The organism is Streptomyces flavusporus (genome assembly GCF_046267975.1).
Classification (GTDB): Bacteria; Actinomycetota; Actinomycetes; order Streptomycetales; family Streptomycetaceae; genus Streptomyces; species Streptomyces flavusporus.
Genome location: NZ_CP176503.1, coordinates 278983 through 392695, shown reverse-complemented (window position 1 = coordinate 392695; position 113713 = coordinate 278983). Strand labels below are relative to the sequence as shown.

Sequence of the window (113713 nt, the reverse complement as noted above, 5' to 3'; positions counted from 1 at the left end):
ACCCGGCGACGGTGCCGTACGCCCCGGTCAACCATTTCTGGCACGCCCAGCGGCTGCTGGACGCCTCGTACCGGGACGGCGGATGTCCGAACAACGACACCCTGTACTCGACCGCATGGGTGGACCTGCGCAGCGAGCCCGTTGTCCTCTCGCACCCGGACATGGGTGATCGCTATTTCGCCTTCGAGCTGATGGGCATCACCTCCGACAACTTCGACTACGTAGGCCAGCGCTCCACGGGATCGGAGGCCGGCCATTTCGCGATCGTCGGTCCGGACTGGAGCGGAGAGCTTCCCGAGGGTGTGCGGCGTGTGGCGACCGCGCCGAGCCCGTGGATCCTGATCCTCGGCAGGACGCTGGTCGACGGCGAGGGCGACGTGCCGAACGTACAGGCGCTCCAAGCCCAGTACCGGATCACTCCGCTCAGCTTCTTCCGCAACGGCGGCGGACCCGTCGACCAGGCACAGCTCCCGGCGAGCCGCGAGGTGCTGGCGCCGGTGGACCCCGCGCAGGATCCGCTCGGACCCTGGAAGACGCTCAACGCCATGCTGGCCGAGAACCCGCCACCGGCGCACCACGCGATCCTGCTCAAGCAGTTCGCCGAGGTCGGGATCGGACCCGGTCTCGATGTCGACGCCCAGCCGGAGGCGGTCAAGCAGAACCTCGTCCGGGCTGCGGCTGTCGGTCTGCCGATGCTCAAGCAGCAGATGATCAGCGGGGAGTGGGCACGTCCGGTGAACGGGTGGCGTTACCCGCCACCGCAGATGGGCCGCTTCGGCGACGACTTCCTCAAGCGCGCTGCCGACCAGTCGTTGTTGGGCATCATGGCCAACGATCCCGACGAAGCGGTCTATCTGCTCAACTACCACGACGCGGAGGGGAACATGCTGTCGTCCGGCCGGTACGAACTGCGCTTCAGCGCGGGCTCGATGCCACCCGTCGATGCCTTCTGGTCCCTGTCCGCGTACGGCGACGACATGAACCTGATCCCCAACCCGGCCGGCCGCTACTCGGTCGGGGACCGCACACCCGGGCTCGTCATGGACCCTGACGGCGGCCTGACGATCCACCTGCAGCCCGCATCACCGGGAGAGGGCCGCGAGCCCAACTGGCTGCCCACGCCCGAAAGCGGCACCTGGTTCGTGGTCCTTCGCATGTACCGGCCGCACCGCGAGGTCGTGGACGCGGCGTGGGAGTGCCCTCCGCTCACCCGCGTCGACTGACCTGTCCCAGGCGCCGGCCCCGACTCTTCTCCGACACGCCTCTCAGCCGGCTGTGTGCGGTGAGGGTGGCCCTCAACCTGCCCGGGTTGAGGGTCAGTTGGGGCAGCCGGGGAGCGGTGAGACTGTCGCGGTGCAGGTCGATGTGCCAATGGCTGAGCAGGGATGCGAGCAGCAGGACGCCTTCCACGAGCGAGAACTCGTCACCGATGCATTTGCGGGCACCACCGCCGAAGACGAAGGCGGGTAGCCGGGGTTGGCCTCCCCGGGGATCCCAGCGGTCGGGGTCGAAGCGTTGCGGGTCCGGGTAGAGGGTCGGAAGGTGGCTGATGAGGTAGGGGCTGTACGCGATGGTCGTGCCTTTGGGGAGGGCGTACGTCCCCAGGCGGGTGTCCTGCTGTGTCTGCCGGGTGAGGAACCATCCCGGCGGGTACATCCGCAAGGCCTCGGTGAACACCTGCCGGGTGTAGCGGAGTCGGGGAAGATCGTCCCAGCCCGCGGTCCGGCCGTCGAGGACCGTGCTGACCTCGGCCGTCAGACGGGCGTGGACGGCAGGGTGTGTGGCGGCCAGGTACAGGCTCCAGTTCACCGCGCCTGCCGTCGTCTCCGTCCCGGCGGAGTACATGGTCACCGCCTGGTCCACGAGTTCGTCGTCGGTCAGGGCGGGAACGTCGCTCTCCGGGGCGCGGGCGGCGATGAGCATCGACAGGAGATTCGTCTCCCCGGTGCCGCCGCTCTCCCGGTACTGGGTGGTGAGGTCCGCCATGGACTGCCGCACCCGCCGCGTGGCCCGCTCGTAGCGGACGTTGCCCGGCGTGGGCACCTTGCGCAGTGGTTTCGGCAGGAGGCTGTGCCGGGTGAAGCCCGCCAGGAGGGTGTCGAAGTCGGTGGCCAGGCGCACATGGAGGCCGTGGTCCAGGCGGGTGCCGAAGACCGCGGAGAGGACCACGTCGGCGGTGATGTTGCGTGATGCCACGGCCAGGTCGAGCGTCTGGCCGTCGCGCCAGTTGCCGATGACGGCGTCCATCCGCTCGGTCATGATGCGGGCGTAGTCGGGGAAGCGGGCCTGGTGGAAGGCCGGTTGGATGAGCCGGCGCTGTCGACGGTGCTCGGCGGCCGGGCAGGTGGCGAGGCCTTGCCCGCCTGCTTCACGCAGCCGCTCGAAGAGGGGGCCGCCCTTGTCGAAGACCCGGTCGTGCACCAGCATCGTGGAGGTCAGTTCGGGGTCACACACCACGACAACGGATTTCCTGGCGAGTCGTATCTCCACCAGCGGACCGTGCGCGGGCAGGCTGCGCAGGAACGCCAGTGGGGCGCGCAGGAATGCCGCGAGGTGGCCCACGACAGGCTTGGCGCCAGGCGCCCGAGGCACCGGGGAAACGCTCTCCATCAGTTTCCTTTCGGGGGGACCACCGGCTTCAGCCGGTGGGGAAATCGAATCCGTGAGTGCGCTGCGGAGCAGCGCAGCATCCGGACTTGGGCCTGATTCATCATCAAAAGTGGTAGCATTTTGGTTGTGGCTGGAGGAGATCGCCGGGAGTCACTGAACCTGCGTGTCCCGCCGGATTTGAAGCGGCAAGTCGAGGAATACGCCCGCGGTGCGGGTATCTCGATCAACGCTGCCGCGTGCGTCCTCCTCGCCGACGTCCTGCGCCGTGAGCGGAGGCGCCAGAGGTGATCCGCGCGTACAAGTTCCTCCTGCGCCCCACGACCCGCCAGGAGCAAGCCCTCCGCGCGATGCTCGCCGACCACTGCTCGCTGTACAACGGCGCGCTGCAGGAGCGACGGGACGCCTGGCGTCATGCCACGAAGACGGGCATCAAGTACGGCGATCAGTCCGGGCAGCTCAAGGAGATCCGGGCGTTCGACCCGGAGCGTCAAGGGCACTGGTCGTTCAGCTCGCAACAGGCCATGCTGCGCCGGTTGGACAAGCCGAGCTGCTGCCGACCACGAGCGCAGTCGTCGGCATCGACCTGGGCGTCACCCACTTTTTGACCACCTCCACCGGCGAGCACATCGCCAACCCCCGCTTCCTCCAAGAGGCGGCCGAAGAGCTCGCCGAAGCTCAGCGACACCTGGCGACGTTCCCCCAGCGCACCAAAGCACACCGCGCCGCCGCACGGAAGGTCGCCAAGATCCACGCGAGGATCCGGCGCCAGCGCCTGGACCACGCGCACAAGACCGCGCTCACCCTGGTGCGCGACCACGACACGATCGCACACGAGAAGCTGAACACCGCGGGCATGACCAAGGCGCCCGCACCCAAGGCCGACCCCGAACAGCCTGGCGCGTTCCTGCCGAACCGGCGGGCGGCGAAGGCCGGGCTGAACCGATCGGTCCTCGACGCGGGTTGGGGGGTGTTCCTCGCGATCCTCGCAGGCAAGGCTGAAAGCGCCGGTCGGAGTGTCGTCGCGGTGGACCCCCGCAACACCTCCCGCACCTGCCCGTCCTGCGGGCACGTCGCGAAGGAAAACCGCCTCACCCAAGCGAAGTTCCAGTGCACGGCGTGCGGCATGACCGCAAACGCCGACCACGTCGGTGCATTGAACATCCTCAACAGGGCCGGGCTGGCCCTCTGCGACGCTGCTTAGCCGGCGACGCAGGAAGCCCGCGCGTTCACGCGTGGGTGGAGTCACGTCACCAACTCCTTCTCGCTCTCAGCTGGAGTGCGTCCGCTCCCGGGCGAAGGGGTGAGGTAGGGGGAACAGCGGTGCGGGGAGGTCGCGCAGTGCCTCCGCCGCGGCCGTGAGGAACACACTCGTGCCCTCTGGGCGTGATCGGCGATGCCTCACTGTAGGGAGCACATGGCGGCCCGTCCACGCCGCGTTCCGGACACGCACTGTCCGCCACGCCGAGACGTGATGCACTGGATGTGACATGAGTCACATCCAGTGGCTGATCTGAGTTGCGGACCGCACAAGTGGCTGCAGCTTTCGTTCCTTATGCCGGAATTTGGCGTGCGCTCGGTGAGAGTGGATCCGGAAATTCCCCGTCCATTGCTGATTGACTGAATTTGCGCCCTGGTGTGACTTGGCCGACGCCCTAGCCTGTTGGTGACCTTCAGGGGCACGGGGGAAGGAAGCCTGAATGAAGGAAGCTTCAACTGTTGTCGGGAACCAATCTCCGCACGATGAAGCAATCACCGAAGTCCGGGAGCGACTCCAAGAAGACCTGTCCAGAGTCCGGAAATCGCTCTGCTCTCTTGTGGTTCCGCCGAACCACCGGATTCAGGGCCCCATCATGTACGCCGTGGAGAATACGGGGCGTCTCCTGCGGCCCACTCTCGTACTGCTTTCCTCGTATCTACTGGAGGACGGATGGCAGGGAGCCACGCCCCCGCATGTGATTGACGGAGCCGCTGCCGTCGAAATCCTGCATTTGGCCACCCTGTGCCATGACGATGTGATCGATGGCGCGCAGGTGCGGCGGGGGAGGCCCAGTGCGAACGCGAAATACGGTGAAGCCGTAGCGCTGCTCACCGGCGATTACCTGCTCGCGCGCTGTATGCAGACCGCCGCGTCCCTCGGCATGTCCCGGATGACGGCGATGGCGGACACGTTGATCGACGTGTGCGTGGGGCAGATGCTTGAGTCCAGCCAGCTCTACGATCCCTTTCGTACCGAAGAAGAGTACTTTGCCGCCATCTCGGGCAAGACCGCGCGCCTCCTGCGGACGGCCGCCGCGATGGGTGCCCTGCAGTCGGGAGCGAGCGAGGACGCCCAGGCGGCACTGGAGAGTTTTGGGCACAACCTCGGCATGGCGTTCCAGATCTGGGACGACATCCTCGACATCTGTAGCCGGGAAACGGGAAAGCAAGCGGCGAAAGACATTCTCAACGGCGTGTACACACTTCCGGTGATCTACGCCGTCAAGGATTTCCGGGATCGTCTGCAATCCCTGCTGCGCCTGCAGCCGCTTTCCGGCGGACAGTGTCAGGAAGTGATTTCCCTGGTGCACGAGTCCGGTGCGATCGGCAGGGCTGCGGACGTGGCCCAGCGATATGTGTCGGATGCCCTGTACGCCGTGGAGTCCCATCCGGCCACCGCGAAGCACGCCCCGGTCGTACGGCAGTGCCTGCGCGACCTCGTCGACACATTCGCGTCTCAGCATCCCGCCCTCCAGGCGCTGCGGGACACCGCACAAACGACACCTGACGGCCTGCATTCGGCGACGTGACAGAAACCGCAATACACGGCTGGTCACAAGCCGGAAAGTGAACTGGACTCGGGTGTATTCCGGAGGGTGCTCTGTGCCAGCGCTGCGAAGCGATTTCATCACCGATTACGACGTTCTCGCCGACACATGGTGGGACCCCCGTGGGCCACTCGCCCCGCTGGGCTGGATCGCGCCTGCCCGCGCCGGCTTCGTCCCCGTTGCCGAGCACGAAGGGGCGCGGCTGCTGGATGTCGCCTGCGGGGGCGGGCTGTTCGGTCCCCACCTGGCCGGCAAGGGCTATCGCGTGGTCGGCGTGGACCTGTCGGCGCTGTCGCTGAACGAAGCACGCAAGCACGGGTTCGACGAGGTCGTCCGGGCCGACATCGCCCGACTCCCGTTCGCCCAGGGGTCGTTCGACGTCGTCACGGCGGGGCAGTGCCTCGAACACGTACCGGACCCCTTCGCGGTGGTGAGGGAGGCATGCCGGGTGCTGCGCCCCGGGGGCACGCTGATCGTGGACACGATCGCCGACACCCGGCTGGCCCGGCTGGTCGCCATCACCCTTGCCGAGAACGCGCCCGTACCCGGCCGGCCACCGCGCGGCACCCATGACCACCGACTCTTCGTCAACCGGGCCCGGCTGACCCGGACCGCACGGTCGCAGGGGGTGGAGCTCAGACTGCTCGGCCTGCGTCCGCACCTTCGTGACGGGATGCGGTACCTCGCCGGGCGGCGCGAGGACGTTCGCATGATCCCCACCAGTTCCACCGGTGTTCTCTATCTCGGAGTGGGCAAGAAATGGTGACCAGTACTCAGTGGCCGGCCGGGAGCGCGGTGCGCACCTGGTTGGTCGGCGCCCGGTTGAAGACCCTGCCCGTCACCATGGCACCGATCGCGGTCGGCACGGCGATCGCCTCCTCGCTGGGCCACTTCAGCTGGTGGCGGGCCGCCCTGACCCTGTTGTTCGCGCTGGGCTTCGTCCTCGGCACGAACTTCTTCAACGACTACAGCGACGGGGTGCGGGGCGCCGACGACCACCGGGTGGGTCCGGTCCGGCTGGTCGGCTCCGGGCGGGCGTCACCCCGGCAGGTGCTGCGCTGCGGCCTGGTCCTGTACGGCGTGGCGGCCCTGGCCGGAGTGGTCATGGCGGTGACGATCTCCTGGTGGCTGCTGGCGCTCGCGGTGGTGTGTGCACTCGGGGGGTGGTTCTACACCGGCGGCTCCCGGCCGTACGGCTACCGCTCGCTGGGCGACGTCGGCATCTTCGTGTTCCACGGGGTGATCGCCGTGTGCGCCACGGCGTACATCCAGCTCGGCCGGGTACCCCTGCTGGCCCTCGCCGCGTCCGTGTCCATCGGTCTGCTCGCCTGCGCGCTGCTGACGACGAACAACCTGCGCGACATACCGACCGACACGGCCGCCGGCAAGATCACCATCGCTGTGCGCCTCGGCGACCGGCGCACCCGCGTGTACTACGTGCTCTGCGTCGCCCTCGCCTTCGCGTCCGCACTGCTCCTGGCAGCCTCCCGCCCCTGGGCGCTGCTGGTGCTCGGCGCCGTCCCGTTCGCCGTCTTCCCGCTGCGCCGGGTGCTCGGCGGGGCGCGCGGCAGTGACCTGATACCGGCCCTCGAGCACACGTGCCTGCTGCTGTTGGCGTTCGGGACCCTCCTGGCGATCGGCCTGGCACTGTGACCGGCCGGGGAAGAAGGGGAGTGCAGGTGACACCGGAGCACGAAGTGCTGGTGATCGGCGCCGGGTTCTCCGGGATCGGCACGGCGATCGGGCTGCTGCGGGCAGGCATCGACGACTTCGTGGTGCTGGACGAGCAGGACGATGTCGGCGGCTCCTGGCACGCCAACCGGTACCCCGGCATCGCCGTGGACATCAGCGCCTTCTCCTACTCCTTCACCTTCGAACCCTTCGCGTCCTGGTCGAGGGCCTTCCCTCCCGGCGAGGAACTCAAGGCCTACGCGGACCACTGCGTCCACAAGTACGGCCTGCGGCCCCATCTCCGCCTGAACGCCCGGGTCGTACGCGCCGAGTACCACGAGGTGGAGCACGTCTGGGAGGTCTTCCTGGCGGACGGAACCTCGATGACGACGCGGTTCGTCATCTGCGCCACCGGATGGCTCACCAAGCCGAAGGCACCCGACATCGAAGGACTCGACCGGTTCGCGGGCGACGTGGTGCACACGGCTCGATGGGACCCGTCACTGGATCTCACCGGACGTCGCGTGGGCGTGATCGGCACCGGCGCATCGGCGATCCAACTGGTCCCCGAGATCGCCCCGTTGGTGCAACAGCTCCACGTCTACCAGCGGACGCCCACCTGGGTCTTCCCGAAGCCGGACGTTCCGGTGCCGAGAGCCGTCCGCAAGGTGTTCGGAGCGGCTCCGTGGACTCAGCGCACCGTCCGGCTCCTCACGGACACCGTGACGGAACTCAGTTTTGTCATCGCCATGATCCACTACCGGCGGTTCCCCTTCCTGGTGCGGGCCGGGGAAGCGGTCTCCCGGCTGTACCTGCGCAGCCAGGTCAAAGGCGACCGCGATCTGATGGACCGGCTCGCGCCCGCGTACCGACTGGGCTGCAAGCGGCCGTCCTTCGGCAAGGGCTACTGGCGCGCCTTCACCCGCGACAACGTCCAGCTCGTCACCGAACGCATCGAGCGCATCACCGAGACCGGGATCAGCATGGCGGACGGCGATGAGCAGAAGTTCGACGTCCTGATCCTCGCCACCGGGTTCCACGTCCTGGACAACCTGCCGCCCTTCCCCCTGCACGGGCTGGGCGGCCAGGAGTTGAAGGAATTTTGGAGGGCGGAACGCTTCCAGACGTACGAGGGCAGTTCGGTCAAGGGTTTCCCGAACCTCTGGTTCATCGTCGGGCCGTACTCCTTCACCGGCGGATCCTGGTTCGGCATGATCGACTATCAGGTCACCCATGCCCTGCGGGTGATCGGAGAGGCCCGGCGACGGCGCGCCACACAGGCCGTCGTCCGGCCCGAGAAGCACGACAGGTCCTTTCACCGGGTGCTGCGCCGGCAGCGGAACACGGTGTTCCTCCACGGCAGTTGCCGCGGCACGCACAGCTACTACTTCGACGAGCGCGGCGACGCACCCGCCGTCCGCCCGTCGTCGACCTACGAGGCAGCCTGGCGAGCCAGGCACTTCGACCTCGACGACTACCGCTACGACCGGGCCGATCCGGTGCCGCCAGGTGACCGGACGGAGCCCGACCACTTCGGAGGCCGATGGCATGCGACTGGGTGATGTGCGGGGAAGGGACCGGGCACTGTGCACCCTCTACGGGCTGTTCGCCGTCGGCGGCTGCCTGGTCATGGGGACGTTGGCCATCGTCTTCGTCGTGCGCAACGCCGACGCGGGACCGCTCGGTGTCATCGAGAACTTCCTGCGCGACGCGACACGGAATCTGGCATCCCAGTTCATCTACGCGGACCTGGCGTTGATCTGGGCGGCGCTCGCGGCATTCATGATCATCGAGGCGCGCCGGCTCGGCATCCGCCACGTGTGGGCGTACATCGTCGGTGCCCCGGCGCTGGCGCTCGTGGTGAGTTTCTCCGTCTTCATGTACGTCCGCCAGCTGAAGATCGCGGCCATGAACGACGCACACGCCGAGCCCACATCCACCGCCATGACCACCCATGCGATGACGAGGGGGACCCAGCGATGACGACCACCGACGCCGGCGCGTTCGTCCCGGGAGTCGAGCGCTCCCTGGCCCTGGCCGTCCATGCGCTCCGTGAGCGCCAGGACCCCACCGGATACTGGAAGGGCGATTTCGAGACCAGCCTGATCGGTGAGTCCGGTGAGGTCATCCTGCGGCATTACCTGCGCTTGCCGATGGACGAGACGGTGGCCGCCGCCGCGCGGACGATCCTCAACGAGCAGACACCCACGGGCGGCTGGGCGTCGTACCACCAGGGCCCAGACGAGCTGCTGCTCTCCGTCTTCTGCTACGTCGCCCTGCGCCTGGCCGGTCATGACCCCGACGAACCGGAGATGCGCGCGGCGGCCGCCTCGGTCCGCGGCAACGGCGGTATCGAGTCGGTCGACAACCTGATCATGCTCGCATGGCTGGCCCTGATCGGGCTGTGGCCCTGGCGCGACATCCCGCTCATCCCGCCGGAGATCGTCCTGCTGCCCACCTGGTGTCCCGGGAACATCTACCAGATCGGCGCCGCCGCCCGCGGCATCGTCGTGGCCAACAGTCTGTTCATGGCACGCCGCCCGGTCGTCCCCGCAGGATTCGGCATTCGCGAGCTGTTCGCCGAGCCCGGCGCCCGGCGGCTGCCGAGGTCCTTCGCGGTACGGTGCGCGACCACCCTCAGCCACTGGTACGCCCGCCATCCGATCGGTCCGCTGCGCCGCCGGGCGATCCGAAAGGAGTCGAGGTGGCTCATCCGCACCCAGGAGAAGGACGGCAGCTGGGGCGGAAACTGGCCGCAGACCGCCAACGTCGTCATGGGTCTGGACGCGATCGGCTTCCCCCACGACCACCCGGTCATCACGGCGGCGATGGCCGGGCTCGACCGATACGTGGTCGAGAAGGACGGGCAGCGCCGCATAGAGATGTGGACCTCCGTGGTCATGGACACCGCCCTCGCGCTGTCCGCGAACGCCATGGCCGGCGGCCCCGAGGAGAAGGCCGCGGTCGAACCGGCGGTGCGCTGGCTGCTCGCCAACCAGGTGACCGAACTGGGTGACTGGGCGGTGCTGACCAAGAACCCCGTCCCCGGCGGCTGGCCGTACGAGTTCACCAACAACGCCAACCCCGACGCCGACGACACGGCGTTCGCCGTCGCCGCACTGCGCCGCGTCCATCCGCGCGGCACCGACCCGGCCGTCGACGCCGCCTGCGAGCGGGCCCGCCGGTGGCTGCTGTCCCAGCAGGGCGAGGACGGTGGCTGGGCGGCCTTCGAACCGCTGCGCTGGCGGCTGCCGGGACGCGACAAACTGGCCGGAATCGGATTCCTGGAGGCGCCGTCGGCCGACATCACCGGGCACGTCCTGGAGGCGCTGGGCGCCGACGGTCAGGCTCACACTCCCGCGGCCCGACGCGGCATCGAATGGCTGCGCCGCACTCAGCAGTCGGACGGGTCGTGGCCCGGCTGGTGGGCCTGCTACCACCTGCACGGCACCAGCGCCGCCGTCACCGGCATGGCCGCGTGCGGGGTTCCGGGCAGCGACCCGGCGGTGACCCGGGCGTGTGACTGGATCGTCGCACACCAGCAGAGCGACGGCGGCTGGGGTGAGGACATCCGCGCGCTGCACGACCCGGCATGGATCGGGCGGGGCGACAGCACTCCCTCGCAGACGGCCTGGGCCCTGCTCGCGCTCATCGCCGGCGGCCGCGCCGACAGCGGGCCGGTGCGCGCGGGCCTGGACTTTCTGATCCGCACCCAGCAGGCCGACGGCGACTGGGCCGAGCCCTGGCACACCTGGGTGGTCCACCACGACGGCCTGTACTGGCGCGACAGCCTGCTGCGCCTGATCTATCCCGTCATGGCGATGTCGGCCTACCGGGCCGCCGTCGACGGAACGGAGCCGCGATGACCGGCGTGACCGTGGTGGGAGGCGGCCTCGCCGGAATGACGGCGGCGTGGACGATCCGCGGCCTCGGGCTCCCCGTGCGGCTGCTCGAAGCCGGGCCCGAGCTCGGCGGCATGGCCGGATCACGGGTGATCGACGGCCGGGTCGAGGACCACGGGGTGCACATCTTCCCCGCCTGGTACCGCAACACCCTGCGACTCGTGGCGGAGCTCGGCATCGCGGGCAACCTGCGTGAGACCAAGAACTTCCACCAGCTGCTGCCGGGCGAGTTCCCCGCCTTCCGTACCGCGGTCACCCCGGCCGCCGATCGGCTGCTGTTCTACTACGGCGTGATCGACCTGCTCTCCCAGGAGTACGGTGCCCGCGACGAGTCCCTCCATGACTTCCTGCGCAGCCGCCGGTATCTGACCGAAGCAGCGATCGCCGACATCGAGCACCTCTTCGTCGCCTCGAGCGCGGCGGAGAGCGATGCCGTGTCGGCGGCGGGCTTCCGCGGCAGCATCGCAGCGTTCGCCCGGCACCCCGGCCGGGTGCGGATGCCGCGAGGCGACCTCCAGCAGTGGTTCATCGGCCCCTTCCGGCAGCGGCTGGAAGCCGACGGCGTGGAGGTGCGCACCGGGAGAGAACTCATCGAGGTGTCGGTGCACGGTGACCGGCTGCAGGCCCTCACCGTACGCGACGACGACGGCACCGCCGTGACCGAAGACGTCACCGGACATGTCGTCCTCGCCGTCCCGCACGGACGCCTGTCCGCCCTGGGCGGCGACCTCACCGGAGCACTTCGACCACCGTACGGCGTCGACGAGTTGACGTCCCGTCCGCTCGGAGCACTGCACCTGTACCTGCGAAGGCGGCTGCCGGGACTGCCCGACGAGCACATCCGCCTGGTCGGATCGCCGCACGCGATCACGCTCATCGACGTGGGCCGGGCATGGGGACGACACCGCACCAGCGTGCTCAACTGCGTGGTCGGCCGTGTCGCCCGGCTCGTGGAACTGTCCGAGGCGGAGGCGGTCAAGCTTCTGGTGGACGAGCTCATGACCTTCCTTCCGGAGCTCACCTGGGACGACATCGAACACGTCTGCTACCAGCCGCACTTCACTGCACCGTTCTTCGCCCCGGGCCCCGGATCGGGTCGCTACCGGCCGCAGAGCACCACCGCACTGGCCAACCTGCACATCGCCGGCGACTTCTGCGCTGCCCCGCCGGGCGTGGCCGGTATGGAGAGCGCGGTGCGGTCGGGCCTGACGGCCGCCGAGTCGGTCCGCAGAGCACTACGGCCCGAACTGCCCCCGGTACGGATCGATCGCATCGGCGACATCAGCCCGTCGGCCGCCCGCGGCCTGCGGATGGCGCTCGCCCCCTTCGCCGCGGCCGTCCGGTCGCTGGCCGGCCGCACACGACGACGGAGGTGACCGCATGAACGGCAGGATCGCCCTCGTGACGGGAGCCGGGGGCGGCATCGGTACGGCCGTGGCCCGGCTGCTCGCCGAACAGGGCGCCACGGTCGTCGGCGTGGACCTGGACCGCGACCGGCTGTCCGCCACGGTCGAAAAGCTCACCGCCGACGGGCTGCCGGTGCAGGGCCGGCCGGTGGACGTCACGTCGTCCGCCGAGGTCGAGGCCGTGGTGGCCGCGGTGGAAGGGGAGTCGGGACCCATCGACTACCTGGTCAACGCCGCCGGGGTGCTGCGCCTCGCCGAAGCCGGACAGCTCAGCGACGAGGACTGGAACGCCACCTTCGCGGTCAACAACACCGGCGTCTTCTACATGTCCCGGGCGGTCGTCAACCGCATGATTCCGCGTCGGCGCGGCGCCCTCGTCACCGTCGTGTCGAACGCGGCGGGCACCGCACGTACGCAGATGTCCGCGTACGCCGCGTCCAAGGCGGCGGCCACCGCCTTCACCAAGTGCCTGGGCCTGGAGGTCGCCCGGCACAACATCCGCTGCAACCTTGTCGCTCCCGGCTCCACGGACACCCCGATGCTGCACGGCATGCACACCGACGGGGCCGCGGTCGCCGCCTCCGTCGCCGGGAACCCGGCCGCGTACCGCACCGGCATCCCGTTGGGCAAGGTGGCGCGTCCGCAGGACGTCGCCCACGCCGTGCGCTTCCTGCTGTCGGACGAGGCGGCTCACGTCACGATGCACACGCTCACCGTCGACGGAGGGGCGACCCTGGGCGCTCCGACGTAGAGGACCCGCGCTTTCCCCTCCGTACAGCATGAAAGGACGAACCACTGCATGTCCGGCATACCATCGATCGAGCCCTACCCGCTGCCGCTGCCGGACGACCTCCCCGCACCGGTCGTCGACTGGCGGGCCGACCCGCGGCGTGCCGTGCTGCTCGTCCACGACATGCAGGACTACTTCCTCAAACCGTTCCCGCAGGACTCCTCACCCCGCACCCCACTCATCCGCAACGCGGCACTGCTGCGGCAGCGCTGCGCCGCCCTCGGCGTCCCGGTCGCCTACACCGCCCAGCCCGGTGGGATGACACCGCACCAGCGGGGCCTGCTGGCCGACTTCTGGGGACCCGGCATGCGCACAGCACCCGAGCACCGCCGGATCGTCGAGGCCCTCCAACCCGCCCCGGGTGACTGGACGTTCACGAAATGGCGCTACAGCGCCTTCTTCAACACCGACCTGCTGGCACGGATACGGGTCACCGGCCGTGACCAACTCCTCCTGTGCGGCGTCTACGCGCACGTCGGTGTGCTGATGACCGCGATGGACGCGTTCAGCCACGACATCCAGCCGTTCCTGGTGGCCGACGCCGTCGCCGACTTCTCCGCCGAACACCACCGGCTGGCCCTCCAGTACGCCGCCCAGCGGTGCGCCGCCGTCGTCACCACGGCGGCCCTGTGCGACACCCTCATGGCGCCCGTGGCGGAGGAAACGCGGTGACCGGGAAACACCCACCCACAGCCGGGCCGGCCCACACCCATGACGCCCGCGACCTCCTCGCCCGCGTCCTGGACGGCTCCGCGCCCGCCTTCGCCCTGCTGCACCGCCCGCAGGCCACCGGCCCGGAGACCATAGAGGTCCTGCTGACCGAAACGGCCCACTGCGCCGCCCTGGCCGACCTGCCGCTGCCGAGGGAAGCAGCCCCGGAAGGCGGCCACGAACTGCTCGCCCTGGTCCCGTACCGGCAGATCACCGAGCGCGGATTCACCGCCCACGACGACGGCGAATCCCTGATCGCGATGACGGTCACCGCCCAGCAGACCCTGCCGCTCGCCGATGTCCGGCTGCGGCTGCCGAACGAGCCGGTCAAGATCGACCAGGACGGCTTCGACGTCTCCGACCAGGTGTACGCGGACATCGTGCGTCGCGTGATCGCCGACGAGATCGGCACCGGCCAAGGCGCGAACTTCGTGATCAAACGCACCTTCACGGCGTGGCTACCGGGCTTCTCGACTGCCGGAGCCCTCTCGATCTACCGCCGGCTGCTGGAGCGGGAAAGGGGCGCCTACTGGACGTTCCTCGTGCACACGGGCGACCGCGTCCTGGTGGGTGCGACCCCCGAGCGGCACATCAGCGTGCGCGACGGTACGGCCGTCATGAACCCCATCAGCGGCACGTACTGCTATCCCCCCGGCGGTCCCACGCTCGACGGCGTGCTGTCCTTCCTGACGGACCGCAAGGAAACCGACGAGCTGTACATGGTGGTCGACGAGGAACTGAAGATGATGGCCCGGGTCTGCCCCTTCGGCGGACGCCTGACGGGCCCCTACCTCAAGGAGATGGCACGCGTCGCACACACCGAGTACCTCATCGAGGGACACACCGACCGCGACGTACGCGACATCCTCCGGGAGACCCTGTTCGCCCCGACGGTGACCGGATCGCCGCTGGAGAACGCCACCAAGGTGATCAGCCGTCACGAGCCGACCGGGCGCGGCTACTACAGCGGGGTCGCCGCACTCATCGGGCGGGACGCGGGCGGCGACCGCACCCTGGATTCGTCCATCCTGATCCGCACGGCCGACATCACAGCGGACGGCCGCCTGCGGATCGGCGTGGGGGCAACCCTGGTGCGTCACTCCGACCCCGAGTCCGAGGCCCGAGAGACCCGGGCCAAGGTGTCAGGGCTGCTCGCCGCGCTCGCCGAGCCCGCACCCAGCCGCTTCGCCACCCATCCCGACGTCCAGGCCGCGCTGGCGGGCCGCAATGCCACCGTCGCGGGATTCTGGCTGGACGAGCCGGAGAACAGGGCCCACGTGTCGGCCGAGTTGACAGGACGCCGGGTGCTCGTCGTCGACGCCGAGGACACCTTCACGGCGATGCTCGCCCACCAGATCCGCTCCCTCGGGGTGGAGGCGACCGTGTGCCGGTTCGACGAGGCCTACGACATGGCGGCGTACGACCTGCTGGTCCTGGGGCCGGGACCCGGCGACCCGGGACAGCTGGGGCACCCGAAGATCGCACATCTCAGATCGACGATGTCCCGGCTCCTGGCCGCGAGGCATCCCTTCCTCGCGGTGTGCCTGAGCCACCAAGTGCTGAGCGCGCTGCTCGGCCTCTCTCTGGTACCCCGCCGGGTCCCCAACCAGGGTGTGCAGCACGAGATCGACCTGTTCGGACGGCGCGAACGGGTGGGCTTCTACAACACGTACACGGCATGCGCGGCGGCCGACGTCATCGAGCACCCGGACGTCGGCCGGGTGACGGTGAGCAGGGACCGCGCCAGCGGCGAGGTCCATGCCCTGCGCGGACGGTCCTTCGCCTCGGTGCAGTTCCACGCGGAGTCCGTCCTGACCCAGGGCGGACCGCGGATCATCGGTTCGCTGCTCACCCAACTGGTGCGGCCGCGCACCCCATAGGCCGACCGGCATCAGCAGAGAAGGGACACAGGCAGCGACATGGCACACGCACTCATCGCGGGCGGCGGCATAGGCGGCCTTGCCACCGCTCTGGCGATTGCGCGCTGCGGTCACCGCGTCACCGTCCTCGAACGCGAGGACACCTTCGCCGAGATCGGCTCGGGCATCCAGCTCGCTCCGAACGGCTTCCACGCCCTCAACCTGCTCGGTGTGGGGCAGGACGTGCGGGACCGGGCGGTGTTCGTCGACGAACTCCGCCTGATGGACGGCCTGACGAGCGAGAAGATCGTCGGCATGCCGGTCAAGGAGCGGTACCGACAGCGCTTCGGCAACCCCTACGCCGTGGTGCACCGCCGGGATCTCCACGGCCCCCTGCTCTCGGCGTGCCGGGCGAGCGAGGGCATCGAGCTCGTCGCGAGCGCCGCCGTGCAACGGTACGTACAGAAACCGGCATCCGTGACGGTGACCACGGCGGACGGCCGGACGTTCACCGGCGACCTGCTCGTGGGAGCCGACGGCATCCGCTCGACCGTTCGCGCGCACCTGGTGCGCGACGGCGCTCCCCGGGTCTGCGGACACACCATCTACCGCTCGGTGATACCGATCGAGAAGGTGCCGCGGCGACTGCGCTGGAACGTGGTGACCCTGTGGGCGGGCCCCGCCTGGCACTTCGTCCACTACATCATCGGCCGTGGCGAGTACCTCAACCTCGCCGCGACCCTCGACGACGGCGCCCGCGAGTCCGTCTCCGGACGCCCGGTGCGGCGGGCCGTCGTGCTGAGCCGCTTCCAGGAGCTGGGCGAAACCGCCCGGCTGCTGCTGGAGTTGGGTGAGCACTGGCGGCAATGGGTGCTGTGCGACCGCGATCCGGTCGACGTCTGGACGGACGGCCGGGTGGCGCTCATGGGCGACGCAGCCCATCCGATGCTCCAGTACGCCGCCCAGGGCGCCTGCCAGGCCCTGGAGGACGCCGTGGTCCTGGGTGACGTCCTCGCAGACGCCACCGCCGACGACGTGGCGCAGCGCCTGGAGGAGTACAACGCCGTGCGACGCGAGCGGACCGCGCGCACCCAACTGCTGGCCAGGGAGATGGGCACACGCGTCTACCATCCCGCGGGGGAGGAGGCGCAGGCACGCACCGCGATGCTGCGTTCGCTCACCGAGGACGACCTTTACGAAAAGGTGCACTGGCTCCATGGCGCCCGGGACTTCACCCGGTCCAGACGTCCCTGACGGAAGAAGGCCGGGCATGCCTTTGGGTACCGCGCCCCGACCAGTCCTCCTGCGCGACCAGCGTCGCCGCCCCGTACTTTACCTTCCGGATGGTAAAGTAGAGCCATGGCGAGTAACGCAAAACGTCAGATCCTCGATGGCGCGCTCGACCTGCTCCGGGCCGAAGGGGGCGGGACGATCACCCTCGACGCGGCGGCCAAGCAGGCAGGGGTGACCAAGCCGGGGCTGATGTACCACTTTCCGACCAAGGAAGCCCTGATGCTCGCCGTCGTCGACCACGTCGCCGACCGGTGGGAGACGCTGCTGCTGCACCGGCTGGGGCGGCCGTTGGAGACGGCTACGCCGCACCAGCGGATCCGTGCCTACGTCGAGGTGTCTCTGGCCGCAGAGTTCGATCGCGCGGACTTCGCGATCTACTTCGACGCCCACTACCGCACTGCCTTCACCGACGCCTGGGTCCGCCGCATGGAACCGTGGCTCGCCGTCCCCGACACCCTGCCGGATACGGCACGCGCCCGGCTCGCCGCCGCCCGGCTGCTCGCCGACGGCTACTGGATCGCCACCTCCACCGCTGTCTTCCCCGTCCCGGACCGCGACCGCGCCCACCTGCTCGCGGTTGCCGAAGACCTCCTGAAAGACGAGTCCTCCTGATGAGGAAATGGCTGCTGCTCATCGCAGCGATCCTGCTCGAAGTCACCGCCACGCTCTTTCTGCGCGGAGCCCTCGACCACCCGGCGCTGTACGTCGTCGCCGCGGTCGGCTATGTCGGCTCCTTCGTCGCCCTGTCGCGCGTGCTGCGCGCGGGCATGGCCCTCGGCGTCGCCTACGGCATCTGGGGCGCCTCCGGCGTCGCCCTGACCGCCGTCCTGGCGACCATCGTCTTCGGTGACCCGCTGACCGCGATGATGGGCGTCGGTATCGCCCTGGTCATCGCCGGTGTCCTGTGCGTGGAGCTCGGCTCGCAGGCCGCGCACGCCCGCCAGGCCCGCGAGGAAGGAGCCACGGCATGACCTGGGTGTTCCTGGCCTGCGCCATCCTGTCCGAGTGCGCCTCCACACTGTCGCTGCGAACAGCCTCGCGGGACGGCGGCAAGAAGTGGTTCATCGCCGTGGCCGTCGGCTACGTGGCCGCGTTCTCTTTCCTGACCCTGGCCCTGGACGGCGGCATGGCCCTCGGCGTCGCCTACGGCATATGGGCCGCTGCCGGTGTGGCCCTGACCTCCATCGCTTCCCGCGTCCTGTTCCACGAACCCCTCACCAAGGTCATGGGCGCGGGCATCGGCCTCATCGTCATCGGCGTCCTGTGCATCGAACTCGGCACCGACCACTGACGACCTCACCAGCCGGGCTCATGCGACGACTCCCCGACCGAGGGTCTCCTTGGACGGGGAGCGCGAGCAATTTCCGGTTCACCGATCGAGGCGTCAACGCTCCAGGTGGACGGTGAAGTGCCTCTCCGTCTCACCGGCGGGAACGGTGCGGACAAAGCCTCGGGCGTTGCGGTAGTCCCCCGATCCGCCGGTGATGCCGACGTCGACAGAGGGCGGGGCAGGCAGGTGGAGCAGCGCCTGCGCGGCGAACTGCCCCTCGGGCAGGGCGAAGGTGCCCAGGCACTGGAGCGCGGCCGGGCTGACCCGGGTATAGGTGCAGATCACGCTGTGATCGCCGACCTTCTCACCGTCGCGGTACAGGTCTTCGTGGATGACACGCTGGTCACCCAGGCTGAGTCCCTCCTCGCCCAGATCGAGGTCCTCGCTCGCGGTCTGCTTGCCCACCAGCTCAAAGACCTCCGTGCGCTGCCGAGTGTCGGACGCATCGCTGGACGTCGACGGGCTGGCCGACGCCAGCGGGGCAATGGCGACATCCGCGATGACAGCGGCCAGGCCGGCGGCTGCACTGAGGTAACGCACCTTCTTGGTCTTCAACATGCTCGGCAACTTGCTGCTCCGTTCCGTTGGAATGGAAGTCGATTCGGTGGCGACGGGTGCGCCACGCCCACACGCCCGGGTCAGGAATCCGCGCGCTTCGGCAGCCGCCAGTTCGGGCGCGGGAAGTGGCAGGTGTAGCCGTCCGGGTAGCGCTGCAGGTAGTCCTGGTGCTCCGGCTCGGCTTCCCAGAAGGCACCGGCCGGAGCGACTTCGGTCACGACCTCTCCCGGCCACAGGCCCGATGCCTCGACATCGGCGATGGTGTCCTCAGCGATACGTCGCTGCTCGTCGTCGAGGTAGAAGATGGCGGAGCGGTAGCCGGCCCCGACGTCGTTTCCCTGCCGGTTCCTTGTTGTCGGGTCATGGATCTGGAAGAAGTACTCCAGCACGGCGCGGTAGTCGGTTGTGGCGGGGGCGAAGGTGATCTCGATCGACTCGGCGTGGGTGCCGTGGTCGCGATAGGACGGATACGGCATGTCGCCGCCGCTGTATCCCACCCTAGTGGTCAGCACACCCGGGAGCGACCGAAGCAACTCCTGCATGCCCCAGAAGCAACCACCTGCCAGCAGTGCCTTCTGCGGGACGTCACGCATCAGACGGCAGTGGCGTTGATGGTGACGGGGATGTTGCCGCGGGTGGCCTTCGAGTAGGGGCACAACTGGTGGGCGGCGTCGGCGAGCTCGGTGGCCTGGTCCTGGTCGACGCCGCCGAGTTCGAGGTTGAGGACGGCGGCGAGGGAGTAACCGCCGTCGTTGTGGTTCAGGCTGATCTCGGCGTTGATCTCGGTGCTGGTCAGCCTGACCTTGCGGTCGGCGGCGGCGCGACGGACGGCGCCGAGGAAACAGGCACCCCAGCCCGCGGCGAAGAGTTGCTCGGGGTTGGTGGCGGTGCCGGCCCCGCCGAGCTCCTTGGGGTAGGAGAGGGCGGTCTCCAGCAGGCGGTCGTCGGACTGGACGCGGCCACCGTTGCGGCCTTCGCCGGTGACGTTCACAACGGCGGTGTAGCTGTTCGGCATTGCATGTCCTCGTAGGGAAGTCGGGGCGTTGCGGGTCTCGTCGGTCGAGAAAACTCGAGTCGAGAAAACTCCTTGGCGGGGACACGCATCACGGGTCACCTGTTCGGGAGGTGACCCGATCGTCGCGGTATGGTCGTCACCTGTCAAGATGGTGATGTCTGGGTGGGGTGGGCATCCTCACTGCGCCCGCGGCGAGAGAGGTGTCAGCTCCCGGTGAGACGTGCCGTGAGGTGGGCCGTGCCCGCGGGTACGGCGAGCAGCGTGCCGAGCGCGGTCCGCTCGGTCCGTACCGACGATCCGGTGTCGCCGGGTTCCGCCTCCGCGCCCACCAGCAGTACCTGCCACGGCCCCGGCGCACCCTCCGCCTCGACCGTGACCGTGTCGCCGTCGCGGCTCGTCCGGAAGACGGCTGCCGCGCCGTCCCGGGCGCCCGGGGCCGGGATCCGTGTCGTGACCGTCGTACCGTCGACCGGCGCGTGGACCCGCAGTGTCACCCCGCGCGCCCAGTCGTACTCCGCCGCGTCGTCGCTCTCGCCGTACGGGATGACCGAGCCGGGCCGCGCGAGCAGGGGGAGGCTGTCGAAGCCATACTGCTCACGCCGCCAGCCGGGCCCCTGGATCTGCTCGCCCGACAGCAGATGGGTCCAGGTGCCGTCCGGCACGTAGTAGTCGACGGTGCCGTCCGCCGAGAAGACGGGAGCGACGAGCAGGTCGTCGCCGAGCATGTACTGCCGGTCGAGGGTGTGGCAGGCGGGGTCGTCGGGGAATTCCAGCACCATCGCCCGCATGACCGGCGTGCCGCGCTCCGCCGCCTGCTGGGCCGCGCGGAACAGGTACGGCATGAGCCGGTGCTTGAGGCGGGTGAAGTCGCGGGTGACCGCGACCGCCTCCTCGTCGTAGTCCCACGGCACCCGGTAGGACTTGCTGCCGTGCAGCCGGCTGTGCGACGACAGCAGGCCGAACTGCACCCAGCGCTTGAAGACCTCGGGCGTCGGCGTGCCCTCGAAGCCGCCGATGTCGTGGCTCCAGAAGCCGAAGCCGGACAGGCCCAGCGACAGCCCGCCGCGCAGGGATTCGGCCATCGCACCGAAGTGGGACTCGCAGTCGCCGCCCCAGTGGACCGGGAACTGCTGACCGCCGGCCGTCGCCGAGCGCGCGAAGAGCACAGCCTCGCCCGCGCCCCGTGCCTCGCGCAGCACGTCGAAGACGGTCTCGTTGTAGAGCTGCGTGTAGTAGTTGTGCATCCGCTCCGGGTCGGAGCCGTCGTGCCAGACCACGTCGGTGGGGATGCGCTCGCCGAAGTCGGTCTTGAAGCAGTCGACGCCCTGCGCGGCGAGCGCGCGCAGCTTGCCCGCGTACCACTCCCGCGCGTCCGGATTGGTGAAGTCGACGAGGGCCATGCCCGCCTGCCACAGGTCCCACTGCCACACGTCGCCGCCTGCCCTGCGGACCAGATAGCCGTGCCGTTCGGCCTCCGCGAACAGCGCGGACTTCTGCGCGATGTACGGGTTGATCCACACCGACACGCGCAGCTCGTGCTCGTCCTTCAGGCGCCGCAGCATGCCCTCCGGGTCCGGGAAGACGTCCGGGTCCCAGGTGAAGTCGCACCACTGGTACTCGCGCATCCAGAAGCAGTCGAAGTGGAACACCCCGAGCGGGATGTCGCGCTCGGCCATGCCGCGTACGAACCGGTTCACCGTCTCCTCGTCGTAGGAGGTGGTGAACGAGGTCGACAGCCACAGCCCGAACGACCAGGCCGGCGGCAGCGCCGGGCGGCCGGTCAGCGCCGTGTAGCGGTCCAGGATGTCCTTGGGTGTCGGGCCGTACACGACGAAGTACTCCAGCGACTGGTCCTCGACGCTGAACTGCACCTGCCCGACGGCCTCCGAGCCGACCTCGTAGCTCACCTTGCCGGGGTGGTTGACGAAGACGCCGTAGCCGCGGTTGGTCAGATGGAACGGAACGTTCTTGTACGCCTGCTCGCTCGCGGTGCCGCCGTCGGCCTGCCAGATGTCCACGCTCTGGCCGTTCTTGACGAACGGCGTGAACCGCTCACCGAGCCCGTACACCAACTCGCCGACACCGAGCGACAGCTGGCCCAGCGAGTAGTGGCTGCCGTCGCCGGTGACCGCGAAGCCGGTCCCGCGCGCCTCGGCGGAGGTGAGGACGCGGCCGTCCGCGGTGAAGTCCAGCCGCCACGGTGCCGCGGTGTCCACGCGCAGGGACAGCTCTCCGGCCGTCAGCTCAAGCAGCGAGCCCTCGCGGGTGACCTTCGCCGCGTGGCCCGGCTCGGCGCGCAGCGCGAACTCCGGGCCGCGCTCGGCGGCGCCCGCGTGGTGGGTGGAGCGGACGCCGATCACTCCCTCGGCGGGGGACCAGCATTCGACGGTCAGCAGCGGGCTGTTGAGGGTGTGGCCGCGCTTCGTCACGTGCCGCACGGGCGCGTAGAGCGTGAACCGGTCGTCGGTGACCTGTACGTCGGCGACCTCGGTCGCGTACGACGCCTTGACGCCGTCGCGCATGAGCCAGTAGCCGTCGGTGAACTTCATGGGGGGGTCCTTAACGAGGGGTGGTGCGGCTGCCGGGAGCGGCGGGTCAGGCGCCGCCGCGGGTGCGGTGGGCGGCGATCAGCCGCTGGTACCAGTGGTAGCTGTCCTTGGGCGTGCGCGCCTGCGTGGCGTAGTCGACCCGGACGATGCCGAAGCGCTGGCCGTAGCCGCGAGCCCACTCGAAGTTGTCCAGCAGCGACCACACGTAGTAGCCGCGCACGTCGACGCCGGCGCGCAGCGCGGCGGCGAGCGCGTCGAGATGGCCGTGGAGGTAGTCGATGCGGTCGGTGTCGCGGACCCGGCCGTCGGCGTCGGTCGTGTCCGCCTCGGCCGAGCCGTTCTCGGTGATCAGGATCGGAGGCAGCGCCGGGTAACGCTCGGTCAGGTCGACCAGCAGGTCCGTGAAGGTGTGCGGGACGACGGGCCAGCCCATGGTGGTGTGCCGGACGTCGTCGCGCCAGCTCTCCTCGGCCCGGACGTCGACCGCGGTACGGGTCGCCGGGTCCGGGTCGCGGTACGGGGCGTCGGCGACGGTGATCGGCCGGTAGTAGTTGATGCCGACGAAGTCGAGCGGCGCGCCGATGAGATCGAGGTCGCCCTCGCGCCGGTACGAGCCGTCGCCGGAGGGCAGGAGCTCGCCCCAGGTCTCGGCCTCGTGCTCCGGGTAGCGTCCGGCGAACAGCGGCTCGAACCACACGTCGTTGTGCAGTGTCTCCACGCGGCGTACGGCGGCCAGGTCGGCGGGGGAGTCGGTGGCCGGCAGCAGCCGGTCGGGGTTGAGCGTGATCCCGACCTCGCGTACGCCCGCGGCGCGCAGCTCGCGCACGGCGAGCCCGTGGCCGACGAGCAGATGGTGCGCGGCGGCGAGCGCGCCGCGGCCTTCGCGGGCGCCCGGGGCGTGGGCGCCCGCCGCGTAGCCGACGAAGGCGCTGCAGAACGGCTCGTTGAGGGTGATCCAGCGGTCCACCCGGTCGCCGAGCCGGGCGGCGACCAGGCCGGCGTACTCGGCGAAGCGTTCCGCGGTCTCGCGCACCCGCCAGCCGCCGAGGTCCTCGAGGGGCTGGGGGAGGTCCCAGTGGTAGAGGGTGGCGGCGGGTGAGATGCCGGACGCGAGCAGCTCGTCCACGAGCCGGTCGTAGAAGTCGAGACCCGCCGTGTTGACCGGGCCCGAGCCCTCCGGCTGGATGCGCGGCCAGGCGATGGAGAAGCGGTAGCTGTCCACGCCCAGCTCGCGCAGCAGGGCGACGTCCTCGCGGTAGCGGTGGTAGTGGTCGCAGGCCACGTCACCGGTGGCGCCGTCCGCGACGCGTCCCGGCTCGCGGCAGAAGGTGTCCCAGATGGACGGGCCTCTGCCGTCCTCGTCGTACGCGCCCTCGATCTGGTAACTCGCGGTGGCGGCGCCGAAGAGGAAACCGTCGGGGAACTCGGGGAGTCTCATGATGGGTTACAGCCCTTACCGGCTACTTGACGGACCCGCCGGTGATCCCGGCGGCGATGTACTTCTGGGCGACGACGAGCAGGATCGCGGCCGGCACGGCCGAGAGCACCGCGGTCGCCATGACCGCGCCCCAGTCGCTGACGTGTGCGCCGACGAACTGGTAGATGCCGAGCGTGATGGGCCTGACGTCGTCCGTGGTGTTGAGGGTCAGCGCGAACATGAAGTCCGACCAGGCGAAGAGGAAGGTGAACAGACCCGCCGTGATCAGGGCGTTGCGGCTCATCGGCAGCACGATCCGGACGAACGCGGTGAAGCGGTTCGCCCCGTCCACCATGGCGGCCTCGACGACCTCACCCGGGATGGACACCATGAACGCCCGCAGCAGCACGATCGCGAACGGCAGACCGAGCGAGGCGTCCGCCAGGATCAGTCCCAGGTAGGAGTTGACCAGGCCGAGCTCTGCGTACGCGCTGTAGAGGGCGTTGGCGATGACGATGCCCGGCACCATCTGCGTGATCAGCGTCGTGAAGACGATGCCCTGGCCGCCGCGCAGCCCGAACTGGGCGAGCCCGTACGCGGCGGGCGCGGCCAGCGCGAGACACACGACGACGGCGCCGAGCGCGACGACGAAGCTGGTGAGGAGCGAGCCGCCCTGGGTGCTGATCGCCGTGTCGAAGTTCTTCAGGCTCGGTGAGGCGGGAAACCACTCGGTGGCGGCGATGCTCGACTCGGGCTGGAGCGCGGTGTTGACCATCCAGTACACCGGGAAGAGCAGTACGGCGAGGATCAGCAGCGCGGCGGCGGTGTTCCACGCCGAGCGAAAACGGAGACGGTTCGCCGGTCGGTTCATCGGCGCCTTCATCGGTCGGTTCATCGTCGGTCACTTCCCCTTGCCGAAGTCGGCGCGGTTGGCCCGCAGGTACAGCACGGCGAAGACCGCACTGATGAGGATCAGGACATTGCCCACCACGGCGCCCTGGCCGAAGTCGAGCTGCAGGAAAGACAACTGGTACGTGACCGTGCCCAACGTCTGCGTGGAGTCCGCGGGACCGCCCGAGGTCAGCGCCAGGATCAGGTCGAGGATCTTCACCGTCGACATGAAGCCCAGCACGAGCACGACCGTGATCACCGGGCGGAGCATCGGCAGCGTGATGCTGCGGAACGTACGCCACGCGCCGGAACCGTCCAGCGACGCGGCCTCGTACAGCTCGCGCGGGATCTCCTGCAGACCGCCGTAGAGAATCACCATGTTGAACGGGATGCCGATCCAGATGTTGACCAGGATCGCCGACAGCAGCGCCACACCGGGGCTGCTGAGCCACGGCACACCGTCCTGCGGGGCCAGGCCGACCGCGTGCAGGGCGGTGTTGAGCATCCCGTGGTCCTGGTCGAGGATGCGCCGCCAGACGACGGCGGAGACGACCATGGGCACGAGCCACGGCAGGAGCAGGATGGCGCGCACGAACCCGGAGAGCCGGAAGCGGCGCGAGAAGAACACGGCGAGCGCGAGGCCGATGGTGAACTGGCCGACCAGCGAGCCGACGGTGAAGACGGCCGTGTGCCACAGGGCGTCGGTGAACAGCTCGTTGGAGAAGACGGCCCGCCAGTTGTCGAGACCGTTGAACGGGGCCTCGCCGGTGAAGTACGTCTTCGGCGTGTAGTGCTGGAAGCTCATCACGATGTTGCGGACGAGCGGATAGCCGAAGAAGAGCGCCATGTAGGCGAGCGCGGGAAGGACGAAGAGCCAGCGGAGCAGTCCGCGGCCCCGCGGGGCACGCCCGGTGGCGGACTTCGCCTTGGCGGCCCCCGTGCTAGGCGCGATGGAGGTGATCGTGGTCATGGCCGGTTCCTCACTTCCCCGCCGAAGCCTGCTGCTGGGCCCGCTGCAGGGCCTGTTCGGGACTGGTCCGCCCGGTCAGCACGGACTGGAAGGCGCCCGCGAGCGCGTCCCCGACGACCGGCCAGCCGGTGCCGACCTTCGCGGTACGGGAGCGGGCCGTGGTGACCAGGTCGGCGAAGGCGGCGAGCTTGGGGTTCTGCTGCGCGTACGCCTCGGCGGCGGCGGAGCGGGTGGGCACGTTGTTGACCGACTCACCCCACTGGAGCTGGTTCTTCTCGGAGTTGAGGCAGTTCAGGAGCTTGCCCGCGTTCTTCTCGCGGGCCGGGTCCTCGTCGTTCTTCGGTACGGCCATCACGGTGCCACCGATGGGCGGCACCGCGGCTTTGCCCGCCTCGGGCACCGGAATGCTCGCGACCGCCCAGTCCACGTTCTTCTGGGCGCTGAGGACCGGCACCTGCCACGGCCCGTTGATCATCATCGCGGCGCGGCCCGCGACGAACTGGTCGTTGACGTCCTGCTGGTTCCAGTTGACGACGGACTTCGAGGCGGAGCCGTCCGCGACCAGGTCCTTCCACAGCTGGAGGGCGGCCTCGCCCCTGCCGTTGTCGAGCTTGGCCTCGTCACCGCCGGCGGACCAGAAGAACGGCAGGAACTGGTAGACGCCGTCCGCGTTGGGGCTCGCGCTGAAGGCCATCCCGTACGTGTCGCCGACGGTGAGCTGCTTGGCTGCGGCCCGCAGCTCGTCCCAGGTGGTGGGCGGCGCGATGCCCGCCTTCTTCAGCAGCGCGGTGTTGTAGATCAGCGCGAGGGAGTTCACGGAGCGGGCGATGCCGTACTGGGTGCCGTCGTACGAGCCGAGGGAGGTGGCGCTCGCGGAGAAGCCGGAGGTGTCGACCCCGACTTCGTCGAGCGGTCGCAGGCCCTCCGTCTGCGCGAACTGCGGCAGCTCGGACCCGTCGAGTTCCAGGATGTCGGTGAGCGAGTCGGAGGACGCCATCCGCAGCGCCTTCGAGGCGATCTGGTCGGCGGGCACGCTGATCTGCTCGACCTTCAGGCCCAGCGGCTCGGCGCAGCGGTCGAAGAACCGCTGGTTGGCGCCGTGTTCGGCGGTGTCGGTGGCCGAGTTGAGCACCGTGACGGTGCCGGGGTCGGGCTCGGCGGCGCATCCGGTCAGTCCCAGCGCGAGGGTGCTCGTGGCGAGCGCCGCGGCGAGGGCGGGGAGGGGTATGCGTGGTCGTCCGGTTGGGGACGGCATGATCGGTTCTCCATTACATGTGCGGCTCTGGACATGCGGGGGTAAGGCGGGGGTGCGTGGCCGGCCGTGCCGAACGGGCGGCCGTCGCGGTCAGCCGGACGGCGGCGGAGCGATGGCGGGCCCGGCCATCCGCGGCTGGATGAGGTGGTGCGGCGCGCCGGAGGGCACGGTCGAGGCAGGTGCCGCCGTTGTGGGCTTCTGGGACGACGCCGGCCGGCCGTCGCAGCCGGCGCTGATCGCGTCGATGGCGAGCCGGGCCACGGCCGTGGACATCTCCGCGACGGGCAGGTCGATCCGCGGCAGATGCCGGATGCCCAGCTCGTCCGGGAGGCTGCCGACGAGGACCACGGACAGGTCCTCGGGGACCCGCAGCCCGGCCGAGGACACGGCGTCCAGCAGGTGGGGGAGGAGGATCAGGTCCTGGACGACCAGCGCGGTCGGCGCGGGACGCACGGCCAGCGCCTCGCGCAGCCGGCGCCCGAGCCTGACCGGGTCGCGGTGCGAGGAGAGCACGCGCACATCGGCCCCGGTCTCGGCGGTCGCGCGCCGGGCGCCGTCGAGGCCGCGCACCGCATAGCCGCGCCGCGCGGCGATCTCGTGCTCGGCCGACGACAGGAAGACGATCCGCCGGTGGCCGGCCGCCGCGGCCTCACGGACGGCGAGGGCGACCGCCGCCTCCCAGTCGAGATCGGTCCAGGGCAGCGCCGCGTGGTCGTCGTGGCCGAGCAGTGCTGCGGGGAAGCCCAGCCCGTGCAGGACCTCGATACGGGGATCGCGCTCCTCGACCGCCATCAGCACCGCCGCGTCCGCGAGCCCGCTGCGGGCCACGCGGCGCAGCGCGCCGGCACCGTCGCCTTCGGTGATGAGGAGCACGTCGTATCCGTGCCCGCGGGCGGCGTCGGTGACATCGATGGCGAACCGGCCGTCGATCGCCCGGTACTCACCGGGCACGCGCGGCACGGCCAGTGCCAGCACGTTGGTGCGGGAGCTGCGCAGTGTGCGGGCGCTGGCGCGCGGGTGGTAGCCGAGCTCGTCGATCGCCGTCTGCACCGCGCGCCGGGTGTCCTCGGAGATCTTGCGGGAGCCGCTCAGGACGTAGGACACGGTGCTGGGCGCCACGCCCGCCCGCTCGGCGACGTCCTTGATCGTGGCCATCTCCGCCTCCGTCCGCCCGCCTTCGGGCCCGTCGGGTTCATCGAATTCATCGAATCGATTCGATGAACGGCGTGACTTTAGGCAGACGAGGCCGGGAAGGGCAATACCCTTGGCGATATCTCCGGTTTGCGATCGAGGAGTTGGCGAGGGACGGCAACGTCGGATCGACCGGCGCCGTCACCGGTCCGTTCTCGCAGAGGGGCGCGTCGGCAGGTTCGCGTGCCGGAACCGCGGATTCGTTGATCATGCAGGCCGATGGACGCCAGTGATGCCCGTTCCTGCAAGCCCGGCTTCAGCGCCGGGTAGTTGACGCCTGACTGGTGGCTGCTCGCACCGCGGTCAGGCCGCACCGGTATGGTTCGTCGAGCTCGCCGTCGGGGAAGAGCCGTGCCAGCGCGGTGCGGTTCGCGTCGAGGAGTGCGGCCCGCTCGACGGGATCCATGACCACGAAGTGCGAGTGGGTGCCGAGGTTGCGGATGTGCTCCTCTACGGTGATCCGGCGTGACCACGTGATCTCGTGGGTGGACACCTGGACCGGAAACGGGGCGAACAGCTCGGCCACGGTCGTCGGGAAGCTGCGGGTGAAGGGCGCGAGCCGGGCATCCTCCGCCGCGACCCACGGGACACGGACGTCGGCCTGGTTCCACCACAGGGCCAACACGCCGTGCGGGCGCAGCACGCGCAGCGCTTCGGGGACGGAGCGGGCCGGGTCGGTCCAGTGCCAGGCCTGCGCGTAGGTGATCAGGTCGAAGCTGCCGGCGGCGAACGGCAGGCGGTTGCCTTCGCCCCGCACCAGCGGGACCTCCGGCTCGGCCCGGCGCAGCTCTGCGGCCATACCGGCGCCCGGCTCCAGGGCGATGACGCGGGCGCCGCGCTCGCGCAGCAGCCGGGTGGCGATACCGGTGCCGGCGCCGCAGTCCAGCACGTCGGCGCCGGCCAGCGCTCGGCCGGCGAGCTCCTCCACGGCGTCGAAGAGGGCCGGCGGATAGCCCGGGCGGGCGGCGGCGTACTGCGTGGCAACGCTGTCGAAGGACAGGGCGCGGTCTTGGTTCGCGTGGGATGCCATGGCCGCGATCTTTCCGGGCGGAGGGCGGAGTTGCCAACGGTGCACAGCGAGGTCGGTTGAGGCGGCGATGTCCATTGAGCACGCGGAGGACGACTGCGCCTGAGTACCCGTACTCAGGCCGATTGTGTCGCTTGGCTCTGACGCGGCCGGTCTGTGTTCCCCACGATGGAGTGCTCCCGCGTCGAGAGAGGTGCTTATGGGCCGTGACCTGCAGCTGCGCGCTGCCACTCCGGAGGATCTGGAGTGGATCTACGAACTGCGTCACCGGGTGTACGCACAGGAGTTGGGCCAGCATGTGCCGGATCCGGCCGGTCGGCTTCGCGACGGGCTGGACGGCGACAACGTCTACCTGGTCGCGGCGCGGGGCGCGACCCGCATCGGCTTTGTCAGCCTGACGCCGCCCTGGTTGGGGCGGTACGCGCTGGACAAGTACCTGACCCGCGACGAGCTGCCGCTGCTGACCGAGGACGATGTGTTCGAGGTGCGCATCCTCACCGTCGAGCCGCGCTGGCGGGCCACCGCAGCGGCACCGCTGCTGATGTACGCGGCGCTGCGCTGGATCGCCGCCCGGGGCGGTCGCCGGGTGGTGGCGATGGGGCGCACCGAGCTGCTCGACATGTATCTGGCCGCCGGCCTGCGCCCGGTCGGCCGTACCGTCCACAGCGGTGCGTTGACGTTCGAGGTGCTGACCGGCAGCGTGACCGAGCTGACGAAGGTCACGATGGACCGTTACCGCACCACGCTGGAGCGTCTGCGGTCCGCAGTGGACTGGCAGTTGGACGTGCCGTTCGCACCCCGGCCGGACGGCTGCGAACACGGCGGCGCATCGTTCACCGCCATCGGTACGGACTTCCGTAGCCTGCACCGACGCCATCAGGTGGTCGCGGCCGACGTGTTGGACGCATGGTTCCCGCCGGCCCCCAGGGTGCGGGCGGCGCTCACGGAAGATCCGGCCTGGGCCGCCCGGACCTCGCCGCCGACCGGCGCCGAGGGCCTGCTGGCGGAAATCGCCACGGCCCGGGCACTGCCCGCGGAGACGCTCGCGGTCGGCGCCGGTTCATCCGACTTGATTTTCAGGGCCTTTGGTCAGTGGCTGACTCCGGAGAGCAGGGTGCTTCTGACAGACCCGGGCTACGGCGAGTACGCCCATGTCACGGAGAGGGTGATCGGATGCCGGGTGGACCGGTTCCGGTTGCGCCACGAGGACGGCTGGCGGATCGATCCGGCCCGGCTGTCCGCTGCCGTCGGGTCCGGCCGCTACGACCTCGTTGTCGTGGTCAACCCGAACAACCCGACCGGACGCCACGCGCCGGCCGCTGAGTTGCGCTCGGTGATCGCCGCCGCGCCGGCCCGGACCCGCTGGTGGATCGACGAGGCATACCTGGGCTACGTCGACCTGAACGAGTCGCTCGCCGGCCTCGCCGCGACGGACCCGCGGGTGGTGGTCTGCACCTCACTGTCCAAGATGTATGCGCTGTCCGGCATGCGGGCCGCGTACCTGGTGGCCGAGCCGAACACCGCGTCGCAGCTGCGTCGTTGGACGCCGCCCTGGCCGGTCAGCCTCCCGGCGCAGCTGGCCGCGGTGGAAGCCCTGCGCGACCCGGCGTACTACAGCGACTGCTGGCGTCGCACCCACGCGCTGCGCCGGCAGCTGGCCGCCGACCTGGCCGGGCTGGACAAGGACGTGGTGGTCGAAGAAGCCGTGGCGAACTTCCTCACCGTGACCCTGCCGTCCGGCGGGCCGAGTGCCGCACAACTGGTGAACGAGTGCCGCCGCCACGACGTATACCTGCGCGACCTGTCGCCGTTGTCGTCGGAGTACCAGGGGCGCACCGTGCGCATCGCGGTCAGGGACACCGCCGAGAATGCGCGCATCGTGGCCGCGTGTCAGGCCACCCTGGACATACTGCGGCCGCGTTCGGCCTCGCTGGTCTCGAGGCCTGAGATGCATGAGATGCCTGAGGGCGTTCCCGTCGCCGGATCCACTCGATGATCACCGTGGCCTCCCTGGCGCCCTACCTCGGTGGGGCGTTGGCGCTGGGTGGTATTGCGGTGGCGGCGTCCCGACGCCGCGAGCTGCTGATCCGGTGGTGCGCCTGGGCGGTCGGAGTGCCACTGGTCACCGGTGCGTTCTGGCTGGGCCGGCCGGGCGCCGCGGCCCTCGCCATCGCGGTAGGGGTGATCGCGGTCATGGAGTTCGGCGGGCTGATGCTGCTGGGCTGCGCGGACCGGGTGGTGCTGGCCGCGGCGGTGGCAGGCGTGGTGCTGGCCGCCTGGTTGGCGCCCGGACAGGTGCTCCGGGTGGTCGCGACCGGGGCGCTCGCGGTGGCCGCGGTGCCGCTCCTGGCCGGCGACTCCGAGCACGGCCTGCGCCGGCTCGGCGCCGGCCTGCTGGGCCTTGCCTGGCTGAGTGTGCTGGCCGCGCTGGTGCCGCTCGGGGCGAGCGCGCTTGCGTTGTTCGTGGCGGTCTCGGTCGCCGACATCGCGGCGTACTTTGCCGGTCAACGGCTGGGCGGGCCGCGGCTGTCGCCGCTGTCGCCGGCCAAGCGGTGGAGCGGGACGCTGGCCGGGGCCGCGGCCGGCCTCGGCGTGCTCGCCGTGCTGTCCGCGCTGAGCTGGCCGATGGCGGTGGCGGTGGCGGTCGGCGGCCCGGCCGGCGACCTTCTCGAATCCATGATCAAAAGGGGTGCGCAGGTGAAGGACGCAGGCCGCTGGCTACCCGGCTCCGGCGGCCTGCTGGACCGGATCGACTCGTTGCTCATCGCGCTGGCCGTCCTGCTTGTCCTGCGCTGACCCTCAGGTGACCCCCGTCAAGGTCGGCCCAGGCGGTGATCGCCGTTTGTGAACGTATTGTTGGACGGGGTGTCCGATGACTTTTAGGGTCCTCCGTGAGCGCTTTGGGGCGCCTGCTGTTTCTGACTGACCTGAAAGCGGATTTTTCGTGATTGATGGGGTTTCCCGTCCGACCCTGCTCCTGGTACATGGGGCATGGCACGGCGGGTGGTGCTGGGAGAAGTTGGCGTCGGTACTGCATGCCGACGGGTGGCGCACGCGAGCGGTCGACCTGCCCAGTGCCGGCGGGCGGGCGGGAGTGCAGGACGACGCGCAGGTGGTGCTCGGAGAGCTGGAGCGCATCGAGGGCCCGGTCGTGGTCGTCGCGCACTCCTACGGCGGCATACCGGTCAGCCAGGCCGTCGCCCAGGCCGGGAACGTGTCGCAGATCGTCTACCTGGCGGCGTACCAGCTCGATGTCGGTGAGAGTCTCCTGGGGTTCCATGGCGCGCCCGTTTCGCCGGGGCCGCGCGACGTCGAGGCCGTACCGGATGATCCGGTCGGGCTGTTCTACGGTGACGTGCCTCGGTCCGAGGCCGAGCAGGCCGCCGCGCGGCTGGTGCCGCAGAGTACCCAGTCCTTCAGGGACGCGCTGACTCGGGCCGGGTGGCACACCATCCCGTCGACGTACATCGTCTGCGAGGACGACCGGGCCCTGCCTGTGCAGAGCCAGCAGACGCTGGCGGCCAGGTCCGGTGCGGTCCACCGCATCAAGAGCAGCCACTCGCCATTCCTGTCCATGCCGGGGGAGCTCGCTGCTCTCCTGTCGGAGATCGCCCTCGCGTCGGAACCGGGCACAAGGAGAACGTCGTGAACAGCAACATCGGCCAGGCGGAGACGGGCGCGCCCTCCAGAGAAGAGATCAGGGCCGAACTCGTCGGACGTGCCATCGCCCTGCAACCGCTGCTGCGGGACCAAGCGGCCCGCGGCGAGTCGGAGCGCGTCCTGCCGACGGAGGTCGTCGACGCCCTGACCGAGGCGGGCGTCTTCCGGCTGCTGACCCCAGGCGGTACGGCGGCTACGAGACCGACCTGCGGACCCTGATCGAAGTCTCCGAGGCCCTCGGGGAGGGCGACGGCTCGGCGGCCTGGGTCGGGATGATCATCTCGGTGACCAACTGGCTGGCATGCCTCTTCCCGGACAAGGCCCAAGAGGAGGTGTTCGGGGCCGATCCGGATGCGCGCGTGACCGGCGTGGCGGCGCCGACGGGCATGGGAGAGCGGGTGCCCGGCGGCCGGCGCGTCAGCGGGAGGTGGTCGTACAACTCCGGTGCCCCGCATGCCACATGGGCCGCGGTCGGTGCACTGCTGAAGGACGACAACGGAGCAGTCACGGACCAGGCGCTCGTGCTGATCCCTGCCTCGGACCTGGATGCCGAGGACACCTGGCACACCGCGGGCATGAAGGCAACCGCCAGCAACACCCTGACAGGGCGGGATGTGTTCGTTCCCGAGCACCGCGTGCTGTCGGTTCCCGCGGCAGCGAAGCCGCTGTCGTTCACCGTCCACAGCCGGCAGGCGGACTCGGTGGGCGTCCAGCTGCAGACGGCCGAGGCGGCGCTGAAGCTGGAGACCGCCCGCCTGCACACCTACCGGGCCGTGGACGAGGTGGACCAGGCCGCCTCCTCCGGCGCTCCCCTGGACTACGCCGCACGTGCACACGTCAGGGCCCGGGCCGGCTTCGCCGCACAGCAGGTACTCGAGGCGGTCAGCACCCTGCTGAACGTGCATGGCGCGTCCTCGTTCGCCGACGTCGGCCCGCTGCAGCGCATCTGGCGTGACGCCACGTCGCGGCGCGCCACGCCGGCCTGGTCCCCGCGGTCGGCCTGGAGGTCTACGGCAAGTCCCTCCTCGGCGTCAGCGAGCGGGTGAGCCTGATGCTCTGAACCCGACCCGCGGCGGCGAGCGCTCGTGGCGGTGTGGGCAGGGCCGCTCACCGGTGATCTGCAGACACACCGCCCGTCCGGTTCCTTAGGATGCGTGTATGCCTTCCACCACGCGACGACCCTCCAGTGCGGCCGACCGGCGGGCCGCCCTCGAAAAGCGCATCCTGGCCGTGATCGAGGAGTGCCTGCGCGGCGGTGTGACCTACACCGAGCTGAGCGTGGAGCAGATCGCGCACGCCGCGGGGATCTCTCGTTCGACGTTCTATCTGTACTTCCGTGACAAGGTCGACGTGCTGCTCCGGCTGAGCGGCTCCCTCAAGAAGGAGAGCTACGCGATCACGGTGTCCTGGCGGCCGACCGGCCCCGACGGCGGCCTGGACGGCCTGGCCCGTACGTATGAGCTCATCCTGCGCCATTACCGCGAACATGCGGCCCTGCTCGCGGCGATCAATGAGGTGGCCGCGTACGACCCCTTGGTCCGCGAGGCGTGGACGGCCGACCAGGACCGCTTCATCGACAACCTCGTGACGGTCCTGCAAGAGGAGCAGCGGGCCGGCCGTACCCCGGCGGACATCGACCCCGAACTCGCGGCCAAGGTGATCGTCCAAGGAGGCGGTCAGGTCATCGCGCAGCAGGTGGCGGGCGGCGACGGCAGCGACGACGCCGTCGTGGCCCGCGAGCTGGCCCGTGGCTACTGGTACGGCGTGTACCGCCGCCCGGCAGGATGACTGGTCGCGTCAGCGTTTGAGGGATGCGGCGTCCCCCATCACGATCACCGGGTGCTGTTCGGGGTCGAGGGCGCGCAGGAGTTCCCTCATGTGCTGCTGCACCATGCTCACGCAGCCGTGTGTGGGCCCGCCGTGGTCGACGTGCAGCCAGATGCCGCCGCCCTTGTCGGCGCCGAGAGGGCGGGTCCAGTCGAGGGGGGAGGTTCCGGGCTTGCGGTTGTAGTTGATCGCGACGACGTAGTCGAAGGATCCCGCGAGCGGTTCGCCCTCGAAGCCCGTGCCGCCGATGGTGAAGCTCTGCGACTGGTCGTACGGCAGCTCGGTGCCGGGATCGGGGAGCAGTCCGCCGGCGTCGGTGAGGGTGAACACGCCGATGGGCGACCGGAGATCACCGAGGCGGTGGTTGTCCGTCCAGCCCTTGAGAGCGTTGTGGGCCGGCCAGGTGGCCCCCGGCTCCCAACTCGTGCCGGTGCGCTGGTACAGCACCACGTTCGACTCCGAGGAGTTCTTGCCCCGGCCGGTGACCAGCACCACCTGGCGCGCGTTCGCGGGGACGTCGGCCAGCGTCCGCGGACCCAGGCCCGGTAGCTGCTCGAGGACGGACACGGCGGACGCTTCGCCGTCCGCGGATGTCCGCCCGGGCATGGCCTGTGTCGTGCCGGCGGCGGCCGCTGCGCTGTGCGCGCCGGCGGACGTCGGCCGGGCGGCGTCGGCCGACCCGACGCCCGTCCCCGCGCACCCGGCGAGGGTGATGGACAGAGTCAGGACGGCTGGTATCCCCAGACGGTTCAGGCCCGGGACAGTGGAAGTCGTTGCCAGAAGCCGCCGTCGCGACGAGCGACGGATCGATGAAGTAGCCATGGCCATCAGCCTGGATGTGACTTGTGAGGAACTGATCAGCTCCGACTCACGACATCGGACCGGTTCGGACGCCGTGATGACGGCCGGCGGCGGTGCCTTCGCAACACGGCCAAGGGCGTACGCCCGGCCCGGCATGCGGATATCAGGAAGTCGTCAGGGCGTGGGAAGCCCCTCACCTGGTCCTGGAAGCCGATCGCGCACGCTTAGAGTCAGCTGCGTGTGCGCACATATTCTGATTGCGGAAGACGATGAGATGCAGGCTGAGTTGATACGACGGCTGCTGCTTCAGGACGGCCACAACCCCGTCGTGGTCACCGACGGCCGGGCTGCCATCGACGCAGCCGAAAGCCGCCGACCCGACCTGGTCGTCCTGGACCTGATGCTGCCCAAGATCGACGGTCTCGGCGTGTGCCGTGTGCTGCGCCGGCACGGGGACATACCCGTTCTCATGCTCACCGCCCGCTCCACCGAGGACGACGTGCTGCTCGGCCTGGAGCTCGGCGCGGACGACTACATGACCAAGCCGTACAGCCCACGGGAACTGCTGGCCCGCATACGCACCGTGCTGCGCCGCACCCTCCGCCCCGCCGACGACTCCCCAGTGCTCCGCGCGGGCGGCATCACCGTCGATCCCGCACGGCACGAGGTCGCTTGCGACGGCATCCCCGTCCCGTGCACTCCCGGTGAGTTCGCCATCCTCCACGCCATGACCGCGGCACCCGACCGGGTCTTCTCGCGCCGTCAACTGCTGCAGCTCACCCGGGGCCACGACCGCGCCTCCACCGAGCGCGCCATCGACGTACACATCATGAACCTGCGCAAGAAGATCGAGCCCGACCCGCGCAGACCCGTCCGGCTGCTGACCGTCTTCGGCGTCGGCTACAAGCTCACCGGGCTGCCGACATGAGGCCCGGCCCCCGCATCCCCTGGCGCAAGAGCCTGTTGGTCCGGCTTCTTCTCACCTCCATGACCATCGCCGTTCTCTCCGTCGGCGCCACCGCCTGGCTGGCCGTGGAGACCACCACGCGGGCCATCCAGGAGGAGCGCGGCCAAGTGCTCTCCGACGACACCGACATCCTGCGTCAGCTCAGCGGCTTCGCCGCGACCCACGCCGACTGGAGCGGAGTGCAGCCCTCGGTCCGCGCGCTCTCGCGCACCATGGGCCGGCGCATCGCCCTGACGACCGAAACCGGGCACACCATCGCCGACTCGGCCGCCGTCGGCACCGCCCTGCCCGCCCGCGCATCGGCCACCGTCGACCCGCTGACCACCGACACCTACACCGAGCCAGGAGCCCAGCTGGCTGGGATCGACCCGCGGGCGGTGGGACCGTATCTGCTCACCGCGGCCGAACGGACAAGGGTGAAGACAATCGCCGAGAAGCGTCTGGTGTGTATGCGCCGGTACAGGAGCGACGGCAGCCTGCAACAACTGCCCAGCGGCCGTACGGTAGTCGTCGCCCCCGACGGCGGACCGGCCTCCGTGCCGCTGGAGTGCGCCGACGGAGTCCTCAACACACCCACGCGCACCGAACAGAAGGCACTGGACGAACTCAACGTTCTGGCCAAGCGCTGCTTCGACCTCGATCCCAAGAAGGGGCGGGACGCCACACCGGTGGGAATCGGGGGTGAACTCATCGCCGGCGTCGATACCCCGGCGGGCGACCGTGCCCGCGGGCTCGGTGTCAGCCAGCAGACGCAGACCTGTGTCGACAGCGCTCGCCGCGCACAACTCGACCCGTACGTCGCCCCGAGGGCCAGACTCTATCTGGGAAACCTGGGCGGGCAGCCCGCAGGCTTCGACCTCTCGCCCACCAACAAGGCCAAGATCATCGGCGTCACGGCGCTCGTCCTCGCCGTCACGATCGCCATGACCACTGTCGTCGCGATCCGCCTCGTCCGTCCCTTGCGAGCCCTGACAGCCGCGGCCCAGCAGCCGCCGCACCGGCACGCACGCGTCGCCGTCACCACCAAGGACGAGACCGGCTATCTGGCCGCCGCCTTCAACGACCTCACCGCGCGCCGCGAACACCTGGAAGCCCAACGCAAAGCCATGGTCAGCGACATCGCCCACGAACTGCGGACGCCGCTGACCAATATCCGAGGCTGGCTGGAAGTCACCCGCGACGGGCTGGTCGAGCCGGACCCGGACCTCATCGCCGCCCTGCACGACGAGGCACTGCTCCTGCAGCACATCATCGACGATCTGCGCGATCTCGCCGCCGCCGACGCCGGCACGCTGAAACTGCACCGCGAACCGGTGTGCGCGGACGACCTCGTCGCCCAGGCGGTGTCGGCCCACAGCACCCGCGCCGAAACCTTGGGCATCCGCCTGCACGCGCACGCCGACTCCGGCCTCTGGCTGGACGCCGACCCCGTGAGGATGCGCCAGGTTCTGGGCAATCTCATCTCCAACGCACTCCGGCACACCCCCACGGGCGGTACGGTCACGGTCACCGCGCGGGACAGTGGTGACCTGGCCGTTCTCACAGTGGAGGACACGGGCAGCGGCATCGCACCCGAGGACCTGCCCCATGTCTTCGAACGCTTCTGGCGAGCTGAGAAGTCCCGCAGCAGACACACCGGCGGTAGCGGACTGGGCCTGTCCATCGTCCGCCAGTTCGTCGAGGCACACGGCGGAACCGTCACCGCCGACAGCGAGCCCGGCAAGGGAGCGGTGCTCACCATCCGGCTCCCATGCGCCCGGTGCGAGGTATTCGCGGTTTCGGGGGAGTGAAAGTCGCTCTTCTCGCTCGGGCGGGCCGGAGTGGGCTGTTGCAGGCCCCGGCCGACGAGCACCGACGCCCACGGGACCACGCGGCCGGCCGCGTGGTCCCCAGGGCGTGACGTCAGCTCTGAAACGGTCGCGGCGCCAGGCGGCGCGATCAGGCGGGCACTCGTTCGGCGGCCCTGAGAATCGTGGAGCGTGACTGATGGCGACGCTCGTAGTCCAGCACCCGACGGATGTGGATCGGTTCCGCGTCGGCGAGCCGCTTGACGATCTCGTCCGCGGTCATGCTGTCGTAACCGGGCCAGGGCACAGGCCCGAGCAGCTCAGCGACCCTGCCCAGGACGGCGGCGCGGCCCGCGTGAAACCGTTCGTAGGCGCCGACCGTGGCGAGATCCGACTGGGACAGGCGCGGGAGCCGGTCCAGGATCATTCTGGTGCTCAGCTTGCGGTAGTCGGGGATCGGCAACTCGTCCTCCGCGATCAGAGCGCCCTCCGGTGCGCCCAGGAACCGGTCCGCGCCCGGCATGCGCTCGGCCGTCTCGCGCAGCCAGCTGCTCCAGTCGCGGACCGCCTGTGCGGCGCCGCCGGCGCTCGGGCCCTCGCTGGTCTCGGCGGCCGCCACAGCTGCTTCGGCATGCTGTTCCAGACTGCCGGCGAGCTCTTCCAGCGCCTCCTCGTCGTCACGGCGGATGGAGCTGAGCAGCTCCGAGCTGGCGGCGTCCTCGGCTTCCTGGGCGATGCGCTCTGCGGCCCGGCAGACCGCCACGGCCAGCGCGGTGACCGCATACTCGTCCTCGGCGTTCTTCAGCAATTGCTGCTCCGATGCCGTCCCCCGGCCCCGGAACACGACGCTCGGGACCGACATCGCCACGTCGATGGGCAGCCGGGCTGCCTGCTCGGTCAGGCGCCAGGCGTTCCCCAGAACGGTTGGCACCACTCCGCGGGGCTGCAACGTGGCCAGGCGTTCGTCGATGCGGTACACGTGGCCCCGGGCGTCGCCCATGCGGCGCTCCAGGACCTCCCGGTACTCACCGGGGGGTGTGACCGTGAGGTGGGCTTTGAAGCGGTCGGCAAGCGACTCCTTGGCCTCCCGGACCTCGCGCAGCGCGGGAACAAGCATGTCTGTGGCTACGGCCATCACGATTCCTTCGGATGTGTCGATGGTCGGCAAGAATCGGCCGGAAACCGGCCCCGCCCCCACACCCACCGTGCCCCGAAACCGTCGGCCCCGCATCTCCCGCCCGGCGCACCCACGGCATATGTCGATCTACACCCGGGCGCCCGACTTGCGCGATGTTTCATATGTAGTTCTATGGATCCAGCGTGTTCCGCCAGGCAGGGCAAGTGTGGTTCATGCAGGGAAGGTGATCGGCCACGGGCATTCCATTCGGGCCGCAACTGACGGTGCCGGGGCTGTCGCCGGCGCGCGGCGTGGGTGTCGAGGCGGGCAGGGCGGCGGTGCGTCTGGCCCGGCTCCCGGTCGACATGGCCACGGACGGTTTCGGGCAGCTGATTGGGCTGTTGGGTCGTGCCACGCCCTGGCGGTCGACGGGCCCGGGTGATCCGCCACGCACCGATTCGGGGATTCCGGTGCTGTTGGTGCATGGGCTGGCCGACGGGGCATCGGTCGTCCCGCCGCTGCAGCGCGAGCTGCGCGGGGACGGTGTGGGCCCCTTCATCCCGGTCGCCTGCAACGCGTTCGGCCCGGACATCCCCACGGCGGCCCGGAAACTGGGCGACCAGGTGGAGCTGGCGTGTGCCCACGGCGCGGGGCGGGCCGCGGTCGTGATCGGGTACAGCCTGGGCGGGCTGATCGCCCGCTACTACGTGCAGCGGCTCGGCGGTGACGCCTACGTGCCGCTGGTGATCACGCTGGCGACGCCGCACGGCGGGACCGCAACCGCCCTGCTGGCCCCGGCCCATCCGCTGCTGCGCCAGCTACGGCCGGGAAGCGAGCTGCTGGTCGAGCTCGCCGAGCCGGCCGAGGGATGCCGCACTCGGTTCGTGGCGTTCTACGGCGACCTGGACGAGGCCGTCATCCCCGCTGCCCGGGGCCGTATCGACCATCCGGACCTCAAGGCCCGCAACGTGCTGGTGCCCGGCGTCGGCCACCTGACGCTGCCTCTTCACCGGCCGGTCATCGACGAGATGCGCGCGCTGCTGGCCGCGGCCCAGGTCACGTTCGCCGTGTGCCCCGCGCAGGGAAGCTCTCCGTAGCGCGGTGGGTCGGTCCAGGGCACAGTCGCCGTTTCCCGTGACAGGAGGGGCAAAACGGAGGACGCTGAAAGACAGCTGGTAAGGACGTCAGCACCTGTGCGGACGGACAGCATGGCCTCTTCGCCCAGCCCCAAGAGCGGGTCGACGGTACGCCCGTATCGTCCCGACGACGAACCGGGGGTGCGAGAACTGATCGATGCCGACCGGCTGCCGGGACAGCCACGCTGCACCCCGGAGAGGCTGGCCGCCGCACGGCGTGGTCTGGTTCCCCCGGTCGGCTGGGCGATACCGGCTCGGCCGCAGATCAGCGTTCTGTCCAGTGCCGGGGACCGCCCTGAGGGCGTCATCGCGTATCTGTCCTGGATCGATGTGCACACCGGGTTGATCTGCTGGCTCTACGCCCATGAGGAACCCTCTGCCCTGCGCGCTCTGATCGGTCATGCCCTCGCCGAGCTCGCACCCTGCCCGCTGATCGAGGCATTTGTCGGTGGCCCGCCAGGCCCGCTGGGGCCGGGCGGCCTGCCCCGCGCCCACCGTGGCGCCACCCATGACGCCCTGCTGCGCAGTGGCTTCACCGGCCGTCGCCAGGGCTGCTATCTGTACTGTGCGCTGTCTGCCGAATTCGCCCCGGCCAAGCCGGTCGCCGACGTCGTTCCCTGTGACTTCCCCCCGGGCCAGCGACTGATCGTCCGCGAGGCGGCGGAGCCAGTCGCAGAGGCCGTGGTCAGCGTAGGGCCCGACGGCACTGCGACCGTGTACTGGATCGAGACCCTGCCCACTCACCGCCACCGTGGCCTGGGCCACAAACTACTCGGCCAGGCCCTGGCCCTGCTGGCCGAGCAGGGAGCCAGCGAGGTCGCCCTCGTCGTCGACGACCCCCCGCACCCCGTCCACGACAGCCAGGCCGCACCCCGGCTCTTCGACTCCTTCGGCTTCACCTCCGTCGACGAGCTGTGGACCTACCAGTGCCGACGCCCCTGAGCCCCGCGACCTGCCATGTGAGCCCGGTAGTGTGAGCGACCCTGAAAGGGCCGCCGACATCGCCCGTCGCGCCCGCTGTCCTGTCCTCGCGAGCGAGGCGGCGGGTCATGAGGGGAACGGCTGTCTCGGTCGGCGCAGGGGGATGAGCCACAGGATGACGGCGCCGAGCAAGTAGGCCAGTAGTGCCTCGCCGGGCAGGCCGAGGGGGCCGTGGTCTGCGCGGCCTGCTGTGGTGATGCCGAGGAGCCCGACGAGCACCGTGGCCAGTCCCGCGTACGTCAGCACCAGGCGTGCGAGTTTCCCACCTCGTTGGATGTCGCGGTGTACTGCGTCGCCGTGTGGCCGCCGACTACGTCGTTCTGCCCGGCCGAAGATGGCCACGAGCACCGTGAGCATGAGGAGGAGGCATGCCAGCCAGGGCAGCCGCCACAGGAACCAGTCGGCTGAGCCGACCGGCGGTTGGGCCATCAGCCCTCGCGGGTACAGAGCGACGGCCGCCAGTACGACAGCGGCCATGTGCCACAGAAACACCGTCAGGATCACACTGTTGACAGCCACCACCATGAGCCATGGGCGGCGCCTGCCCAGCCAGCGATCGGCGCGTCGGCGCAGCAGGAGCGCGAGCCCGATCTGGGTGGCCGCGAGCGCGAGCAGGGCGAGGGTGGGCGGCGCGGTGTTCTGCACCTGTTCGCCCGGGACGGCGACCATGCTGACCGGATACGGTCCCGCCGCGGTGAGCAGCACAAGCGCGAGCAGGCCGCCCGCCGTCATCACCTGTGCCGGCCGTCGGCGGTCGGTGAGCCTGCCGTCCCGCCAGACGAAGCCGAGCTGGTAGACAGCCAGCCACACGAGCAGGTAGTTGGCGGCGGCGTAGGGCAGTCCGAGCAGGAACCTGGCCGCGTCGGCCGCCGCCACCGCGGTGACCAGGACCACCGGCAGGATCATCCCGACCCGCTGATGCAGTGGGTACAGCACCGGAGTGAGGACCACGACGGCGACGTAAGCGGTGAGGAACCACAGCGGAATCGAGGCCAACCAGACGGCGGTGCCCACGAGTTGGGGATCCGTGCCGAGGAGGCGGGCGAGCAGCGCGGACGCCGTCAGGGTGACCAGGAACACCGTCGTGGGGCCCAGCAGGCGGGCGCTGCGGGTGATCAGCCAGCCCGCGACGTCACCTCCGCTGCGGCGGTGGGCCAGGAGCGATGCTCCGTTGGCGTAACCACCCACCAGGAAGAACAACGGCATGACTTGGAAGAGCCAGGTCAGCGGGTGGCTCCACGGCACGGCCACAAGCGCGCTGAATCCGCTGAGACCATCGGCCTCGTCGTAGGTCACGGCGACGACCAGCCAGTGGCCGAGCACGACCGTCGTGATCGCCACGGCGCGCAGCAGGTCGATGTACCGGTCACGCTGCGGTGGCGTGTTCTCGGCCGTCTTGCGGAGATCGCTCAGCACCGGACCAACTCTCTGTTCCCGGCCCCGCAAGGGCCGGTACTTGCAGGAGTTTCGAGCGTTGCTCACCAACTGCCCGTTGTCGCCTTGCCGTGCACGAATCCATCGACGCCGAGGACGGTGGCATCCGGAGCAGGACTCAGGATGCGGCCGCGCGTTGCGGCACCACCGCGACCGGGCAGTCGGCGTGCTGGAGCGCGGCGTGCGGCACGCGGCCGAGGGGCAGTGCGACAGGCCCGTGGCGTCGAGGGGCGCCGAGAACAAGCAGGTCGGCCCTGGTCGAGTGCGTGATGAGGACGTGGTGGGCCGGGCCCTCGGCGGTGACGCGATCCACGACCACGTCGGGGTGGTCGTGCTCCGGGGCGCGCAGGGCGTCGTCGAGCAGGACCGACGCCTGCTCCTCGTAGCGGTGGGCGGGATTCCCGGCGAGCAGCGGATGGGCCAGGGGTTTGTGGGCGGGGCGACGCCAGGCGCGTACGGCGTCCAGCGCGCAGCGCCGTGCTTCGGCCTCGCGGAACGCGAACCGTATCGCCGCCGTGCTGGTCGCGGCATCGCCCACGCCGACCACGATGCGGTCATTGGCTCCTTGCCGGTTGTGCGGGGTGCCGCGTACCACGACCACCGGGCTGGAGGCATGCGTGGCCAGGGCGCGGCTGACCGAGCCCAGCAGCGCGCCCCTGATCGGTCCTCTGCCCCGGCACCCGGTCACGACGGCGGTGGCGCGGCGCGCCTCGCGCAACAGCGCCGCCTCGGCGTCGTCGGGAACGATGTCGACCGTGATCTTCACGTTCGGATTGCGCTGCCGAGCCCGTTCGGCAGCGCGGTCGACGATGTCCTGCGCGAGGGCGTGCTCCGGGGGAACCTCTTCGGACTGCATGATGACGGGGCCTTCGTAGCGCTCCCACAGGCAGGCGTACACGATCCGCAGCGGCAGGCCGTGCAGGGCCGCCTCATCCGCGGCCCAGTCGGTCGCCCAGAGGCCGGCCTCCGACCCGTCGACGCCCACGACCAAGGGCAGCGTCATTGGTCCCACCGCCTTCAGCACGCGCCAGGATGATGACTTCATTGTCCCGCACGTCGTTGCGTACGCCCTACTCGGAATCCTCTTCCCGTACCTGGTAGGTCTTGGTCCAGGTGGCTCCACAGCGGCAGGAGGAGTGCTCCACGAGCTCACCGTTCTCGGTGACTCCGAGACCCCGGTTGATGCGGACGTGCACATGCTCAGACATGGGCGGACTTCTTCCTTTCCGCCAGCCCGCCGACCGGACGACAGACTGAACGCGACCATCCTCCGCAGCTGTGCAAGAACTCGGGTAGGAGCCACGTCACATCCGTCCGGCAGAGCGGGTCCGGGCTGACCCGCTAGGCCGACTTCGGGCGCTCACGTACTCGTCGCTGCTGGATGGTCCGAACGGTCTCATTGATGGGATCCGGCGTGGTGACGGCCAAGCGGGCGAAGGGCGCAGAGGGCCACAGGTCCACGACGACTGCGGGTTCGTTGGCCCGCACCGCGACGAAATCCCTGCCGTGGCGGTGGAGCCTTTCTCCCAGGCAGCGGCCGGGACGGCACCGGCCGCCGCGCGGCAGGCCCCGCAGGCTGCGCCACCAGTCCGGCTCGATCCTCATGTCCTTGACGTCGGCAAAGGGCACCCGGACCTCGCGGCGCCGGGCCAGGAGCTGTTCCCACCAGGACAGACGGAGCACAAGGTCCTCAGCTTCTTTGATCAGCCGTGCCACCCATGCCGCCTCCCTCGACACCTTGTGGATGGCCGAACAGCAGGTCGTAGCCGGGCGGCAGCTGGAGCAGAATCCGATGGGTCAGGTCTTCGCCTGCGCTGTCGGCCACGACGCTGAGCACGGCGCTGACGTCCCAGGCCGCGGTCTTCTCGGTGGCGCCTTCGATCCAGGCCGCAGTCGCCCGGATGAACCGTTCGGGCGGGAGCGGTTCATGCGCCTGGAGAGGGTTGAGCAGGATCCGCGCCAGCGTCTCCGGGATCCGGTCGGCCAGCTCCTTGCGCGCCTCGCCCACCAGATGGGCGCCGAGGAGAGCGAGGACTACTCGGGAGACTCGCTCGGCCTCCGCCTGTGTGGGGTATTCGCCGCGTTCTTGGACAGCGGACAGGAAGGCGTCCTGGTTCGTGCGCATGATGTCCTCCCGGTGGTGATGGCGAGGGCGGGGCACCTTATCGTCTGGCCGGTGGTTCGGCGACCTCTGCCTGAGCGGGCCGCAGGAGCTGGTCGCCGACCCGGTAGCCGGGGCGCAGGATCGCGGTGCAGGTGGGCCGTTCGACGTGGTCGGAGCGGGTGCAGGAGAGGGCCTCGTGCCAGGCGGGGTCGAAGGGGTCGCCCGCCGCGCCGAAGGACTGCAGCCCCAGGGCGGCGAGTTCGCCTTCCAGAACGGCGGCGACGTGTGCGAAGCCGCCGGTGACGTCACCTTGCCTGCGAGCCTGGTCGATGGCGTCGAGGACGGGGAGGAGGCCGGTGAGCACGTTGGCCACGGCTATCTCGGCGACCGCGTGTCGGTCGCGCCGGACCCGCTTGCGGTAGTTGTCGTACTCGGACGTCACGCGCTGCAGGTCTGCTGTGCGCTCGCGCAGCTGCGCGCGCAGGAGGTCGGCCTCGCCTACGTCCCGGTCGGTCCGCCGGGCAGGCTCGACGTCGCCACGGCGGCGGGGCTCCAGGTTGGTTCCCGGATCCCGCCGCCGGTTGTCGCGGACGATCGACAGCGGGTGCTCGCCGGGGCGGTTCATCACGTTCCCTCCTGCCGCTTGTCGTCGTCGACGATTTCGGCATCGACGACTTCCTCGTCCTGCCCGGTGGCGCCTGCCTCACCGCCGCCCGCGCTGCCGGTGGCCTGCTGGCCCTGAGCCTGCGCATACATGGCGGTGCCGACCTTCTGAGCCGCCGCCATCACCTTCTCGGTCGCCTGCCGCAGGGCCACCGTGTTGTCGCCGTCGGCCGGCTGGGCCTTGAGGGCCTCCTTGAGCTCCGCCAGCGAGGTCTCGACCTCGCTCTTGACGTCCCCGGGGATCTTGTCGGCGTTGTCCGTGAGCAGCCGTTCGGTCTGGTAGGCCACCTGCTCCGCCTGGTTGCGGGTCTCGGCGGCCTCACGCCGGCGCCGGTCCTCCTCGGCATGCTGCTCGGCCTCGCGCATCATGCGGTCGATGTCCTGCTTCGGCAGCGAGGAGCCGCCGGTGACGGTCATCTTCTGCTCTCTGCCGGTGCCGAGGTCCTTCGCCGTGACGTGCATGATGCCGTTGGCGTCGATGTCGAAGGAGACCTCGATCTGCGGCACGCCGCGCGGCGCCGGCGGCAGACCGGTCAGCTCGAACATGCCGAGCCTCTTGTTGTACGCCGCGATCTCGCGCTCGCCCTGGTAGACCTGGATCTGCACCGACGGCTGGTTGTCCTCGGCCGTGGTGAAGATCTCCGAACGCTTCGTCGGGATCGTCGTGTTGCGCTCGATCAGCTTGGTCATGATGCCGCCCTTGGTCTCGATACCGAGGGACAGCGGGGTCACGTCAAGGAGCAGGACGTCCTTGACTTCACCCTTGAGCACACCGGCCTGCAGGGCGGCGCCCACGGCGACGACCTCGTCGGGGTTGACGCCCTTGTGCGGGTCCTTGCCGGTCAGCTCCCGCACCAGATCGGTCACCGCCGGCATCCTCGTCGAGCCGCCGACCAGGATGACGTGGTCGATGTCGGACACCTTGATCCCGGCGTCCTTGATCGCGTTGTGGAACGGTGTCTTGCAGCGCTCCAGCAGATCACTCGTCAGCTGCTGGAACTGGGCGCGGGTCAGCTTCTCGTCCAGGTGCAGCGGCCCTTCGGCGGAGGCCGTGATGTAGGGCAGGTTGACCGTGGTCTCGGAGGACGACGACAGCTCGATCTTCGCCCGCTCGGCGGCCTCACGCAGCCGCTGCACGGCCATCTTGTCCTTGGACAGGTCGACGCCGTAGTTGTTCTTGAACTGCTTGGCCAGGTGGTCGACGATCCGCTGGTCCCAGTCGTCACCGCCCAGGTGCGTGTCGCCGTTCGTGGCCTTGACCTCGACGACTCCCTCACCGATCTCCAGCAACGACACATCGAAGGTGCCGCCGCCGAGGTCGAAGACGAGGACGGTCTGGTCGTTTTCCTTGTCGAGGCCGTAGGCGAGGGCCGCGGCCGTGGGCTCGTTGATGATCCGCAGCACCTTCAGCCCGGCGATCTCCCCGGCCTCCTTGGTCGCGGTGCGCTGGGAGTCGTTGAAGTACGCCGGAACCGTGATGACCGCATCCGTGACGTCCTCTCCCAGGTACGCCTCCGCATCCCGCTTGAGCTTCTGCAGCACCCGCGCGGAGATCTCCTGCGCCCTGTACTGCTTGCCGTCGATGCTCCCCGTCTCCGGGAACCGCCAGTGCGCATCACCCATGTGACGCTTGACGGAGCGCACGGTGCGTTCCACATTGGTGACGGCCTGGCGCTTGGCAACCTCACCGACCAGCACCTCGCCGTTCTTGGCGAAGGCGACCACGGACGGGGTGGTCCGTGCTCCTTCCGTGTTGGTGATGACGGTGGGCTCTCCGCCCTCCAGCACGCAGACCACCGAGTTCGTCGTGCCGAGGTCGATTCCCACTGCACGTGTCATTGGTCCTCTCCTCCATCTGCGTCCCACACCGAGGGCAGATGCCGGCGCCTGGTGAAACGGGGTCGCCCGGGGCCGTCCGGCGACCGGCCACCGGAGCGTTTGCGCCGCCTCGCCCGGCGTCGCCACCTGCGGATTCGGAGTAAACCCCACTAACAGTCTGGATAAAGTCCGCATCTTGAGTTGTCAAGAAGCCCCAGTTCCTGCCTCCTTGGGTGCTTTCGTGACGGGTGGCAGGCGTCGGGGAAGGGATTGCAGCGCAGCAGCCGCACTCCGGCACCCGAGCCGCCGGCAGAAGAGACGGGACGTGTTCAGGCCCACGACACACCGGGTATCCCAATTCGGGGCAAATAGTATGAGATTGCTCTGGAGGTGACGAACGATGACTCTGCCTGTGCGACGCGGCACGGGGAGTCGGCTGGCCGAACGGCGCTTCCCTGGTTGGGCCGGGGATCCGCTTGCCGAGTTCGACGACCTCTTCAGCCGTATCGGCAACCTTCTGGAAACCACGGTCGGCGGTGGCCTGGCGCCGACCGCCGGGGCGTGGGCTCCGATGGCTGATCTCTCCGAGACCGACGACGCCTACCTCATCGAGGTCGATCTTCCCGGCGTCAAGCGGGACGACATCGACATCGAGATGGGCGAACGCGAACTCGCCATCAGCGGCGAGTTCAAGGAGCGCGAACGCGCCGGCGTCCTGCGCCGCGGCACCCGCCGGACGGGCCGGTTCGAGTTCCGGACGCTGCTGCCGGGCGAGGTCGACGCCGAAGGCGTCAGCGCCACCCTGGCAGACGGAGTGCTGACCGTGAACGTCCCCAAGGTCGAAGCGGCCAAGCCACGTCACATCGAGATCACCAGCGGGGAGTGAGGCATCCTCCTCCCGCACATGCGCCCCGGTCCCCGGGCATGCACCCGGTGCCCGGAGACCGGGCGCGAGGGCAGGACGGTGAGCGCGAAGGCCTCGCCGGCCCGCGCGTCCGCCTGGTGTGCCGGTCACCCAGACGGGTCAGGACCCAGCCCGCCATTGAGGTCCGGCCATGAGCCTGTCACCTGCCGAAAGCGGGCGGCCCCCGCTCGGGACGGTGGTGGCCGCCAGGCGATCTTCAGCCCCTTCCCACACCCTGATCACGGGGCCTGGCTCCACGCCAGGCATCCGTCCGGCGGACAGGGCCTCACCCTGCTGTCCCACAGACCAAGGGAGTACGGCAATGACAGTGATGACGGACGCGCTCATCCCGGCGCTGGAAGACGTCCGGGAGGCCCACGCCGCAGTCATCGACCGGTTCCGCGCCGACCTGGCCGTCACCCCCGCCGGCCCGTACCGCCAGACACTCCAGCGCCACGTCGCCGGTACCGAGGACCGCCTGGCCCGTATCGACGACCACGCCCGCGAGATCCGCCCGCGGACGCTGATGCGGGACACATCCGAGTTCGTCCGCAGTGTCTCCGACGGCGCGGTCCGCACAGCCAGAATCCCGCTGGAGATCGGCATGCTGATCGCGAGCGGTCCTCTGCGCTGGAGGCGTCAGGCCACCGAGCGTGAGCAGCTGAAGAACGCGGAAGGCGAGTACGCGGCCGTTGCCCGGGCCCTGATGGCCTGCCGGGCCGCGGAGAGCATCGCCCTCCTCGCCGATGACGAGGAGGCCGTGGACCTTCTCGCCGCACTGCGCCGCCAGGACGAGCAGCTGCTGCAGACGCTGCAGGACACCGTCGACGAACAGGCCAGGGCCCTGGCCGCCGCAACCGCGAACGGCAGCCGGCCGGACGACGACAACGGCGGCACCACCGCGGCGGCTGCAGAGCTCGTGCGTACCGTCGTCGCCCGGATCCGCGAGGCCACCCGGACCGGCGGGCAGCAGACCCGCCGAACGGCCGCCGGGACGGCCGGGGAGATGCCGAGCGTGACGCGGTTGGCCGAGCACGTGCAAGGCGCCGTCATCCGGGAGGAAGACCTCCCGATCGCCGGCTACGGCCGGCTGTCCGCCACAGCCATCACCCAGCAGTTGCGTGATCTCTCCCAGAGCGACTTGACGGTCATCGAGAGCTTTGAGCGCGCCCACGCCAACCGGGCAGCGGTGCTGCAGGCCGTCGAGGAACTGCGCGGAACGCAGCCCTGGCCGGACTACGACGCCATGAGCCCCGACCGGATCACGACGTCCCCGGCCCTCGATCCTTACGGGCCGGCCAACAGCCGCAAGGGCGCCGAACTCGGTGAGCAGCTCCTGCGCTCCCGGCGCGGCGGCTGACCCAGCCCGGTGACACGACACGGACGGCTACCGGCCGACCAGCACCCGTACGCGACACTCGGCTGCCCCGCCCGGCGTCGCCCAGCGTGTCGTAGGCGGCGAGGACGTCGGCGAGGCGATCCGCTGCTGCCGGATCCTCCGGCCGGGCGTCCGGATGGAGCGACCGCACCAGCCTGCGACAGGCGGAGGTGATCTCCCCGGCGGACGCGTCACGTGGGACGTCGAGGACCGCGTAGTGGTCGCGCCGCGGCCGCTGCCCGGGCATTGGCCAAGCCGCTCCGATGTCGCGTACGTGGGCCTTGGAGGACACTGGGATGAGTCCAAGGCACTGTGGTGAGTGAGAGCTGATCATTATGCGTGCGTCGCATGTCACCGGCCGCGGTGGCCCGGCTCATGTGCCCCTGGCGCGGGAGCGGGCTCACGTTCTGGTCGATCAGCAGGGCTTGGTGACCGGGTGGAGCCCGGCGGCAGAAAGGCTGCTCGGCTACCCGAAGGATGAGGTACTGGGGCGCTCGGCAGTGGACCTGCTGGTCGGGATGGCTGCCGCTGAGCGTCCGTCGGCCCGTGGCGAGGACTTCGCTGTTGTGCTGCGGCGCCGCGACGGCGGTTTGGTGAGGTGCCGATTGGCCGTCCGGCCCGAGCGCGTGGGTGACGCGGGCACGGGCTGGGAGGTGATGCTTGCGCCTGCGGAACCGGACGGGACAGAGGAGCGCGAACGGGCGCTTCTCGAGACGCTCTTCACCCTTAATCCTACGGGTCTGTACCTCCTCGACCCTCAGCTGCGCCTTGTCCGGTTCAATCCCGCGGCCAAGGGAATGCAGGGCACCTCGGTCGAGGAAGCTGTCGGCAGGCGCCCGACGGAGGTGTGGCCCGGCTTCGCCGTGGAGATGGTGGAGCGGGTCATGGAACAGGTGCTCGCCACAGGCCAGCCGGCGATCGGCGTCGAGAAGCGGGTCCGTCCCCCGGGCGATCCACGGCACGAGCACGTCTACTCCGCTTCCGTTTTCCGTCTGGAAGACGCTCAGGGCCGGATCCTGGGCCTTGCGGACGCCACCGTCGATGTCACCGACCGCCACCTGGCCCACGAGCGGCTGTCCGTGCTCGCTCGGGCCAGCACCCGGATCGGCTCCACGCTCGACGCGTTGGACACAGCCCGGGGTCTGGTGGAGGTGTCGGTGCCTGTGCCGGCCGACAGCGTCGCGGTCGATGTGCTGGAGGCGGTGCTGGCGGGCGAGGATCTGGATGCAGGGCCCGTGGGACACGATGCTGTGCTGCGCCGGGCGGCTTCCCGTTCCCGGGATGACGAGTCCCGGGGGACGGCTGCGGACGACGATGCCGCGGTCCCAGGTGCGGCCGCCATCGAGGCCCTGGCCGATCTCGAACCGCGTCTGGTCGACCCGCTGTCCTCGCTGGGACGGCACATTGTGCAGGGCTTGAGAACGCCCGGGCGAACCGGCGAAGAAGTCCACTCGCTGATCGTCGCGCCGCTGGTCGCTCACGACCGGGCCCTCGGGCTCGTGACGTTCTGCCGCTGGGGAGAACGCAGGCCCTTTGAGCGCGATGATCTGACCCTCGCCGCGCAACTCGCCCGGCGCGCGGCCGAGTGCCTGGACAACGCCCGCCGGCACCTGCGCGAGCACAACTCCCTGGTCGCGTTGCAGCACATCCTGCGCCCGGGCGGGCTTCCACCACAGCAGGCGCTGGAGGTGGCGCACGCATACGTGTCCGCGGGATCCGGTGGCGACTGGGTCGACGCCATACCGCTCTCCGGGGCCCGGGTGGCCCTCGTGGCGGGCCGCGCGCCGGGTCGCGGCATAGAGTCTGCCGCCACGGCAGGACGGCTTCGGGCGGCGGTGCACACCCTGTCGGACCTGGACCTGGAACCGGATGAACTGCTCGCCCGGCTCGATGACATGGTGCGCCGGACGGGCAGGGCGAACGGCTTCACGGGGAGCGACGACCAGCCATCTTCCGTACAGGACACGGAAACGTCTGCCCATGGGCCGGAGTGCGGCGCCACGTGCCTCTATCTGATCTACGATCCCGTGTCCCGGCGCTGCTCGGTATCCACCGCCGGTCACCCCTGGCCCGTGGTCGTGCGTCCGGACGGCACCGTAGGGACTGTGGGCGGTCCGGCCGGCGACGCGTTGTGCTGCCCCGGCTCGCCGTTCGGCAAGGAGGACTTCGAACTTCCCGAGAACTCGATGCTCGTCCTGTACACCCCAGGGCTGCTCCAGCGGGCACAGCAGCCGGACGACCCGGGCGGCCAGGAGCGCCTGACCGCCCTGCTCGCCCGTTCTCCCGGCTCTGTGCAGGCGATATGCAGAACGCTGACCGACGCACTCGTCCCGGCTCGGCCCCACGATGATGCCGCCGTCCTGGTCGCCCGCACACACGCGCTGGACCCCGCCCACGTCGCGTCGTGGGACCTCCCGAGCGATCCGGCCACGGTCTCCACAGCCCGCTCCCTCGCCACCCGGCAGCTCACAACATGGGACATGAGCGACGCCGCATTCACCACCGAACTGATCGTCAGTGAGCTCGTCACCAACGCGATCCGGCACGGCAAGCCGCCCGTGACACTTCGACTCGTTCGCAGCCACGTCCTGACGTGCGAGGTGTCCGACGGCAGCAGCACATCTCCGCGGCTGCGGCACGCCCGCACCACTGACGAGGGCGGCCGCGGGCTGCTCCTCGTCGCACGGTGCTCCGACCGGTGGGGGACCCGCTACACGGACGACGGCAAGATCGTTTGGGTTGAGCAGAACACAGACAGCACGGCGACGTAGCCACGTCGGCGACGACCCACCGGCACTCCCTCCGCGACCGCCCCTTGCCGAGCGAGACTGGTAGTAGACGGACACCGCGCTGATCCGGTCCCTTTGTACGCCCCGGCGTATCGGCTCGGATGGAGGACCGCCTGCTTCGGTTCGCAGGAGATGGCGATGAACGGCTCGGTACGGATGGGACGAGTTCTGGGGGTGCCGCTGCGCATCCACTGGACCGTGCCCCTGCTCGTGGTGCTCTTCGGGTACAGCCTGGGCAGCCAGACGCTCCCCGCCTGGACTCCGGACCAGTCGAACACCGCCTACACCGTCGCCGGCCTGGCGGGGGCCCTGCTGCTTCTGGGCAGCCTGCTGGCTCATGAGGCCGCCCACGCCGTCACGGCGCGGAGGAAGGGCATCCCGGTCCAGAGCATCACGCTCTGGGCACTGGGCGGGATGACCGAGATGGGCAAGCCGCGCGCGGCCGGGGCGGCCTTCCTGGTGGCCGTGAGCGGGCCGTTCACCAGCCTGGTCGTCGGTGCGGCGGCGCTCGGGGCGGGCATCGGGCTGGACGCGCTGTCCGGCTGGGTGGTGCCGTCGGCCGTCCTGGTCTGGCTCGGGTGGGTGAACTTCGTCCTGGGCGTGTTCAATCTGCTGCCGGCCGCACCGCTGGACGGAGGCCGGGTGGTACAGGCGCTGATGTGGTGGCGTACCGGCGACCGCGACCGGGCCGAACGGGCAGCCGCACGCAGCGGCCAGGTCCTCGGCATCCTGATGATCGCCGTCGGCTGGATCTCCCTCCTGCGCGGCGCCTTGAGCGGTCTGTGGCTGATGCTCCTCGGCTTGTTCGTTCTGATCGTCGCCGGCGCGGAACGCCGACGCGCCGCACTCGCCCCGGCTCTGCGCGGCGTGCGAGCCGCCGATGCCATGTCGAGTCCGGTGGAGACCTGCCCGGACTGGTGGACCGTGGAACGCTGCGTCGAGGAGGTGGCCCTGCGCGCCCGCCACTCGATGCTGGTACTGATCGACTTCGAAGGGCGCCCCAGCGGCCTGCTCGACCTGCCGCGGCTCGCGAGGATCCCCGCGCCGCAGCGGGGAACACAGCGCGTGCGTGACGTGGCGACCCCGCTGTCGCAGTGCACGACCTGCGCGCCGGACGACCTCCTGGAAGAGGTGCTCGAAAGGCTCCGCCCGGTCAGCGGCATGCGCATCCTCGTCACCGACGGACCGAACCTGGTGGGCATCATCACCATGCGTGACGTCTCTCGGATCGTCCAGCGCCACGCACTGCGCGGGACGGACAGCCGTTGAATGGCCGTTCAACGGCGGCGGGACGTGCCGCAGGCGTCGGCGTACGACCTGCACGGCACGGTCTCGGAGGAGGTCCGGCCCAAAACCCGGACAAGGCTCTGACCAGGCCGGACAGCAGCGTCGTGTCCGGGACAGCCGGCTGCTCTTGTCCTGACCGGTCCTGGGCCAGCAAGCTCGGCGAGCACTGCCTCCGCGGCAGTGGTTCCCGTCATCGGATGGCCGAGCCCAAGAGGTCGCAAGCTGTCATGGGCATGACTATGGCTAGCGACCGGAACCGGATACGCCATCCGTCGAGAGGTACAAGGAGTAAGGCAAATGAGACTGCGCCGCCCGGCTTCGATGGCCGCTGCCGCTGTGTCCATAGCAGCAGCCACGGCCCTTGCCGCATCACCCGCGCATGCCGCAGAGCAGTGGATCACGTTTTCCTACGAATCGCCCAGCGAAGGCTGGGGCTACAGCACCGTGACGACGGGCACCAGCCTGAAGCAGCTCACCTGCGACCAGGGAACGCCGGACGGCCTGCGCACGGTCTCTCACCTCACGATGCCGAACGGAAACGTCCACACTCTGCACGCCTCGCAAGGCAGCGGGAAGTGCATCGACGGCTCGTACAGCCCGATGAGGGGCACCTACACCTTGCGTGTGTGCCTGCGTGACGGCGCGTACGGCACCGATCGCTACTGCGACCAGAACACCTTCCAATACTGAGCACCCACTCCCGACGACGCCTGTCCAGGGAGTACAGGGAGGCACCTTCGACCAGGCGGATGCAGCCTCCTGTGCTCGCCAAGAGCGAACACGGCGGAATCGGCCGTTGCCTCGCATGTCATGTCCCCAGCACACTGACGCCATGGGGAACCAGGGGGAGTCGTCGCCGTGCGAGGCGCAGGACGCTGTCGGCTTCATCAAATCGATGCGGCAGCTCAAGGAACGTTCTGGGCTGACCTATCGCGAACTGGAGGAGCGGGCAGCCCGGAACGGTGACGTGCTCGCGCGCAGCACGTTGTCCGACGTCCTGCGACGGACGAACCTGCCGCGGCCGGAGATGCTGGCCGCGTTCGTGCGCGCCTGCGGGGAGGGAGAGCGGGTCGATCTCTGGCTGGACGCCAGGGACCAGATCGCCGCACGCACCCCCGTCGTGCCCGCAACGGCACCCGCGGGCAGCACGAGTGACCAGTCGGACGAGGACCGGCCGCCGCACCTCGAACGCCGGCCTCAACCGCAGAACGCAGAAGTCGCGGGCATTCAGCCACGCCGGTTCAAGGCCCGCACAGTGGCGCTCGCGTCCACCCTCATCGTCCCACTGCTCGCCGTGGTGGCCTGGGGGTTGATCCCCGACGACTCCGGCACCGCCAACACACAGGGATCTCCCGCCGACGGCTGGGTCACCATCCGCCCCGCCCGTACGCCCGACCTCTGCCTGACCGACGGACGCGACCGCGACGGCGCCTACGACAACGCCGTCGCGGTCCAGCTTCCCTGCGCCCAGATCACCGTGCCGCGCACCTACCTCGAACCGGCCGGCGAGGGTCTGTACCGAATCCAGTGGCACCACCCTGTGGAGGGCAAGGGGTGCCTGACGGTCATGAGCACCGGCGAGGTCAAGGGAATGCTCGAACCTCGGAACGACTGTGCCCAAGCCACCCTGTTCCGCCTGGAACCCGTCAGCGCTGATGAGACCGAGGGATTCCGGATCCGCCCGGCCAACAGCAGCCGCTGCCTCGGCCTGGTCGACGACGACACCGTCGAGGGGGCCGAGGCGATCGAGGAGCCCTGTACGGGCGCGGACGATCAGCGCTTCCTGGTCCGGACGGGCTGACCACCAGGCCGGCCTGACAGTCGAGCGTGAGGAGTTCATCCCGGAGGGCGACGGCGGGCCTGCCCTGTTCTGGGCACGCCGGCCCTGACGCTCCCCGTGGACAAGATGCGCCGTCCGGACTCCCATCTCACCCCGCCACGAGCTCCCCGAAGCATCCCGCCCGGACAGGCCGCGGGCCTGCGGGTCAGCGCCGATAGAGCTGCCACATGGCAAGTTCGTCATCGTGCGCGCGAAGGCGTTCGACGGCCTCCATGGGAGTGCGCTGCTCGGTGAGTTCGTAGAAGAAGAACAACGGGGCGAATACGCTCGCATAGCCGAACGGGGCGCCGCGCGGGGCGATGTACATGCCGGCGCCGGCGTCGAGGAAGGCGTCGGCGAGTGCCGGCTCCCCGGTGTCGCAGCCGGTGACGAGTGTGACGCTGCCCGGCAGGTGGAAATGTTCGCGTACTCGGTCCGGGCCGACGGCACCGTTGAACGGCTGGAATCTGGCCAGTTCCTCGGCGACATCGTCCATCAGGATGCGTCCCTCGTCGCCGTGGCAGGACACGATCACATACGGTGCGATCGGTCGGCTGCCGTCCAGTGCCGCCACCAGATGGCGAGGCTGGCCGACCCGGAGATAGTTCACATGGACGCCGAAGACTTCCAGCCCGTCACGCAACGGATGCGCGAAGCCGCCCTCGATGTCGATCAGGTCGACCTCGGTCCAGGCCAGGCGACCTGCCTGGACCTCACGCACGCGCGACGGACGCTGAGTCGCCAGCCACTCCTCTTCGTCTCTGCGCATCATTCGCCCAAGATGCCACGGCCACAGCCGTCGACTCCGCTGATCACGCAATTCCAGTCAGAGCAGCGAAACGTGGCCGGCCCGCCTACCTGTACGGTCATGCCGGGGAGGCCGCTGCGAGCAGGCCGTGGTCTCGGTGCACAGGGTGAGGGAGGGCCTGGGTGAAGGTAGTTCTGGCGGGGGGAACCGGTCAGGTGGGCGGCATCCTGAACCGTGCGCTGACCGCCGAGGGCCATGAGGTCGTGGTTCTGACCAGACGGCCGGTGCGTGACCGTGACGTCCGGTGGGACGGCAGAACGCTCGGCCCGTGGACGGAGACGATCGACGGCAGTGACGTCGTGATCAATCTGGCCGGCCGCAGCGTGAGCTGTCGCTACACCGAGGGCAACCTCCGCGAGATGATGGACTCGCGCGTGAACTCCGCGCGTGTTGTGGGCGAGGCGATCGCGGCTGCCCGGCGGCCTCCCCGCGTCTGGCTGCAGATGAGCACCGCCACCATCTACGCCCACCGCTTCAACGAGCCCCACGACGAGGCGACCGGGATGATCGGTGGCACCGAACCCGGTGTTCCCGGCTACTGGGCCTTCAGCGTTGAGATCGCGAAGAAGTGGGAGCAGGAGCAGGAGCGGGCCAGGACACCGCATACCCGCAGGGTGGCCCTGCGCTCGGCGATGGTGATGAGCCCCGATCGTGGTGGCGTCTTCGACTACCTGCTGTGGCTGGCGCGCCTCGGCCTCGGCGGGTCGGTCGCGGGCGGCGCGCAGTACGTGTCCTGGATTCACGATCGGGACTTCGTTCGCGCGGTGGAGTTTCTGATCGACCGGGAGGATGTCGCTGGACCGGTCAATCTCGCGGCCCCCAGCCCCCTGCCGCAGCGGGCGTTCATGGGCGCGCTGCGCAGTGCCCGGGGCATCCCTGTGGGCCTGCCGGCGGCGAAGTGGATGGCCGAGATCGGCGCCTTCGTGCTGCGCTCCGACACCGAGCTCCTGCTCAAGAGCCGGCGGGTGGTGCCGGGTCGGCTGCTCGAAGCGGGATTCGCGTTCGACCACCCCGAGTGGTCGCAGGCCGCGGTCGACCTCGTGCGGCGGGTGCGTCAGGAGCGATCCCGTACCTGAGCGGTCCGGGGAGTCGGCCGGCACCGGCACACGCAGCCAGGAGCCCGACCGCGCTCGACGCTACGGCGACAACGTTCCGGCGCCCAAGCCGCAGGCCAGCTCCCAGCCGCCGGGACGACGCGACGGCACCCGGCTCCTCGAGGAACCGGGTGCCGTGCCGGTGTCGGTGTCGGGTGGTCAGCGCACGTACTGATACCGCCACGACCCGCAGACGACCCCCACGAGACAGTTGGGGTCTTCCAGTTCGTGGTGGAAGATCAGCGACTCGACCGGCGTCTCGTCCTCAGGGCTGTAGTAGTCGGTCCGGTAGAACTGGTGGTCCGGCATCTTGTCGTGGGAGCCGTAGATGTAGTGCCCGCCGTTTTGATACAGGTCCTGCTGGTTGGCGTACGTGATGCCGGCGAGCGAGGTGCAGTAGGGGTTGCCGACATCGTGCTCGATGACCGTACGCGCGTAGCTGCCGTCATTGCTGATGTTGCGCACGTCGAAGTCGTCGCCGTCGGCGGTGCGTGTGGAGTCGTACGCCCATCCGCCGTCCTCCGGGAGGACCCGGATGTAACGGTTGGTCGGCGAGATGCGCTCGCTCGTCCAGTCCGAGCCCGGCGCGGTCCAGAACCGGTACGACGCAGCCCTGGTGCGGAACTTGCCGGTGTCGTGGCCGACCTGGCGGTTGTCGCCGCTGTACCAGTAGTCGGGTCCGAACAGCTCACCCTCGCAGGGGAAGTCCGTCCAGCTCTCCGGTGCATCGAGGTACCGACTCGGAATGAACGTCTCGTAGTCCGTGACGGTGGAGGTGATCCCCGTCGGTGAGAACGGCACCGCGTCGCCCGGCTTCGCCGCGGCGGACACCTGGGAGAGCTTGGTCGAGGGCGCGGTCAGCTCGACACCGTAGCGCTGCCCCGGCGGCTGCCGTTCCTCCCGGCTCTTCGGCTCGGGCGTCTGCCCGATCACCTCGATTCGGCCCTCCTGACCGAGCACCCGCGTGCTGCGCACGCTCAGTGTGGCGCTGTCTGCCGAGAGGCTGCGCTGCCCGCCGAGTCCGCCGCCGGTGACCTGGTAACTGCGGACCCCCTCCGCACGCTGCCACGACACCAGGGTGCCTGCGGGGGTGCTGACCGAGACCAGTGGCTCGAGGCGGGTGCCGGCGGGCGGATTGGTCGCCAGGATCCTGGTGACAGAGGTGTTGCTGTCCTTGCCGACGGCCGCGACCAGGAGATCCGCCGAGTCCCCGCTCCGTAAGGGCACTTTCGCCTGTGACTCCTTGCCGGACCACAGCACCTTGTGCTCGCGTTCGTCGATGGCGAGGTACGAAACGGCTCCGCCGACATCCGCCCAGTCAGCCTCGACGAAACCGCCGCCGACCTCGGCCGTGACACCGCCGATCGATTCTCCCGCTCCCTGACGGTCTGCCGCTTGAGCTGGTCCCGCCATGGTCAGACCTGCCATGACAGCGGCGCCGACAGCGCCCAGCGCCATGCCGCGCCGTAACGTCCGGCCTGATTCAAAATCACAGTGATCCCCCTTGCGACTCGGGCATGTCCATGCCAGTCAAGTGGAGCGACCCGGCGAACCTCCAGAGGGAGTCAAGCCATGGGTGACGCTCCGTCCGGCGCGGGACCGCCGTATCGGGCACAGCGTCGACACAAGGAAGTCACGCAGGAAGCACGGGATCCTCGAGCCCTCCGTAATCAGATGGCCGGCCTCCGGAGCTCTCCTGGGGAAGGAGCAGGCGACGGCCACCTCGCAGCCCGCGGAGCAGAGAACCCCCTGAACCCGGTGGCGGTTTTGCCGGGTTGTCCTGAAAGTGTCACGCGGCAACTCTTGAAGTTGATCGGACGACACGAACTGCACCGGCTGGAACGAATGCGGTGCTCCTCGAAGTTGACGTGCAGCCTTCGAACTTCGCGGCACGGGCTTCTTGGCTGCAACTACTGCCGCTCGAGCTGGGATATCGTGCTCGCCGCTCTCGGATCTCCCGTGCCCCGAGAGATCTTGGCGTGTCTTCCTTTCGTCGGCCGCGACCCTGGGGCACAGGTGATGACCCGTTGTCCCGTCAGGAAGGGGGAACCCGTTGATGCCGGTCCGCACACCGCAGCGGATCGCGTCCGCGATATCGGCGCTCGCTGCTCGCAGGGCCCTACTTCACTGCCGCTGGGTCAGATGGTGCAAGCCATTCTCCAGCAGCGTGAACGCGTGCTCGGCGTCTTCCACGGCACCCGCATAGCGCTCGTCGGCGGGTTCCCCGTATGCCAGGCGTTCGGCGTTGTCCTGTGCCAGTGCCCACTGCACCGCGACGATTTGGACGGCAGCAAGCCGCGCGGTGAGTTCCGGAGTGTCTGCCGTTTCCTGCAACGCCTGGGCGAGTGCGCGTTCGGCGCCGGTCTTGAACCCTTCCATCCGGGCCACCAGTGAGGGCGCGTCGAGGATCATCCGGTGGACCCTCCGCACCTGGGGATGGTCGTTGAGCCCGGTGATCGGGTCCCGCTCGCGCAACCCGGTGAGGAAGCGCTCGCGCAGTGCGGTCAGCGGGACGGTGCCAGGCGGGCGGGCCCGCACCACCCGGGCGGCCTCGGTCTCGTGGTCGGCGAGGCGATGCACCACGAGGCACCATCAGCCAACTCACCGTCAACGACGTCCACATCGACGACGGCGCCGTCTCCATCACGTTCGGCACCTCGCCGGTCGTCCTCCCCGCGCCGCTGGACAGCCTGGTCCGCGAACTCGTCGCGACCCGCCGCGGCAAGGCCAAGATCGGCACCCCGGACGACGTCCCCTGGCTGTTCCCAGGAGGGCACCCTGGACCCCCTCTCACCGACAGCCATATCGACAAACGCCTCCACGGCATCGGGATCCGGCCCAAACAGGGCCGGTCCACCGCGATGTTCACTCTCGCCACCGAGCTCCCCGCCGCGATCCTCGCCCGGATGCTCGGAGTCCACAAAGTCGTCGTCCAATGGCAGAAGGCATCAGCTGGGGACTGGACCGCCTACGCCGCCGACGCTTACGGTGATCGGAGTGGCCCGTCGTCGGACCTACTACGCAAGGGCCCGTCACGCTGTCGGCCCGACCCTCATCCCGGGCCGACGACAAGTCTGGACATCCTCCCGAGCGCCAGCCCGTCCAGCCTGCGATCACGTGTTCGGCGGTCAGAGCGCCGGGTGTCTTCACCGAAGCCATGGCGCCGGTCTGCGATATCAGCGATCATATGGCGCGACGGGGGGTGCTATGCGACGGCGATGGTTAGTAGGCGGCGCTCTTGCCGCAGTTGGCGGCATGGGCTACGCGGTCCGGATGCTTCAAGTGATTCCGAGCGGATCAGCTGCCATCGTCGAACGCTTTGGTCTTTACAGCCGGACTCTGCATCCCGGGCTGCACACCATCACGCCGTTTGTGGACACGATACGGAACCGCATTGACTTGCGGGAGCAGACAGTTCCATTCCCGCTGCGCATCGTCTCGATGTATGACGGCACCGATCTGCCCGTCGAGTTCACAATTCAGTACAGCGTCACCGATCCAGTCAAGGCAACTTATGGCACGGCCAGCTACATTCATGCACTTGAGCGTCATGCCGCATACGAACTCACCTATGCCCTTGCGAACTTGGCTGCTGCCGACGCACGCCTGTCGCTTCAGCAAATCGCCGAGTCGGTCCGCTGCGTGCTCGCGCCGCGGGCCCAACGATGGGGTCTTACCCTGCACGAATTCCTATTGACGCTTGGTGAGGTTAAGACCAGCGATGTCGAAGACGAAGCTCGCGTGGCTGCTCAGCACGGCGGGGCTTCTGCACAGTTCTACGCTCCGCACATGACTATGAATGTCCTTCCCAACGGCCAGATCGCCCATCAGAAGCCGTATCTCAACCGAACGCGATCCCTTGATTTCTGCTGGTCAGGCATGGTTTCGCTCGGGGTGAGGGAGGCATGCGGCGTCTTGTGTCCGCTTCATGACCGAGGGGTGCGCGGTGGCGTCGGTGCTGGGAATGCTGGAGGAGCGGGAGGCGGCTGCCCGCGTGCGGGTGGAGGGTCTGCGGGAGGAAGCCGCGCGGTTGGCTGAGGTGTTGGAGGCCGCGGAGATCGAGCTGGACCGGCGAGTGATCGCGCGGGAGGAGTTGGTCGAGGCCCTGGCCGCGTCCGCGGCCGAGGCGACTGCCGTGACCGAGGCGGAGCAGGAAACGGCGTGCTCACCGGTGCCGGTGCCGGGCTCGACGGTGCCGCCCTGGCGGGACGGGCTGACGGTGTCGGTGCTGGCACCGGACTACCAGCGGATTCTGGGCGTGCTGGAGGAGCGGCGGTCAGCGGGCAGGGGGCCGGCGAAGGCCAAGGAGATCGCGGTGGGGCTGGGCCTGGGGACGACGCCGGCGAAGGTCGAGGGGGTGCGCTCGAAGGCCAGGCGCTTGGCAGAGCGGGGGTGGCTCCTGCAGGAGACGTCGGGGATGTTCAGCGCCGGCCGGCGGCCCGTGGACGTGCCAGACGCCGGCCCATCCGCGTAACCATCGACCACCGGATCATCGCCTCGCTGGAAGCGGGCAGAGTCTCGTAATCACGGGCCAGACGGCGGGAGTTCATCAACCACGCGAACGTGCGCTCTGCCACCCAGCGTCTGGGGAGCACCACGAACCCTGTCATGTCGTCGGTGCGCTTGACGATCTCCAAGGTCAGGGCGAGTTTGTCCCGGCACCAGCCAACGAGGCCGCCGGTGTAGCCGCCGTCGGCCCAGACGAGGGTGATGTCGCGGTGCAGACGGCGCAGCCGCTGCAGCAGGCCCGCCGCGGCGTCCCGGTCGCCGATGTTCGCGGCGGTGACCGCGACGACCAGGAGCAGGCCGAGGCAGTCGGTCACGATGTGCCGCTTTCGCCCGGGCACCTTCTTCCCGCCGTCGTAGCCGCGTGAGGAGGCCGGCACCGTCGCGGCGGCCCGCACCGACTGCGCGTCGATGATCCCCGCCGTGGGCTCGGCCTCACGGCCCTCGCGCTCACGGACCGTCCCACGCAGCCGGTCATGGAACTCGGCGATCAGCCCGTGCTCGCGCCAGCGGCGGAAGAAGGCGTAAACCCGGCCCCATGCGGGGAAGTCCGCGGGCATCGCCCGCCACGAGATCCCGCCCGCGACCAAATAGCGGATCGCGTCCAGCATCTGGCGGTGGCAATAGCCCTCGGGCTGCCCGCCTCTGCCCTGCAGCCAGGCCGGCACCGGCAGCAAAGGCCGGACCTCCGCCCACTCCGCGTCCGTCATGTCCGACGGATACCGGCGCACCCGATCGGGATGATCGGCCGCGTTGCCGTACACGTGCGCGAGGCAATCACACGATGGTGCAGCCGAGTTGAACTGGACGGGCTCGGACGCGTACAACAACGACACCAGGGCCTCCCGGCATTGCTCGGTTAGATTCGCATCCCCGAGCTACCGAGAGGCCCTGTCTTCATGCGCGTACAACGGGAAGATCACCCCGGCGGGAAACCTGTTCGACCCGCACGTTCCATGATCGGTTGAGATACGGCTTCTCAGATCAGCGGGGGACTCGACAAAATGAGTAACTGGAATATTGGCAGGCAGGAGATCTCCGGTGGAAATGTGCAACAAGGAGATCACAATATCCAAGACAACCGAGGGTTGGATCCGGAGAGCGCCGGACGAGCTCAGGTCGTGATCGCTGAACTCCTGGAAGTGCTTCGTGCAGAACGACAAGCAGGCCAGCTTTCGAATCAATCGCTGATCGAGGAGGCTGAGGTCATTGAAGGGGAACTTGTAGCTGCTGAACAGGAAGGCCGCGCACCTGACGTCGGCTTGATGCGGCGGGCATGGCGCCAGATGAAGGCTGCGGCCGGTCCAGCGGCGATCGCTGTGGCCGGGAGTGCGACAGCGGACCTCGTGACCCAGCTCGGTCAGTTGATCGGCGCGTGACAGGCCGTCCTGAGCAATGGGACGGATAGCGACCGGGCGGCATCGCAGTGAAGAGCGAACGCGCAGGAGCGAAGACGTGCGGGTGCGTGCGGACGGCCTCCGGAGGCGGCCGCCAAGCAGGTGGGCACATCGGTGATCTTGGTGACCGCAAGACTGCCGACCTGACCTCTACTGTGCTTCCGCTGATCTCCGGCACCCCAACCAGGGCATTCGGACACTTCCAATACCCGACTGCACCGTTATCACGACCAGGCGGAGCCCAGGCCCGCCTCCTGGCCGAGATCAACGAGCACGAGCAGCAGCACAAGGAGGATCTCCTCCTCGCTGAGTACCGCAACTACCAGCGCGGCGTCATGCCGTCCGGTCCGGGAGCCCGCGATCTCATCGAGTTCTTCACCAGCGTCGACGGTGAACGCAGCGCCGTCGACACTGCACCATCGGTCTGGGGCAGCGACGAGGAGGTCCGTGTCATGCTGTCCGCCCGTGCCAGAACCCTGCACCTCGGCACCGCGAACTACTGCTGGTTCACCGACCCGAGCAAGGCTCTGTGCCTCCAATTGGCCGGCACGCCGAAGGCTGACCGGCCCTCGCAGGCCTCTGCGACTCCGCCCGCTGTTCACAGGCCACCCACCACCCCTGCCACCGGCCGGTCTGGGCCGAGACGATCCGCACCAGCAGAGCCTTCATCGAAGGTCTGTTCCGCCCCCAGAAGACCGAACGCGCGCGACTCACCGCAGCCGCCTCACAAGCGGAACGCGTCGTCACCGAGATCGACGCCGCCGCAGGCGCCAGCACCGACCACGGAGAACGGATCTGATGGGCCGCATCACCGAAGAGGACCGCGCCCGCAACGAACGCGCCATCTGAGCAGCCATGGACAGAGTGCTGTCCGGACAGCTCCAACCACACCAGCGCTGCGACCCCAAGACACTCGCCCAGGAGCCGGGAGTCACCCGGACCGGCTTCTACCCCAGACGGAATGCGGATGGATCAGTCCGCCCCGGCCCCTACCAGCACCTCGCCCGGGAGTTCCAGCGCCGCCTGGCCGCCCTACAACAGGCCGGAACCATCGCCGACCCGCGCGGCGCTCAGATCGAACGACTCAAGCACGAGGTCGACCAACTCGGCGCACACCTCGCCCGCCAGGAGTCCGTGATCAACCAGCTCACCGAATTCAAGCAGCGAGCAGTCAGCCAACTTGCAGCCCAGCACGCCGAGATCGAGCACCTACGGTCCGCCTCCCTGGGACCGACGGCTGTCGTCCGTTCTGTGCCGACTCCGCACCGACCACGGCTGTGATATCGCTCACCCAGTCCTGGCGACGGCAATGCGACATCAACCATTCCAGCCGGTGAGCAAAGGCAGACCTGTCGCGTCTGCGCCGAAGGGACACGGGGCCGGGAGCACGTCGATGGCCCGCACAAGTGATGTTGTTGTCGCCTTGGGCCAGCGCCCACTGTGCACGCCGATACGCAGGGCCAGTCCCCCGAGGTGCAGAGCGGGCCCGGCCCAGAACGAGCATCGTGGCGGCTGACGTGTCACAACTGGGCTCCGCCGTCACATCCTCGACCGTCACCCGTGCCGGGGGCCTGCACACGCCGGGGGCGCCGAGCACCGTTGTTGTCGGACCTGTTGTCAGTGGCCTGCGGCATGATGCGGGGCATGTGACGGCCCGTCCGACAGAGGGTCCCCGAGGCCGTCGGCGACGAAGGGAGGGGTTGCCGTGCGCAGGCCGGTCACAGGCGAGGTGCACGTTCACTACGGTCAGGTCTACGTCGAGAGCGATCCGGAAAGCGCGAACCCGGACCTCTCCGAAGCGTTCGCAGGCCAGAGCGGGGGGCTGTGCGGGGCCGCGGTCCCGGGTGTGCTCTGGCTGATCACCGGACTGCACACGGGCAACGTCGGCTTCGTCGTGGAGGTCCACGACGAGGCCCCTCCGCTGGACCCGGTCTGGGAGGACGTGGTGGAGGTGTCTTTCCGCCCGGTGTCGGAACGCACCAGTTTGGTGCAGTGGGCGGGCGAGGCAGCGTGGGACCTGGATCTCGCCCGGACCGACTACCGGGTACGGTACTGCGCCCGGGGGATGGACGAGGGACGGGAGCTCGACACCAGAGTGGCCGGGGAGCCACAGGCGGACAGCTACCTCCTGCAGTTCTGGCCCGCGCAGCCCCGCCCGGACCGCGTGGTCCGCCAGACCTCGCGGAACGCCGCGTACTGGCACCGCTATGCGCGCGAACTTCCGCCGCCACCCACACCCGAGCAGCGAGCCGAGACCGAACGCCTGGCCCGCCAGGCGGAGGAACGGGCCGCAGAGGAGCGGCGACTGCACCGCGAGCGGCGGGAGTGGGGCGGACGGCTGCCGAGCGAGGGGCTGCGCGGTGTCGGCGGCAATGTCCGCGGTCTGCTCCGCTTCGACAGTGATCTGGTGCACGCGCTTGATGCTGCGGGTTCCGAGGTCCAGCGTGCGGTGGCGTCGCTGGCCGCCCGGCGGGCCTGTGAGGCAGCGGGCCTGACCGACGTGCCGTGGGTCACCCAGGCGCTCACCGCGTTGACGAAGCGACGTCCGCTATCGTCGCCGTTCGACGACGCGGCCCGGCTGTGGGAAACCCTGCGCTCCGACCCGCGGGTCCCGAGGCGGTCGGTGCTCGAGGCGATACCTCCCGAGCGACCGCCATACCGCCCACCGACGCCCCCGGCGGCGACCGGGTGGTCCTGGGTCCCGGCCGCGGAATCGGGGGACAACGGGCGAAGGCGGCGGGGCCTTGGCCGGGCACTGGGCGCGCTCGTACCGACGGCGCCCGCCGGCGATAGGCCAACACCGACCGGAGGCGTGGGGCACGGCGCCGCCGTGGTGGTGCACGCCTCCGGCAATCCGCGCGGACCCGAGCGGATCTCACAGCCGCATTTCGCTCTTCCCGCCGTGCTCGCCGCCGCCGAGCCCGCCCCGCTGAGGGCGGCACTGGACGCGGTGTGGGCAGCGGTGAACACGTACGGCGAGCGCTACCCAGAGCTGCTGGAGGAGATCCGGTCGGCGTGCGCCGAGCAGGTCGAAGCCAGCTGATTGAACGCATCCACGCTGGTCCGCTGCCCACTGCGGCGGACCAGCCAAGCTCACGGCCCCTTCATTCATGGAGGGCGAACGACGCACGTTCTTGCCACTTCGTGCCGTCATGCACCATGAGGTCAACTGACGAGACCCGGGACGTGACGGGCAGTCTGCCGAGAAGGTCGGCCAACGCGCTCGCCGGTACCGACCGCCCCTTCGTTCTCGCCTCCGGCCTGGCAGGCCTCGCGTCCGGGCGGGTGGCGACCGAGCGGGACATGCCCACGATCGACGGCTCGCCGGTCTCGATCCGGTCGGCCACCGCCCAGGCGGCGCTCGCACTCGCCTGGCGCGGCGTGCGCTCGTCCGTGGTGCGACTGTCTCCGACCTGCCACGGCGAGGGGGACAACGGATTTGTGGCGACCCTGGTCGCCATCGCCCGAGCCAGGGGTGTCTCCGGCCACATCGGCGACGGCGCCAACCGCTGGCCGGCCGTCCACCGCCTCGACGCCGCACAGCTGTTCCGCCTGGCGGTCGAGAAAGCCCCGGCGGGATCAGTGCTGCACGGCGTCGCAGAGGAGGGCGTCCCGATCCGCGACATCGCCGAGGCGATCGGCCGTCACCTCGGCGTCCCGGTGACCTCCGTGGCCCCCGAGGCTGCGGCCGAGCACTTCACCTGGCTCGGCGCCTTCCTCGGCCTCGACGCCCCGGCGTCGAGCACCCTGACCCGCGAACTGCTGGACTGGCAGCCGACCCACCCCGGCCTCCTCGAGGACCTCGACAAGGGCCATTACTTCCACACGCCTGCCATCACCGCCTGACCAGCCGCGAACGTGCCACCTGTGTGGCGCGCACCCAAGCTCACGCAGACGTTTCCGCAAGGTCGACGATCTGCCGGACTGGGTAGCGCACCGGGCCGCCCTTGACCGGCCACGTCTCCAGCAGGCGGGCGTTCTGGGCGTGGTTGGGCCGGTCGGCGGCGTCGTACGTGCTGTCCGTCGGGTCAAGCAGTTGCTGGCGGGTGAGCCGTCCGGTCCGAGCTGGTCGGCCCGGAACCGGCCGCAGAGCGACCAGCCCGGCCGGTGGGCCTTCCCGCTTACTGACCCGACGGCGCCCGGTGTTTCTCCGGGCGCCGCAGGCAGGCGAGTGGGCGCCTGCCGGGTGAGTGTGGTTACGGGATTGCGATCAGGCGGTGGTGCGGAACGGCCCGGTGACCTCGTAGGTGATGCCACCGGAGGAGCTGCCGGACGTACCACGCTGGCTGGAGAAGTACAGCCGCCTGCCGTCGGGGGAGAAGGCCGGGCCGCAGATCTCCGAGCTGGACTGGCCGGTGATGCGCAGGAAGGGGGCGACGATGTCGTCGGGGGTGATGATGCAGATCTCCATGTTGTCGCCGTCCTCGGCGACGAACAGGTCGCCGGAGGAGCTGCCGGTGACGTTGTCGACGCCGGTCAGCGGTGCGGTGCCGTTGGTGACCAGGTTGTCGTCGTAGGCCAGTTCGTAGGTGCTGTTGAGCAGGTTGAGCTGCCAGACGCGGTTGTCGCCCTTGGTGGTGAACCAGACGGTGTCGCTCGCGTAGTGGCAGCCCTCGCCACCGTTGAAGATCTTGGCGCCGGAGACCTGGTCTCGGGTGTAGGTGGGGGAGCCGTCCGGGTCGGGCACGTTCGTCCAGGTGAAGGAGCCGGAGGTCCCGGTGCCGGCGACCAGCACCTGGAGGGTGCCGGAGGACAGGTCGCCCCAGGTGGTGGGGATGAACCGGTAGAGGCAGCCGTCCGACTCGTCCTCGGTCAGGTAGATCACCTTGCGCACCGGGTCGGCGGCGGCCGCCTCGTGCTTGAAGCGGCCCATCGCGTCGCGCCGGACAGCGGCCTTCACGCCCCACGGGTCGGTCTCGTAGACGTAGCCGCGGCTTACTTCCTCGCAGGAGAGCCAGGTGTTCCACGGGGTGGCGCCGCCCGCGCAGTTGTTCCGGGTGTTGGACAGGATGCGGTAGGCGCCCGTGATGGTGCCCGAGGAGTTGAACTTGACGGCGCCCGCGCCGCCACCGGTGCCGAGCTCGGAGTTGGAGACGTAGATCCAGCCCGTGCCGTCGGCGAAGCATGCGCCGCCGTCGGGGGCGCCGTGCCAGGTGTAGGACGTGCCGGGGACCGTCTGGCTGGAGCGGGCGATGACTCTGCTGGTGAAGCCGCTGGGCAGCATGATCCCGTTGGCGTCGGCGGCCAGCAGGCCACCGTACGGGCTGGTGCCGTTCTGGGCCGGGGCCGCGTAGGCGGCACCGTGCATGAGGGTGCCGCCGAAGACGGCGGCCGAGGTGCCGATCACTGCACCGCGCAGAAAGCTGCGACGTTCCACAGGTACTCCTTCGTCGAAGAAGGGCGAACGGTGGCTTGTTGAGCGCCGCCGACTGGTCACCGGGGACCCTAGGGCCCCTGGCAGGGGACGGTAAGGATCCCTCGGGCCAACTCCTCCCGGCCAACTGGTGAGTAGATTTGGCGCAGAAACGATCAGCCCGTCAGTAAATGAACCATCAGGGAATTCCCCCGGACCAACTGGTGCAGATTCCTTGATGGGAAGCAGGCCAAGGAGCCCCGGGCCGGTGGCGATTCCCGCTCACCGATGCTGTGGGGCGTCGTCAGGCCGGCATCAGCGGACCGATCTGTCCTCTACATCGGTGCGCCACGTCGCTTCGCGGGATGTGATCGCTTCAGGCCGCAGTCGGGGCGTACACGCCGGGTCCCGTCCCGCGCGGATCCCGGTGGTCATCCATGTGACGCGGGCTTCTCGGCGCCTGGAGCGTGGGGCCGCCTCGAGCAACTGGGCTCGGCGCACAGCGCTGCGGTTGGCGCGTGTCGTGAAAGTTATGCCCGTACCGATTCGGTGCGGGCCGGGATTTCATCGCGCACCCGGTATCGGTAGTGCAGCGGTGACTCCCCTACCTCCCGTTTGAACGCGGTGCTGAACGCACTCTCCGAGGCGTAGCCCAGTTCGACCGCCAGCGACCCGACGCGGACATCGCTGTCACGAAGAGCGCGCTGCGCCAGTAGCATCCGCCAGCGGTTGAGATAGGTCAGCGGCGGCACGCCTGCCACGGTCCGGAAGCGTTCGGCGAACGACGTTCGCGACATCGCCGCGGCGCGCGCCAGTTCCTCCAAACCCCAAGGTTTTCCAGGTTCGGTGTGCATGAGGCTGAGCGCTGGACGCAACCGTTCGTCGGTCAGCACCCGTAGCCATCCCGGGGGCAGCTCGGCCTGATCAGCGGAGCATTGCCTGCCGCACCGTGATGCCATGGCGTGAGCGAAGCCGCCTGAGTTCCCACAGGCTCACCGCGGTGATGGACAACGGTGCACCGAAGACGAGGGCCATCCTCACGCCGAAGGGCGCGGCGTCATAGGTACCGGTGAACAAGTCGGAGAGCGCGAGTTCCCACACCAGCACCGTCGCCAGCAAGGGCGGCAGCGCTTCGTGGATGTCGGCGGTGCGGAACACGTGAACCAGGACCATGGCAATGCCGTAGAGGATGAACGGCACCACCCACATCAGGAAGAAGAGCGAGAAGGCAAGGCGTGCGTAGGCCCCGGGGGACGGGGTCGCGTCATCGGCGATGAGAATGTCCCCGAAGACGCCGTTGCCCAGCAGCAGGATGAAGACGATCGAGCACAACAGCGCGCACAGCGCTCCCAGCGGTTTCAGCGCACGCCGCAGGAACAGCTGCCGGTTGGGCGGGCGGGTCGCCGCGATGAACCCCGCCACGCAGATCGGGAACGTGATCGCCAGCAGGTTCACAGAGGTCTCGACCTGATCCATGCGCTGGTCCAACAGATCCTCGGCGTCTGCCACCAGCCGGTATGCCAGCAGGACGCCCACCACCGCGACGAAGCCGACCACCGTACGCACGACCTGGACCTTCTTCACGGCCGGGTCCTGAACCCGGTCGGGTCCTGAACCCGGTCGGGCCGCGACGGAGTGAACACCCGGCGGCCGACCGCGATCGGATTGATCGTGCGCCACACTCGGCTCCGCCATGAGGGACGGCGCTGCGGAACCGGGGGACCAGGGGACCACACCGGAGCCGGGCCCCTGGCGGTTGTCCGCCGTACGGCCCCCAAGGGTTCTGCCCCGCGCTTCCACTCATCGCCTGCCCCCGTTGCTGTGCCCGTACGTCGCCCGTACGTCGCCTGCAAGCCGTCCGAGAGCATACGCGCCCGGCGAGCAGCTCAAACCATGGCTCAGGCGTCATCCTCGCCCGACCCGACCTATGACGATTTCCGCGCCCGGCGCGGTTCCACCATGGCCCGAGTACGGGCTCAGCCCACCGCGCCGCAGCCCCCGCCGTGCGTGTCCGCGGTCGGCGTCAACCCAGGCGGCACGGTCGTCGACCACGGCATCAACGGCAACCGGATCCGGTACGGCAACTTCACCGTCACCGGGTTCAACGCCGGCGGCTACCTGCCGATACACCCCGAGACCGTCCCGCCGGCCGCACTGAAAGCGGTCGCCGACGGCCTCGCCGACACCGAGATCGAACACTCGCTCTGAACGCTCCACGCCTGCCGCGCTGCGGGAGCTTCCGGATGCGGACCGGTCGCGCGATATGAACGATCCAATCACCTTGGTTCCCAGGGGTTGACGCGACGCTTCCCGGGGCGCATGTTGAACGATCAAATCGGCCCGGTGACGGACCGCGGGGGCGGGGCGCCTGCCGCGGAGCCGTTCAGAGGCATGCGCAGGATCGCGAGGAGGAGCACGGTGAGTTCGTCGCAGATGAGCCGCAGAGAGGCCGGCACCCCGGCCGCCGCCAAGGCGGGGACGGTGAGGCGGCGGTCCGCCTGGGCCGTCGCGGCGTCCGCCGCATTGCTCGCCACCACTCTCGCCGGGTGCGGCGGGGACTCCTCCGAGCCGTCGGCCGGCAGCCCGGGGGAGTTCTCCGGGCGCGGCCCGATCACCCTCGCCACCGGCAAGGACACGACCGGCACCATCCAGGGCCAGCTCGACCGCTGGAACAGCGAGCATCCGGACGAGAAGGTCACCCTCGTCGAGCTGCCCGAGAGCGCGGACCAACAGCGGCAGCAATTCATCCAGAACGCGCAGACCGAGTCGGACGCCTACACCGTGCTCAACCTGGACCCCATCTGGGTCGCCGAGTTCGCCGCCAACCAGTGGATCGACGAACTGCCCGCCAAGGAGTTCCCGCTCGACAAGATGCTCCCCGCCGTCGTCAAGACCGGCGAGTACTTCGGCAAGCAGTACGCCATCCCGTTCAACACCAACGCGGGCCTCCTTTTCTACCGCAAGGACCTGCTGGACAAGGCGGGCGTGCAGCCGCCCACCACCTGGGACGAGATGAAGGACGCCTGCGCCGACGTCGCCGAGCTGCCCGAGGGCAAGGGCGTCGACTGCTACGCGGGCCAGTTCGACAAGTACGAGGGCCTGACCGTCAACTTCGCCGAGGCCGTGGCCTCGGCGGGCGGCACCGTCGTCGACGCCGAGGGCAACGCCACCGTCGACACCGAAGAGGCCAAGAAGGGCCTGCAGTTCCTCGCCGACGGCTTCAAGGACGGCACCTTCCCCAAGGAGTCCTCGACCTACCAGGAGGAGGACGGCCGCCGCGCCTTCCAGGCGGGCAAGCTGCTCTTCCACCGGCAGTGGCCGTACCAGTGGGCACTGGCCAACGCCGAGGACGGCTCCAGCAAGGTCGCCGGAAAGTTCGGGGTGGCGCCGCTGCCCGGCCTGGACGGCCCGGGCAAGTCCTCCCTCGGCGGACTCGACCTGGCGGTGAGCAAGTTCGCCAAGAACAAGGCCACCGCGCTCGACTTCATCAAGTTCTTCTCCAGCGAGGCCAACGCCCGCACCAACCTGAAGGTCACCTCGGCCGCCCCACCGTACGCCGGCCTGTACGACGACCCGGCCCTGCGCCGGCAGTTCCCCTACCTGGCCGCCCTCAAGGAATCGCTGAGCAGCGCCGTGCCCCGGCCCGTGGTCGTGCAGTACGGCGACGCCACCGCCGCCATCCAGGAGAGCGCGGCCGCGGCGCTGAGCGGATCGAAGTCGGTCGACGCCGCACTCGCCGACATGCAGCGGAACCTGTCCGCGGCGATCGCCGAGAAGAAGTAGCCGGCGGAAGAGGTCCCCTGGTGTCCGTCCTCTCCCAGGCGAGGCCCCGCCGCGACGCCGGATCCCGGCCCCCGCGCACCTCGCGCAGGGCCGGGACCGGCAGGCTGGCCGCCGCCCTGCTTTCTCCCACCCTGATCGTGCTCGGCCTGGTCGTCGGCTATCCGGTGCTCGCGGCCTTCCGGCTGTCGTTCGTCGTCTCCAGCGACTCCATCGATCCGCAGACCGGCTTCAAGGTGACCACCACCTCCTACGGTCTGGACAACTACGAAGCCGTCTTCGCCGGCGACCGCTTCCTGCGGCCCTGGTGGAACACCACCTCCTTCGCCCTCGTCTCGGTCGCCATCGAGGTGCTGATCGGCGTCGCGATGGCGCTGGTGATGCACCGGGCCTTCCGCGGGCGGGCGTTGGTGCGTGCCGCGATCCTGGTCCCCTGGGCGATCCCCACGGCGATCTCGGGTCTGCTCTGGAAGTGGATCTTCAACAGCCAGGGCATCGCCAACGAGCTGCTGGGCGCCAAGGTGCTGTGGAGCAGCGAGGGTTTCCAGGCCTGGCTCTCCGTGGTGATCGCCGACACGTGGAAGACCGCGCCGTTCATCGGGCTCCTCGTCCTGGCCGGGCTCCAGATCATCCCGGGCGAGCTGTACGAGGCGGCCAGGGTGGACGGGGCCTCGCCCTGGCGCGCCTTCTGGCGGATCACGCTGCCGCTGGTCCGCCCGGCGCTGGTGGTCGCGGTGCTGTTCCGGCTCCTGGACGTTCTGCGCATGTTCGACCTGCCGTACGTGCTCGTCGGCCCGCGCAAGCACTCCGTCGAGACCCTGTCGATGATCGCCTTCGAGGAGATGAGCAACCTGCGGTTCGGCACCGCGGCCGCCTACGCCACCGTGCTGTTCCTCTACATCGCGGCGGTCGCCTTCGCGTTCGTCAAGCTGTTCGGCGCCGACCTGATCGGCCGGGGCACGAGGAGTTCACAATGAGCACGACCCCGACCACGAGCATCGGCCGATTCCGCACCGGCTCCCTGACCCGCCGGATCGGCATCGCCGCCATCGTCGTCTACTGCCTCGCACCCTTCTACTGGATGGTGGTCTCCAGCCTGCGCAGGCCCTCCGAGCAGTTCTCCAACTCCCCGCTCCCGGTGCCGGTCTCCTTCGACAACTACGCTGCGGCCTTCGACGCGCGCAACGGCTTCGGCCGCGCGCTGCTCAACAGCCTCGTCGTCGCCGGGGCCACCACCGCGCTCACCCTCGTTGTCGCGATCTTCGCCGGCTACGCGCTTGCGCGGCTCCACTTCCGCGGCAAGACGCTGATCCTCACCCTGATCATCGCCGCGTCCATGTTCCCGCCGATCACTCTGGTCGTGCCGCTGCTCCGGCTCTTCACGGACGCGGGCTGGATCAACACCTACCAGGCGATGATCGTGCCCAGCATGAGCTTCGCCCTGCCGCTGGCCGTGTGGAATCTCACCGCGTTCTTCCGCCAGATGCCGGCCGAGCTGGAGAAGGCCGCACAGGTCGACGGCTGCACCCCCGCGCAGGCGTTCCGCAAGGTCGTACTCCCGCTCGCCGCGCCCGGCATCTTCACCACGGCGATCCTGGTCTTCATCTGTGCCTGGAACGAATTCCTCATTGCCGTCAGCGTCGTGAACGACCGGCAGATGATGACAGCGAACGTGATCGTCTCCCTCTTCACCGGCCAGTACAAGTACGACCAGCCGTTCGGTACGCAGATGGCGGCAGGTGTCGTCGTGACGCTGCCGCTGGTCTTGGCGGTGCTGTTCTTCCAGCGCCGGATCGTCGACGGACTCACTGCGGGAGGCCTGAAGTAAGTGACGGACCCGAGCAGGGCAGCCTCCCCCGACGCGTGGGTGCTGACCACCGACGACCCTTCCCCGGCTTCCCGTCGGGGGGACCACCCCCTCGCCGCGCTCACCGGCTACCACCCCACCTTCACCGGCAACGGCTACCTGGCCGCCCGGGTCCCGGCCGCCGGGAACGGATTCGCCGAGGCCCCGGTCCGTACCCAGTTCCACGTGGTCGGCCTCTACACCGGGCACGCGGGGGAGTGGTCGCGCAAGGCCGGGCTGCCCGCATGGTCGACGCTCGATGTCGGCGACGACAGCGGAACGTTCAACGGCGCCTTCCTCCCGCCGACTTGTGAGCGGAGCAGCGAGCACCCGGTGGGCGGGGACTGGGCCGCGGTCGGCAGCCCCGCCCCGGCCGCCGCCGCCCGCGGCATCGCGCACTACCGGCAGTCCCTCGACCTGCGGACCGGCGTCATCACCACCGAGGCCCGCTGGACCTCCCCCGCCGGGCGGGTCACCGACGTGCGCTACGAGGTGCTCACCGACCGCTCCAGGCCGCACGTCGCCGCGGTGGCCGTGACCGTGCGGCCGCACTGGGACGGGCGGCTCGAAGTGACCGACGCGCTCGACGGCCGGGCCGCGACCCGGGTCCGGGACACCCGGACCGGGGCCGGGGAGGGGCGGATCTGGCTGACGACGGCCGCCGAGGGCAGCGGTATCCCCGCTGCCCTGGTGTCCCTGCTGCGGGGCCCGGCGGCCCACCCGTACGCGGAGTCCGAGGGCGACGGCTCGGTTGACCGGCGGGTGGTCGCGGACGTGGTCGCGGGCCACTTGTACACCTTCACCAAGTACGTGGGCATCGCCACCGGCCACGACGCGGACGACCCCCTCGCCCTGGCACGCACCGCCGCCGAGGAAGCCGCCCGGGCCGGATACCGGCGGCTCGCGAGGGACAACTTCCGCGCCTGGCAGCGCGAATGGGAGGGCGACATCGTCGTACGCGGCGACGCACGGCTCCAACGGCAGGTGCGGGCCGCCAAGTTCTACCTGCTCACCAGCGCGCGCGAAGGCTCCCCGTGGTCGCCGTCCCCGGCCGGGCTCTCCAGCGACGGCTACAACGGCCACGTCTTCTGGGACACCGAGACCTGGATCTGGCCGAGCCTGCTCGCCCAGCACCCCCGCATCGCCGGCAGCGTGCTCGACTACCGGGTCGACCGGCTGGACGCCGCCCGCGCCTACGCCGCCGAGTGCGGCCAGGAGGGCGCGCGGTTCCCCTGGGAGAGCGGCCTGCACGGCGGCGAGGACACGCCCGCGTGGGCCCCCTTCGGCCGCTACGAGCAGCACGTCAGCTCCGATGTCGCCCTCGCCTTCTGGCAGTTCTGGCTGGCCACGGGCGACGAGCGGTGGCTGCGCGAGAAGGGCTGGCCGGTGCTGCGCGCGGTGGCGGACTTCTGGGCGAGCCGCGCGGTGTCCGGAGCGGACGGCTCGTACCACATCAACGGTGTGATCCCGCCCGACGAGTATGCCGACGAGCCGAACGACGACTCCGTCTACACCAACGTGGCCGCCCGTGCCTCGCTGCGCTTCGCCGCCGAGGCGGCCGCGGCGCTCGGCGAACCGGCCGACCCGCGGTGGGCCGAGGTCGCCGACGGACTCGTCGTCCTCTTCGACGAACGGCTCGGCGTCCACCCGGAGTTCGCCGGGTACGCCGGGCAGCTGATCAAGCAGGCCGACGTCGTGATGCTGGCCTACCCGTGGGAGAACCCGCAGCCCGACGAGGTCACGCGGGCCGACCTGGCGTACTACCGCGCGCGCACCCACGACAACGGGCCGTCGATGACGGACTCGGTCCACTCGATCGTCCACGCCCACCTCGGCGATGCGAAGGCGGCGTTCGAGCACACGCGGCGCAGCGTCGAGCCGTTCCTCCGAGCCCCCTTCGACCAGTTCGCGGAGGGCCGCACGGGAGGCGCGTTCACCTTCCTCACCGGCCACGGCGGCTTCCTTCAGGTGTTCCTGTACGGCTACTCGGGGCTACGGTGGCGGCCGGACCGGGTGGAATTGGCGCCGATCCTGCCCCAGGAGCTGGACGGCATCACGCTGCAGGGCCTGCGGTGGCGGGGGCGGAGCTTCGACGTCGACATCCGCCCGGACGCCACGGCGATCCGGCTGCGAGAGGGTGACCCGTTGCCGGTCGGGTCCTGCGGCCGCCGGTACCGGGTGCCGAGCGGGGGCGAGATCACGATCCCCACCCGGCCACCCGCCCCGGCCCGGTAGGCGTATGGCGGGTCCTCGCGCCCCGGCCCTCCTTGCCAACAGGCGGACCGGGCCCATTGAAGACGTCGTCGAAATGCCGCCTGCCGTGGTCTTCGAGGTCCACACGCTGGATCGACGATCCGCAGTCGACACCGCGGGATCCGCTGATCCCCGTGGTCACCCGCTGGCCCGGAGCACCAACTCCGGCTCCAGGAGGCGCTGGAGGGGGTCCAGGTCCGCGGGGCCGGTGGTGGCGCGGAGGAGTTCGGCCATGATCAAGCGGCCCACCTCCTCGATCGGCTGGCGCACGCTCGACAACCCCAGCGCCGACGCCGCCGCCGTGTCGTCGAAGCCCACCACGGCCACGTCCTCGCCCGCCCGCAGCCCGCGGTCACGCAGGGCCTGGAGCGCGCCCACCGCCAGCGTGTCCGTCGCCGCGACGACCGCACTCGGCGGCTCCGGTCGGTCCAGCAGCTCGGCCATGAGGCATGTCCCCGTCGATATCGCGTCCGGCCCGCGTACGTCCAGCCGGTGGCTCTGCGCCAGCAGGCCGTGCCGGTCCATGGCCGCGAGCCAGCCGCGCGCCCTGGCGTCGCCGACGCTCGTCCCCTCCGGCCAGCCGAGGAACCCGATCCGCCGGTGGCCCGCCGCCACCAAATGGTCGACGGCGGCCTCCGTTCCGGCCGCGTTGTCGATGTCGACCCAGCTGTAGCGGTCGGTGCCGGCAGCGGTGCGTCCGAAGGCGGCGAAGGGAACGCCGGCGGCGATCAACCGCTCCGGCCGCTGATCGTGCGGCTCGATGTCGTAGAGCACCACACCGCTCACGGCACCGGTGCGCCAAAGTGCGGTGCAGTGGTCGCTCTCCGCGTCCGTGTCGGCTGCCGTGAACAGCAGCACATGGTGGTTCCCGGCCTGACCCGCCTCGACGAGCGCGTGCAGGAAGCGGTCGTTGATGGCGGCCACGGACTCGGTGGACACCGGCTGGATCCGGTACCCGACCATCCCGGGCGAGCTGGCCCGCAGCGAGCGGGCCACCCGGTTCGGGTGGTAGCCGAGCTCGGCGATGACCTGCTCCACCCGCTCGCGGGTCACGGGGCGTACGCGGTGGGGTGCGTTGAGCACGTTGGACACCGTCTGGCGGGAGACCCCGGCCGCCTGAGCGACGTCCGAGATCGTGGCGGAGCCTCCCTCGGCAGGGCGCCCGCGCCCGGAGTTGAGTGCCACGCTCACTCCCTGGATGGTCTCGGCCGAACGGTGAACCGTACACGGGGGACGGACGGTCGGCCGCGTCCTCGGGCCCCCGTGCCCCAAGGCGGTTGATTTTATCGTTCAAGCCGCCGTTGTCGATCCCCTGCCTCGGTGCGGCACCCGCGCGGCGGCGACGAATACCAGAAGAGGGCCCGCCACGAACCGACATCGCCCGCACGGCCGCCCAGCGCTGCCCGGCTGCGGCGGTGAGCGCTACGCGGCGATGACCGCGGCGCCCGTGCGGCCGCCGTCGACGTCCACCACGGTTCCGTGTACGAAGGCGGACTCGTCACTGGCCAGCCAGACGGCCGCGTGTGCGACGGCGTCCGGCGTGCCGACGCCGCCGGCCGGGGTCCCGTTCATCATGACCTGGCCCGGATGGGGTTCGCTTCCCTCCGGCGCCGGGGGCAGGATCACACCCGGCGAGATGGCGTTCACTCGCACGCCCATTGGCCCGAACTCGGCGGCCCATGCCCGGGTGAGCGTCTCCATGGCTCCCTTGGTGGAGCTGTAGAGCGCGCCGACCGGGACGCCGAGGCGGGCGATCCAGGAGCCGAGGTTGATGATGACCCCGCCACCGGCCTCGGTCATGGCGGGGGCGACGGCAGCGGTCAGGAAGAAGGGTGCCTTCACGTTCACCGCGTAGACCTGGTCGAACGTCTCCTCGTCGGTCGTGGTGGTCGCGGCGGCCGGGTAGATGCCGGCGTTGTTCACCAGGATGTCGATCCGTCCGCTCAAGGTCTCGCGGGCCCGTTCGGCGAGGTTCTGGGAGGCTTGCGCGCTGCCGTCGAGGTCCGCCACCAGGAAGTCGGCCCGCCCACCGGATGCCCGGATGCCCTCAACCACCTTCGCGCCTCGTTCCCGGTTGCGCCCGGACACGATGACGTGCGCCCCCTCGGCGGCGAATGCCTCGGCGATCGCCTGCCCGATATTGCTGGTCGACCCCGTGACCAGCGCCGACTTGTTCCGCAGTCTTTCACTCATGTGTGATTCCTTGTCTGGCCACTGCGCGGTCGGGGCAGCCGACCGGCTTCGGACGGCGGCCCGGTGTCCGAGCCGCGCGACCCACTGTGCGTCGCCAAAAATGAACTGGCAAGTCCAGAAATGCGCGAGTCAGTCGGTTCCCGGTCTGTAAACTGAACTCACCAGTCCACTGACGTAGGGGGCACGATGCCGGACGCGCCGACGGCCAAGGGCCGGGCCACTCGGGCCCGCATCGTCGAAGGCGCGGCCGAGGTGCTGCGAGAGCAAGGCGTCGCCTTCACGACGCTCGACGACATCCGCGGCCGTACCGGCACGAGCAAGAGTCAGCTCTTCCACTACTTCCCCGACGGCAAGGACGAACTGCTGCTGGCGGTGGCCCAGTTCGAGGCGGATCGCGTCCTGGCGGATCAGCAGCCGCACCTGGGGAGTCTCGACTCGTGGGAGTCCTGGTACCGGTGGCGGGACGCTGTGGTGGAACGCTATGAACGACAGGGGGATCAATGCCCCCTGGGATCTCTGTTCCTGCAGGTCGGGCGGTCCCGCCCCGGCTCACGGGCCATCGTGACGGAGCTGATGCGCCAGTGGCAGGAGCAACTCGCCCGCGGTATGCGTGCCCTTCAGGCGGGCGGCCTGGTGTCGCCGGCCTTCGACGTGGATCGGGCGGCCGCGGCGTTGCTGGCCGGTATCCAGGGAGGCGTGGCGATCATGATGGCCACGGGCGACACGACCCACCTCGAGGCGGCGCTGGACAACGCCATCGAGAACCTACGGGCATCGGCGACCGGGCGCACCGGCAAGTGACGGCATCAGCCGTCGCCGCGCAGGACCGGCGCCACCGCATCACCGAAATCGACCTCGGCTTCCATGCCCGGCTGGTGACTCTGCTGGTGACGTGGAGTGCACGGGGGGTGCGGCTCCGTGCATGGAGCCTCGGCTGCCGGAGGAGTGCGACACGCAGGGGGCCGCGGTGACGTTGGGGGGCCTGTGCCCTGTCTGCCGGGCCGCGCCTCCGGCGTCCTGACGGCGCCGGAGGCGCAACCGATCCCAGCCCTCGGTTGCCCGGTGCGAAAAGCGGTTGCGGCTCGTGGGCCGTCGCCTGGGCGTGTTGGGGACGGTTCAAGGCGGATGACCGCCGCGCATGAGTGCCCGTTGCATCACAGCCGATGAGCATTTCATCCCGATAAGATGCATTTTGTGATCAGGTCCGGACGGCTCCGGCGCCGCCACCCACCCCACGGTGGCCAGGGGAAAGCAGTACTGATGTCACCGGTGATTATTACCGTCGTCATCAGCGGCCTGGCCGTCTCCACCCCGAGGGAGATCGCCTTCAGTCGCCTGCTGCCCGCGGCACCCGCCCTCGCCGCCGCGATGTGGCCCGTACTCCCGACGGTCCTGCTGGGGGCGTTCTGCCTACTGGTCATGATCGGGCTCAGCTTCGTCTACTCCGATCTGGGGACGCCGTACACGGCTGCTGCGATCGTTGCCGTCACCTTGGCGGCCGCGTATGCAAGCCATCTCCGACTCCAACGAGAGGAGACACTCTTCCAACTCCGGCTCGTCGCGGACGCAGCCCAGAAAGTGCTGCTGCGCCCGCTGCCGCGCCGGATCCAGGACGTCGAAATCGAGTCGCTGTATCTGGCGGCCCAGGAGCAGGCCCGGATCGGAGGCGACTTCTACGAGGCGGCCGACACACCGTATGGGGTTCGGCTGCTCATCGGCGACGTGCGCGGCAAGGGCCTGTCGGCGGTGGGGGCGGCCTCGGTGGTGATCAACTGCTTCCGGGAGAACGCGTACGACCAGCCCGAACTGAAGGGCATCATCCGTCGCCTGGAGACCAGCATCGCCCGCTACAGCATGGCGACCCCCGCCCACGATCAGCCGGAGCACTTCGCCACCGCTCTGATCGCCGAGATCCCGTACGGCGGCGGGCACATCAGAGTTCTCAACTGCGGGCACCCACCACCGCTGCTGGTGCAGCGCGGGGAGGTGCACGTCCTCGAGCCGACCATCCCCTCGGCGCCCCTCAATCTCGCGGCGCTCGTCGGAGACGACTACTGCGTCGACACCATCGCCTTCGTCCCGGGTGACCAAATACTGCTCTACACCGACGGGGTTTCGGAGACCCGGGACCGCACCGGCGAGTTCTTCCCGCTGCCGGACTGGATGCGGCAGCACTGCCCGGCGCCGCCCCGTGAGCTGCTGGACCGGCTTCACCGGGACCTGCTCCACTACAGCGGCGGAAGACTCGACGACGACATCGCCGCGCTCGCCGTGCGCTGCCGGCCCACAGGGGCTCCGGAGCGCTCCGTGTAGGTGGCTGGAAGCCGTGCGGGGACTCGCCCGCCGAGCCTGGGCATCCCACCCCGGCGGTCCTACTCCTGATCGGCGGGGGATCTGGGCCCGGTGCCCAGTGGCACGGGCGCAGTTCTGCTTCAGCATGTCCGGCAGGACCAAGGCCCGCAAACGGTGTCGGTTGCGTCGGTCCCGGCCCGCACGGCGGTGATATGAAAGGTATATGCGGGCATCGATCAGGCGGTATCCGACTCCGCCGCGTCATCCGCCCACCGGACGTTCGCACGACCGTCGCGCTTCCCTGCTGAACCCGCACAGCGCAGCCGGGCAGGTGTTCCTTCTCCAGGTCGTGATCGTGGTGCTGTTGGTCGTGACTGCGGTGGCCGCCACGCTGTTTCAGGCGGCAAACGACGCTCTGCAGCAGGGGCGCAGGGAGTCGGTCGTCGCGGCCCAGGCGTTCGCGAGTGCCCCCGGTGTCGTCGAGGCGTTCCGCAGCCGGGACCCGGCCGCGGTGCTGCAGCCGCGAGCCGAAGCGGCACGGAAGCGAGCGGGCGTGGATTTCATCGTTGCCGTGAACACAGAGGGAATTCGTTACACGTACCCCTACCCGGAAGAGATCGGGAAGAAGTTCGTCGGCACCTTCGAACCGGCGCTGGAAGGGCATACCGTCATCGAGCAGGCCGGCGGCCCACCGCTACCCGCAGGCAAGGGCACGGCCGTGCAGGCTGTGGTGCCGGTGACCGACTCCCGCGGCACGGTCGTCGGCCTGGTCTCCGCAGGGATCACGGTCAAGAACGTGTCGAGACTGTGGATGCCACAGCTGCCGATCATCCTCGGTGCCGGCGCGGCGGCGCTCGTGCTGGCCACGACCGGTACGACCCTCGTGTCCCGGCGGCTGCGGCGGCAGACGCACGGCATGGCGCCGGCGGAACTGGCGCGGATGTACGAACACCACGACGCCGTCCTGCACGCTGTGCGGGAAGGGGTGCTGATCACTGACGCCGACAGTCGACTGGTGCTGGCCAACGACGAGGCGCAACGACTGCTGGGCCTTCCGGCGGCGGCGCAGGGGCGCCATGTGCGGGAGCTGGGGCTGCCGGAGCAGATCGGGCGCTTGATCATGTCGCCCGAGGCGGTGACCGATGAGGTGCATCTCGCGGAGGACCGCCTGCTGGCGGTGAACAAGCGGCCCACGTTCCCGCACGCAGCCAAGGAAGGCAGCGTGGTGACGTTGCGGGACACCACCGAGCTGGCTGCAGTCTCGGGACGGGCCGAGGTGGCGGGGGAGCGCCTGAAGCTGCTGTATGGGGCCGGGGTGCGGATCGGGACGACGCTGGATGTAAGGCGTACGGCCCAGGAGCTCGCCGAAGTGGCTGTGCCGCAGTTCGCAGACGTCGCCACGGTGGATCTGCTGGATTCGGTGTTGCGAGGATCGGAGCCGACGGCCGAGGGATGGCGGCATCTTCGGCGTGTGGCCGTCAGCGGCGAGCGCCGGATGATGCCGGCGTATCGTCTCGGGGAAGTGATCACGTACCTGCCGGGGGCCCCGCAGATGCGGACGCTGCCGGAGGGACGGGGCGTGCTGGAGGCGGACCTGCGGCAGGAGCAGGATCCGGATCGCGCTCGAGAGGCTCTGGAGCGCGGGTTGCACGCGCTGGTCACCGTGCCGCTGCGGGCGAGGGGAGTGCCGCTGGGCGTGGCGAACTTCTACCGGACGGGTGATTCCCCGCCGTTCGAGCCGGAGGACGTGTCCTTTGCGGAGGAGTTGGCCGCGCGGGCAGCGGTGGCCCTCGACAACGCCCGGAGGTTCACCCGGGAACACGCGATGGCGGTGACGCTGCAGCGCAGTCTGCTGCCGCGGGGGCAGCCGGACCAGGACGCACTGGAGGTGGCCTGGCGATATCTGCCGGCGGAGGCGGGGGTGGGCGGAGACTGGTTCGACGTCATCCCGCTGCCGGGCGCTCGAGTGGCGTTGGTGATGGGCGACGTCGTCGGTCACGGGGTGCACGCCGCGGCGACGATGGGGCGACTGCGCACCGCGGTGCACAACTTCTCCACGCTCGACCTCCCCGTGGAGGAGGTGCTCGGGCACCTGGACGACCTGGTCGTACGCATGGACAACGAGGAGAGCACCGGCAGTGCCGCGGAAGGACACGAGGGTGAGGGCGTGACCGGTGCGACGTGTCTGTACGCGGTCTACGACCCGACAGCGGGGAAATGCACACTGGCCCGGGCGGGACACCCCGACCCGGTGGTGGTGAGTCCGGACGGGACCGTCACCTGTTCCGACGCGCCGGCATCGGTCCCGCTCGGCTGGGAGGCCACCCCTTCGAAACCGCCGAGTTGCACCTGCCCGAAGGTTCACAACTGGTGCTGTACACCAACGGCCTGGTCGGGGACCGCACCCGCGACCTGGACGTCGGGCTGGACACGCTGCGTCGGGCGTTGGACGGGACCGGGGGGCGTACTGCGGAGGAGACGTGTCAGGCGGTGATCGATGCGTTGAAGCCGGCGCACCCCTCCGACGACATCGCGCTGCTCGTGGCGCGCACCCGACTGTTCCCGCCCTCGTGCGTGGCCGAGTGGGACGTGCCGTCGGACCCTGCGGTGGTGCCCTCGGTGCGGGCGCACTGCACGCAGAAGTTGCGGGAGTGGAGGCTTGAGGACATCGGATTCACCACGGAGCTGATCGTCTCACCTTCGCCAGAACAGGTGGTGCGTCACGCCGCTCGGGCTGGGCACGACCTCAAGGTGGAACCGGTCGAGCAGCTCATCGGGGGACTCCCAGAGCCGTAGACCGGACCCGAGCTTCACCGGCGAGACCGCCACGTGCATGGTGTCGATGAGGTCGGCGTCCAGGAACTGCCGGATCGTGGTCACCCCGCCGCCGAGTCGGACGTCCTTGCCCTGCGCCGCCTCCCGCGCCTGCTCGAGGACCGTGGCCGGCCGGCCGTCGACGAAGTGGAACGTGGTGTCGGAGAGCGTGAACGAAGGACGCTTGTGGTGGGTCATGACGAACACCGGGGTGCGGAACGGGGGCTCGTCACCCCACCAGCCGCGCCACTCATGGTCGTGCCAGGGCCCGCGCTGGGGCCCGAACTTGTTGCGGCCCATGATCTCGGCGCCGATGTTGCGTGCGTAGTCCCGCGTGAAGTAGTCGTCGAGGCCCCGGCTCCCCCCGGGGTCGGTGCGCATGGGCCAGCTCGCCGTGGCGCCGGCCCAGGCGAACAGCCTCTCGGGGGAGGCGTGGCCGAACGGACTCTCGAAGCTCTGGTCCTCACCGGCACCGATCCCGTCACTCGAGACGTTGAAGTTCTGAACTCTCAGTAGCTGAGCCACGTGTTCCTCCTGTGTTGCCGACAACGGTGGTGAGACTCTCCGGGCCGGGAAACTCATCGCTGCGCTCGTGACTGGCGAGAAATTGGGTCACCTGATTAACCCATTCGGGGCAGCAGTGCGACCTCATGGCGATGCGGGCGACTCGCTCGAAGGATCCCGCCACCCGTACGGAGGTGACGGACTCAGCGGCGGATGCCTGAGCGCCAGTCCGGGGTCCGAGACCGCCGACCGGCCACGACTACCTCGGCCCCGTCCCCGGCGACCGGCCGGTGTATGCCCTCCGGCTCGCCGCCGACGCAGTGTCACTCGTCCGACGCGCCGTGGTACAGAGCCGAAAACTGACGTCCGCCCCCACGCCTTCCAACGGCTTGCGGGCTTGCCCAGGCCATCACCTCTGCCGGGTGGGATCAACGGCCTTGAGTCGCTCGATCACCTGAGCCAGGGAGATGGTGAAGTCATCGAGCTGCCCCGGAGGCATGTCCGCGAACAGTGCGGCGGCCAGGTCGTCGTGTCCCCCGCGGAGCCCGGCGGTGACCTCGCGCCCCCTGCCCGTGAGGGAGACGAGGGTCGCGCGCCGGTCGGTCGGGTGGGCCTCACGGACCACCAGTCCGTTCTCCTGCAGCGCGTCCAGAAGCCCGGTGACGTTGCGGGGCGTGACTCCCAGCCGACCGGCCAGCGCCCGCTGAGTCATCGGCCCCTCGTGGAACAGGGCCCACAGCACACCGGCGCGTGCCGTGGTCAGGCCGTGTTCGGCCACCCCGCGCTGCACCATGGCGCCCAGCACCTCGGCCAGCTCGAAGAGCCGGTCCAGTGAGACTCTGGCGGAAGAGGGTCGCTTCGGCATATCGTGAAGTGACTTCACTATGTAGCACCTCCGCATATCAGAGTAGCCCAGCGACGTCGCAGGGATGCTGCCGCAGAGGGAGACGGTCACCATGACCCAGCGCATCAAGCACCCGGTCTTCGCCCGCTTCTACGCCAAACCGGCCGCCCCGGCCCTGAAGAAGGCCGGCGTCACCGAACACCGCCGTCGGTTGCTGGTCGGCCTGTCCGGCGAGGCCATCGAGGTCGGCGCAGGCAACGGACTGAAGGGTTCTGCGGCCGGGCGGCCGGCTGCGGTTCTTCGAACACGTCCGGGCCGACTCGCCCGCAATGCGGCGCGTCCAGCGCGGGCTCGACGCCGCGGTCTGGCCCCGGCTGACGGGCGGCTGCCACACCGGCCGTGACACTCAGACGGCCATCACCGCCGCCGGCTTCACCGTTACCACTGTCGACCGGTTCCCCTTCCTGCCACCCGGATGCCCTCACCGGCCGGCACCCACATCCTCGGCACCGCCGAACGCCCCTACCCGGAAGGCACTCGATGACCACCTCGGACGACACGGCACAGTCCGTCCCGCTGGCGGACATGACCGCAGCCCACGCCTCGGTCACCCTCCTGGAACGCCTGGCCGACAAGCTCGGCGGCCGGGCCTCGGTGACCGCCGTCTACGGCGAGCCCGTGGTCAGCGAAGGCATCACCGTCATACCGGTCGCCGAGGTCGGCTTCGGCTTCGGCGGCGGCGCGGGACGCGAAGTCGGCAAGGACAAGACCGGCGAGGGCGGAGGAGGCGGCGGCGGAGCGGGGGCCCGGCCCATCGGGTTCATCGAAATCAAGGAGGGCACCGCGACGTACAAGTCTCTCCGGGATCCATGGGCGGACGTCGTCCTCCCACTCGCCGCCCTCCTGGTAGGCACAGTCCTCCCGCGTCTCGCCCGCCGCCTCGCCAAGCGCCGCATTCGCTGAGCTTGTCCTACCTTCCAAGCGCGGGTTTGAGACGGTCATCCGTTGCGGGACTGCTGTGCTCATCGGCCTTCTGCTCAGCCACAACGCGCCGATGGTCTACCTCACCGGCCTCGCCGTTCACCAGGCATCGGCCGCCTACCGGGGCCAGGCAAACGGACGTGAAGGATGCCTTCGTCATCGCGGATCAGGCCCGTATGCGCAAGGACTTCGGCGTGCTCCGGCCCGGTGACGAGAGTCAACTGCATCGGATGTCTTGACCTCAATCGCGCAGGGCCCGCTGCCGCAGGTCCATATCGGCTTACGGCTTGATGTCGTACAGGACGTTGAAAGGGTCGTCCGCCGTGGAGCGGGCCACGTCGCTGAAGCCTGCCTCGGCGCACATACTGCGTACGACCGCCTCGGGCATACCGCACGTTCCCAGGGCGGCTCCGCCGCTCGCGAGGGACGTGGTCATGCAGTAGAACATGCTGAACCCGTAGAACATCGTTGCGACGGGGCCCACGTTGTCCTCGGGGCGGTCCCGGCAGTTGATCTCGAGCATCAGGTAGTCGCCGTCGTCCTTGACCGCAGCCCTGATGGCGGAAAGAAGCTGCTTCGGTTCAGCCGCGTCGTGGATGACGTCAAAGGTGGTGATCAGGTCGTAGCGCCCGGGAAGCCCCTGGGCGACATCCATCGTTTCGAAGGTCACCCGGTCGGCCACGCCGGCCTTCTCCGCGTTCTGCCGGGCACGTTCCACCTGGCCCGGGAAGTTGTCGAAGCCCGTGAAACGCGAGCGGGGAAACGCCTTGGCGAGCACGATCAGGGCGCGGCCCGCGCCGCATCCCACGTCCGCGACATCGATGCCCCGTTCCAGCCCCTCGACGACGTGGGGGAAGGCGCTCAGCCAGTCCTCGACCATCACGCTCTCGAACCAGCTGCCGGTGAAACGGCTCATGCCGTCCCACAGGATGTCCGGGTAGTCGCTCTGTGGTACCCCGCCGCCACTCCGGAACATCTCGCACAGCCGTTCGTACGGTGCCAGGGTGCCGGGGATCATCTGGTAGACGCCGCCGAGGAACATGGGCCCTGATTCGTCGGCCAGGGCGGGGGCGTGTTCGGCGGGAAGGGCGAAGCGCCCGGGCTCCGGTTCCTCCAGATAGCCCGCGGCGGTGAGCCCACGCAGCCACTCGCGTACGTAACGCTCGTTCAGGTCCAGACGGTCCGCAAGCTCCTGGCTGCCGGCGGGGCCACTGGTGGCAAGGTCCTTGAACAGGCCCAGCCGGTCGCCCAGATGGCACAGACCGATCGTCATCGCCCCGCTGAGGTCCCCGAGCGCCTTCGCCATGAAGGCTTCGACCTTTGCCTCGTCCAACTCGCGCGGTGCCGCCATGATGTCCCTCCTGGCAAGTCGAGCACGATCGCGGAGAGCGACCGCCCCGGCAAGCCAAACACCGGGCCGCGCCCCGTGTCCGCCCGCCACGACGGGCCGTTGGCGAACTCCACTCCCCGGGCGGCGTCGGCGAGCGGCACGCGCGCACATACGACGGCGCGGCAGCCGCACGGTCATCCCCGCCCAGCCGAGCGGCAGGCGCGTCAACTGCCTGCGCGAGGTCCGTGGCCAATCAGGCTGTGCCTCGGCCGCTGGTGCCGGACGGGGCTCGCCTGAGTGTGGCGATACTTGATGTCCCGTGAGGTGCCGGCCTCGGCCGACTGCAGACGCCCAGCGTGGCGTGCTCAGTCCAGGGCGTCCAGCGCGGCGAGGATGTCGGTCGGTTCGGCGCGGGTGGTGTAGTCGGTGGTGACGAAGGCCCAGCGGATGATGCCAGTGCGGTCGATGACGTATGTGGCGGGCAGCGGGAGGGTGCGCGAGTGGCCGTCGTTGACGCGTTGGAGATCGAAGCCGAGCTTGTCGTAGACGGCGGCGAGGTCGCCGGGGAGGTCGAAGGCGAGGCCGTACTGCTTGGCGGTGTCGGAGCCGAGGTCGCTGAGGACGTCGAAGGCGAGGTTGTGCTTCTCGGTCAGGGTGAGGGACTCGTCGGGGATCTGTGGGGAGACGGCCACGAGGCAGGCGCCGCGTGCGGTGATGGCGTCGTGGTGTTGTTGGAGGGAGTGCAGGGCGATGTTGCAGTACGGGCACCAGGCGCCGCGGTAGAAGGTGAGCACGACCGGGCCGTGGGCGAGCAGGTCGTCCAGGGCCAGGGTCTGTCCTGTCGCGGAGGGGAGGCTGAAGAGCGGGGCCTGGGCTCCGGCGGTCAGGGCGCGGTCGGCCTGGCCGGAGTCGGCCAGCTCCTGGCCGGCCCGACGCATGATCTCCCGGATCTCTGCGGGGATCTGCTGCTGGCGGGCTTCGTAGAAGGCGCGCAGCTCGGCGTCGAGGGTCATGGACGGACTCGTTCTGGTGGGCCGGTTGTCGTCTCGGCCGCTCCGGTATCTCGGAACGACCGTTTCAAGATAACGATTGGGCGGTATCTTGGAACCCTCATTTCAAGATGGCGGGTGAGCGATGCCGGACATCAAGCACTTCGATCCGGACACCGTCCTGGAAACGGTGATGCGGCTGTTCTGGCAGCAGGGCGTGGCCTCGACCGGGATCCAGGACGTCGTGACGGCGACGGGGCTCAACCGTTCCAGCCTGTACGCCACCTTCGGCGGTAAGCAGGAGCTGTACCGCGCCGCCCTGCGCCGCTACATCCGGGAGCGTTCCGAGCCTGCGTTCCGGAGGCCGGCGGACGACGGCCGTGGGTTGCCCGCCGTCTCCGAGTTCTTCGCCGGACTGATCGAGGCGCGTTGCTCCGGCCCGTACGCGCGCTGGGGCTGCATGGTCTCCAACGCGCATGCCGGCCCGGAGAACGGTGATCCCGACGTGCGGGAGGCCCTCGACCTGCACCACCAGCGGCTGCGGGGCGCCTTCCGTGAGGCGCTCGTCACCGCCCGCGCCCAGCACCAGATCGCTCCTTGCGCCGACCTCGGTGCCGCGGCCGACGTGCTGGCGCTGCTCGCCTATGGCGTGAATCTGCGCTCGCGTGCCGGGGCCGACGCCCGGGACCTGGCGAAGACCGTGACCGCGGCTCTGGACTCGCTCCGCCCCGCATAACCGGGCTGCCGCCTCGGCACGTTCGCACCCGGTGCCCGCAGGCGCTGAGCGGGGTCAGCCGTCAGAGGTCCTTGACGGGCCGGTCCAGCAGCCCGGGGCCGAAAGGGCCGCGGAGTGTGATGCCTCCGCGGCCCTCGGCGGTGTGCGTGTGCCGGTCAGTGGCTGCCGGTAAGTTCGCCGCTGAGCGTCTTGTGGATCCGGGCGCTGGGCTCGTTCAGCCCAGTGATCTCGACGGTCTTGCCGCGCTGGGCGTACTTGGTCTCGATGGCGTCGAGGGCGGCGACGGAGGAGGCGTCCCAGATGTGGGCGGCGGACAGGTCGATGACGACCTTGGCGGCGTCGGTGGCGTAGTCGAACTGGCCGACGAGGTCGTTGGAGGAGGCGAAGAACAGTTCGCCGGTGACCCGGTAGACGACGGTGGCGTGGTCGGGGTCGGTGACGGCGGTGACCTCGGCGAGGTGGGCAACGCGCTTGGCGAAGATGACCATCGCGGTGATCGAACCGACGACGACGCCGATGGCGAGGTTGTGGGTGGCGACTACACAGGCGACGGTGACCACCATGACGGTGATCTCCCCGGCCGGCATCCGCTTCAGCGTCTTCGGCGCGATGGAGTGCCAGTCGAAGGTGGCCACCGACACCATGACCATCACGGCGACGAGCGCGGCCATGGGGATGTCGGAGACGACCGGCCCGAAGACGATGCACAGCACCATCAGGAACGCGCCGGCCAGGAACGTCGACAGCCGGGTACGGGCACCGGAGACCCGTACGTTGATCATCGTCTGGCCGATCATCGCGCAGCCGCCCATGCCGCCGAAGAAGCCGGTGACGATGTTGGCGACGCCCTGGCCGACGGACTCGCGGGTCTTGGAGGAGTGGGTGTCGGTGATGTCGTCGACCAGCTTGGCGGTCATCAGCGATTCCATCAGGCCGACCAGGGCCATGGCGACCGCGTAGGGGGCGACGGTGGTCAGGGTGTCCAGGGTGAACGGCACGTCCGGCAGGCCGGGGACGGGGAGGGAGGACGGCAGGGCGCCCTTGTCGCCCACGGTCGGCACCGCGATCCCGGCCGCGACCGTGAGGACGGTGAGGATGACGATGGACACCAGCGGCGCCGGGACCACCGTGGTGACCTTGGGGAAGAACACCATCAACGCCAGCCCGGCCGCGAGCAGTGGGTAGACCGGCCAGGGCACGTCCGTCATCTCCGGCACCTGGGCCATGAAGATGAGGACGGCGAGGGAGTTGACGAAGCCGACCATCACCGAGCGCGGCACGAACCGCATCAGCTTCGCCACCCCGAGCGCGCCGAGGGCGATCTGGAAGACGCCGGCCAGGATGACCGCCGCGACGAGGTAGCCGAAGCCGTGCTCGCGGTTGAGGGGGGCGATGACCAGGGCGACGGCACCGGTGGCCGCGGAGATCATGGCCGGTCGGCCGCCGACGATCGCGATGGTCACCGCCATGGTGAACGAGGCGAACAGGCCTACCGCCGGGTCGACCCCGGCGATGATCGAGAACGAGATCGCCTCGGGGATCAGCGCCAGGGCGACCACGAGACCGGCCAGCACCTCGGTGCGCAGCACCTTCGGATCGGACAGCCAGGACGGACGCCGGGAGCCGCGCATCCACGCGGCCGGGGACAGTGCGGAGGAGGACAAGACGTAAGGAACCTGTCGTGCTCGGGCACGCCCGGCATCACTGCGGGCGCGCAGGAAGGCGTGGCTGGCCGGGGCGGCCAGCCACCAAGTCCGCGAGCGGCGGACGGAAGTCAGTGGGCAGCAGCGAAGCGACCCGTGAGGGAGCCGGGCGCTGCTTGGGCGCGAAGGGTCACGACGGGCAGGCAGCGGCGCCGGGCATCATGGGCATGCGCACACTCTCTCCTGCGGACCACGGTCTTCGCCGGGGGCGTCGTCGGCCCCGACACGGCTGATGGTCACAGGACGGCATCCCGCACCATGGGAACGGGCACGGCAGGCAGCCGACCCGGCACCAGGACTACTCTACCCTAACGTTAGAGTAGAGATTGGCGGCGGCCGTTCGCGGCCGTGGCGAGAGACGAGGAAGGCACCCGGCGTGAGCAGCGAGCACATGCAGATCGGCGAGGCCGCCGCACGGACCGAGCTGTCGCTGCGCACGATCCGACACTACGAGGAGACCGGCCTCGTCATCCCCTCCGCCCGCTCCCAGGGCGGCTTCCGCCTCTACACCGAGGCCGATGTCGCCCGACTGATGGTCATCCGCCGTATGAAGCCGCTCGGCTTCACCTTGGACGAAATGCGTTCCCTGCTGGAGGCCACCGACCGCCTCGACTCGGGCGAAGAACTGCCGTCCGAGGAACGCGAGAAACTGCTGGACCGGATCCGCGGCTTCGAGCAGGCCGCCCAGCAGCGGATCGAGGACCTGCGCACCCAGCTGTCCCGCGCCGAGGAGTTCGCAGCCACGCTGGTCGAGCGCCTCACATGGACTCCCACGCCCTGAAACAGCACTCGAAGTACGCGACGGACTGTCCGGTGCGGTGGCTCGCGAGCCGGACATCGACGTCGCCGCAACCACCGGAGACGGCACCGAGACGCCGGCCATGGCGCGGCAACACCCGCCCGAAGCGCTCGAAGCAAGGTTCACCTGGTGCCTGGGCGCCGGATCCTGCAGGCCCAGGGCGCGGGCCAGGCGCCGCTGCTGGGCGGCCTGGGGCAGGCCCAGGGCGCTTGCCTTGGTACCGGGAGGCTATCCGGCTTCGTCGAGCAGACGGGCCGGGTCCAGGACGGTGATGCGCCCGCGGGCCAGGCGGAGCAAGCCGCGGTCGGCGAACTCGCGCAGAACCTTGGTGCAGGTCTCGCGGGAGGTACCGGCCAGCGCCGCGAGCTGCTCGTGGGTGAGGGCGATCTGGGGGTGGCGGGCACCCGGCCGGAGTTTGCCGGCGGGTGTGTCGATGCGGGTGGCGAGGGCGTCCATCTCCGGCTCCGGCAGGTCGCGGAAGATGTCGACCTCGGAGATGCACCAGGTGTGGCCCGGATCGTTGACGTCGTCGTGGTCGATCATGCGGTGGGTCTCCTCCCGTCGGCCGGGGGCCCAGGGCGGGGGCGCGGCGCCCCAGGCGGGGACGGCCAGCGCGTCGGCGCCCAGGGCCAGACAGTAGGGCACCGCGGTGCCGCCGGGGTGCTGCCGCGTTGGGCAGCACCCTGCGGCAGCGGGCCGGGGCCGTCCGGAGCTGCGGGCGGAATCGACGTCATCGCCCGGCCGAGCCAGTGCGTTTGCCCATCACCTGGGCAATGCAGGAGTAGGCCAGGCCGGCCAGCAGCCCGAACACCAGGTGGCCGCCGAGGCTGGAGCCGGTGACATCATTCCACTCGAAGACGGGCATGCCCATGTTGGCGGGCATGATCCACAGGGCGCCGAGGACCCACCACACGGCGCCGTAGCCGAGGCCGAGCACGACGGCCGGTGCCATCCTCTGGGCGTACTGGCCCAGCAAGCTGCCGAAGCCGGTGCCGGCGAAGAGGGCGATGCCCAGGTGGATGAGCCAGCCGACGAAGGCGTTGGTGGAGCCGAGCAGGCCGGCGACCATGGTGATCATCGCGGTGTCCATCATCGGCTGGGAACCGACATCCAGATGCCGAACCCGATGCCGCCGACCACCCCGACTGCAGCACCCCAGAGGGCATGGACCGGGACGACAGCGGTCTTCGGGGATACGTGGACGGTCGTTGCCATGATCGTCACATCCTCTCGTGCGGCGGGGATCTCCAATACGGTCTCGACGCTAGAGCTGTCGGCATGTGCAGGTATGTGAGGACGCTTACGTACCGGCCGGTAGAAGCCTCGGCTGTCAGGCGGACTTCTCGGCGATCAGCAGAGCGTAGCCGAGGGCGCCGTCCGCGACGGCGGCGCGGGCGGCGGCCAGCGCAGCCGGGGCTGCCGCCAGGTCCACCCCGGCCTCGGCGAGCTTGTGCGCGGCGGTCAGCTGAAGCAGGTCCAGCCGTGCCTGAATCTGGTCGATCATGCGGGTCATGGCGTGGTCGTGTCGTTCGATGCGGAGGGTGTGCAGCCCGGCGGTGGCCAGGATCTGGGCGTAGTCGGCGAGCGCGGGCGTCGGCGATGCAGGCGATCCGCGCGGCGAGCGCGATCAGTTCGGGCGGGAGCCGGTCGGGGACGACGGTGACGTCGGTGAGGCCGAGTCGGCCGCCGGGGGCAAGGACGCGGGCGAACTCGGCGGCGGCCTGGGTCTTGTCGGGGAAGGCGCACAGGGCGCACTCGCACACCACGGCGCCGAGCAGCCCGTCCGGATAGGGGAGGTGTTCGGCGTCGCCGGTGGTGAAGGCCACCCGCTCGGCGAGCCCGGCGGCCTGGGCCGCGCCCTGGGCGAGGGCGGTGTTGGCAGCCGCGTAGTCCACGCCGTCCACCCGTACGCGATACGCATCGGCGAGGAGCAGGGTGGTCGTCCCGCGGCCGGAGGCGACGTCCAGGACCCGGCTGTCGGTAACAAGGCCGAGGTGGTCGGCGAGGCGACAGGTGAGGGTGGTGCCGCCGGGGTGGTAGGAGTCGCCGAGCAGCAGCGCGACGACGTCGGAGGAGTACGCGGCGGCGCAGCAGACTTTCACCTCGTCACCCGCTGACCGCCGAGTGCTGTGGTCCGTCATCGTGCGCTCTCCTCGACGGCGGGCTCGGGCCCGTTACCACTGCGGGCGGTCCTGGAGCCGTAGGGGGTGTCGGTGAGCCGGCCGGCCAGTGGCAGCGCATTGGGCGCGACGTCGGCCACGGGGACGCCGGACATCTGCGCGCGGATCTGTTCGCGGTATCCGACGGAGTTGTACGCGCAGAACGGGATCAGCTGCCCGTCCGGGGTGACCTCCTCCACGCAGCACTTCATCAGCTGCTTGACGTTGAGGGTGTAGGGGTCCTGGAAGTCCTGCACCACGATCATGAACGCCTTGTCGTTCAAGTCCTTGACGGCGGACGGCAGATCGATGCCGCAGGTTCCCCCACTGCCGAAAGCGTGGGAGGTACCCCAGCGCAGTCCAGTGCCTCGGCGGCGGCGTGCAGCTTCTCCTCGGTCGTGGCCGTGCCCATGAACGCCGAGGCGGACCACAGCTTCTCCAGTGCCTCGCGGATTCCGTCGTCGGGCAGGACGCGGTGGGTGACGTAGCCGAGGTAATCCTCGACCTGGAGCAGCCGTGGGATGGGGACGACAGTGCGGTTACCGGGCTCGCCGTCGACCAAGAGGTAGGTGACGGAGCGGCAGGTCGGGAAGCAGCAGGGGACCGGGAGGAAGTCGCCCTTGGTGAACCAGCCCGGCAACTGCTCGCTGATCAGCCGGATCACGTCAGGGTTCGTGAGCCGGTTCAGCGGATCGAACGGGACGTGCCGACCGGAGTGGGTGACCGGCTGGAAGGCCACCGACCGGACGGCCGGGTGGTCGATGCCGAACTCGATGGTCGCGCCCAGCTCGTGTTCGTTCAGACCGCGCTCGACCGCGGCGACCAGGGTGACGGTCGGCCCCTCGGCGGCGCACTGGTCCAGCGCCCGCTGCTTGAGCGCGCGCAGGTCCCGGCCGCGGATCTCATGATGGGTGCGCGCGTCGAACCCGTCGAACTGCAGGTAGACGGTGACCGACGTGCCCGGGACACGGTTGCGTACGCGCGCGGGCCGCTCCACCGCCGGCCCGCGCGCGTACGCCTGCGCCGCCAGCCCGCTCCACACCAGCGACAAGGCCGTGTACAGCCACACCGGGGTGGCCGCGCGATCGAGGCCGGGCCAGGAACCACAGCCCGCACACCAGCTCGCCGACGATCAGCACGACGGCCAGCACTGCCCCAGCGACGCCGTGCACCAGCCCGTACGCGGACAGGATGTCCGGCATCCGGTCGAACGAGGCGAGCTGGCCGACGGCCATCGCTGTGTGGATCGCGCCGAGCGTCAGTCGGAGCACCATGCCCGCGACGCTACGGCCGTCCGGCGGCCGGGAACTGTAAGCGCGCTCACCGAACCCACCGCGTGCCTCTACCGGCGGTCGGTCCGGGGCTCGGTCTCGGCCTTGATCGTCGCGAGGGAAGCGGCGACCGTCGCCTCCCAGCGGCGTGCCACCGCCTGCCCTCAGCGCCCGCCCAGAGCCCATCCGTCGGTGCTCATCTCACCCTCGTACACCAGCCGGGTGCCGGATGCCTGCTCGCCCAGCTGGAAGGACTCGACGACCGCGGGCACCGGCCCGCGCACCAGGCGGAAGTCGACGCGCTCCGGTCGGCTGAAGCGCACCGTCTCCACCGTGACCGCCCTCAACCGTCCGCCTGCCACAGGGGTGTAGTGCTCGGCCAGCACCAGGTCGCTGCCGCGCTCGAGCACGTTCAGCTTCTCCCGCATCGCATGCGGGGTGCGGCCGAGATACGGGCGGGCCACCATGTTGAAGACCAACTCCTGGGGTGCCGCGATGTCGACGGTCTGCGGGCCGAGCGGGCTGGTGCGCCGACCGACGCCCACATCCAGGGACACCGCCCCGCTGACCAGGCCCAGGTAGCCGGCCGGCCACCAGTCCGCCTCCAGCTGCTGCCCCAACCGCCACTCGTCCGCGCCATGGCATCATCGCGCCCTCTCTGCCGTTTGTGTCTTCGCGTCGTACTCCTGCCGGAGACGCTACGGCCGACTGGCGCGCTGATCGGCGAGCGTGCCCACGTTCCTGCCCCGGGTCGGCCGCATACCGTGGGCGCAGTACCCCGCACGCGCGCACGGACTGCCCCGACAAGGCCGCCGCCAACCCGCTCACCTACATCGGCAAGCGGCCCATCCCGCCGTTCCAGACCCCGATGTCCGTCACGACCCCGGTGGCGATCGCCATGCGCAGCGCAGCCGCCTGTCGCACGGCCTCGGGCGCATATGACAGTGGCGGGCCGGCTCCCTGGAAGGAGGCCGGCCCGTCGACGCATCCGGTTGGGGCGGTCAGCCCTGGCGGGCCTTGAAACGGGGGTCCTTGTGGTTGATGACGAAGGTCATGCCCCGTCGGCGCACCACCTGGGCGCCGGGCTTGGCCTTGAGCGAGCGCAAAGACTTGCGCACCTTCATGGGTGTCCTTTCGTTGGGCTCTCTGGCTCCGGCCGCCCTGAGCGGTGGCCCCGGGCCGCATGGCCGTCCTGCCGCTCGAGCGTCCGCGGCGAGTCGGCGGTCGGGCCGGTGAGGAACACCTCGCCCGCGGCTCGGTCGCGGAAGACGACCGGGCGGGAGGCGGATGGAGGCCCGGCCTCACGAGATGTCCTTTCTCGGGGCCGTCCGCCGATCGGCGCAGGCCGTTGGTCCTACCTCTCCTCGCGGAAGAGAACGTGCTGCCCGGCCACCGGGTCGTACTTGCGCAGAACCAGCCGGTCGGGGTGGTTCAGACGGTTCTTGCGCGTCACATAGGTGACACCGGTCCCGGCCGCCGACTTCAGCCGGACGACGGGACGCGCGGTGCTGCGTGCCATGAGGCTCTCCTTTCACCGACTGACAGGCACTCCCTTGATCAGCGCATGCCAGCCAGGCGGTAGAAACAGCGGGCCGTACCGGGACATTCCCCCGCCCGACGGAAGCGGCGCTCACGCGGTCGCGTCGCCCGCTGCAGGAGGCCCTGCGGTCAGTCCGTGCTGCTGTCCTCCTCGACCGGTGGCATGAACGCGCGCAGCCACCGTTCCGTCTGGGCGACGTGCGCCTGGGCCGCGCCGGCCGCCGAAACGGGGTCGCGGTCGGCGATGGCTGTGGCCAGGACGCGGTGGTCCTCGTCGCTCTTGCTGCGCAACCGCGGGCCCTCAGGCAGGGTGAAGACCTGGTACTTGCGGGAGCGGGCGCGGAAGACCGCCAGCAGGGACGCCAGGGTGGGGTTGCCGCCCACGCGGGCGATCTCCGCATGGAAACGGTGGTCGAGTTCGGAGGCCTTGGCGGGGTCGTCGGTGGACTCCATCTCCTCGATGAGGGAGAACAGCGTACGCACCGTCTCGGGCGTGCAGCGGGCCGCGGCCTGGGCGGCGACGTGAGCCTCCAGCACGCGCCGGATCTCGTAGACCTCCAACAGGCCGGGCAACGGCAGGAGTTCCAGGGTCAGCGAGAGGCTGCCGATGACGTCCTCGGGCCTGAGCTGGGAGACGTACGTGCCGGAGCCGTGCCGTGGTTCGATGACACCCAGGGCGGCCAGCATCCGTACCGCCTCGCGCAACGACCCCCGCGAGACGCCCAGTTCCGCACAGAGCTCGCCCTCGGGCGGAATGCGCTCACCCGGACCCAGACGTCCCGTCGCGATCATGTGCCGTAGGCCGTGGAACGCCTTTTCGACTGCGGACATCCGACCCCTCTTCCTCCCCTGGCGGACCGTCGGTGTCGCCGGAGCGCCCCTGGGCACTGTAGCGAGTCGTCACATGTCTCGGACGTATCGACCAGAAGTCATCTGATGACTTTCACTGTACGACCCTTGTCGCCACCAAAAAACCCATGCCAGGATGCCGAGTCATCATACGTGTCCCGCGGAGGGTCTGATTTCTGCGGCCTCGTCCAACCCGGCAGATGTGGAGTCATGTGAGCGAGACAGAGGTGACCACCGCGCCGCGTCCCCTGCTGCTGGCCGACGGCCGGCCCGCCGCCCGCGCGTGGTCGCTGGACCCTGCCCTGAAGCACCTGAACCACGGTTCGTTCGGGGCGGTTCCGCTGGTGGCGCAGGAGCGGCAGGAACTGCTGCGCGTGGAGATGGAACGCTCACCTGTGGTGTGGTTCCCTGCGCTGCCGCAGCGGATCGCCGCCACTCGTGTTGACCTCGCCGCCTTCCTGCACGTCGCCGCCGACGACCTCGCCCTGGTGCCGAACGCCAGCGCCGGCGCCAGCGTCGTGTACGGCGCCCTCAGCCGTCGCCGCGGCGGGGAGATCGTCGTCACCGACCACGGCTACGGGGCCGTGACCATGGGCGCCGAGCGTCTGGCCCGCCGCTGGGGCGGTCGGGTGCGTACCGCCCGGGTGCCCCTGGACGCGGACGAGGACCGGGCGTGCGAGGCCGTGTTCGCCGAGCTCGGCGAGGCCACCGACCTCGTCGTCGTCGACCAGATCACCTCGGCGACCGCACGCAGGATGCCGGTGGAACGGATCGGCGCGGAGGCACGCCGCCGAGGCATCCCGGTGCTGGTCGACGGCGCGCACGCGCCCGGCCTCCTCACCGCCCCGCTCGCCGACGCGACGTACGACTTCTGGGTCGGCAACCTGCACAAGTGGGGCTGCGCCCCGCGTGGCACCGCGGCCCTGGTCGCCCGCGGCCCGCTGCGCGATCGGCTCCACCCCCTGATCGACTCCTGGGGGGCAGCCGATCCATACCCCGACCGCTTCGACCAGCAGGGCACCATCGACGCCACTGCCTACCTGGCGGCACCTACCGCGCTCGGCTTCGTCGACCGCACCTGGGGCTGGCCCGCCGCCCGCCGCTACATGAACGACATGGCCGACTACGGTGCCCACGTGATCGGCGCTGCCTTCGCTGAACTCACCGGCACGGACAGTCGCGTCGACGTCGGTCTGCCGGTGCCCGGCATGCGCCTGGTGCGACTGCCGGAGGGCCTGGCCGCCAGTCGGGTCGAGGCCGACGCGCTGCGCGACCGGGTGGCCCGCGAACTGGGCGTGGAGGCGGCCTTCACCAGCTTCGGCGGCACCGGTTACCTGCGGCTGTCCGCCCACGTCTACAACACCGCCGCCGACTACGAGTACTTCGCCGAGGAATGTGTCCCCGCCCTCGGCGAGTGGGCCCGCACGGCCCACGAACAGCACCGCGCGCCGTAGGGCGCACCCCCGTCCCCACGCCGCAGCCGGCGCGGCCGTCATTCAAGGAAGAACCAGGGAAGAGGTCAGCACGATGAGAAGAAGGACGGCAGCTCTCGCTCTCGGTACAGCCGCCGCGATGCTCCTGACCGGCTGTTCCACCATGAGCCCCGACGCGAGCGGAACAGTCACCCTCAACATGGTCGAGAGCCTGACCAATCCGACGCGCACCGATCTGCTGCAGGACCTGATAGCCGACTTCCAGCAGCAGAACCCGAAGATCAAGATCAACCTGATCTCCCCGCCGACCGAACAGGCCGACCAGAAGCTGCAGCAGATGCTCCAGTCCGGCAGTGGCGTGGACGTCCTGGAGGTACGCGACATCACCGTCGGGCCCTGGTCGAACAACGACTGGCTCTACGACATGAAGAAGGACCTCGACGGCTGGAAAGGCTGGCAGGCCATGACGGAGAACGCCGTCAAAGCCGCACAGGACGCCAAGGGCAGGACGTACTTCATTCCGTACGGCTTCTACGGGCTGAGCCTCTTCTACCGCACCGACCTGATCGACAAGGCCGGCTTCAGCAAGCCGCCCGCCACCTGGGAGGAGCTGCTGCAGCAGGCCTCCGCCGTCCACGACCCGTCCCAGCGCCGCTACGGTTACGCCTTCCGTGGCGGCGCCAACGCCAACAGCAACGCCACCGCCGTCATCGAGGCGTACGTCGCCGACCAGGTCGACCCGGCCAACGGCTACAAGCTCAAGAACGGCCGCACGATCTTCTCCGCCCCCGAGGCGCAGGACGCCCTCGAGACCTACCTGAAGCTCTTCCAGCAGGCGTCCCCCAAGTCGTCGGTCTCCTGGGGCTATCCGGAGATGGTCGAGGCCTTCTCCAACGGCTCCACGGCCTTCCTGCTGCAGGACCCCGAGGTGATCGCCACGGTCTCGCAGTCCAAGTCGATCTCGCAGGGCCAGTGGGACACCGCTCCGCTGGTGGCCGGTCCCGGCGGTAAGACCGTCCAGCCGCTGGCCACCGCCGGGTGGGGCATCGCGAAGGGCAGCACGCACAAGGCCGAGGCCGTCAAGCTGGTCGAGTTCCTCTCCCAGGGCGAGGCGTCGACGACGTTCACCAAGAAGAACAGCCTGGTGCCGATCCTGAAATCGGCAACCGGCGACCCGTTCTACAAGACGGGCCCCTGGTCCAGCTATGTCACCATGACCGAGCATCCGGAGAAGTACCTGGTGGTGACCCAGCCGCGCGGGGTGGCGTGGTGGACCGAGTGGGAGCAGAAGGCCGACGCCGACGTCCAGAAGCTGATCCTCGGCAAGGCGACGCCCAAGGAGCTGCTGGCGGGCTGGGACGCGTACTGGGCCGAGAAGTGGCTGCAGGAGCAGTAGCCATGTCCGTCGCGTCCACACCGGCGAAGACATCGCAACCCGGCACCGGCGACGCCTCCCGCAAGGGAGGCGTCCCCCAAGGAGGCCGCCGCAGGCGGGAGTTCACCACCCGGCGCGGCCTGCTGATCGCCGCCTTCATGGCGCCGGCCGCGGTCTTCGTGGCGGTCTTCACGTACTACCCGATGATCGCGGGCGGCCAGATGGCCTTCCGCAACTGGAAGTTGACCGACCTGACCGACACCTCCTGGGTGGGCCTGAAGAACTTCCGTGACGTCTTCGCCGACCCGGCCTGGGGGACCATACTGGGCAACACCGCAGTCTGGGTGATCGGCTCGATCGTCCCGCAGCTGGTGATCGGCTTCGCGCTCGCCCTGTGGCTGCGCCGCAGGTTCCGCTTCCGTGGGCTCTACCAGGCGCTGGTCTTCTTCCCCTGGGCGATCTCCGGATTCCTCATCGGCATCCTGTTCCGCTGGTTGTTCAACAGCGAGTTCGGCGTCGTCAACGACCTGCTGGAGAAGGCCGGGCTGATCGACGAGCCGATCGCCTGGCTGGCGGATCCGGAGACGGCGATGGTGGCGGTGCTGATCGCCAACGTCTGGTACGGCGTCACCTTCTTCGCGATCATGATCCTGGCCGCCCTCCAGTCGATCCCCGATGAGCTGTACGAGGCGGCCGCGTTGGACGGCGCAGGCAAGGTGCGCACACTGTTCCGGATCACGATCCCGTACATCCGAACCACGCTGGTACTGACCGTGCTGCTCCGGGTGATCTGGATCTTCAACTTCCCGGATCTGATCTTCGGCATGACCGGCGGCGGACCGAACAACGAGACGCACATCGTGACCACCTGGATGATCAAGATCACGCAGCAGGGCGACTACGGCAGGGCCTCCGCGCTCGGCCTCCTCGTGGTGGCCGCGCTGCTGGTGTTCGCCGTGTTCTTCCTCCTGGCCACGCGTGAGAAGAAAGGGGTGAGGTCGTGATCGGCAAGGAGACCGCGGCCGGCCGAGCCGTCAAGTTCACCTTCCTGGGGCTGTGGCTGGCCTTCACCGTCTTCCCTCTCTACTGGATCACCGCGACCTCCTTCAAGGCGCCCGGCGACATCTTCCATTTCCCGATCGCCTACTGGCCCGAGCACCTGTCACTGGAGAACTACAGCGGCCTGTTCGCCACGGCCGACTTCGGGACCTACCTCACCAACAGCCTCCTCGTCGCCATCGTCGCGGGCGCGGTGGCCACGGCGATCTCCATGCTCTCGGCATACGTGCTGGCCCGCTTCGAGTTCCGCACCAAGTCCGCCCTCCTCATGGCGGCCCTGGTCACCCAGATGATCCCGTCGTTCATCGCGCTGGGACCCCTCTACCTGCTGATGACCGACCTGAAGCTGGTCGACAACCGCCTCGGCCTGATCCTCGTCTATGTCGCCGTGTGCATCCCGTTCTGCACGGTGATGCTGCGCGGCTTCTTCGAGAACATCCCGGACGCACTGGAGGAGGCTGCCATGATCGACGGTCTGTCCCGGTTCGGAGCGCTGTTCCGGGTGCTGCTGCCGGTGATGCGTCCGGGCATCGTGGCCGCGTTCATCTTCAACTTCGTCAACTGTTGGAACGAACTGTTCCTGTCGGTGACGCTGATGAACAGCGACAGCAACAAGACCGTCCCCACGGCCCTGAACGGCTTCATCTCCAGCTTCAACATCGACTGGGGCTCGATGTCCGCGGCCGCCGTACTGACCATCCTGCCCACGATGGCGCTGTTCGCCTTCGCCAGTCGTCACATCGTCCAGGGACTCACGTCCGGTGCGGTGAAGGGGTGAGGGGCAGACCTGCCCGATGCGTGTTGTGCAGTGCCGCTGTAACCGATCGGTAACTGCTGAGGTGAGGTGAACCGGGGAGCCCGTGGCCACGTATAAGCGACTGAAGGTGATCACAGCGACGTAGTGGCCAGGTCACCCAACAGCTGTCTCTGTGGAGCTCAGGAGCAACGGTGGACACCTCGAAGCTGACCAGTCACCAACCTCTGGCCCTCGGGCTGTTTCGTCTCGTGATCGGATTTCTCTTCGCCTGTCAAGGGGCGGCGACCGTGTTCGGCTTGCTGGGCCGCAAGGCGACCGACGCGGGTGAGTGGCCCTACTGGTATGCCGGGCTGATCGAGCTGGTCTGTGGGGTGCTCGTCATGGTCGGCCTGGGTACGCGTTCCGCTGCCTTCCTGAGCTCGGGCGCCATGGCCTACGCCTACTTCACCGTCCACCAGAAGGATGGACTGTTCCCGTTGCAGAACGGCGGCGAGAGCCCGGCTCTGTACTCCTGGGCCTTTCTTCTGCTCGTCTTCACAGGGCCTGGAGCCCTGTCAGTGAGCGGTCTGCTCCGCGCTCGTCGCCCCGCAGATGCACCACAGCCCAACCCTTCGTCCGTCTGACTCCGCGTTCACGCGGGAGTGTCCACATGGGGCCGCCCCGCCGCGACGCGAAGGGTGGCAACCCCCTCCGTCTTCTCGGCATCGCCTGGCGAGGAGTACCCCCTCGGCTCCCCGCGAACGTTGCGCACGCGCTCGTAGACGCGTATGTGCTGTTCCTGTCTGGCGGGTCGTAGTACCTAGCCTTCTGTTATGCGAAGCCTGATCGTGCGAGATTCAGGGCGAAGTGCGAACTCGGGCCACACATCCGGTCCACAGGCCCGTGAGCCAAGCCCGTGCTGGGCCGCGTCGATGATCAGGTGACTGGTCGTCGTATCTGGAAGCTCAAAGGGGTGTCCGGCTTGTGTGATCTGCTGGGGGGTGTGGCGGCTGAGCGTGAAGCCGGGGCGACGTCCGTGTGTGTCGGGGATGGCCACGATGCGCAGCACCTCGGTGTCGCCGCTCGCCAGCGTCAGTCGGCGCAGTTGGGAGCGGTGCCCGGTCTCCTGGGGGCGGGCGTAGTCGACCGAGAGGTCGCCGATGGTGGAGGAGAAGTGGCCCGTGCGTGCCGCGCGGAGACTGTCGGGGTAGGACTCGAGCGGGCCGAGTCCGAACCACTCGGCGCCGTCGACGGGTGCCGTGCCGTCGGGCAGGTCGAAACGGATCCCGATCCGCGGCCACACCGTCCGCCAGCCGCCCGAAGGCTCGATCTCCACGCGCAGTTCCAGTTCGTCGTCTTCGAGTGACCAGACCGACTCCACCATGACCGACAAGGCGGAGTTCGCCGCGGAGACTTTGTCGGTGGTGCGCAGGGCATCCGCGGTGCGCTCCAGCGATATGCGTCGCGTGGTCAGCCGGTGGAGACCGTCGCGACGCCACAGGTCGGCGTTGGACACCCCGGCGATGCTGGCGTCGCTCTCCTCGACTCCGTCGGACGGGCTTTCGTCGTTGTCCGTCGGCGCACGGAAAAGTTCCAGCCGCGGGCCGGTCGCGGCCCGGCCGGCGAGGCGGACGAGGGATCCGTTGGCGAACTCGGCGATTCCGAGCGTCAGCGTTCCGTCGCCCGGCTGCCAACCGGTCCGGAGCCGGACAGCAGGAACGGGACGAGGTATCGAGCGGTCCAGTTGGGCAGTTGCGATCACATGCTCTTCGGGTGCCCACGGGGTTCCGGCTGCCAGCACCGCGTCGATCGTGAGCCATGTTTCGGCGTCCGGGGAGACCGGGATCTTGGGCAGCGGCACCCGCTGCGACTCGCCCGCCGTGACGACGGGGACCTCCAAGGCGCCGGAGTCCACGGGTGTTCCGTCGTGCTCGACGCGCCAGCGGAAGCGCAGGTCGGACGTATCGGCCGAGTGCCGCAGGTTCGTGATCGCGACTGTGTCACCGTCGAAGACGAAACGGACCGGCTGTACGACTGCCTTGTACTCGTGGAGGCTGGGCGTCGGGACGTCGTTGCTCAACAGCATGCCGTCCATCACGAAGTTGCCGTCGTGCAAGACCTCTCCGAAGTCGCCGCCGTAGGCGTAGTACGGCGTCCCGTCCGGGGCCGTGGTCAGGATGCCGTGATCGCGCCACTCCCAGACGAAGCCGCCGTGCAGCCGTGGATACTCATGTACCAGCGCCTCGTACTGGTCGAGCGCTCCCGGCCCGTTGCCCATCGCGTGGGCGTACTCGCAGAGCAGGAACGGCTTGGTGCGCTGCCGGGCGCTTTGTGCGGGAGTGCAGTTCATCAGTGTCGAGCGTGCGCCTTCGGTACCGAGCTGTTCGGTCTCGAGCACCGTCGCGTACATGCGCGAGTAGATGTCGGTGTATTCGCCGGTGTAGTCACCTTCGTAGTGCACGGGGCGTCCGGCGTCGCGGGCGTGGACCCACGCCGACATGGCGGCGAGGTTGCTGCCGGTTCCCGCTTCGTTGCCGAGCGACCAGATCACGATGCTGGGATGGTTCTTGTCGCGTTCGACGGTGCGCTGGATGCGGTCCAGATATGCCGCGCGCCACGCCGGGTCGTCGCTCGGATTGCCGGCCCAGTCGACCTTGTCGAAGCCGTGCGTTTCGAGATCGCATTCGAGGACGACCCAGAATCCGAGTTCGTCGGCGAGGTCGAGCAGTCGGGGATGCGGTGGGTAGTGGCTGGTGCGGATTGCGTTCACGTTGAACCGCTTCATGCGGGCCAGGTCTGCGCGGGCGTGCTCCTCGTCGAAGACGCGGCCGCGCTGGGGATGGACCTCGTGGCGGTTCACCCCGTGGAACACCACGCGGCGGCCGTTGACCAGGAACCGGTCGCGGCGGATCTCGACCGTGCGGAAACCCACCCGCAGGGCGATGCTCTCTGCGGCCGTTGACACGGTGGCGTCGTACAGGCGAGGCTGTTCGGCCGACCAGGGCTGCACGCCGGCGACGTCGAGGGGGGCCACATCGGCCGCCGTCGCCCAGACCTGCTCGATGCCGAGTTCAGGGATGCGCAGGGTGACCGGGAATGCCGCCGCGTCGGCGGTGACCTCCGGATCGATGTGCCCGTGCCCGTCGTCGAATCCGGTCCGCAGCCAGACGTCCTCAATGCCTCCGGCCGGCCGGGTGATCAGGGTGACATCGCGGAAGATGCCCGGCAGCCACCACTGGTCCTGGTCCTCGACGTAACTGGCCGCCGACCACTGGTGCGCCCGCACGGCGACGACGTTGTCACCGGTGCGTACCGCGGACGTGACGTCGAATTCGTGGGCGAGCCGGCTGCCACTGGCGCTGCCGATCTCGACACCGTTCACCCACACCTTGAAGAGGGACTCGACACCGTCGAACCGCAGCACGACACGGGCGGCATCCGACCAGTCGGCGGGTATGTCGAAGTGGCGGCGGTAGTCACCGGTGGGGTTCTCGTCCGGGACGTGGGGCGGGTCGATCGGGAACGGGAACTGTATGTTCGTGTAGATCGGCCGACCATAGATTCCGTCGCCCTGGAGCACCCAGTGGGAGGGCACCGGAATGCTGTCCCAGCCGTGGTCGTCGAAGCCTTCGGCCGCGAAGTCCTCCGCCACCGACGCCGTGGGCGACAGACGAAAACGCCAAGGTCCGTTCAGCGAACGAGAGGGGGCATCGGAGTGCAGCCACGAGCGCGCCGGGCGCAGTGCGCCACGCCCTGGTGCGGTGTCCGAAACATACGCAGAAAGCTCGGAGGACAAGAGGTCACAACTTTCGTGGTAGCAAAAAGGGAAGCTCGTTCTGTGCCGGGGGTGGTGGCTACCGGAGCACGACGGTTCGGATCTCCCACGGACCGAGGACCAGTTCGAGCCCGTCCCGCACCGGCGTCAGGGACAGCGGTCGGCCGAGCAGGTCGACCGTGGTGGCTTCGGTGAACGCGCCGGTCACGTGGACGGTCGGCGCGGTGCCGCTCATCGCGGCCAACCGGACCTCGGTGCCGGCCCCGCGCACGTTGTCGGTGACACGGCGGATGCTCGAGACGAGGACGTCCTTGCCGTCGACCCGCACACCACTCGCGTCGGGGGGCAGGTGGCCTGCGGTGGGCGCAGTTCCGCGGGCGACGAGTACGTCGTTGCGGAACTCCTCGGCGAGAGCGACCGCGTTCGCGCCCTGCCAGCCGGCCGCCGAGGGCACGACGGCGAAACGGTTCTCGATCCGCATGCCGCGATCCTGCGCCCCCGGTGCGGGGATCTCGCTCGCCGCGGGCTCGTCGCGGAGGGGATGGATGTTGACGCTGATCGCGCCGATCGCGCGCAGCAGGGTGATGGCGAGTGCGGAGCCGTCGTCGACGAGTTCGTACTCACTGGAGTGGTCGAGCAGGACAGTGGCGGCGCCTGCCGACACGAACGAACTCGCGGGATAGGTCGGGATCGGGTACTCGCCCCAGCCGCCCTCGGCGGTGAGCCCACGCTCAGTGACGGCGAACTGGCCGGCGGAGGCGGACTTGGCCACGGGCTCGGGCAGCGGCACATGGAAGCGCAGCCGGTGATCGGCGCACTGGTTCAGGAACGATGTGGAGATGCGCACGAACGGCTCGCCCACGCGTACTTCCACCAGCATCTCCACCGGGGTCGGCACGGTCTGGCCGCTGCGCAGATCACGGTCGGAGGAGAGGGCGGCGGGCCACTCGTAGACGCGGGTGACACGCAACCTGGAACGCAGCGGGCCGCTCTCGAGGAAGTCAACGGTGACCTGTGTCGGCTCCGACACGAGCACATCCAGAGCCGGGGGAGCGTAGTTGTAGCTGTCGCCGCGGTCACCGCCGTCGACGAGACGGCCGACTCCGTCCAGGACGGTGCCGTCGGCCCCGGTCACCTTCAGGGTCCCGTCGGCGGCGACCGCGACCTCGACCAGTCCGTTCGAGAGCGCGTCGGCCGTCGCCGTCGCAGGTGCGAGCTGCATCGCCGGGGAGGCGGGCCGGTTGCTCGCTTCGGCCCGGAAACTCGCCAGCCCGCAGGCGGGGACGTGCACGGGTACCAGCGCGGTGGCCCGGGCCTCCGCCAGCGTCCGCACCCGCCACTCACCCGGATGCGCGGCGGCCGCGGCGGCGACCTCGCGGCGCAGGATCAGCAGGTCGAACGGTCCGCTGGTCGGCACCTGGGCGAGGTGGAAGACGAGCGAGCCCGGGGTGAGTTCGTAGTGGTCGATCAGAAGGCCGAACAACTCGCGGCGGTGGATACGGCGCAGCACCCGTTCGAGCTGCGAGGCGTCCATGCGCTCGTCGCTGAGCACGGTCGGGGCCTGGGAGATCAGCTGCATCGGATGCGCCGACCCGTCGGCGGCGGTCGCGACCAGCGCGGTTCCCTCCGCCGGGGCCACCACATCCACCTCGACCAGCGCCGTACGCGCCGACGGCAGCGGGTTGGCGACCAGGTAGCCGTCGCTCGGAACCTTGGCGGCGGGCTCGGCGAGGGCCGCGTCCCGTACGGCCCGTGCGGCCTGCACGGCTTCGGCGAGTCGCGCCTCGACCTGGTCGCAGGTCTCGTCGGTGCCCGAGCCGACCACCGAATCATGCGCGGTCGACTCGATGATCTTGTGCCATGCCAACGAGAGGAACGGCGAGTCATCACGCTGGGACCACAGGGCGTTCACCCGCTCGGCATGGTCGATGGTGCGCTCGGCGACGGCCATCCGCTGCTTGAGCCCGAGCCGCACGGACAGCACGCCCGGGAGGATGTTGCCGCGCACATGGCTGCGCAGCTCACCGGTGACGACGGCGTCCACCTCGTCCCGTACGTGCTTGCGGATGTACTCGTCGAGCGTCGCGATGGTGATGGCGCGCTCCTCGCTGGACGCGCGGCGCAGCCAGGCCGCCAACTGCGGGTCGGGCGCGTTGTGGTCGGTGCCGGCCATGGCCAGCACCGGATCGCCACCCCACCGCTCGGCCGTCATCTGGGCGTACTCGCCGAGCGCGCGGCCGATCTGGTCGGGCACCAGCAGGACGTCGAGGCCGTTGTCGTAGCCGTCGAAGAGGAACTCGGTGCGCACTTCGGAGCCGTCGGGAGCGCGCCAGCGGAAGGCGTGACCGCCGACGGAGCCGGGCACACCACGCCACAGCGCCGCATGCTCGATCCCGGCGCGCGCCAGGATCCGCGGCATCTGCGCGATGTGGCCGAACATGTCCGGTAGATAGCCGATGGGCATCGCACCGCCGAGGCCCTCGGCAGCCGCCCACCCCATTTGCAGATTGCGCACGATGGTCTCACCGGAGCAGAGAAACTCATCGAGCAGGATCAGCCACGGCCCGATGGCGAGCCGACCCTCGCTGACCAGGGCCACGACACGGTCGCGGTTCTCCGGCCGCATCTCCAGGTAGTCCTCGATCGCGGCCATCTGCCCGTCGGCGGTGAACCGGAAGTCCGGGTTCGCCTCGGCCGTCTCCAGCACGGTGTCGAGGGCGGCGACGAGCCGGTGCCGGAACACCTGGAAAGGCTCGTACCACTCCCGGTCCCAGTGGAAATGGGGCACGAAGACGGCGGGGTTCTGCATGGCGAGAGGGACCTTCTGTGCTGGCGGGGGAGGGAGAACGCAGAGCGGGGGAGTAGGTCACTTGAGGGAGCCGGCGGCGAGCCCGGTGCGCCAGAACCGCTGGAGGAGGATGAACACGATGATCACCGGCACGATCGACACCAGCGAGCCGGTGATCACGGACTGTTGCAGGAGCGGGGCACGAGCGGTCTGACCGTTCCACTGGTACAGGCCGAGCGTGATCGGGAACAGCGACTCCTTCTGCAGCATCACCATGGGCAGGAAGAAGTTGTTCCAGATGGCGACGAACTGGAACAGGAAGATCGTCACCAGCGCCGGCGTCATCAGCTTGAACGCCACCGAGAAGAACGTGCGGAACTCACCCGCGCCGTCCAGGCGCGCCGACTCGATGAGCTCTTGGGGGACGGCGGCGTTGGCGAAGATGCGGGCGAGATAGACGCCGAACGGGCTGACGATGCTGGGCAGGAACACCGCGAGGTAGGTGTTGACGAGCCCGGTCGCCGAGAACAGCAGGAACAGCGGGAGCGCGAGCGCGGTTGTGGGGACGAGGACACCGCCGAGGATGACCGAGAACAGGAACTCGCGGCCCCGGAAGCGGAACTTGGCGAGTGCGTAGCCGCACAGCGCGGAGATCAGGGTTCCCACGGCCGCGCCGAGCACCGCGTAGATGACGGTGTTCAGGGCCCACCGCCCGAAAATGCCGTCGCTGCGGGTGAACAGGACGCGCAGATTCTCGACAAGGTTGAAGTGCGAAAACGCCAGCCCGTTGGTGGAGGCGAGGTCACCCTGCGGTTTCGTCGCCGCGACGATCAGGAAGTAGACCGGCAGCAGGAAGTAGATCGCCAGCAGGAACATCAAAGCCATGACGGCCGTGCGGCTGACGCGGCTTTCGCGGATCACGGGTTGGTTGCTCATAGCCCGGCCTTCTTCGAGGTCAGTCGCATGAACCCGAAGCTCAGGACGAAGGTGATGACGGCGATGACCACGGAGATCGCCGCGGCCTGCTGGTAGTTGTTTCCGGAGGCCACCGCATAGGCGAGCATGTTCGGTGTGAAGGTGCTTGAGATGTTCGAGGAGATCTGGCGCAGCACGGCCGGCTCGGCGTAGAGCTGCAGCGTGCCGATGATCGAGAACACCGTGGTGAGGACGATGGACGGGGCGATGATCGGGACCTTGATCCGCCACGCGATCGTCCAGTTGCTCGCACCGTCGATCTTGGCGGCCTCGTAGAGCTCCTGCGGGATCGACTGCAGGGCTGAGAACATGATCAGCATGTTGTAGCCGGTCCACAGCCACGTCGAGACGTTCGCCGCCGACCACAACACCGCACCAGGGCCGAGGAAGTCGGGCTCCAGGCCGATGCCCTTCAACAGGTCGACGACGGGGCTGAGCTGCGGCGAGTAGAGATACGACCACATGATCGCGGCGATGACACCGGGCACGGCATACGGCATGAACGCCGTGATGCGGAAGAACGACTTGAGCCTCAGCAGGGGAGTGTCCAGCAGCAGCGCCATGATCAGTGCGACGAACAGCATGACCGGCACCTGCACGATGCCAAACAGCCCGATGCGCCCGATGCTGGCCCAGAACTCGCTGTTCTGGAACACCTGCACGTACTGCTCGAAACCGCCGAAGGTCGTGTACGACGTCCCGTACTGGCCGCCGGTACGGCGCACGACGCGGAAGCTCTGCCAGAGCGCGTAGCCGACCGGCACCAGGTAGAACAGCACGAACGGGAGGAAGAAGGGGATCAGGAACGCGGCGACGGTGCCCGCCCGGGGGCCGCCGTTGGATCGGCGGCGACGACCCTCGGACGACTCCACCACGTGGGTCGTGCGGATTGCGATGTCGGTCATGCTGCGGTCACTTGCCCGCCGCAGCCGGAATCGCCTGGTCCTTCATCGACTTCAGCGCTGCCGCCTGGGCGGCCGAGAGCGCGTCGGTGAGCGTGCCGTCACCGGCCGCCGCCTTGGCCATCGCGTCCTGCAGCGCCAGGTTCACCGTCTTCTGCGTGGGACCCCAGGTGAAGCTGGTGTCGACCTTCCTGGACGATGCGGCGAAGACGTCGAAGATCTTCTGGTTGTTGTAGTACGGCACGCCCTTGGAGAGCGCGGGAAGCTGCAGCCCGGCGTTGGCTGCCGGGTAGAGGCCGCCCAGCTCGTTCTCCAGCGCGAGGGCCTCCGGGTCGGTGTTCAGCCAGGTGTTGAACTTGACCGACTCGTACAGGTGCTTGCTGCCCTTCATGAACGCGACGGTCGATCCGCCCCAGTTGCCGGACGCGCCGTTCGCGCCCCACGTCGGCATCGGGACGACCGTCCACTTGCCGGCCTGCTGCGGCAGGTTGTCCCGGAACATGCTGTAGCCCCAGGCGGCGCCGATGTAGCTGGCGATCTGCTCCTTCTGGTACGCGGCGTACATCTGCGTCGAACCGTGGGTGAGGTCGGTGCGCACGAGCTTGTCGGAGATCAGCTTCTGCCAGTACTCCGCGACCTGCTTGCTTTGGTCCGACTCGACGGTGACGTGCCACTTGTCGTCGGAGTAGCTGTACATCTCGGCGTTGTTCTGCCAGAGGAGCCCGTTGAACCACTCGGCGTTGTTCGGGTCGAAGTACGTAATGGTGAGGTCGGAGTCCGCCTTGTGCAGCTCCTTTGCGGCCGCCGCGTACTCGTCCCAGGTCTTGGGGATCGCGACGTCGTGCTTCTTGAAGATGTCGCTGCGCACAAAGAGGGCCATCGGGCCGGTGTCCTGCGGCAGGGCGAACACGCCGGTGTCGCTGAAGCTGGTCTGCGACCAAGTCCACGGAACGAACTCCGTCTTGGCCGCGGTGGCCGCCGAGCAGGCCGATGCGTCCACGAAGGCGTCCTGGGTGCGCAGGTTGGGGAGCTGGTCGTAGCCGACCTGAGCGAGGTCCGGCGCCTTCCCCGCCTTGAGGGCGTTGCCGATGGCGCCGTACTGGTCGTTGGAGATGTTCTTCGTCTCGACCTGGATGTTCGGATTCTTCTTGTTCCACAGGTCGACGACCTTGTCCATGCCCGGAACGGTGTTCCAGTACTGGAGGGTGACTTTCCCCTTCGCGGGCTCGCAGGAGGCTGCGGATGCCTTACCTGCCGGAGCGGGCGACGAGCACCCGGGGAGTACGGCGATGCCGGCTGCCGCGGCGACGATGGCGAGGCGGGTGCGCGTGACTGTGCTGCTCATATTTTCCGATCCAGAGAACGACTAGCGACGGTGCTAGGCGGGTCGACGTTGACACCTCAGGCGGATGCCTTCTGGTTGGAATAAAGGGCCGTGAGCGGTAACGTGAACGCTCACGGGAGCGGTAACGGGAGCTTGTTGCGAAGTGATTGGGAGTGTGCGCTTCGGTGCGGCCGAGTGTCAAGGCACAAGAGCCGTGCACGAGTTCAAGGATGAGAAGGCGTCAGGCAATGCGTCGGCATCTCATGGGAGAGCGGCAGCGCATCCACGGACCGCCGCCTGGCGCCCGGTCGAGACCGTCAAGCGCCCGCACACAAGCACAACTTCAGCCCGGGGCATACTCGGTGTCCCTGCGACGCGGACGCGTCGACAACTACGCGGAGGTGAGTGATGGCGTCGTCGGGGACCGGACCCCGCAAGGTGACGATCGACGATGTGGCCCGGACCGCCGGAGTGTCCCGACAAACCGTGTCACGGGCGCTCAACGACAAGGACGAGATCGGTGTCGCCACCAAGCAGCGCGTCCTCGACGCCGCCCTCGCGCTGGGATACCGGCCGAGCCGGTTTGCCAGGGGACTCGTCCGACAGGACACGATCAGCGTCGGGCTCGTGATCCCCGATCTGCTCAACCCGTTCTTCACCGAGGTCGCCGCTGCTGCGCTGGACGCGGCGCGGGCGCGTGGCTGGCATGTTGTCGTCTACGACACCGGTGACCGCATCGAGGAGGAGCGGGGCACGCTCGAGGTGATCGCGTCTCAGGTGGATGCCGTAGTGGGGTACCTGAGCCAGCCGGAGGACGAGATCGCCAAACTGACCCGAGGGCTCCCCGTGGTGCTCATCGACCGGGAGCACCGTGCCGAGAGGTTCAGCTCGATCAGGATCGACGGCGAGGAAGGCGTCCACGCTGCGATCAGGTATCTGGTCGAGTCGGGGCACCGGCGCATCGGCATGCTCGATCACGCAGGCCGGTCCGAGCCGAGTATCCGCCACGACTGGTTCGTCGGCGCGATGTCCGCCTGCGGACTGGACGCCGGATCGGTGAGCCGCGCAGATCAGAGCGTTGAGGGCGGCGAGAACGCACTGAAGGAGCTCCTCGCCGCTCACCCTGACGTGACCGCCGTGTTCACGTTCAACGACATCATCGCCATCGGAGCATTGCGCGCCGCGCGCCGACTCGGACGGCAGCTTCCCGCAGACCTTGCCGTGATCGGCTTCGACGGCCTCCGGCTCGGAGCGCTCGTCGAGCCAGCGCTGTCCACCGTGGCCCTGGACACGCGTGGGCTCGGTGCGCTCGCCGTGGAACAGGCCGCCTGGCTGCTGACCGGAAGCAGTCCGCTCAGTCGCGACGAACTGGTGGTAAGGACAGAACTGCGGCTGCGTGAATCGGCATAAGCGGCGTCGGGATGCCGCCGCCGACCCGCTGGTCGGCCGCCGCTTCGGGCCGGCAGCAGCACGGCACATCGTCATGCTGCTGCCGTGCGCCAACCAGGCAGGGTAGGAGGAATTGCCCCGCCTGTGGATCAGGCCGAGGGCATGGCGCCGTGGTGCACCCAGTACCAGCGGCTCA

General features: G+C 69.4%; 102 protein-coding genes and 8 pseudogenes (1 of these 110 cut by a window edge). 58 read left to right on the top strand and 52 right to left on the bottom strand.

Annotation, left to right across the window (positions count from 1 at the left end; all coding sequences use genetic code 11):
- Positions 1 to 1223 carry the 3' portion of a DUF1254 domain-containing protein gene (locus ACKTSN_RS02065; RefSeq protein ID WP_409467497.1) on the top strand. It extends 334 nt beyond the left edge of the window, so 1223 of the gene's 1557 nt are visible here — the last part of the coding sequence; the start codon falls outside the window, past its left edge; its stop codon occupies positions 1221 to 1223.
- On the opposite strand, the gene ACKTSN_RS02060 is transcribed toward ACKTSN_RS02065, so the two are convergent.
- Positions 1207 to 2610 (bottom strand): cytochrome P450, encoded by a 1404-nt coding sequence (locus ACKTSN_RS02060; protein ID WP_409467496.1) that lies wholly within the window; start codon positions 2608 to 2610, stop codon positions 1207 to 1209. The genes ACKTSN_RS02065 and ACKTSN_RS02060 overlap by 17 nt on opposite strands.
- A 284-nt stretch (positions 2611 to 2894) precedes the next feature.
- Here ACKTSN_RS02060 and ACKTSN_RS02055 point away from each other — a divergent pair.
- From ACKTSN_RS02055 to ACKTSN_RS01985, 15 genes and pseudogenes are all read left to right on the top strand, one after another.
- Positions 2895 to 3811, top strand: a pseudogene (locus ACKTSN_RS02055) (RNA-guided endonuclease InsQ/TnpB family protein).
- A 496-nt stretch (positions 3812 to 4307) separates the two neighbouring features.
- Positions 4308 to 5396 (top strand): polyprenyl synthetase family protein, encoded by a 1089-nt coding sequence (locus tag ACKTSN_RS02050; RefSeq protein WP_409467495.1) that lies wholly within the window; start codon positions 4308 to 4310, stop codon positions 5394 to 5396.
- A gap of 73 nt (positions 5397 to 5469) precedes the next feature.
- Positions 5470 to 6180: a bifunctional 2-polyprenyl-6-hydroxyphenol methylase/3-demethylubiquinol 3-O-methyltransferase UbiG gene (gene ubiG, locus ACKTSN_RS02045; protein WP_409467494.1), complete on the top strand. Its 711-nt coding sequence runs from the start codon at positions 5470 to 5472 to the stop codon at positions 6178 to 6180.
- Positions 6174 to 7067, top strand: a complete 894-nt coding sequence (locus ACKTSN_RS02040) for a 1,4-dihydroxy-2-naphthoate polyprenyltransferase (RefSeq protein ID WP_409467493.1) — start codon at positions 6174 to 6176, stop codon at positions 7065 to 7067. The genes ubiG and ACKTSN_RS02040 overlap by 7 nt, the downstream gene beginning before the upstream one ends.
- Before the next feature lie 26 nt (positions 7068 to 7093).
- Positions 7094 to 8647, top strand: a complete 1554-nt coding sequence (locus ACKTSN_RS02035) for a flavin-containing monooxygenase (RefSeq protein WP_409467492.1) — start codon at positions 7094 to 7096, stop codon at positions 8645 to 8647.
- The gene (locus ACKTSN_RS02030) at positions 8634 to 9068 is read left to right on the top strand and encodes a DUF2834 domain-containing protein (RefSeq protein ID WP_409467491.1); all 435 of its coding nucleotides are present in this window, start codon (positions 8634 to 8636) and stop codon (positions 9066 to 9068) included. The genes ACKTSN_RS02035 and ACKTSN_RS02030 overlap by 14 nt, the downstream gene beginning before the upstream one ends.
- Positions 9065 to 10951: a squalene--hopene cyclase gene (gene shc / locus ACKTSN_RS02025; RefSeq protein ID WP_409467490.1), complete on the top strand. Its 1887-nt coding sequence runs from the start codon at positions 9065 to 9067 to the stop codon at positions 10949 to 10951. The genes ACKTSN_RS02030 and shc overlap by 4 nt, the downstream gene beginning before the upstream one ends.
- Positions 10948 to 12363 (top strand): FAD-dependent oxidoreductase, encoded by a 1416-nt coding sequence (locus ACKTSN_RS02020; RefSeq protein ID WP_409467489.1) that lies wholly within the window; start codon positions 10948 to 10950, stop codon positions 12361 to 12363. Before shc ends, ACKTSN_RS02020 begins: the two co-directional genes overlap by 4 nt.
- Positions 12364 to 12367: 4 nt before the next feature.
- Positions 12368 to 13144, top strand: coding sequence for a 2,3-dihydro-2,3-dihydroxybenzoate dehydrogenase (locus ACKTSN_RS02015; RefSeq protein ID WP_409467488.1), 777 nt, complete (start codon positions 12368 to 12370; stop codon positions 13142 to 13144).
- Positions 13145 to 13192: 48 nt separating this feature from the next.
- Positions 13193 to 13855, top strand: coding sequence for an isochorismatase family protein (locus ACKTSN_RS02010; RefSeq protein ID WP_409467487.1), 663 nt, complete (start codon positions 13193 to 13195; stop codon positions 13853 to 13855).
- Positions 13852 to 15774, top strand: a complete 1923-nt coding sequence (locus tag ACKTSN_RS02005; protein ID WP_409467486.1) for an anthranilate synthase family protein — start codon at positions 13852 to 13854, stop codon at positions 15772 to 15774. The genes ACKTSN_RS02010 and ACKTSN_RS02005 overlap by 4 nt, the downstream gene beginning before the upstream one ends.
- A gap of 39 nt (positions 15775 to 15813) precedes the next feature.
- The gene (locus ACKTSN_RS02000) at positions 15814 to 17007 is read left to right on the top strand and encodes a 3-hydroxybenzoate 6-monooxygenase (protein ID WP_409467485.1); all 1194 of its coding nucleotides are present in this window, start codon (positions 15814 to 15816) and stop codon (positions 17005 to 17007) included.
- Positions 17008 to 17112: 105 nt separating this feature from the next.
- A complete protein-coding gene (locus ACKTSN_RS01995; RefSeq protein ID WP_409467484.1) occupies positions 17113 to 17658 on the top strand; it encodes a TetR/AcrR family transcriptional regulator in 546 nt (181 codons plus the stop codon).
- Entirely contained in the window at positions 17658 to 18017 is a 360-nt protein-coding gene (locus ACKTSN_RS01990; protein ID WP_409467483.1) for a DMT family transporter, read from the top strand. Before ACKTSN_RS01995 ends, ACKTSN_RS01990 begins: the two co-directional genes overlap by 1 nt.
- Positions 18014 to 18337 (top strand): DMT family transporter, encoded by a 324-nt coding sequence (locus tag ACKTSN_RS01985; RefSeq protein WP_409467482.1) that lies wholly within the window; start codon positions 18014 to 18016, stop codon positions 18335 to 18337. Before ACKTSN_RS01990 ends, ACKTSN_RS01985 begins: the two co-directional genes overlap by 4 nt.
- Before the next feature lie 93 nt (positions 18338 to 18430).
- Here ACKTSN_RS01985 and ACKTSN_RS01980 read toward each other — a convergent pair whose 3' ends face one another.
- The 10 genes from ACKTSN_RS01980 to ACKTSN_RS01935 all read right to left on the bottom strand — a co-directional run bounded on the left by ACKTSN_RS01980 (position 18431) and on the right by ACKTSN_RS01935 (position 29252).
- Positions 18431 to 18934, bottom strand: coding sequence for an allene oxide cyclase barrel-like domain-containing protein (locus ACKTSN_RS01980; protein WP_409467481.1), 504 nt, complete (start codon positions 18932 to 18934; stop codon positions 18431 to 18433).
- Positions 18935 to 19014: 80 nt separating this feature from the next.
- Positions 19015 to 19527, bottom strand: a complete 513-nt coding sequence (gene msrA / locus ACKTSN_RS01975) for a peptide-methionine (S)-S-oxide reductase MsrA (protein ID WP_409467480.1) — start codon at positions 19525 to 19527, stop codon at positions 19015 to 19017.
- On the bottom strand, positions 19527 to 19949 hold the full coding sequence (locus ACKTSN_RS01970; protein ID WP_409467479.1) for an organic hydroperoxide resistance protein: 423 nt from the start codon (positions 19947 to 19949) through the stop codon (positions 19527 to 19529). The genes msrA and ACKTSN_RS01970 overlap by 1 nt, the downstream gene beginning before the upstream one ends.
- 203 nt (positions 19950 to 20152) lie before the next feature.
- Entirely contained in the window at positions 20153 to 22498 is a 2346-nt protein-coding gene (gene yicI, locus ACKTSN_RS01965) for an alpha-xylosidase (protein WP_409467478.1), read from the bottom strand.
- A 46-nt stretch (positions 22499 to 22544) separates the two neighbouring features.
- Positions 22545 to 23936 carry a GH1 family beta-glucosidase gene (locus ACKTSN_RS01960; RefSeq protein ID WP_409467477.1) on the bottom strand — a complete coding sequence of 464 codons (1392 nt, stop codon included), beginning with the start codon at positions 23934 to 23936 and terminating at the stop codon, positions 22545 to 22547.
- A 22-nt stretch (positions 23937 to 23958) separates the two neighbouring features.
- Positions 23959 to 24786, bottom strand: coding sequence for a carbohydrate ABC transporter permease (locus tag ACKTSN_RS01955; RefSeq protein WP_409467476.1), 828 nt, complete (start codon positions 24784 to 24786; stop codon positions 23959 to 23961).
- Positions 24787 to 24816: 30 nt separating this feature from the next.
- Positions 24817 to 25776: a carbohydrate ABC transporter permease gene (locus tag ACKTSN_RS01950; RefSeq protein WP_409467475.1), complete on the bottom strand. Its 960-nt coding sequence runs from the start codon at positions 25774 to 25776 to the stop codon at positions 24817 to 24819.
- A gap of 10 nt (positions 25777 to 25786) precedes the next feature.
- Positions 25787 to 27031, bottom strand: coding sequence for an ABC transporter substrate-binding protein (locus ACKTSN_RS01945; protein ID WP_409467474.1), 1245 nt, complete (start codon positions 27029 to 27031; stop codon positions 25787 to 25789).
- Positions 27032 to 27121: 90 nt separating this feature from the next.
- Positions 27122 to 28186 carry a LacI family DNA-binding transcriptional regulator gene (locus ACKTSN_RS01940; RefSeq protein WP_409467473.1) on the bottom strand — a complete coding sequence of 355 codons (1065 nt, stop codon included), beginning with the start codon at positions 28184 to 28186 and terminating at the stop codon, positions 27122 to 27124.
- Positions 28187 to 28478: 292 nt separating this feature from the next.
- Positions 28479 to 29252, bottom strand: coding sequence for a class I SAM-dependent methyltransferase (locus ACKTSN_RS01935; RefSeq protein ID WP_409467472.1), 774 nt, complete (start codon positions 29250 to 29252; stop codon positions 28479 to 28481).
- Positions 29253 to 29448: 196 nt separating this feature from the next.
- Between ACKTSN_RS01935 and ACKTSN_RS01930 the strand changes: the two genes are divergently transcribed.
- The 6 genes from ACKTSN_RS01930 (at position 29449) to ACKTSN_RS01905 (ending at position 34697) form a co-directional block, all read left to right on the top strand.
- On the top strand, positions 29449 to 31245 hold the full coding sequence (locus tag ACKTSN_RS01930) for a histidinol-phosphate aminotransferase family protein (RefSeq protein WP_409467471.1): 1797 nt from the start codon (positions 29449 to 29451) through the stop codon (positions 31243 to 31245).
- The gene (locus ACKTSN_RS01925) at positions 31242 to 32045 is read left to right on the top strand and encodes a phosphatidate cytidylyltransferase (protein ID WP_409467470.1); all 804 of its coding nucleotides are present in this window, start codon (positions 31242 to 31244) and stop codon (positions 32043 to 32045) included. Before ACKTSN_RS01930 ends, ACKTSN_RS01925 begins: the two co-directional genes overlap by 4 nt.
- Before the next feature lie 148 nt (positions 32046 to 32193).
- A complete protein-coding gene (locus ACKTSN_RS01920; protein ID WP_409467469.1) occupies positions 32194 to 32898 on the top strand; it encodes an alpha/beta fold hydrolase in 705 nt (234 codons plus the stop codon).
- Entirely contained in the window at positions 32895 to 33128 is a 234-nt protein-coding gene (locus ACKTSN_RS01915; RefSeq protein ID WP_409467468.1) for a hypothetical protein, read from the top strand. The genes ACKTSN_RS01920 and ACKTSN_RS01915 overlap by 4 nt, the downstream gene beginning before the upstream one ends.
- Before the next feature lie 65 nt (positions 33129 to 33193).
- Positions 33194 to 33955, top strand: coding sequence for an acyl-CoA dehydrogenase family protein (locus ACKTSN_RS01910; RefSeq protein ID WP_409467467.1), 762 nt, complete (start codon positions 33194 to 33196; stop codon positions 33953 to 33955).
- 112 nt (positions 33956 to 34067) lie between these two features.
- Positions 34068 to 34697 carry a TetR/AcrR family transcriptional regulator gene (locus ACKTSN_RS01905; protein WP_409467466.1) on the top strand — a complete coding sequence of 210 codons (630 nt, stop codon included), beginning with the start codon at positions 34068 to 34070 and terminating at the stop codon, positions 34695 to 34697.
- A 9-nt stretch (positions 34698 to 34706) separates the two neighbouring features.
- On the opposite strand, the gene ACKTSN_RS01900 is transcribed toward ACKTSN_RS01905, so the two are convergent.
- The gene (locus tag ACKTSN_RS01900; RefSeq protein ID WP_409467465.1) at positions 34707 to 35558 is read right to left on the bottom strand and encodes a L,D-transpeptidase family protein; all 852 of its coding nucleotides are present in this window, start codon (positions 35556 to 35558) and stop codon (positions 34707 to 34709) included.
- Between the two features lie 217 nt (positions 35559 to 35775).
- Here ACKTSN_RS01900 and ACKTSN_RS01895 point away from each other — a divergent pair, with 217 nt between their 5' ends.
- Both ACKTSN_RS01895 and ACKTSN_RS01890 read left to right on the top strand, forming a co-directional pair.
- On the top strand, positions 35776 to 36465 hold the full coding sequence (locus ACKTSN_RS01895; RefSeq protein WP_409467464.1) for a response regulator: 690 nt from the start codon (positions 35776 to 35778) through the stop codon (positions 36463 to 36465).
- 59 nt (positions 36466 to 36524) lie between these two features.
- A complete protein-coding gene (locus tag ACKTSN_RS01890; protein ID WP_409467463.1) occupies positions 36525 to 38294 on the top strand; it encodes a sensor histidine kinase in 1770 nt (589 codons plus the stop codon).
- A gap of 148 nt (positions 38295 to 38442) precedes the next feature.
- Here ACKTSN_RS01890 and ACKTSN_RS01885 read toward each other — a convergent pair whose 3' ends face one another.
- Positions 38443 to 39426 (bottom strand): hypothetical protein, encoded by a 984-nt coding sequence (locus ACKTSN_RS01885; RefSeq protein WP_409467462.1) that lies wholly within the window; start codon positions 39424 to 39426, stop codon positions 38443 to 38445.
- A 452-nt stretch (positions 39427 to 39878) separates the two neighbouring features.
- Here ACKTSN_RS01885 and ACKTSN_RS01880 point away from each other — a divergent pair, with 452 nt between their 5' ends.
- Both ACKTSN_RS01880 and ACKTSN_RS01875 read left to right on the top strand, forming a co-directional pair.
- Complete coding sequence (locus tag ACKTSN_RS01880; protein ID WP_409467461.1) at positions 39879 to 40505, top strand: esterase/lipase family protein; 627 nt, start codon at positions 39879 to 39881, stop codon at positions 40503 to 40505.
- Positions 40506 to 40616: 111 nt separating this feature from the next.
- Positions 40617 to 41486, top strand: a complete 870-nt coding sequence (locus ACKTSN_RS01875) for a GNAT family N-acetyltransferase (RefSeq protein ID WP_409467460.1) — start codon at positions 40617 to 40619, stop codon at positions 41484 to 41486.
- Between the two features lie 105 nt (positions 41487 to 41591).
- Here ACKTSN_RS01875 and ACKTSN_RS01870 read toward each other — a convergent pair whose 3' ends face one another.
- The 7 genes from ACKTSN_RS01870 to dnaK all read right to left on the bottom strand — a co-directional run bounded on the left by ACKTSN_RS01870 (position 41592) and on the right by dnaK (position 47565).
- A complete protein-coding gene (locus tag ACKTSN_RS01870) occupies positions 41592 to 42941 on the bottom strand; it encodes an acyltransferase family protein (RefSeq protein WP_409467459.1) in 1350 nt (449 codons plus the stop codon).
- Between the two features lie 136 nt (positions 42942 to 43077).
- Entirely contained in the window at positions 43078 to 43962 is an 885-nt protein-coding gene (locus ACKTSN_RS01865; RefSeq protein WP_409467458.1) for a universal stress protein, read from the bottom strand.
- 67 nt (positions 43963 to 44029) lie between these two features.
- On the bottom strand, positions 44030 to 44167 hold the full coding sequence (locus ACKTSN_RS01860) for a hypothetical protein (RefSeq protein WP_409467457.1): 138 nt from the start codon (positions 44165 to 44167) through the stop codon (positions 44030 to 44032).
- 133 nt (positions 44168 to 44300) lie between these two features.
- The gene (locus ACKTSN_RS01855; RefSeq protein WP_409467456.1) at positions 44301 to 44642 is read right to left on the bottom strand and encodes a hypothetical protein; all 342 of its coding nucleotides are present in this window, start codon (positions 44640 to 44642) and stop codon (positions 44301 to 44303) included.
- A gap of 7 nt (positions 44643 to 44649) precedes the next feature.
- Positions 44650 to 45084 carry a DUF2267 domain-containing protein gene (locus ACKTSN_RS01850; RefSeq protein WP_409467455.1) on the bottom strand — a complete coding sequence of 145 codons (435 nt, stop codon included), beginning with the start codon at positions 45082 to 45084 and terminating at the stop codon, positions 44650 to 44652.
- A 37-nt stretch (positions 45085 to 45121) separates the two neighbouring features.
- On the bottom strand, positions 45122 to 45688 hold the full coding sequence (grpE, locus tag ACKTSN_RS01845) for a nucleotide exchange factor GrpE (RefSeq protein WP_409467454.1): 567 nt from the start codon (positions 45686 to 45688) through the stop codon (positions 45122 to 45124).
- Positions 45688 to 47565 carry a molecular chaperone DnaK gene (gene dnaK / locus ACKTSN_RS01840; protein WP_409467453.1) on the bottom strand — a complete coding sequence of 626 codons (1878 nt, stop codon included), beginning with the start codon at positions 47563 to 47565 and terminating at the stop codon, positions 45688 to 45690. Before dnaK ends, grpE begins: the two co-directional genes overlap by 1 nt.
- A 379-nt stretch (positions 47566 to 47944) precedes the next feature.
- On the opposite strand from dnaK, the gene ACKTSN_RS01835 reads away from it, so the two are divergent.
- Both ACKTSN_RS01835 and ACKTSN_RS01830 read left to right on the top strand, forming a co-directional pair.
- A complete protein-coding gene (locus ACKTSN_RS01835; protein WP_409467452.1) occupies positions 47945 to 48430 on the top strand; it encodes an Hsp20/alpha crystallin family protein in 486 nt (161 codons plus the stop codon).
- A 340-nt stretch (positions 48431 to 48770) separates the two neighbouring features.
- Entirely contained in the window at positions 48771 to 49808 is a 1038-nt protein-coding gene (locus ACKTSN_RS01830) for a hypothetical protein (protein WP_409467451.1), read from the top strand.
- Here the strand turns inward: ACKTSN_RS01830 and ACKTSN_RS01825 are convergent.
- Positions 49711 to 50073 carry a DnaJ domain-containing protein gene (locus ACKTSN_RS01825; RefSeq protein ID WP_409467450.1) on the bottom strand — a complete coding sequence of 121 codons (363 nt, stop codon included), beginning with the start codon at positions 50071 to 50073 and terminating at the stop codon, positions 49711 to 49713. The genes ACKTSN_RS01830 and ACKTSN_RS01825 overlap by 98 nt on opposite strands.
- 88 nt (positions 50074 to 50161) lie before the next feature.
- On the opposite strand from ACKTSN_RS01825, the gene ACKTSN_RS01820 reads away from it, so the two are divergent.
- The 4 genes from ACKTSN_RS01820 to ACKTSN_RS01805 all read left to right on the top strand — a co-directional run bounded on the left by ACKTSN_RS01820 (position 50162) and on the right by ACKTSN_RS01805 (position 55703).
- A complete protein-coding gene (locus ACKTSN_RS01820) occupies positions 50162 to 52597 on the top strand; it encodes a SpoIIE family protein phosphatase (protein WP_409467449.1) in 2436 nt (811 codons plus the stop codon).
- 156 nt (positions 52598 to 52753) lie between these two features.
- Complete coding sequence (locus tag ACKTSN_RS01815) at positions 52754 to 53884, top strand: site-2 protease family protein (protein WP_409467448.1); 1131 nt, start codon at positions 52754 to 52756, stop codon at positions 53882 to 53884.
- Positions 53885 to 54199: 315 nt separating this feature from the next.
- A complete protein-coding gene (locus tag ACKTSN_RS01810) occupies positions 54200 to 54592 on the top strand; it encodes a hypothetical protein (protein ID WP_409467447.1) in 393 nt (130 codons plus the stop codon).
- A 142-nt stretch (positions 54593 to 54734) separates the two neighbouring features.
- Positions 54735 to 55703, top strand: a complete 969-nt coding sequence (locus ACKTSN_RS01805; RefSeq protein WP_409467446.1) for a helix-turn-helix domain-containing protein — start codon at positions 54735 to 54737, stop codon at positions 55701 to 55703.
- A 184-nt stretch (positions 55704 to 55887) separates the two neighbouring features.
- Here the strand turns inward: ACKTSN_RS01805 and ACKTSN_RS01800 are convergent, their stop codons facing one another.
- On the bottom strand, positions 55888 to 56541 hold the full coding sequence (locus tag ACKTSN_RS01800) for a hypothetical protein (RefSeq protein ID WP_409467445.1): 654 nt from the start codon (positions 56539 to 56541) through the stop codon (positions 55888 to 55890).
- 110 nt (positions 56542 to 56651) lie between these two features.
- On the opposite strand from ACKTSN_RS01800, the gene ACKTSN_RS01795 reads away from it, so the two are divergent.
- Positions 56652 to 57605 (top strand): TIGR01777 family oxidoreductase, encoded by a 954-nt coding sequence (locus ACKTSN_RS01795; protein WP_409467444.1) that lies wholly within the window; start codon positions 56652 to 56654, stop codon positions 57603 to 57605.
- A gap of 177 nt (positions 57606 to 57782) precedes the next feature.
- Here ACKTSN_RS01795 and ACKTSN_RS01790 read toward each other — a convergent pair whose 3' ends face one another.
- Together ACKTSN_RS01790 and ACKTSN_RS01785 are read right to left on the bottom strand one after the other, a co-directional pair.
- On the bottom strand, positions 57783 to 59081 hold the full coding sequence (locus ACKTSN_RS01790) for a hypothetical protein (protein WP_409467443.1): 1299 nt from the start codon (positions 59079 to 59081) through the stop codon (positions 57783 to 57785).
- A gap of 666 nt (positions 59082 to 59747) precedes the next feature.
- Positions 59748 to 60209, bottom strand: a pseudogene (locus ACKTSN_RS01785) (TetR family transcriptional regulator); the annotation flags it as partial.
- Between the two features lie 669 nt (positions 60210 to 60878).
- Here ACKTSN_RS01785 and ACKTSN_RS01780 point away from each other — a divergent pair.
- Together ACKTSN_RS01780 and ACKTSN_RS01775 are read left to right on the top strand one after the other, a co-directional pair.
- Positions 60879 to 61661 (top strand): SPFH domain-containing protein, encoded by a 783-nt coding sequence (locus ACKTSN_RS01780; RefSeq protein WP_409467442.1) that lies wholly within the window; start codon positions 60879 to 60881, stop codon positions 61659 to 61661.
- Position 61662: 1 nt separating this feature from the next.
- Entirely contained in the window at positions 61663 to 62097 is a 435-nt protein-coding gene (locus ACKTSN_RS01775; RefSeq protein WP_409474704.1) for a hypothetical protein, read from the top strand.
- Here the strand turns inward: ACKTSN_RS01775 and ACKTSN_RS01770 are convergent.
- Positions 62045 to 62893, bottom strand: a complete 849-nt coding sequence (locus tag ACKTSN_RS01770; protein WP_409467250.1) for an IS5 family transposase — start codon at positions 62891 to 62893, stop codon at positions 62045 to 62047. The two genes, ACKTSN_RS01775 and ACKTSN_RS01770, sit on opposite strands and share 53 nt — an antisense overlap.
- Positions 62894 to 63133: 240 nt before the next feature.
- Between ACKTSN_RS01770 and ACKTSN_RS01765 the strand changes: the two genes are divergently transcribed.
- Positions 63134 to 63508 (top strand): hypothetical protein, encoded by a 375-nt coding sequence (locus ACKTSN_RS01765; RefSeq protein WP_409467441.1) that lies wholly within the window; start codon positions 63134 to 63136, stop codon positions 63506 to 63508.
- A gap of 242 nt (positions 63509 to 63750) precedes the next feature.
- Here the strand turns inward: ACKTSN_RS01765 and ACKTSN_RS01760 are convergent, their stop codons facing one another.
- Positions 63751 to 64008, bottom strand: coding sequence for a hypothetical protein (locus ACKTSN_RS01760; RefSeq protein WP_409467440.1), 258 nt, complete (start codon positions 64006 to 64008; stop codon positions 63751 to 63753).
- Positions 64009 to 64381: 373 nt separating this feature from the next.
- On the opposite strand from ACKTSN_RS01760, the gene ACKTSN_RS01755 reads away from it, so the two are divergent.
- From ACKTSN_RS01755 to ACKTSN_RS01745, 3 genes and pseudogenes are all read left to right on the top strand, one after another.
- The gene (locus ACKTSN_RS01755; protein WP_409467439.1) at positions 64382 to 64807 is read left to right on the top strand and encodes a hypothetical protein; all 426 of its coding nucleotides are present in this window, start codon (positions 64382 to 64384) and stop codon (positions 64805 to 64807) included.
- A gap of 424 nt (positions 64808 to 65231) precedes the next feature.
- Entirely contained in the window at positions 65232 to 66569 is a 1338-nt protein-coding gene (locus ACKTSN_RS01750) for a hypothetical protein (protein WP_409467438.1), read from the top strand.
- Between the two features lie 173 nt (positions 66570 to 66742).
- Positions 66743 to 67372 (top strand): annotated as a pseudogene (locus ACKTSN_RS01745) (3-beta hydroxysteroid dehydrogenase); the annotation flags it as partial.
- A gap of 364 nt (positions 67373 to 67736) precedes the next feature.
- Here ACKTSN_RS01745 and ACKTSN_RS01740 read toward each other — a convergent pair.
- The 3 genes and pseudogenes from ACKTSN_RS01740 to ACKTSN_RS01730 all read right to left on the bottom strand — a co-directional run bounded on the left by ACKTSN_RS01740 (position 67737) and on the right by ACKTSN_RS01730 (position 70463).
- Complete coding sequence (locus ACKTSN_RS01740) at positions 67737 to 68903, bottom strand: alkaline phosphatase PhoX (protein ID WP_409467437.1); 1167 nt, start codon at positions 68901 to 68903, stop codon at positions 67737 to 67739.
- A 506-nt stretch (positions 68904 to 69409) separates the two neighbouring features.
- Positions 69410 to 69805 (bottom strand): annotated as a pseudogene (locus tag ACKTSN_RS01735) (helix-turn-helix transcriptional regulator); the annotation flags it as partial.
- On the bottom strand, positions 69804 to 70463 hold the full coding sequence (locus tag ACKTSN_RS01730) for a hypothetical protein (protein WP_409467436.1): 660 nt from the start codon (positions 70461 to 70463) through the stop codon (positions 69804 to 69806). The pseudogene ACKTSN_RS01735 and the gene ACKTSN_RS01730, both read right to left, overlap by 2 nt.
- 309 nt (positions 70464 to 70772) lie before the next feature.
- On the opposite strand from ACKTSN_RS01730, the gene ACKTSN_RS01725 reads away from it, so the two are divergent.
- The 5 genes from ACKTSN_RS01725 (at position 70773) to ACKTSN_RS01705 (ending at position 76740) form a co-directional block, all read left to right on the top strand.
- On the top strand, positions 70773 to 71087 hold the full coding sequence (locus ACKTSN_RS01725; protein ID WP_409467435.1) for a hypothetical protein: 315 nt from the start codon (positions 70773 to 70775) through the stop codon (positions 71085 to 71087).
- A gap of 210 nt (positions 71088 to 71297) precedes the next feature.
- Positions 71298 to 72662 carry an ABC transporter substrate-binding protein gene (locus ACKTSN_RS01720; RefSeq protein WP_409467434.1) on the top strand — a complete coding sequence of 455 codons (1365 nt, stop codon included), beginning with the start codon at positions 71298 to 71300 and terminating at the stop codon, positions 72660 to 72662.
- 20 nt (positions 72663 to 72682) lie between these two features.
- Positions 72683 to 73636, top strand: a complete 954-nt coding sequence (locus tag ACKTSN_RS01715; RefSeq protein WP_409467433.1) for a carbohydrate ABC transporter permease — start codon at positions 72683 to 72685, stop codon at positions 73634 to 73636.
- Positions 73633 to 74487 carry a carbohydrate ABC transporter permease gene (locus ACKTSN_RS01710; RefSeq protein WP_409467432.1) on the top strand — a complete coding sequence of 285 codons (855 nt, stop codon included), beginning with the start codon at positions 73633 to 73635 and terminating at the stop codon, positions 74485 to 74487. Before ACKTSN_RS01715 ends, ACKTSN_RS01710 begins: the two co-directional genes overlap by 4 nt.
- Entirely contained in the window at positions 74488 to 76740 is a 2253-nt protein-coding gene (locus tag ACKTSN_RS01705; RefSeq protein ID WP_409467431.1) for a glycosyl hydrolase family 65 protein, read from the top strand.
- A 156-nt stretch (positions 76741 to 76896) separates the two neighbouring features.
- On the opposite strand, the gene ACKTSN_RS01700 is transcribed toward ACKTSN_RS01705, so the two are convergent.
- Positions 76897 to 77943, bottom strand: coding sequence for a LacI family DNA-binding transcriptional regulator (locus ACKTSN_RS01700; RefSeq protein ID WP_409467430.1), 1047 nt, complete (start codon positions 77941 to 77943; stop codon positions 76897 to 76899).
- Positions 77944 to 78180: 237 nt separating this feature from the next.
- Positions 78181 to 78951 (bottom strand): SDR family NAD(P)-dependent oxidoreductase, encoded by a 771-nt coding sequence (locus ACKTSN_RS01695; RefSeq protein ID WP_409467429.1) that lies wholly within the window; start codon positions 78949 to 78951, stop codon positions 78181 to 78183.
- A gap of 186 nt (positions 78952 to 79137) precedes the next feature.
- Between ACKTSN_RS01695 and ACKTSN_RS01690 the strand changes: the two genes are divergently transcribed.
- From ACKTSN_RS01690 to ACKTSN_RS01680, 3 genes and pseudogenes are all read left to right on the top strand, one after another.
- A complete protein-coding gene (locus tag ACKTSN_RS01690; RefSeq protein ID WP_409467428.1) occupies positions 79138 to 79752 on the top strand; it encodes a TetR/AcrR family transcriptional regulator in 615 nt (204 codons plus the stop codon).
- Between the two features lie 459 nt (positions 79753 to 80211).
- Positions 80212 to 81264, top strand: coding sequence for a PP2C family protein-serine/threonine phosphatase (locus ACKTSN_RS01685; protein WP_409467427.1), 1053 nt, complete (start codon positions 80212 to 80214; stop codon positions 81262 to 81264).
- Between the two features lie 202 nt (positions 81265 to 81466).
- Positions 81467 to 83973: pseudogene (locus ACKTSN_RS01680) on the top strand (SpoIIE family protein phosphatase); the annotation flags it as partial.
- On the opposite strand, the gene ACKTSN_RS01675 reads toward ACKTSN_RS01680, so the two are convergent.
- Positions 83938 to 84582 (bottom strand): dihydrofolate reductase family protein, encoded by a 645-nt coding sequence (locus ACKTSN_RS01675; RefSeq protein ID WP_409467426.1) that lies wholly within the window; start codon positions 84580 to 84582, stop codon positions 83938 to 83940. The pseudogene ACKTSN_RS01680 and the gene ACKTSN_RS01675 overlap by 36 nt on opposite strands.
- A gap of 388 nt (positions 84583 to 84970) precedes the next feature.
- Positions 84971 to 85426: a MarR family winged helix-turn-helix transcriptional regulator gene (locus ACKTSN_RS01670; RefSeq protein WP_409467425.1), complete on the bottom strand. Its 456-nt coding sequence runs from the start codon at positions 85424 to 85426 to the stop codon at positions 84971 to 84973.
- Between the two features lie 91 nt (positions 85427 to 85517).
- Between ACKTSN_RS01670 and ACKTSN_RS01665 the strand changes: the two genes are divergently transcribed.
- From ACKTSN_RS01665 to ACKTSN_RS47515, 3 genes and pseudogenes are all read left to right on the top strand, one after another.
- Positions 85518 to 85808: a hypothetical protein gene (locus ACKTSN_RS01665; RefSeq protein WP_409467424.1), complete on the top strand. Its 291-nt coding sequence runs from the start codon at positions 85518 to 85520 to the stop codon at positions 85806 to 85808.
- Between the two features lie 137 nt (positions 85809 to 85945).
- Entirely contained in the window at positions 85946 to 86368 is a 423-nt protein-coding gene (locus ACKTSN_RS01660) for a spore germination protein GerW family protein (RefSeq protein WP_409467423.1), read from the top strand.
- A 46-nt stretch (positions 86369 to 86414) separates the two neighbouring features.
- Positions 86415 to 86601 (top strand): annotated as a pseudogene (locus ACKTSN_RS47515) (IS110 family transposase); the annotation flags it as partial.
- A gap of 65 nt (positions 86602 to 86666) precedes the next feature.
- Here ACKTSN_RS47515 and ACKTSN_RS01655 read toward each other — a convergent pair.
- Both ACKTSN_RS01655 and ACKTSN_RS01650 read right to left on the bottom strand, forming a co-directional pair.
- Positions 86667 to 87737, bottom strand: coding sequence for a methyltransferase domain-containing protein (locus ACKTSN_RS01655; RefSeq protein WP_409467422.1), 1071 nt, complete (start codon positions 87735 to 87737; stop codon positions 86667 to 86669).
- 344 nt (positions 87738 to 88081) lie between these two features.
- On the bottom strand, positions 88082 to 88729 hold the full coding sequence (locus ACKTSN_RS01650; protein ID WP_409467421.1) for a peroxiredoxin-like family protein: 648 nt from the start codon (positions 88727 to 88729) through the stop codon (positions 88082 to 88084).
- A 121-nt stretch (positions 88730 to 88850) separates the two neighbouring features.
- Between ACKTSN_RS01650 and ACKTSN_RS01645 the strand changes: the two genes are divergently transcribed.
- Positions 88851 to 89441 carry a TetR/AcrR family transcriptional regulator gene (locus ACKTSN_RS01645; protein WP_409467420.1) on the top strand — a complete coding sequence of 197 codons (591 nt, stop codon included), beginning with the start codon at positions 88851 to 88853 and terminating at the stop codon, positions 89439 to 89441.
- Positions 89442 to 89596: 155 nt separating this feature from the next.
- On the opposite strand, the gene ACKTSN_RS01640 is transcribed toward ACKTSN_RS01645, so the two are convergent.
- The gene (locus ACKTSN_RS01640; protein WP_409467419.1) at positions 89597 to 91105 is read right to left on the bottom strand and encodes a SulP family inorganic anion transporter; all 1509 of its coding nucleotides are present in this window, start codon (positions 91103 to 91105) and stop codon (positions 89597 to 89599) included.
- A gap of 415 nt (positions 91106 to 91520) precedes the next feature.
- Here ACKTSN_RS01640 and ACKTSN_RS01635 point away from each other — a divergent pair, with 415 nt between their 5' ends.
- Entirely contained in the window at positions 91521 to 91925 is a 405-nt protein-coding gene (locus tag ACKTSN_RS01635) for a MerR family transcriptional regulator (protein WP_409467418.1), read from the top strand.
- 246 nt (positions 91926 to 92171) lie between these two features.
- Here the strand turns inward: ACKTSN_RS01635 and ACKTSN_RS01630 are convergent, their stop codons facing one another.
- The 11 genes and pseudogenes from ACKTSN_RS01630 to ACKTSN_RS01580 all read right to left on the bottom strand — a co-directional run bounded on the left by ACKTSN_RS01630 (position 92172) and on the right by ACKTSN_RS01580 (position 97743).
- Positions 92172 to 92588 (bottom strand): helix-turn-helix domain-containing protein, encoded by a 417-nt coding sequence (locus ACKTSN_RS01630; protein WP_409467417.1) that lies wholly within the window; start codon positions 92586 to 92588, stop codon positions 92172 to 92174.
- 85 nt (positions 92589 to 92673) lie between these two features.
- Entirely contained in the window at positions 92674 to 93021 is a 348-nt protein-coding gene (locus ACKTSN_RS01625; RefSeq protein WP_409467416.1) for a hypothetical protein, read from the bottom strand.
- A 252-nt stretch (positions 93022 to 93273) separates the two neighbouring features.
- Positions 93274 to 93456 carry a hypothetical protein gene (locus ACKTSN_RS01620; RefSeq protein WP_409475116.1) on the bottom strand — a complete coding sequence of 61 codons (183 nt, stop codon included), beginning with the start codon at positions 93454 to 93456 and terminating at the stop codon, positions 93274 to 93276.
- 199 nt (positions 93457 to 93655) lie between these two features.
- Positions 93656 to 94084, bottom strand: a pseudogene (locus tag ACKTSN_RS01615) (class I SAM-dependent methyltransferase); the annotation flags it as partial.
- On the bottom strand, positions 94081 to 94386 hold the full coding sequence (locus ACKTSN_RS01610; RefSeq protein WP_409467415.1) for a hypothetical protein: 306 nt from the start codon (positions 94384 to 94386) through the stop codon (positions 94081 to 94083). The pseudogene ACKTSN_RS01615 and the gene ACKTSN_RS01610, both read right to left, overlap by 4 nt.
- Entirely contained in the window at positions 94383 to 95171 is a 789-nt protein-coding gene (locus ACKTSN_RS01605) for a hypothetical protein (RefSeq protein WP_409467414.1), read from the bottom strand. The genes ACKTSN_RS01610 and ACKTSN_RS01605 overlap by 4 nt, the downstream gene beginning before the upstream one ends.
- 366 nt (positions 95172 to 95537) lie before the next feature.
- Positions 95538 to 95993, bottom strand: a complete 456-nt coding sequence (locus ACKTSN_RS01600) for an SRPBCC family protein (RefSeq protein ID WP_409467413.1) — start codon at positions 95991 to 95993, stop codon at positions 95538 to 95540.
- A 381-nt stretch (positions 95994 to 96374) separates the two neighbouring features.
- Positions 96375 to 96497, bottom strand: a complete 123-nt coding sequence (gene ykgO / locus ACKTSN_RS01595; protein WP_409467412.1) for a type B 50S ribosomal protein L36 — start codon at positions 96495 to 96497, stop codon at positions 96375 to 96377.
- A 59-nt stretch (positions 96498 to 96556) separates the two neighbouring features.
- Positions 96557 to 96678, bottom strand: a pseudogene (locus ACKTSN_RS01590) (type B 50S ribosomal protein L31); the annotation flags it as partial.
- Between the two features lie 49 nt (positions 96679 to 96727).
- On the bottom strand, positions 96728 to 96892 hold the full coding sequence (gene rpmG / locus ACKTSN_RS01585; protein ID WP_409467411.1) for a 50S ribosomal protein L33: 165 nt from the start codon (positions 96890 to 96892) through the stop codon (positions 96728 to 96730).
- Between the two features lie 149 nt (positions 96893 to 97041).
- Positions 97042 to 97743 (bottom strand): FadR/GntR family transcriptional regulator, encoded by a 702-nt coding sequence (locus ACKTSN_RS01580; RefSeq protein ID WP_409467410.1) that lies wholly within the window; start codon positions 97741 to 97743, stop codon positions 97042 to 97044.
- Between the two features lie 230 nt (positions 97744 to 97973).
- Between ACKTSN_RS01580 and ACKTSN_RS01575 the strand changes: the two genes are divergently transcribed.
- The 5 genes from ACKTSN_RS01575 (at position 97974) to ACKTSN_RS01555 (ending at position 103008) form a co-directional block, all read left to right on the top strand.
- Positions 97974 to 99215: an aminotransferase class V-fold PLP-dependent enzyme gene (locus ACKTSN_RS01575; RefSeq protein ID WP_409467409.1), complete on the top strand. Its 1242-nt coding sequence runs from the start codon at positions 97974 to 97976 to the stop codon at positions 99213 to 99215.
- 73 nt (positions 99216 to 99288) lie between these two features.
- Positions 99289 to 100590 (top strand): ABC transporter substrate-binding protein, encoded by a 1302-nt coding sequence (locus ACKTSN_RS01570; protein WP_409467408.1) that lies wholly within the window; start codon positions 99289 to 99291, stop codon positions 100588 to 100590.
- A 2-nt stretch (positions 100591 to 100592) separates the two neighbouring features.
- Entirely contained in the window at positions 100593 to 101573 is a 981-nt protein-coding gene (locus ACKTSN_RS01565) for a carbohydrate ABC transporter permease (RefSeq protein ID WP_409467407.1), read from the top strand.
- The gene (locus ACKTSN_RS01560; RefSeq protein WP_409467406.1) at positions 101570 to 102406 is read left to right on the top strand and encodes a carbohydrate ABC transporter permease; all 837 of its coding nucleotides are present in this window, start codon (positions 101570 to 101572) and stop codon (positions 102404 to 102406) included. Before ACKTSN_RS01565 ends, ACKTSN_RS01560 begins: the two co-directional genes overlap by 4 nt.
- Before the next feature lie 170 nt (positions 102407 to 102576).
- Positions 102577 to 103008 (top strand): DoxX family protein, encoded by a 432-nt coding sequence (locus tag ACKTSN_RS01555; RefSeq protein WP_409467405.1) that lies wholly within the window; start codon positions 102577 to 102579, stop codon positions 103006 to 103008.
- A gap of 176 nt (positions 103009 to 103184) precedes the next feature.
- Here ACKTSN_RS01555 and ACKTSN_RS01550 read toward each other — a convergent pair whose 3' ends face one another.
- From ACKTSN_RS01550 to ACKTSN_RS01530, 5 genes are read right to left on the bottom strand one after another with little or no spacing between them, the layout of a single operon-like run.
- Positions 103185 to 106160, bottom strand: a complete 2976-nt coding sequence (locus ACKTSN_RS01550) for a glycoside hydrolase family 2 TIM barrel-domain containing protein (protein ID WP_409467404.1) — start codon at positions 106158 to 106160, stop codon at positions 103185 to 103187.
- A 58-nt stretch (positions 106161 to 106218) separates the two neighbouring features.
- Positions 106219 to 108948 (bottom strand): alpha-mannosidase, encoded by a 2730-nt coding sequence (locus ACKTSN_RS01545; RefSeq protein ID WP_409467403.1) that lies wholly within the window; start codon positions 108946 to 108948, stop codon positions 106219 to 106221.
- A 57-nt stretch (positions 108949 to 109005) separates the two neighbouring features.
- Positions 109006 to 109863 (bottom strand): carbohydrate ABC transporter permease, encoded by an 858-nt coding sequence (locus ACKTSN_RS01540; RefSeq protein ID WP_409467402.1) that lies wholly within the window; start codon positions 109861 to 109863, stop codon positions 109006 to 109008.
- Positions 109860 to 110807, bottom strand: coding sequence for a carbohydrate ABC transporter permease (locus ACKTSN_RS01535; RefSeq protein ID WP_409467401.1), 948 nt, complete (start codon positions 110805 to 110807; stop codon positions 109860 to 109862). Before ACKTSN_RS01535 ends, ACKTSN_RS01540 begins: the two co-directional genes overlap by 4 nt.
- A gap of 7 nt (positions 110808 to 110814) precedes the next feature.
- Positions 110815 to 112149 (bottom strand): ABC transporter substrate-binding protein, encoded by a 1335-nt coding sequence (locus ACKTSN_RS01530; RefSeq protein WP_409467400.1) that lies wholly within the window; start codon positions 112147 to 112149, stop codon positions 110815 to 110817.
- Between the two features lie 387 nt (positions 112150 to 112536).
- Here ACKTSN_RS01530 and ACKTSN_RS01525 point away from each other — a divergent pair, with 387 nt between their 5' ends.
- Positions 112537 to 113538 (top strand): LacI family DNA-binding transcriptional regulator, encoded by a 1002-nt coding sequence (locus ACKTSN_RS01525; protein WP_409467399.1) that lies wholly within the window; start codon positions 112537 to 112539, stop codon positions 113536 to 113538.
- Positions 113539 to 113713: the final 175 nt, after the last annotated feature.

Excerpts from the sequence above, each read along its gene's own strand:
- ACKTSN_RS01950 (WP_409467475.1), bottom strand. The coding sequence starts at position 25,776 with ATGACCACGATCACCTCCATCGCGCCTAGCACGGGGGCCGCCAAGGCG.
- ACKTSN_RS02030 (WP_409467491.1), top strand. The coding sequence starts at position 8,634 with ATGCGACTGGGTGATGTGCGGGGAAGGGACCGGGCACTGTGCACCCTC.
- ACKTSN_RS02000 (WP_409467485.1), top strand. The coding sequence starts at position 15,814 with ATGGCACACGCACTCATCGCGGGCGGCGGCATAGGCGGCCTTGCCACC.
- ACKTSN_RS01565 (WP_409467407.1), top strand. The coding sequence starts at position 100,593 with ATGTCCGTCGCGTCCACACCGGCGAAGACATCGCAACCCGGCACCGGC.
- ACKTSN_RS01900 (WP_409467465.1), bottom strand. The coding sequence starts at position 35,558 with ATGGCTACTTCATCGATCCGTCGCTCGTCGCGACGGCGGCTTCTGGCA.
- ACKTSN_RS01755 (WP_409467439.1), top strand. The coding sequence starts at position 64,382 with ATGGACAGAGTGCTGTCCGGACAGCTCCAACCACACCAGCGCTGCGAC.
- ACKTSN_RS01725 (WP_409467435.1), top strand. The coding sequence starts at position 70,773 with ATGGCTCAGGCGTCATCCTCGCCCGACCCGACCTATGACGATTTCCGC.
- ACKTSN_RS01955 (WP_409467476.1), bottom strand. The coding sequence starts at position 24,786 with ATGAACCGACCGGCGAACCGTCTCCGTTTTCGCTCGGCGTGGAACACC.
- ACKTSN_RS01945 (WP_409467474.1), bottom strand. The coding sequence starts at position 27,031 with ATGCCGTCCCCAACCGGACGACCACGCATACCCCTCCCCGCCCTCGCC.
- ACKTSN_RS01935 (WP_409467472.1), bottom strand. The coding sequence starts at position 29,252 with ATGGCATCCCACGCGAACCAAGACCGCGCCCTGTCCTTCGACAGCGTT.
- ACKTSN_RS01995 (WP_409467484.1), top strand. The coding sequence starts at position 17,113 with ATGGCGAGTAACGCAAAACGTCAGATCCTCGATGGCGCGCTCGACCTG.
- ACKTSN_RS01525 (WP_409467399.1), top strand. The coding sequence starts at position 112,537 with ATGGCGTCGTCGGGGACCGGACCCCGCAAGGTGACGATCGACGATGTG.
- ACKTSN_RS01825 (WP_409467450.1), bottom strand. The coding sequence starts at position 50,073 with ATGCCCGGGCAGCGGCCGCGGCGCGACCACTACGCGGTCCTCGACGTC.
- ACKTSN_RS01990 (WP_409467483.1), top strand. The coding sequence starts at position 17,658 with ATGAGGAAATGGCTGCTGCTCATCGCAGCGATCCTGCTCGAAGTCACC.
- ACKTSN_RS01545 (WP_409467403.1), bottom strand. The coding sequence starts at position 108,948 with ATGCAGAACCCCGCCGTCTTCGTGCCCCATTTCCACTGGGACCGGGAG.
- rpmG (WP_409467411.1), bottom strand. The coding sequence starts at position 96,892 with ATGGCACGCAGCACCGCGCGTCCCGTCGTCCGGCTGAAGTCGGCGGCC.
- ACKTSN_RS01890 (WP_409467463.1), top strand. The coding sequence starts at position 36,525 with ATGACCATCGCCGTTCTCTCCGTCGGCGCCACCGCCTGGCTGGCCGTG.
- ACKTSN_RS01655 (WP_409467422.1), bottom strand. The coding sequence starts at position 87,737 with ATGGCGGCACCGCGCGAGTTGGACGAGGCAAAGGTCGAAGCCTTCATG.
- ACKTSN_RS01645 (WP_409467420.1), top strand. The coding sequence starts at position 88,851 with ATGCCGGACATCAAGCACTTCGATCCGGACACCGTCCTGGAAACGGTG.
- ACKTSN_RS01530 (WP_409467400.1), bottom strand. The coding sequence starts at position 112,149 with ATGAGCAGCACAGTCACGCGCACCCGCCTCGCCATCGTCGCCGCGGCA.
- ACKTSN_RS01850 (WP_409467455.1), bottom strand. The coding sequence starts at position 45,084 with ATGCGCACGAACCAGGACGCCTTCCTGTCCGCTGTCCAAGAACGCGGC.
- ACKTSN_RS01660 (WP_409467423.1), top strand. The coding sequence starts at position 85,946 with ATGACCACCTCGGACGACACGGCACAGTCCGTCCCGCTGGCGGACATG.
- ACKTSN_RS01980 (WP_409467481.1), bottom strand. The coding sequence starts at position 18,934 with ATGTTGAAGACCAAGAAGGTGCGTTACCTCAGTGCAGCCGCCGGCCTG.
- ACKTSN_RS02040 (WP_409467493.1), top strand. The coding sequence starts at position 6,174 with ATGGTGACCAGTACTCAGTGGCCGGCCGGGAGCGCGGTGCGCACCTGG.
- ACKTSN_RS01905 (WP_409467466.1), top strand. The coding sequence starts at position 34,068 with ATGCCTTCCACCACGCGACGACCCTCCAGTGCGGCCGACCGGCGGGCC.
- ACKTSN_RS01765 (WP_409467441.1), top strand. The coding sequence starts at position 63,134 with ATGAGTAACTGGAATATTGGCAGGCAGGAGATCTCCGGTGGAAATGTG.
- ACKTSN_RS01620 (WP_409475116.1), bottom strand. The coding sequence starts at position 93,456 with ATGACCCGCATGATCGACCAGATTCAGGCACGGCTGGACCTGCTTCAG.
- msrA (WP_409467480.1), bottom strand. The coding sequence starts at position 19,527 with ATGCGTGACGTCCCGCAGAAGGCACTGCTGGCAGGTGGTTGCTTCTGG.
- ACKTSN_RS01580 (WP_409467410.1), bottom strand. The coding sequence starts at position 97,743 with ATGTCCGCAGTCGAAAAGGCGTTCCACGGCCTACGGCACATGATCGCG.
- grpE (WP_409467454.1), bottom strand. The coding sequence starts at position 45,688 with ATGAACCGCCCCGGCGAGCACCCGCTGTCGATCGTCCGCGACAACCGG.
- ACKTSN_RS01885 (WP_409467462.1), bottom strand. The coding sequence starts at position 39,426 with ATGGCCGTAGCCACAGACATGCTTGTTCCCGCGCTGCGCGAGGTCCGG.
- ACKTSN_RS01805 (WP_409467446.1), top strand. The coding sequence starts at position 54,735 with ATGGGGAACCAGGGGGAGTCGTCGCCGTGCGAGGCGCAGGACGCTGTC.
- ACKTSN_RS01540 (WP_409467402.1), bottom strand. The coding sequence starts at position 109,863 with ATGAGCAACCAACCCGTGATCCGCGAAAGCCGCGTCAGCCGCACGGCC.
- ACKTSN_RS01835 (WP_409467452.1), top strand. The coding sequence starts at position 47,945 with ATGACTCTGCCTGTGCGACGCGGCACGGGGAGTCGGCTGGCCGAACGG.
- ACKTSN_RS02050 (WP_409467495.1), top strand. The coding sequence starts at position 4,308 with ATGAAGGAAGCTTCAACTGTTGTCGGGAACCAATCTCCGCACGATGAA.
- ACKTSN_RS02060 (WP_409467496.1), bottom strand. The coding sequence starts at position 2,610 with ATGGAGAGCGTTTCCCCGGTGCCTCGGGCGCCTGGCGCCAAGCCTGTC.
- ACKTSN_RS01570 (WP_409467408.1), top strand. The coding sequence starts at position 99,289 with ATGAGAAGAAGGACGGCAGCTCTCGCTCTCGGTACAGCCGCCGCGATG.
- ACKTSN_RS01960 (WP_409467477.1), bottom strand. The coding sequence starts at position 23,936 with ATGAGACTCCCCGAGTTCCCCGACGGTTTCCTCTTCGGCGCCGCCACC.
- ACKTSN_RS01625 (WP_409467416.1), bottom strand. The coding sequence starts at position 93,021 with ATGATCACCATGGTCGCCGGCCTGCTCGGCTCCACCAACGCCTTCGTC.
- dnaK (WP_409467453.1), bottom strand. The coding sequence starts at position 47,565 with ATGACACGTGCAGTGGGAATCGACCTCGGCACGACGAACTCGGTGGTC.
- ACKTSN_RS01815 (WP_409467448.1), top strand. The coding sequence starts at position 52,754 with ATGAACGGCTCGGTACGGATGGGACGAGTTCTGGGGGTGCCGCTGCGC.
- ACKTSN_RS01665 (WP_409467424.1), top strand. The coding sequence starts at position 85,518 with ATGACCCAGCGCATCAAGCACCCGGTCTTCGCCCGCTTCTACGCCAAA.
- ACKTSN_RS01970 (WP_409467479.1), bottom strand. The coding sequence starts at position 19,949 with ATGCCGAACAGCTACACCGCCGTTGTGAACGTCACCGGCGAAGGCCGC.
- ACKTSN_RS01535 (WP_409467401.1), bottom strand. The coding sequence starts at position 110,807 with ATGACCGACATCGCAATCCGCACGACCCACGTGGTGGAGTCGTCCGAG.
- yicI (WP_409467478.1), bottom strand. The coding sequence starts at position 22,498 with ATGAAGTTCACCGACGGCTACTGGCTCATGCGCGACGGCGTCAAGGCG.
- ACKTSN_RS01710 (WP_409467432.1), top strand. The coding sequence starts at position 73,633 with ATGAGCACGACCCCGACCACGAGCATCGGCCGATTCCGCACCGGCTCC.
- ACKTSN_RS01930 (WP_409467471.1), top strand. The coding sequence starts at position 29,449 with ATGGGCCGTGACCTGCAGCTGCGCGCTGCCACTCCGGAGGATCTGGAG.
- ACKTSN_RS01695 (WP_409467429.1), bottom strand. The coding sequence starts at position 78,951 with ATGAGTGAAAGACTGCGGAACAAGTCGGCGCTGGTCACGGGGTCGACC.
- ACKTSN_RS01875 (WP_409467460.1), top strand. The coding sequence starts at position 40,617 with ATGGCCTCTTCGCCCAGCCCCAAGAGCGGGTCGACGGTACGCCCGTAT.
- ACKTSN_RS01685 (WP_409467427.1), top strand. The coding sequence starts at position 80,212 with ATGTCACCGGTGATTATTACCGTCGTCATCAGCGGCCTGGCCGTCTCC.
- ACKTSN_RS01790 (WP_409467443.1), bottom strand. The coding sequence starts at position 59,081 with ATGGCGCTGGGCGCTGTCGGCGCCGCTGTCATGGCAGGTCTGACCATG.
- ACKTSN_RS01865 (WP_409467458.1), bottom strand. The coding sequence starts at position 43,962 with ATGACGCTGCCCTTGGTCGTGGGCGTCGACGGGTCGGAGGCCGGCCTC.
- ACKTSN_RS02015 (WP_409467488.1), top strand. The coding sequence starts at position 12,368 with ATGAACGGCAGGATCGCCCTCGTGACGGGAGCCGGGGGCGGCATCGGT.
- ACKTSN_RS01780 (WP_409467442.1), top strand. The coding sequence starts at position 60,879 with ATGGGCTACGCGGTCCGGATGCTTCAAGTGATTCCGAGCGGATCAGCT.
- ACKTSN_RS02020 (WP_409467489.1), top strand. The coding sequence starts at position 10,948 with ATGACCGGCGTGACCGTGGTGGGAGGCGGCCTCGCCGGAATGACGGCG.
- ACKTSN_RS01860 (WP_409467457.1), bottom strand. The coding sequence starts at position 44,167 with ATGTCTGAGCATGTGCACGTCCGCATCAACCGGGGTCTCGGAGTCACC.
- ACKTSN_RS01810 (WP_409467447.1), top strand. The coding sequence starts at position 54,200 with ATGAGACTGCGCCGCCCGGCTTCGATGGCCGCTGCCGCTGTGTCCATA.
- ACKTSN_RS01830 (WP_409467451.1), top strand. The coding sequence starts at position 48,771 with ATGACAGTGATGACGGACGCGCTCATCCCGGCGCTGGAAGACGTCCGG.
- ACKTSN_RS01925 (WP_409467470.1), top strand. The coding sequence starts at position 31,242 with ATGATCACCGTGGCCTCCCTGGCGCCCTACCTCGGTGGGGCGTTGGCG.
- ACKTSN_RS01690 (WP_409467428.1), top strand. The coding sequence starts at position 79,138 with ATGCCGGACGCGCCGACGGCCAAGGGCCGGGCCACTCGGGCCCGCATC.
- ACKTSN_RS01820 (WP_409467449.1), top strand. The coding sequence starts at position 50,162 with ATGCGTGCGTCGCATGTCACCGGCCGCGGTGGCCCGGCTCATGTGCCC.
- ACKTSN_RS02010 (WP_409467487.1), top strand. The coding sequence starts at position 13,193 with ATGTCCGGCATACCATCGATCGAGCCCTACCCGCTGCCGCTGCCGGAC.
- shc (WP_409467490.1), top strand. The coding sequence starts at position 9,065 with ATGACGACCACCGACGCCGGCGCGTTCGTCCCGGGAGTCGAGCGCTCC.
- ykgO (WP_409467412.1), bottom strand. The coding sequence starts at position 96,497 with ATGAAGGTGCGCAAGTCTTTGCGCTCGCTCAAGGCCAAGCCCGGCGCC.
- ACKTSN_RS01940 (WP_409467473.1), bottom strand. The coding sequence starts at position 28,186 with ATGGCCACGATCAAGGACGTCGCCGAGCGGGCGGGCGTGGCGCCCAGC.
- ACKTSN_RS01985 (WP_409467482.1), top strand. The coding sequence starts at position 18,014 with ATGACCTGGGTGTTCCTGGCCTGCGCCATCCTGTCCGAGTGCGCCTCC.
- ACKTSN_RS01670 (WP_409467425.1), bottom strand. The coding sequence starts at position 85,426 with ATGCCGAAGCGACCCTCTTCCGCCAGAGTCTCACTGGACCGGCTCTTC.
- ACKTSN_RS01650 (WP_409467421.1), bottom strand. The coding sequence starts at position 88,729 with ATGACCCTCGACGCCGAGCTGCGCGCCTTCTACGAAGCCCGCCAGCAG.